Origin of the sequence: Actinoallomurus bryophytorum (assembly GCF_006716425.1) — a bacterium.
Lineage (GTDB): Bacteria > Actinomycetota > Actinomycetes > Streptosporangiales > Streptosporangiaceae > Actinoallomurus > Actinoallomurus bryophytorum.
Genome location: NZ_VFOZ01000001.1, coordinates 1 through 114,419, shown reverse-complemented (window position 1 = coordinate 114,419; position 114,419 = coordinate 1). Strand labels below are relative to the sequence as shown.

111 protein-coding genes, 2 pseudogenes and 1 riboswitch (1 of these 114 running past the window's edge) are annotated in these 114,419 nt (G+C 71.7%); of the genes and pseudogenes, 84 read left to right on the top strand and 29 right to left on the bottom strand.

The genetic code is table 11. The features are described 5' to 3' along the window. Positions 1-741 carry the 5' portion of a pyridoxal phosphate-dependent aminotransferase gene (locus FB559_RS00560; RefSeq protein WP_185791987.1) on the bottom strand. The gene continues 549 nt to the left of window position 1, outside the view, so 741 of the gene's 1,290 nt are visible here — the first part of the coding sequence; the start codon lies at positions 739-741; its stop codon lies off the left edge, out of view. A 123-nt stretch (positions 742-864) separates the two neighbouring features. Between FB559_RS00560 and FB559_RS00555 the strand changes: the two genes are divergently transcribed. The 3 genes from FB559_RS00555 to rpe are packed head-to-tail and all read left to right on the top strand — an operon-like array spanning position 865 to position 3,190. After that, positions 865-1,809, top strand: a complete 945-nt coding sequence (locus tag FB559_RS00555; protein ID WP_141952095.1) for a LysR family transcriptional regulator — start codon at positions 865-867, stop codon at positions 1,807-1,809. 8 nt (positions 1,810-1,817) lie between these two features. Beyond that, entirely contained in the window at positions 1,818-2,495 is a 678-nt protein-coding gene (locus tag FB559_RS00550) for a class I SAM-dependent methyltransferase (protein WP_141952093.1), read from the top strand. Positions 2,496-2,521: 26 nt separating this feature from the next. Continuing rightward, positions 2,522-3,190: a ribulose-phosphate 3-epimerase gene (gene rpe / locus FB559_RS00545; protein ID WP_141952090.1), complete on the top strand. Its 669-nt coding sequence runs from the start codon at positions 2,522-2,524 to the stop codon at positions 3,188-3,190. Here the strand turns inward: rpe and FB559_RS00540 are convergent. Together FB559_RS00540 and FB559_RS00535 are read right to left on the bottom strand one after the other, a co-directional pair. Continuing rightward, positions 3,181-4,197 carry an MBL fold metallo-hydrolase gene (locus FB559_RS00540; RefSeq protein ID WP_141952088.1) on the bottom strand — a complete coding sequence of 339 codons (1,017 nt, stop codon included), beginning with the start codon at positions 4,195-4,197 and terminating at the stop codon, positions 3,181-3,183. The genes rpe and FB559_RS00540 overlap by 10 nt on opposite strands. Before the next feature lie 151 nt (positions 4,198-4,348). Then, complete coding sequence (locus FB559_RS00535; RefSeq protein WP_221639847.1) at positions 4,349-5,338, bottom strand: quinone oxidoreductase family protein; 990 nt, start codon at positions 5,336-5,338, stop codon at positions 4,349-4,351. A 171-nt stretch (positions 5,339-5,509) separates the two neighbouring features. Between FB559_RS00535 and FB559_RS00530 the strand changes: the two genes are divergently transcribed. The 12 genes from FB559_RS00530 to FB559_RS00480 all read left to right on the top strand — a co-directional run bounded on the left by FB559_RS00530 (position 5,510) and on the right by FB559_RS00480 (position 13,090). After that, on the top strand, positions 5,510-6,232 hold the full coding sequence (locus FB559_RS00530; protein ID WP_141952086.1) for a sulfite exporter TauE/SafE family protein: 723 nt from the start codon (positions 5,510-5,512) through the stop codon (positions 6,230-6,232). Positions 6,233-6,296: 64 nt separating this feature from the next. Next, positions 6,297-6,427, top strand: a riboswitch (FMN riboswitch). An 83-nt stretch (positions 6,428-6,510) separates the two neighbouring features. Beyond that, complete coding sequence (gene ribD, locus FB559_RS00525) at positions 6,511-7,686, top strand: bifunctional diaminohydroxyphosphoribosylaminopyrimidine deaminase/5-amino-6-(5-phosphoribosylamino)uracil reductase RibD (RefSeq protein WP_141952084.1); 1,176 nt, start codon at positions 6,511-6,513, stop codon at positions 7,684-7,686. Then, on the top strand, positions 7,686-8,279 hold the full coding sequence (locus FB559_RS00520; RefSeq protein ID WP_141952082.1) for a riboflavin synthase: 594 nt from the start codon (positions 7,686-7,688) through the stop codon (positions 8,277-8,279). The genes ribD and FB559_RS00520 overlap by 1 nt, the downstream gene beginning before the upstream one ends. Beyond that, positions 8,276-8,923, top strand: a complete 648-nt coding sequence (locus FB559_RS00515) for a nicotinamide mononucleotide transporter family protein (protein ID WP_141952080.1) — start codon at positions 8,276-8,278, stop codon at positions 8,921-8,923. Before FB559_RS00520 ends, FB559_RS00515 begins: the two co-directional genes overlap by 4 nt. After that, positions 8,920-10,125, top strand: coding sequence for a bifunctional 3,4-dihydroxy-2-butanone-4-phosphate synthase/GTP cyclohydrolase II (locus FB559_RS00510; protein ID WP_141952079.1), 1,206 nt, complete (start codon positions 8,920-8,922; stop codon positions 10,123-10,125). The genes FB559_RS00515 and FB559_RS00510 overlap by 4 nt, the downstream gene beginning before the upstream one ends. Before the next feature lie 64 nt (positions 10,126-10,189). After that, positions 10,190-10,702, top strand: a complete 513-nt coding sequence (ribH, locus tag FB559_RS00505) for a 6,7-dimethyl-8-ribityllumazine synthase (RefSeq protein WP_141952078.1) — start codon at positions 10,190-10,192, stop codon at positions 10,700-10,702. Positions 10,703-10,747: 45 nt separating this feature from the next. After that, on the top strand, positions 10,748-11,623 hold the full coding sequence (gene hisG / locus FB559_RS00500) for an ATP phosphoribosyltransferase (protein WP_141952077.1): 876 nt from the start codon (positions 10,748-10,750) through the stop codon (positions 11,621-11,623). 1 nt (position 11,624) lies between these two features. Beyond that, positions 11,625-12,053: a PH domain-containing protein gene (locus FB559_RS00495; protein WP_246121275.1), complete on the top strand. Its 429-nt coding sequence runs from the start codon at positions 11,625-11,627 to the stop codon at positions 12,051-12,053. A gap of 163 nt (positions 12,054-12,216) precedes the next feature. Further along, on the top strand, positions 12,217-12,450 hold the full coding sequence (locus FB559_RS00490) for a hypothetical protein (RefSeq protein WP_141952076.1): 234 nt from the start codon (positions 12,217-12,219) through the stop codon (positions 12,448-12,450). Then, the gene (locus FB559_RS00485; RefSeq protein ID WP_141952075.1) at positions 12,440-12,757 is read left to right on the top strand and encodes a type II toxin-antitoxin system PemK/MazF family toxin; all 318 of its coding nucleotides are present in this window, start codon (positions 12,440-12,442) and stop codon (positions 12,755-12,757) included. Before FB559_RS00490 ends, FB559_RS00485 begins: the two co-directional genes overlap by 11 nt. A 31-nt stretch (positions 12,758-12,788) precedes the next feature. Then, positions 12,789-12,932 carry a hypothetical protein gene (locus FB559_RS43545; RefSeq protein WP_185791986.1) on the top strand — a complete coding sequence of 48 codons (144 nt, stop codon included), beginning with the start codon at positions 12,789-12,791 and terminating at the stop codon, positions 12,930-12,932. Between the two features lie 2 nt (positions 12,933-12,934). Next, positions 12,935-13,090 (top strand): hypothetical protein, encoded by a 156-nt coding sequence (locus FB559_RS00480; RefSeq protein WP_141961417.1) that lies wholly within the window; start codon positions 12,935-12,937, stop codon positions 13,088-13,090. Positions 13,091-13,121: 31 nt separating this feature from the next. Here the strand turns inward: FB559_RS00480 and FB559_RS00475 are convergent, their stop codons facing one another. Further along, positions 13,122-14,561: an MFS transporter gene (locus FB559_RS00475; protein ID WP_246121274.1), complete on the bottom strand. Its 1,440-nt coding sequence runs from the start codon at positions 14,559-14,561 to the stop codon at positions 13,122-13,124. 112 nt (positions 14,562-14,673) lie between these two features. Beyond that, a complete protein-coding gene (wrbA, locus tag FB559_RS00470) occupies positions 14,674-15,339 on the bottom strand; it encodes an NAD(P)H:quinone oxidoreductase (protein ID WP_141952073.1) in 666 nt (221 codons plus the stop codon). A gap of 85 nt (positions 15,340-15,424) precedes the next feature. Here wrbA and FB559_RS00465 point away from each other — a divergent pair, with 85 nt between their 5' ends. Further along, on the top strand, positions 15,425-15,892 hold the full coding sequence (locus FB559_RS00465) for a MarR family winged helix-turn-helix transcriptional regulator (RefSeq protein ID WP_141952071.1): 468 nt from the start codon (positions 15,425-15,427) through the stop codon (positions 15,890-15,892). 16 nt (positions 15,893-15,908) lie between these two features. Here the strand turns inward: FB559_RS00465 and FB559_RS43540 are convergent, their stop codons facing one another. Then, on the bottom strand, positions 15,909-16,052 hold the full coding sequence (locus tag FB559_RS43540; RefSeq protein WP_185791985.1) for a hypothetical protein: 144 nt from the start codon (positions 16,050-16,052) through the stop codon (positions 15,909-15,911). Positions 16,053-16,289: 237 nt separating this feature from the next. On the opposite strand from FB559_RS43540, the gene FB559_RS00460 reads away from it, so the two are divergent. The 10 genes from FB559_RS00460 (at position 16,290) to FB559_RS00415 (ending at position 24,674) form a co-directional block, all read left to right on the top strand. Continuing rightward, complete coding sequence (locus FB559_RS00460) at positions 16,290-16,847, top strand: YcxB family protein (RefSeq protein ID WP_141952069.1); 558 nt, start codon at positions 16,290-16,292, stop codon at positions 16,845-16,847. Between the two features lie 91 nt (positions 16,848-16,938). Further along, positions 16,939-17,931, top strand: a complete 993-nt coding sequence (locus FB559_RS00455; protein ID WP_141952067.1) for a sigma-70 family RNA polymerase sigma factor — start codon at positions 16,939-16,941, stop codon at positions 17,929-17,931. Positions 17,932-17,994: 63 nt separating this feature from the next. Continuing rightward, entirely contained in the window at positions 17,995-19,446 is a 1,452-nt protein-coding gene (locus FB559_RS00450; RefSeq protein ID WP_221639846.1) for an MFS transporter, read from the top strand. After that, positions 19,443-19,754, top strand: a complete 312-nt coding sequence (locus FB559_RS00445; protein ID WP_221639845.1) for a hypothetical protein — start codon at positions 19,443-19,445, stop codon at positions 19,752-19,754. The genes FB559_RS00450 and FB559_RS00445 overlap by 4 nt, the downstream gene beginning before the upstream one ends. 58 nt (positions 19,755-19,812) lie before the next feature. After that, the gene (locus FB559_RS00440) at positions 19,813-20,322 is read left to right on the top strand and encodes an NUDIX domain-containing protein (RefSeq protein ID WP_141952065.1); all 510 of its coding nucleotides are present in this window, start codon (positions 19,813-19,815) and stop codon (positions 20,320-20,322) included. A gap of 50 nt (positions 20,323-20,372) precedes the next feature. Continuing rightward, the gene (locus tag FB559_RS00435) at positions 20,373-21,287 is read left to right on the top strand and encodes an AAA family ATPase (protein WP_246121273.1); all 915 of its coding nucleotides are present in this window, start codon (positions 20,373-20,375) and stop codon (positions 21,285-21,287) included. A gap of 3 nt (positions 21,288-21,290) precedes the next feature. Then, positions 21,291-22,388 (top strand): vWA domain-containing protein, encoded by a 1,098-nt coding sequence (locus FB559_RS00430; RefSeq protein ID WP_141952063.1) that lies wholly within the window; start codon positions 21,291-21,293, stop codon positions 22,386-22,388. Continuing rightward, the gene (locus tag FB559_RS00425; RefSeq protein WP_141952060.1) at positions 22,381-23,484 is read left to right on the top strand and encodes an XdhC family protein; all 1,104 of its coding nucleotides are present in this window, start codon (positions 22,381-22,383) and stop codon (positions 23,482-23,484) included. Before FB559_RS00430 ends, FB559_RS00425 begins: the two co-directional genes overlap by 8 nt. 162 nt (positions 23,485-23,646) lie before the next feature. Next, positions 23,647-24,237, top strand: a complete 591-nt coding sequence (locus FB559_RS00420) for a nucleotidyltransferase family protein (protein ID WP_141952058.1) — start codon at positions 23,647-23,649, stop codon at positions 24,235-24,237. Between the two features lie 107 nt (positions 24,238-24,344). Then, positions 24,345-24,674 carry a hypothetical protein gene (locus tag FB559_RS00415; RefSeq protein WP_141952056.1) on the top strand — a complete coding sequence of 110 codons (330 nt, stop codon included), beginning with the start codon at positions 24,345-24,347 and terminating at the stop codon, positions 24,672-24,674. Here the strand turns inward: FB559_RS00415 and FB559_RS00410 are convergent. The 5 genes from FB559_RS00410 to FB559_RS00390 all read right to left on the bottom strand — a co-directional run bounded on the left by FB559_RS00410 (position 24,658) and on the right by FB559_RS00390 (position 30,590). Continuing rightward, entirely contained in the window at positions 24,658-25,866 is a 1,209-nt protein-coding gene (locus FB559_RS00410; protein ID WP_141952053.1) for a DUF6986 family protein, read from the bottom strand. The genes FB559_RS00415 and FB559_RS00410 overlap by 17 nt on opposite strands. Positions 25,867-25,946: 80 nt before the next feature. After that, positions 25,947-26,852 carry an aldose 1-epimerase family protein gene (locus tag FB559_RS00405; protein WP_141952051.1) on the bottom strand — a complete coding sequence of 302 codons (906 nt, stop codon included), beginning with the start codon at positions 26,850-26,852 and terminating at the stop codon, positions 25,947-25,949. Then, positions 26,849-28,291: a YlbE family protein gene (locus FB559_RS00400; RefSeq protein ID WP_141952049.1), complete on the bottom strand. Its 1,443-nt coding sequence runs from the start codon at positions 28,289-28,291 to the stop codon at positions 26,849-26,851. Before FB559_RS00400 ends, FB559_RS00405 begins: the two co-directional genes overlap by 4 nt. 2 nt (positions 28,292-28,293) lie before the next feature. Continuing rightward, a complete protein-coding gene (locus FB559_RS00395; protein ID WP_246121272.1) occupies positions 28,294-29,712 on the bottom strand; it encodes an AllF/FdrA family protein in 1,419 nt (472 codons plus the stop codon). Then, positions 29,709-30,590, bottom strand: coding sequence for an oxamate carbamoyltransferase subunit AllH family protein (locus tag FB559_RS00390; RefSeq protein ID WP_246121271.1), 882 nt, complete (start codon positions 30,588-30,590; stop codon positions 29,709-29,711). The genes FB559_RS00395 and FB559_RS00390 overlap by 4 nt, the downstream gene beginning before the upstream one ends. Positions 30,591-30,838: 248 nt before the next feature. Between FB559_RS00390 and FB559_RS00385 the strand changes: the two genes are divergently transcribed. The 5 genes from FB559_RS00385 (at position 30,839) to cutA (ending at position 37,808) form a co-directional block, all read left to right on the top strand. Continuing rightward, on the top strand, positions 30,839-32,446 hold the full coding sequence (locus FB559_RS00385; RefSeq protein ID WP_141952044.1) for a PucR family transcriptional regulator: 1,608 nt from the start codon (positions 30,839-30,841) through the stop codon (positions 32,444-32,446). A gap of 97 nt (positions 32,447-32,543) precedes the next feature. Then, positions 32,544-33,944, top strand: a complete 1,401-nt coding sequence (locus tag FB559_RS00380; protein WP_141952042.1) for a uracil-xanthine permease family protein — start codon at positions 32,544-32,546, stop codon at positions 33,942-33,944. A gap of 7 nt (positions 33,945-33,951) precedes the next feature. After that, entirely contained in the window at positions 33,952-34,815 is an 864-nt protein-coding gene (locus FB559_RS00375; RefSeq protein ID WP_141952040.1) for an FAD binding domain-containing protein, read from the top strand. A gap of 10 nt (positions 34,816-34,825) precedes the next feature. Then, the gene (locus FB559_RS00370) at positions 34,826-35,329 is read left to right on the top strand and encodes a (2Fe-2S)-binding protein (protein WP_185791984.1); all 504 of its coding nucleotides are present in this window, start codon (positions 34,826-34,828) and stop codon (positions 35,327-35,329) included. A gap of 76 nt (positions 35,330-35,405) precedes the next feature. After that, complete coding sequence (cutA, locus tag FB559_RS00365) at positions 35,406-37,808, top strand: aerobic carbon-monoxide dehydrogenase large subunit (protein ID WP_141961410.1); 2,403 nt, start codon at positions 35,406-35,408, stop codon at positions 37,806-37,808. A 51-nt stretch (positions 37,809-37,859) separates the two neighbouring features. On the opposite strand, the gene FB559_RS00360 is transcribed toward cutA, so the two are convergent. The 6 genes from FB559_RS00360 to FB559_RS00335 form a co-directional block, all read right to left on the bottom strand. Then, entirely contained in the window at positions 37,860-38,798 is a 939-nt protein-coding gene (locus tag FB559_RS00360; protein WP_141952038.1) for a MerR family transcriptional regulator, read from the bottom strand. A gap of 82 nt (positions 38,799-38,880) precedes the next feature. Further along, positions 38,881-40,377, bottom strand: coding sequence for an FAD-dependent monooxygenase (locus tag FB559_RS00355; RefSeq protein WP_141952035.1), 1,497 nt, complete (start codon positions 40,375-40,377; stop codon positions 38,881-38,883). Between the two features lie 63 nt (positions 40,378-40,440). Continuing rightward, complete coding sequence (locus FB559_RS00350; RefSeq protein WP_141952033.1) at positions 40,441-41,058, bottom strand: acyl-CoA-like ligand-binding transcription factor; 618 nt, start codon at positions 41,056-41,058, stop codon at positions 40,441-40,443. A 124-nt stretch (positions 41,059-41,182) separates the two neighbouring features. After that, complete coding sequence (locus tag FB559_RS00345) at positions 41,183-42,037, bottom strand: hypothetical protein (RefSeq protein WP_141952031.1); 855 nt, start codon at positions 42,035-42,037, stop codon at positions 41,183-41,185. Positions 42,038-42,350: 313 nt separating this feature from the next. Beyond that, positions 42,351-43,139 (bottom strand): hypothetical protein, encoded by a 789-nt coding sequence (locus FB559_RS00340; RefSeq protein WP_141952029.1) that lies wholly within the window; start codon positions 43,137-43,139, stop codon positions 42,351-42,353. A 289-nt stretch (positions 43,140-43,428) separates the two neighbouring features. After that, positions 43,429-44,250, bottom strand: a complete 822-nt coding sequence (locus tag FB559_RS00335) for a polysaccharide deacetylase family protein (RefSeq protein WP_141952027.1) — start codon at positions 44,248-44,250, stop codon at positions 43,429-43,431. A gap of 273 nt (positions 44,251-44,523) precedes the next feature. Between FB559_RS00335 and FB559_RS00330 the strand changes: the two genes are divergently transcribed. Continuing rightward, on the top strand, positions 44,524-45,162 hold the full coding sequence (locus tag FB559_RS00330; RefSeq protein WP_141952024.1) for an SRPBCC family protein: 639 nt from the start codon (positions 44,524-44,526) through the stop codon (positions 45,160-45,162). A gap of 28 nt (positions 45,163-45,190) precedes the next feature. Here FB559_RS00330 and FB559_RS00325 read toward each other — a convergent pair whose 3' ends face one another. Then, positions 45,191-45,775, bottom strand: a complete 585-nt coding sequence (locus FB559_RS00325; RefSeq protein ID WP_141952022.1) for a TetR/AcrR family transcriptional regulator — start codon at positions 45,773-45,775, stop codon at positions 45,191-45,193. Positions 45,776-45,873: 98 nt separating this feature from the next. Between FB559_RS00325 and FB559_RS00320 the strand changes: the two genes are divergently transcribed. The 3 genes from FB559_RS00320 to FB559_RS00310 all read left to right on the top strand — a co-directional run bounded on the left by FB559_RS00320 (position 45,874) and on the right by FB559_RS00310 (position 47,530). Then, a complete protein-coding gene (locus tag FB559_RS00320) occupies positions 45,874-46,512 on the top strand; it encodes an NAD(P)-dependent oxidoreductase (protein WP_141952020.1) in 639 nt (212 codons plus the stop codon). Between the two features lie 245 nt (positions 46,513-46,757). Further along, entirely contained in the window at positions 46,758-47,249 is a 492-nt protein-coding gene (locus FB559_RS00315) for a DUF2975 domain-containing protein (RefSeq protein WP_141952018.1), read from the top strand. Next, entirely contained in the window at positions 47,249-47,530 is a 282-nt protein-coding gene (locus FB559_RS00310) for a helix-turn-helix domain-containing protein (protein ID WP_221639844.1), read from the top strand. Before FB559_RS00315 ends, FB559_RS00310 begins: the two co-directional genes overlap by 1 nt. Before the next feature lie 215 nt (positions 47,531-47,745). Here the strand turns inward: FB559_RS00310 and FB559_RS00305 are convergent, their stop codons facing one another. Beyond that, positions 47,746-48,120: an FKBP-type peptidyl-prolyl cis-trans isomerase gene (locus FB559_RS00305; RefSeq protein ID WP_141952016.1), complete on the bottom strand. Its 375-nt coding sequence runs from the start codon at positions 48,118-48,120 to the stop codon at positions 47,746-47,748. Positions 48,121-48,231: 111 nt separating this feature from the next. Here FB559_RS00305 and FB559_RS00300 point away from each other — a divergent pair, with 111 nt between their 5' ends. The 4 genes from FB559_RS00300 (at position 48,232) to FB559_RS00285 (ending at position 53,664) form a co-directional block, all read left to right on the top strand. Continuing rightward, positions 48,232-48,846, top strand: coding sequence for a DsbA family oxidoreductase (locus tag FB559_RS00300; RefSeq protein ID WP_141952013.1), 615 nt, complete (start codon positions 48,232-48,234; stop codon positions 48,844-48,846). A gap of 74 nt (positions 48,847-48,920) precedes the next feature. Then, positions 48,921-50,933, top strand: coding sequence for a hydantoinase/oxoprolinase family protein (locus FB559_RS00295; protein WP_141952011.1), 2,013 nt, complete (start codon positions 48,921-48,923; stop codon positions 50,931-50,933). 87 nt (positions 50,934-51,020) lie between these two features. Beyond that, entirely contained in the window at positions 51,021-52,841 is a 1,821-nt protein-coding gene (locus FB559_RS00290) for a hydantoinase B/oxoprolinase family protein (protein WP_141952009.1), read from the top strand. A 16-nt stretch (positions 52,842-52,857) separates the two neighbouring features. After that, the gene (locus FB559_RS00285; RefSeq protein WP_141952007.1) at positions 52,858-53,664 is read left to right on the top strand and encodes a phosphotransferase; all 807 of its coding nucleotides are present in this window, start codon (positions 52,858-52,860) and stop codon (positions 53,662-53,664) included. 12 nt (positions 53,665-53,676) lie between these two features. On the opposite strand, the gene FB559_RS00280 is transcribed toward FB559_RS00285, so the two are convergent. Continuing rightward, positions 53,677-53,988, bottom strand: coding sequence for a hypothetical protein (locus FB559_RS00280; protein ID WP_141952005.1), 312 nt, complete (start codon positions 53,986-53,988; stop codon positions 53,677-53,679). A gap of 56 nt (positions 53,989-54,044) precedes the next feature. Further along, the gene (locus tag FB559_RS00275) at positions 54,045-54,611 is read right to left on the bottom strand and encodes a uridine kinase family protein (protein WP_141952002.1); all 567 of its coding nucleotides are present in this window, start codon (positions 54,609-54,611) and stop codon (positions 54,045-54,047) included. Positions 54,612-54,811: 200 nt separating this feature from the next. Between FB559_RS00275 and FB559_RS46525 the strand changes: the two are divergent. Together FB559_RS46525 and FB559_RS00265 are read left to right on the top strand one after the other, a co-directional pair. Next, positions 54,812-55,986, top strand: a pseudogene (locus FB559_RS46525) (CaiB/BaiF CoA transferase family protein). Positions 55,987-56,019: 33 nt separating this feature from the next. Then, positions 56,020-57,348, top strand: a complete 1,329-nt coding sequence (locus FB559_RS00265) for an APC family permease (RefSeq protein ID WP_141952000.1) — start codon at positions 56,020-56,022, stop codon at positions 57,346-57,348. Positions 57,349-57,350: 2 nt separating this feature from the next. Here FB559_RS00265 and FB559_RS00260 read toward each other — a convergent pair whose 3' ends face one another. Further along, the gene (locus tag FB559_RS00260) at positions 57,351-58,145 is read right to left on the bottom strand and encodes a carbon-nitrogen hydrolase family protein (protein WP_141951998.1); all 795 of its coding nucleotides are present in this window, start codon (positions 58,143-58,145) and stop codon (positions 57,351-57,353) included. A gap of 78 nt (positions 58,146-58,223) precedes the next feature. On the opposite strand from FB559_RS00260, the gene FB559_RS00255 reads away from it, so the two are divergent. From FB559_RS00255 to aroQ, 13 genes are all read left to right on the top strand, one after another. Continuing rightward, positions 58,224-59,396 (top strand): pyridoxal phosphate-dependent aminotransferase, encoded by a 1,173-nt coding sequence (locus FB559_RS00255; RefSeq protein ID WP_425455041.1) that lies wholly within the window; start codon positions 58,224-58,226, stop codon positions 59,394-59,396. A 61-nt stretch (positions 59,397-59,457) separates the two neighbouring features. Then, on the top strand, positions 59,458-60,015 hold the full coding sequence (locus tag FB559_RS00250; RefSeq protein ID WP_141951996.1) for an RNA polymerase sigma factor: 558 nt from the start codon (positions 59,458-59,460) through the stop codon (positions 60,013-60,015). Then, a complete protein-coding gene (locus tag FB559_RS00245; protein ID WP_141951994.1) occupies positions 60,012-61,094 on the top strand; it encodes a CU044_5270 family protein in 1,083 nt (360 codons plus the stop codon). The genes FB559_RS00250 and FB559_RS00245 overlap by 4 nt, the downstream gene beginning before the upstream one ends. 90 nt (positions 61,095-61,184) lie before the next feature. After that, positions 61,185-62,132 (top strand): carbamate kinase, encoded by a 948-nt coding sequence (locus FB559_RS00240; RefSeq protein ID WP_246121270.1) that lies wholly within the window; start codon positions 61,185-61,187, stop codon positions 62,130-62,132. A gap of 4 nt (positions 62,133-62,136) precedes the next feature. After that, positions 62,137-63,243, top strand: coding sequence for a barbiturase (gene bar, locus FB559_RS00235; RefSeq protein WP_141951992.1), 1,107 nt, complete (start codon positions 62,137-62,139; stop codon positions 63,241-63,243). Positions 63,244-63,336: 93 nt separating this feature from the next. Continuing rightward, on the top strand, positions 63,337-63,831 hold the full coding sequence (locus FB559_RS00230; protein ID WP_141951990.1) for an ADP-ribosylglycohydrolase family protein: 495 nt from the start codon (positions 63,337-63,339) through the stop codon (positions 63,829-63,831). 69 nt (positions 63,832-63,900) lie between these two features. Beyond that, on the top strand, positions 63,901-64,413 hold the full coding sequence (locus FB559_RS00225) for a hypothetical protein (RefSeq protein WP_141951988.1): 513 nt from the start codon (positions 63,901-63,903) through the stop codon (positions 64,411-64,413). A 102-nt stretch (positions 64,414-64,515) separates the two neighbouring features. After that, positions 64,516-65,205, top strand: coding sequence for an SseB family protein (locus FB559_RS00220; RefSeq protein ID WP_141951986.1), 690 nt, complete (start codon positions 64,516-64,518; stop codon positions 65,203-65,205). A gap of 71 nt (positions 65,206-65,276) precedes the next feature. Continuing rightward, positions 65,277-68,252 carry a glycine--tRNA ligase gene (locus FB559_RS00215; protein ID WP_221639843.1) on the top strand — a complete coding sequence of 992 codons (2,976 nt, stop codon included), beginning with the start codon at positions 65,277-65,279 and terminating at the stop codon, positions 68,250-68,252. 63 nt (positions 68,253-68,315) lie between these two features. Next, positions 68,316-69,491, top strand: a complete 1,176-nt coding sequence (aroC, locus tag FB559_RS00210) for a chorismate synthase (RefSeq protein ID WP_141951983.1) — start codon at positions 68,316-68,318, stop codon at positions 69,489-69,491. After that, positions 69,488-69,988, top strand: coding sequence for a shikimate kinase (locus FB559_RS00205; RefSeq protein WP_141951981.1), 501 nt, complete (start codon positions 69,488-69,490; stop codon positions 69,986-69,988). Before aroC ends, FB559_RS00205 begins: the two co-directional genes overlap by 4 nt. Positions 69,989-70,019: 31 nt before the next feature. After that, complete coding sequence (gene aroB / locus FB559_RS00200; protein ID WP_141951979.1) at positions 70,020-71,087, top strand: 3-dehydroquinate synthase; 1,068 nt, start codon at positions 70,020-70,022, stop codon at positions 71,085-71,087. A gap of 20 nt (positions 71,088-71,107) precedes the next feature. Continuing rightward, positions 71,108-71,548, top strand: coding sequence for a type II 3-dehydroquinate dehydratase (gene aroQ / locus FB559_RS00195; protein ID WP_141961406.1), 441 nt, complete (start codon positions 71,108-71,110; stop codon positions 71,546-71,548). Between the two features lie 400 nt (positions 71,549-71,948). Here the strand turns inward: aroQ and FB559_RS00185 are convergent, their stop codons facing one another. Beyond that, positions 71,949-72,578: a nitroreductase family protein gene (locus tag FB559_RS00185; protein ID WP_141951977.1), complete on the bottom strand. Its 630-nt coding sequence runs from the start codon at positions 72,576-72,578 to the stop codon at positions 71,949-71,951. A 25-nt stretch (positions 72,579-72,603) separates the two neighbouring features. Further along, positions 72,604-73,164 (bottom strand): TetR/AcrR family transcriptional regulator, encoded by a 561-nt coding sequence (locus tag FB559_RS00180; RefSeq protein ID WP_141951975.1) that lies wholly within the window; start codon positions 73,162-73,164, stop codon positions 72,604-72,606. A gap of 75 nt (positions 73,165-73,239) precedes the next feature. Here FB559_RS00180 and FB559_RS00175 point away from each other — a divergent pair, with 75 nt between their 5' ends. The 8 genes from FB559_RS00175 (at position 73,240) to FB559_RS00140 (ending at position 80,214) form a co-directional block, all read left to right on the top strand. Further along, a complete protein-coding gene (locus tag FB559_RS00175) occupies positions 73,240-73,662 on the top strand; it encodes a PaaI family thioesterase (RefSeq protein ID WP_141951973.1) in 423 nt (140 codons plus the stop codon). A 57-nt stretch (positions 73,663-73,719) separates the two neighbouring features. After that, a complete protein-coding gene (locus FB559_RS00170) occupies positions 73,720-74,766 on the top strand; it encodes an LLM class F420-dependent oxidoreductase (RefSeq protein WP_141951970.1) in 1,047 nt (348 codons plus the stop codon). A gap of 56 nt (positions 74,767-74,822) precedes the next feature. Next, positions 74,823-75,890, top strand: coding sequence for a M24 family metallopeptidase (locus FB559_RS00165; protein WP_141951968.1), 1,068 nt, complete (start codon positions 74,823-74,825; stop codon positions 75,888-75,890). 35 nt (positions 75,891-75,925) lie between these two features. After that, complete coding sequence (efp, locus tag FB559_RS00160; protein ID WP_141951966.1) at positions 75,926-76,483, top strand: elongation factor P; 558 nt, start codon at positions 75,926-75,928, stop codon at positions 76,481-76,483. A 2-nt stretch (positions 76,484-76,485) separates the two neighbouring features. Continuing rightward, complete coding sequence (nusB, locus tag FB559_RS00155) at positions 76,486-76,902, top strand: transcription antitermination factor NusB (protein ID WP_141951963.1); 417 nt, start codon at positions 76,486-76,488, stop codon at positions 76,900-76,902. Positions 76,903-77,567: 665 nt separating this feature from the next. After that, positions 77,568-78,314, top strand: a complete 747-nt coding sequence (locus tag FB559_RS00150; RefSeq protein ID WP_141951961.1) for a methyltransferase domain-containing protein — start codon at positions 77,568-77,570, stop codon at positions 78,312-78,314. Positions 78,315-78,366: 52 nt separating this feature from the next. Continuing rightward, the gene (locus tag FB559_RS00145; RefSeq protein ID WP_141951958.1) at positions 78,367-79,638 is read left to right on the top strand and encodes a DNA polymerase IV; all 1,272 of its coding nucleotides are present in this window, start codon (positions 78,367-78,369) and stop codon (positions 79,636-79,638) included. Positions 79,639-79,821: 183 nt separating this feature from the next. Further along, entirely contained in the window at positions 79,822-80,214 is a 393-nt protein-coding gene (locus FB559_RS00140) for a DUF3040 domain-containing protein (RefSeq protein WP_141951956.1), read from the top strand. Positions 80,215-80,568: 354 nt separating this feature from the next. On the opposite strand, the gene FB559_RS00135 is transcribed toward FB559_RS00140, so the two are convergent. From FB559_RS00135 to FB559_RS00125, 3 genes are read right to left on the bottom strand one after another with little or no spacing between them, the layout of a single operon-like run. Beyond that, positions 80,569-82,968 carry a transglutaminase TgpA family protein gene (locus tag FB559_RS00135; RefSeq protein ID WP_141951953.1) on the bottom strand — a complete coding sequence of 800 codons (2,400 nt, stop codon included), beginning with the start codon at positions 82,966-82,968 and terminating at the stop codon, positions 80,569-80,571. Further along, positions 82,965-84,350, bottom strand: a complete 1,386-nt coding sequence (locus tag FB559_RS00130) for a DUF58 domain-containing protein (RefSeq protein WP_246121268.1) — start codon at positions 84,348-84,350, stop codon at positions 82,965-82,967. Before FB559_RS00130 ends, FB559_RS00135 begins: the two co-directional genes overlap by 4 nt. A gap of 44 nt (positions 84,351-84,394) precedes the next feature. Continuing rightward, positions 84,395-85,375 (bottom strand): AAA family ATPase, encoded by a 981-nt coding sequence (locus tag FB559_RS00125; protein WP_246121267.1) that lies wholly within the window; start codon positions 85,373-85,375, stop codon positions 84,395-84,397. Positions 85,376-85,833: 458 nt separating this feature from the next. Here FB559_RS00125 and mraZ point away from each other — a divergent pair, with 458 nt between their 5' ends. The 19 genes from mraZ (at position 85,834) to FB559_RS00030 (ending at position 108,353) form a co-directional block, all read left to right on the top strand. Continuing rightward, positions 85,834-86,265, top strand: coding sequence for a division/cell wall cluster transcriptional repressor MraZ (gene mraZ, locus FB559_RS00120; RefSeq protein WP_141951949.1), 432 nt, complete (start codon positions 85,834-85,836; stop codon positions 86,263-86,265). A gap of 322 nt (positions 86,266-86,587) precedes the next feature. After that, positions 86,588-87,664 (top strand): 16S rRNA (cytosine(1402)-N(4))-methyltransferase RsmH, encoded by a 1,077-nt coding sequence (rsmH, locus tag FB559_RS00115; RefSeq protein ID WP_141951947.1) that lies wholly within the window; start codon positions 86,588-86,590, stop codon positions 87,662-87,664. After that, entirely contained in the window at positions 87,661-88,380 is a 720-nt protein-coding gene (ftsL, locus tag FB559_RS00110) for a cell division protein FtsL (protein ID WP_141951945.1), read from the top strand. The genes rsmH and ftsL overlap by 4 nt, the downstream gene beginning before the upstream one ends. 209 nt (positions 88,381-88,589) lie before the next feature. Next, positions 88,590-90,335 carry a peptidoglycan D,D-transpeptidase FtsI family protein gene (locus tag FB559_RS00105; protein WP_141961404.1) on the top strand — a complete coding sequence of 582 codons (1,746 nt, stop codon included), beginning with the start codon at positions 88,590-88,592 and terminating at the stop codon, positions 90,333-90,335. Positions 90,336-90,376: 41 nt separating this feature from the next. Then, positions 90,377-91,948: a UDP-N-acetylmuramoyl-L-alanyl-D-glutamate--2,6-diaminopimelate ligase gene (locus FB559_RS00100; protein WP_141961403.1), complete on the top strand. Its 1,572-nt coding sequence runs from the start codon at positions 90,377-90,379 to the stop codon at positions 91,946-91,948. Next, the gene (locus FB559_RS00095) at positions 91,945-93,348 is read left to right on the top strand and encodes a UDP-N-acetylmuramoyl-tripeptide--D-alanyl-D-alanine ligase (RefSeq protein ID WP_141951943.1); all 1,404 of its coding nucleotides are present in this window, start codon (positions 91,945-91,947) and stop codon (positions 93,346-93,348) included. Before FB559_RS00100 ends, FB559_RS00095 begins: the two co-directional genes overlap by 4 nt. Further along, positions 93,345-94,406, top strand: coding sequence for a phospho-N-acetylmuramoyl-pentapeptide-transferase (gene mraY, locus FB559_RS00090; RefSeq protein WP_141951941.1), 1,062 nt, complete (start codon positions 93,345-93,347; stop codon positions 94,404-94,406). The genes FB559_RS00095 and mraY overlap by 4 nt, the downstream gene beginning before the upstream one ends. Further along, positions 94,388-95,827 (top strand): UDP-N-acetylmuramoyl-L-alanine--D-glutamate ligase, encoded by a 1,440-nt coding sequence (murD, locus tag FB559_RS00085; RefSeq protein WP_141951939.1) that lies wholly within the window; start codon positions 94,388-94,390, stop codon positions 95,825-95,827. Before mraY ends, murD begins: the two co-directional genes overlap by 19 nt. A gap of 39 nt (positions 95,828-95,866) precedes the next feature. After that, entirely contained in the window at positions 95,867-97,147 is a 1,281-nt protein-coding gene (gene ftsW / locus FB559_RS00080; RefSeq protein ID WP_141951937.1) for a putative lipid II flippase FtsW, read from the top strand. Positions 97,148-97,219: 72 nt separating this feature from the next. Beyond that, positions 97,220-98,305 (top strand): undecaprenyldiphospho-muramoylpentapeptide beta-N-acetylglucosaminyltransferase, encoded by a 1,086-nt coding sequence (gene murG, locus FB559_RS00075; RefSeq protein ID WP_141961402.1) that lies wholly within the window; start codon positions 97,220-97,222, stop codon positions 98,303-98,305. 34 nt (positions 98,306-98,339) lie between these two features. Beyond that, positions 98,340-99,737 carry a UDP-N-acetylmuramate--L-alanine ligase gene (murC, locus tag FB559_RS00070; protein WP_141951935.1) on the top strand — a complete coding sequence of 466 codons (1,398 nt, stop codon included), beginning with the start codon at positions 98,340-98,342 and terminating at the stop codon, positions 99,735-99,737. 69 nt (positions 99,738-99,806) lie between these two features. Further along, entirely contained in the window at positions 99,807-100,544 is a 738-nt protein-coding gene (locus FB559_RS00065) for a cell division protein FtsQ/DivIB (protein ID WP_141951933.1), read from the top strand. Between the two features lie 295 nt (positions 100,545-100,839). After that, entirely contained in the window at positions 100,840-102,252 is a 1,413-nt protein-coding gene (gene ftsZ / locus FB559_RS00060; RefSeq protein WP_141951930.1) for a cell division protein FtsZ, read from the top strand. 73 nt (positions 102,253-102,325) lie between these two features. Then, positions 102,326-103,033, top strand: a complete 708-nt coding sequence (locus FB559_RS00055; protein ID WP_141951928.1) for a YggS family pyridoxal phosphate-dependent enzyme — start codon at positions 102,326-102,328, stop codon at positions 103,031-103,033. 101 nt (positions 103,034-103,134) lie between these two features. Beyond that, positions 103,135-103,647: a cell division protein SepF gene (locus tag FB559_RS00050; RefSeq protein ID WP_141951926.1), complete on the top strand. Its 513-nt coding sequence runs from the start codon at positions 103,135-103,137 to the stop codon at positions 103,645-103,647. Positions 103,648-103,668: 21 nt separating this feature from the next. After that, positions 103,669-103,950, top strand: coding sequence for a YggT family protein (locus tag FB559_RS00045; RefSeq protein WP_141951924.1), 282 nt, complete (start codon positions 103,669-103,671; stop codon positions 103,948-103,950). A 50-nt stretch (positions 103,951-104,000) separates the two neighbouring features. Beyond that, positions 104,001-104,933 carry a DivIVA domain-containing protein gene (locus tag FB559_RS00040; protein ID WP_141951922.1) on the top strand — a complete coding sequence of 311 codons (933 nt, stop codon included), beginning with the start codon at positions 104,001-104,003 and terminating at the stop codon, positions 104,931-104,933. Between the two features lie 137 nt (positions 104,934-105,070). Continuing rightward, entirely contained in the window at positions 105,071-106,579 is a 1,509-nt protein-coding gene (locus FB559_RS00035) for an ICP22 family protein (protein ID WP_141951919.1), read from the top strand. Between the two features lie 745 nt (positions 106,580-107,324). Beyond that, positions 107,325-108,353, top strand: coding sequence for an aldo/keto reductase (locus FB559_RS00030; RefSeq protein ID WP_141951917.1), 1,029 nt, complete (start codon positions 107,325-107,327; stop codon positions 108,351-108,353). Positions 108,354-108,508: 155 nt separating this feature from the next. On the opposite strand, the gene FB559_RS00025 is transcribed toward FB559_RS00030, so the two are convergent. Next, the gene (locus FB559_RS00025) at positions 108,509-109,231 is read right to left on the bottom strand and encodes a DUF1707 SHOCT-like domain-containing protein (protein ID WP_141951915.1); all 723 of its coding nucleotides are present in this window, start codon (positions 109,229-109,231) and stop codon (positions 108,509-108,511) included. 148 nt (positions 109,232-109,379) lie between these two features. Continuing rightward, entirely contained in the window at positions 109,380-112,571 is a 3,192-nt protein-coding gene (ileS, locus tag FB559_RS00020; RefSeq protein ID WP_141951913.1) for an isoleucine--tRNA ligase, read from the bottom strand. A gap of 661 nt (positions 112,572-113,232) precedes the next feature. On the opposite strand from ileS, the gene FB559_RS00015 reads away from it, so the two are divergent. The 3 genes and pseudogenes from FB559_RS00015 to FB559_RS45170 all read left to right on the top strand — a co-directional run. Further along, entirely contained in the window at positions 113,233-113,643 is a 411-nt protein-coding gene (locus FB559_RS00015) for a TraR/DksA family transcriptional regulator (RefSeq protein WP_425455100.1), read from the top strand. A gap of 8 nt (positions 113,644-113,651) precedes the next feature. Further along, positions 113,652-114,311 (top strand): signal peptidase II, encoded by a 660-nt coding sequence (gene lspA / locus FB559_RS00010; RefSeq protein ID WP_221639842.1) that lies wholly within the window; start codon positions 113,652-113,654, stop codon positions 114,309-114,311. After that, positions 114,311-114,419, top strand: a pseudogene (locus tag FB559_RS45170) (RluA family pseudouridine synthase); the annotation flags it as partial. The gene lspA and the pseudogene FB559_RS45170, both read left to right, overlap by 1 nt.

The window sequence follows — 114,419 nt, the reverse complement described above, 5'->3', positions numbered from 1 at the left end:
GCGAAGGGCTTCTGGCAGCAGCGCCACGCCGATGCGCCACCCGCCCAGGGCGAGGTTCTTGCTGAGCGCCGTCGTGATCACGGTGCGCTCCGGCGCGTACCGCGAGGGGCACGGATAGTCCGTCCCCGGGTCGAAGACCAGATCGCGGTAGATCTGGTCGGCGATGATGATCAGATCGAGCTCCCGTGCGACCTCGCACACGCGGCGTACGGTCTCCGGCCGCGCCAGTGTGCCGGTGGGATTGTCCGGGAGGGTGACCACGAGGCAGCGCACCTTGCGACCGGCGGCGCGTTCGATCGTGACGGCCTCGCGGAGCGCCTCCGGGTCGGGGACGCCGCCCTCACCGGGCGGCGTCGGCACGAAGATCGGCTCCGCGCCCATGAGCCGGGTCTGGGCGGCGTAGCTGACCCAGCTCGGTCCGGGTACGACCACGCCCCCGCCGATGGCGAGCAGGAGGCCGTACAGCAGCGGTTTGCTTCCGGGGCCCGCGACGATCAGGCCCGGGTCGGCGGGCAGGCCGCGGCGGCGCCAGTACCCCGCGGCGGCGTTGCGAAGGTCGGTGCTGCCCGCGACGGGCCCGTAGGCGCCGCGTCCCGCGGCGGTGGCGAGCTCGCGTTCGAGTGCCGGCAGAACCGGCAGGCCCGCCTCTCCGAAGGCGAGCGGCAGGACCGGAAGTCCGGCCCGGCGTCTGTGGTCGAGGGCCTCATTGGCGGCAAGAGTCGCGGATATGGCGACTGGCATCGGTTTACTCCCATGGAGCTGTTCTGGCTGGTAGCACTCGCGCGGGCCGTACGACTCCATGCTCCATTGGACCGCGCCATCAGTACAAGCGAGCCTTTCCGCTGCCATGCGTAAGATGAACTTATGCTCGATGTGAGGAGGCTCCGGCTGCTGAGGGAGTTCGCCGACCGCGGCAGCATCGCGGCCACGGCGAAGGCGCTCGGCTACACCCCCTCCGCGGTGTCCCAGCAGCTCGCCGTGCTCGAGCGTGAGGTCGGCACCACCCTGCTCGACCGCACCGCGCGCAGCGCCGAGCTCACCGACGCGGGCAGGCGGCTGTCCGACCACGCCGACCGCATCCTCCGGATGATCGAGTTCGCCGAGGCCGACCTGTCCGAGGCCGAGCCGACCGGGCAGATCGTGCTCACCGCGTTCCCCACCGCCGCGGTGGCCTTCGCCCCCGCGCTCGCCCACGGCCTGCGCCACCACGCGGGCCTGACCTTCCAGCTGCGCCAGACGCGTCCCGGCGACGGCCTGCGGCAGGTCCGCTCGGGCGAGGTCGACCTGGCGCTCGTGGACGACTGGACCGGGCGGCTGCCGACGCGTGGCGGGGGCAGCCTGCGGTTCTCGCTGCTGCTCCACGATCCGCTCGTCCTGGTCGTGCCCGCGAGCCACTGGGCCGCCGACCAGAGCCACGAGATCGACCTGTGGCGACTGCGCGAGGAGCCGTGGCTGGCCGCGCCGGCGGGCGAGCCGTCCCGCCAGGCGTTCGACCGGCTGCTCGCGGACGTGGGAGGCGCGCCGCCGATGCCGTGGGAGTTCGAGGGCCTCGGCACGATCCTCGGCCTGGTCGCGCGCGGCGTCGGGATCGCCGCCGTGCCCAGCCTCGCGCTCACCGCGGCGGTGCCCGGCATCGTGGCACGCGCACTGCCCGGTTCGGTGACGCGATACGTGTACGCGGTCGTGCGGACGGCGAGCGTACGCCGCCCGTCGGTCGCGGTTACGTTGGAGGCGCTGCGGGACGCGGTGGCCGAGATCGACGTCATGTCGGTGGGCCGGCCGCCGAAGGCCGATGATCTAGCGAAGTGAGGGGTGCCATGCGCCGCAGCGCGAGAGGCGTCGAGCGGCACTGGCGGCATCAACGGCTGATCCCGGCGGTCTATGACTTCGTCGTGGAGCACGAGCGGCTGGCACGACTGGGCGGCCGGGTGCTCTGGGGCGTGGACGTGCGCGCCATGTACGCCTCGTTCGCCGAGGCCGGACGGCTGCCCACGGGCGCCGCGGTGCTGGATGTGCCGTGCGGGGGAGGCGTGGCCTTCCGCGGCGTGCCGCCGGGCGCGGACCTGCGCTACGTCGCGGCCGACCTGTCCCCGATGATGCTGCGCCGGGCACGCGCGGAGGCCGGCCGTCGTGGTCTGCCGGCCGTGTTCGTGCGGCTGAGCGTGGACCGGCTGCCGTTCCCGCCGTCGGCGTTCGACCTCTGCGTGACCTACAACGGCCTGCACTGCCTTCCCGACCCCACGTCCGCGGTGGCCGAGATGGCACGCGTGCTGCGGCCCGGCGGCGTACTCCGGGGCAGCGCCGTGGTGACCGGGGCCGGGCGGCGTTTCGACGCGCTCATCGCGGTGTTCCGGTGGCGGGGCGACTTCGGAGCTCCCGGCGACGTGACCGATCTGCGCGGCTGGTTGTCGGCGGCGGGGCTCGAGGCCGTTTCGGTGAGCCGCTCGGGCGCCCTGGCGCACTTCTCGGCCGTGAAGCCCGGCGGCGACGACTAGCGCCGGTCCCTACACTTGGGCGCATCATGGCCGTGCAAATCGCTCCCAGCATCCTGTCCGCCGACTTCGCCCGGCTCGCCGACGAGGTCGCCGCCATCGCCGACGCCGACTGGGTCCACGTCGACGTCATGGACAACCACTTCGTGCCCAACCTCACCATCGGGCTGCCCGTGGTCGAGGCGCTCCTCAAGACGACGACGCTTCCGGTGGACTGCCACCTGATGATCGAGGACCCCGACCGGTGGGCCCCCGGCTACGCCGCGGCGGGGGCGGCCAGCGTCACGATCCACGTCGAGGCGGCGAGCGCCCCGATACGTACGCTCCGCGAGATCCGTTCCGCGGGGGCCCGTGCCGGGCTGGCCCTCAACCCGGGCACGGCCGTCGACCCGTACGCCGACCTGCTTTCTGAGATCGACATGCTGCTCGTGATGACCGTCGAGCCGGGCTTCGGCGGGCAGCGTTTCCTCGACGTGGTCCTGCCGAAGGTGCGCCGGGCGCGTGAGCTCATCAAGGGCCGTGACCTCGACGTCTGGCTCCAGGTCGACGGCGGCGTCAACGCCGGGACCATCGAACGCTGCGCCGAGGCGGGCGCGGACGTGTTCGTCGCGGGCTCGGCGGTGTACTCCGCCGACGACCCCGCGGCGGCCGTACGCTCCCTGCGCGAGCGCGCCGCCGCGGTTTCGTCTCAGGCGTAGACCGCGGTGGGGCCGTCCATCCGCTTGCCGATGCGGCCCTGGGCGGCGAGCACCTCGAGGTGGGCACGGGTCTCCGTGGTCGCCAGCATCTGGTTGAACATGTCCAGCTCGTCGAAATGACGCTCGTGCCGGGTCCAGGTGAGCGCGCGTGCCGTCTCGTACGCGGTGCCGGCCCCGGCGGCGATCACGGAGGCACAGGCGTCCAGGCGTTCGGCATGGTGGTCCAGCAGGGCGTCCACCCGCGCGTGCACGCTGTCGGTGACGGGCCCGTGCGCGGGCAGCAGCCGGAGGTCGGGCAGCTCACGGACGACCTTCAGCGACGCGAGGTACGAGCCGAGCGGCGAGGACTCGGGCGCGCTCTCGAACCCGATCGAGGGCGTGATGTGCGGCAGGACGTGGTCGCCCGCGAACATCAGCCCACCGGCCAGGTCGGTGTAGACCAGATGCCCGCGCGTGTGACCGGGGGTGGGCACGGCGAGCAGCTGACGTCCGCTGAGGGGCAGCTCGGCGCGCCCCTCGATCCACTCGTCCGGCATCTCCCACTCGGCCGGATCGTGACCGCCCTCGCGCCAGGCGGCCCGTAGCTGCTCGATGAGGGTGTGGGCGCCGCACGCGAGCAGCTGGTCGAGCTGGGGCGACCGGTCGGGCGGCCCGGAACGGGTCAGGACCTCGAGCGTCGGGCGCTCACCGATCCCGAGACTCACCCGCGTGCCGAACTCCTTGCGCACCGCGATGGCCTGCGTGTAGTGGTCACGATGGACGTGGGTGACCAGGAACCTCGTGATGTCGGCGACCCGGAAGCCGATGTCCTTGAGGGAGGTCTCCAACTGCCGGCGGGCCTCGTCGAGGGCCCAGCCGCCGTCGATGAGGACCAGGCCTTCGGCGTCCTCGATGGCGTAGACGTTGACCGCCCGCAACCCGTCCGAGGGCAGCGGCAGTGGTATCCGGTGCACTCCAGGCGCGACCTGGAACGCTCCAGGTTTGATCCACTCGGTCCGATCTGACATCGACACGCCCTCGTCTTTCCGGATCCGAAAAATTAGAACCTGATTCGATCTATACCGGACTCACCGGCTCGGGACCACGCCTGAGGCCGGTGAATCTGGACACTCTAGCCGCGGCCGGCACCGGATGCGGGCGTGCGTACGGCGGTGATGGTCATCCGCGGAGGCGGACGACGTACTTGCCCGCACCGCGCCCCTCGGCGAGCATCTGGTGGACCGCGGGCGCATCCGCGAGCGAGCCGACCTCGGTGACCGCGAGGTGCGGCCGGCCGTCGGCCAGCAGGCCGAGGACCCGGCGCAGACCGGCGGAGGCGCGTCGCGGCGCCGTGGCCCACAGGCGGCTGACGCTGAAGCCGCCGATCGCGAGATTGCCGCCGATCAGCCGTCCGGCCGGCGGCAGGGGAGCCTGCTCCCCGCCGCCCGCGTTGCCGAACAGGACGATCCGGCCGCCGGGCGCGGTGACCGCCAGGTCGGTCTCGAGCATGGTGGTGCCCAGCGGGTCGAGCACGATGTCCACGCCGGCGTCACCGGTCGCGGCCCGTACCGCCTGAGTCAGGTTCTCGTCGCGCACCAGCGCCCTGTCGTACCCGTTGCCGAGTGCCGGGACGACCTTGTCGGGACGGCCCACCGTGCCGATGCGGAGCCCTCCGCCGAGCACCGGCACCAGCTGGGCGACGGCACCGCCGACGCCACCGCCGGCCGAATGCACGAGTACGGTCTGCCCCGGCCGGAAGCCCGCGGCGTCCTCCAGGAGGAGGAGCGCGGTCGTCAGCATGAGAGGGGCGGCCGCGGCGACCGGCGACGGGACCCGGTCGGGCACCGGCACCGCGAAGCCTGCCCGTACCGCCACCACGTCGGCCAGGCCGCCGCCCGCGGTGAACGCGGCCACTCTCTGGCCGACGGCCAGGTCCGTGACGTCGCGGCCGATCTCCCGGATCGTTCCGGACACCTCCAGGCCCGGCGCGTACGGCCAGGCGCCCGCGTAGCCGGCGTCACCGCGGCGGGCCATCACGTCGAGGAAGTTGATCCCGGCGTACGCCACGTCGATGGTCACCTCACCCCGCCCCGGCCTGGGCGTTTCGATCTCGCGGACCTCCGTGCGGTCGGTTCCCTGCGACGGTCCGGTCATCATCAGCGCGTCCACGGCGACTCCTTCGATGTTCGACGTACGACGAACATCGTAGCCCTATGTTCGATCGCCATCGAACACATGCGCACCCATCACGGGACGGTCCGGCGGTTGAGGTCGCGGGGCACGTGTGGTGGCCTGGCGGGCGGGCCGTGCGGACGTGCGGGACCCTGAGGGGAGGCCGACGTGGTCCAGGCGATCGGGCTGGGGATGGTGGTGCTCGTCGGTGCCGGGGCTCAGCGGGTCACCGGGCTCGGGTTCTCGCTGGTGGCCTCGCCGTTCATGGTGTTGCTGCTCGGCCCGTTCAACGGCGTGCTGGTGATCAACGCGTGCGGGGCCGTGGCCGCGTCGATCGTGCTCACGCAGGTCTGGCGGGACGTCGACATCCGGCGTGCGCTGTTGCTCATCGGGCCGGCGCTTCCGGCCGTCGTGGTCGGCGCGTGGATGGCGCGCGGTCTGCCCGCCGCTCCGCTGGCCATCGTCGTCGGGGCGTTGATCCTCGTCGCGCTGGTCGCCGTCGTCGCCAGCGAGAAGGCCCGCGTCCTGCGCGGTACGACCGGGGCGGTCATCGCGGGGATCGGGTCGGGGTTCCTCAACGTCACGGTCGGGGCCGGTGGTCCGGCGGTCGCCGTGTACGCCGTGTCCATCGGATGGGCTCAGCGCAACTTCGCGGCCACCGCCCAGCTCGTCTTCGCCGCACTCGGTGTCGCGTCCCTCGTGGCCAAGGGCGGGCACCCCTCCATGGCGGCGGCCGGCTGGGTCACGGTCGGGGCCGGCCTGCTGATCGGCATCGTCGCGGGTAACCACCTCGCCGAGCGCGTGGCCCCGGAGCGCGCGCAGGCCGCCGTGATCTTTCTCGCGATGGCGGGCGCCATCCTGACCGTCGTCAAGGGCGTGGTCCAGCTTTAGCCGTCAACGTGCGCTTCCTCACATGTAATGGGGAATGCCCGACGTGGCACACTGGTTAGCGAGAAAGCGTGCTCCGGGGTCGGTGAAATTCCGAACCGGCGGTTACAGTCCGCGACCCGGCCGAAACCATCGGCCGGTTGACCCGGTGAAATTCCGGGACCGACGGTTAAAGTCCGGATGGGAGGCAGCGCGCGGCCGTGCCCTGTTCAGGGTGCGGTGAGTGGCGTCAGCACATGGTGCGCGGCCGCATCCCGGAGCCTGGAACAAGGAGGCCCGGGGTGACCATCGCGGTACACACGGCGATGCGTGACGCGATCGCGCTGGCTGCACGTGCCCAGGGACTGACCAGTCCCAATCCCGTCGTCGGATGCGTCGTGCTCGACGCCGCCGGAGAACGCGCGGGGGAGGGGTACCACGCCTTCGCCGGCGCCTCTCACGCCGAGGCCGCCGCTCTGGAACAGGCGGGCGACCGCGCCCGCGGCGGCACCGTCGTCGTCACCCTCGAACCCTGTGACCACCACGGCCGTACCGGACCGTGCACCCAGGCCATCCTGGACGCCGGCGTACGGCGCGTCGTGTACGCGGTGACCGATCCCAGCGAGCGCGCGCGGGGCGGTGCCCGGCGGCTGGCCGAGGCGGGCGTCGAGGTGGAGTCCGGAGTGCTCGCCGCCGAGGCCGAGCGCCTCAACGCCGAGTGGCTGACCTACGCGCGCCTGCGGCGCCCCCACGTCACCTGGAAGTTCGCCGCCACCCTGGACGGCCGGTCGGCCGCCGCCGACGGCACCAGCCAGTGGATCACCGGCGCGGCCGCGCGCGAGGACGTCCACCGCCTGCGCGCCCGCTGCGACGCGATCATCGCCGGGTCCGGCACCGTACTGGCCGACGACCCCCGCCTCACCGTGCGCGGCTTCGAGCCGCACGACCATCTGATCACCCACCGCAGGCCGCTCCGGGTCATCGCCGACGCGCGTGCGCGCACCCCGCTCGGCAGCCGCGTCCTGGACGACGCGGCGCCGACGCTGATCGCGGTCTCCGAGGAGACGATCGGGGACACCGGCGAACAGGACGCAGCCGCCCTGGCGGCCCGCACCGCCGTCGTACGCCTGCCGCGCGCCGCCGGCAAGGGCGGCGTCGACCTGCACGCACTCATGGCCGAGCTGGCCGAGCGCGAGATCGTCTCGGTGCTGCTCGAGGGCGGCCCGACGCTGGCCGGCGCGTTCCTCGCCGACGGCTTGGTCGACCGGGTCGTCGCCTACCTGGCACCCACGCTGTTCGGAGCCGGCCCGGCCGCCCTCCGCGACGCCGGGGTCACCACGCTGGCCGAGGCGTACCACCTGGACATCGAAGACATCACCACCATCGGGCCGGATCTGCGGATCACCGCGGCGGTGCGTGAACAGGCGAGCGGTGCCCGAGCCGACGCCCTGACGGCCCCATCTCGAAGGGAACACTGATGTTCACCGGAATCGTCGAGGAGCTGGGAGAGGTCGTCGCGCTGGAACACGGCGGCGACTCCGCCCGGCTCACCGTGCGCGGCCCCCTCGTCGTCTCCGACGCCGTGCACGGCGCGTCCATCGCGGTCAACGGCGTCTGCCTCACCGTCGTCGACGTCAAGGACGACGCCTTCACCGTCGACGTGATGAAGGAGACCCTCGACCGGTCCTCCCTGAGCGCTCTGACCTCCGGGTCCCCGGTCAACCTCGAACGCCCCGTACGCCCGTCCGACCGGCTCGGCGGCCACATCGTGCAGGGTCACGTCGACGGTGTCGGCCGGATCGTCTCCCGCGAGCCGGGCGAGCGCTGGGAGGTCGTGACGATCGGCCTGCCGGCGGATCTCGTGCGCTACGTGGTCGGCAAGGGCTCGATCACGGTCGACGGCATCAGCCTGACCGTCGTCGAGGCGCGCGCCGACGCCTTCACCGTCGCCCTCATCCCCACGACGCTGGAGCTGACCACGCTCGGCCGCAAGGAGCCCGGCGACGCCGTCAACCTGGAGGTCGACGTGATCGCCAAGTACGTCGAGCGCCTCATCGGGGACCGGGCATGAGCTCCTGGGCACAGTCGGGCGTCACGGTCCTCGGCGAGAAGCTGTTGTGGACCGACCTGCTGGGCAACGTCCTGTCCCTCACGACGGTGTTGCTGGCGATCCGGCGCACCATCTGGACCTGGCCGGTCCAGCTGGCCGGCGCGGTACTGCTGTTCACCGCCTCGGTCAGCGCGCACGCTCCCGGAAACGCGCTGAAGCAGGCGATGTTCTTCCTGCTCGCCTCGTACGGCTGGGTGAGGTGGGTGCGCGGCATCAAGGAGGGCCATGGCCTGCCCGTACGCCCGGCCACCGGCCGCGAGCGTACGGCGCTCATCGCCACCCTGGCGGCCGGCACCGCGGTCGTGGCCCTGCTGTTCGCCCACATCTCCTGGCTGCAGATCACCTGGTCGCCGACGGCCAACGCGTACATCTTCGTCGGCAGCGCGGTGGCGACCTTCGCGCAGAGCCGTGCCCTCGTGGACTTCTGGATCATCTGGGTGCTGGTCGACCTGGTGGGCGTGCCGCTGGCGATCAAGTCCGGCCTGTACGTCTCCGGCGCGGCGTACGGGATCTTCTTCGTGATGGTCATCGCCGGATTCCGAAATTGGATCAAGCAGTACCGCCGGCAGCGGCGGAGTGCCGAACTGGAGGCCGTGGCGGTATGAGTTTCGACAGTGTGGAAGAAGCGATAGCCGATATCGCGGCGGGCAAGGCCGTGGTCGTCGTCGACGACGCGGACCGGGAGAACGAAGGCGACATCATCTTCGCCGCCGGCAAGGCCACGCCCGAGCTGCTCACCTTCACCATCCGCTACAGCAGCGGCGTGATCTGCGTGCCGATGGAGGGCGCGGACCTCGACCGGCTGGCGATCCCCCTGATGACCTCCCAGAACCGCGAGCGGATGCGCACCGCGTACACGGTCAGCGTGGACGCGCGCGACGGCGTGAGCACCGGGATCTCCGCCGCCGACCGCGCCACCACCATCCGTACGCTGTGCGACTCGGCGACCGAGCCGTACGAGCTGGTACGGCCAGGGCACATCTTCCCGCTGCGCTACCACGAGGGCGGCGTGCTGAAGCGGCGCGGGCACACCGAGGCGGCGGTCGACCTGGCACGGCTCGCCGGGCTCAGCCCGGCCGGCGTGCTCGCCGAGGTCGTCAACGACGACGGCACGATGGCGCGGCTGCCGCAGCTGGAGGTCTTCGCCAAGGAGCACGACCTCAAGCTGATCTCCATCGAGCAGCTCGTGGAGTACCGCAAGCGCAACGAACGGGTGGTCGAACGGGTCGCCGAGACCCGCATCCCCAACCGGCACGGCATGTGGCGCGCGATCGGGTACGCCAGCGCCTTCGACGGCGGCGAGCACGTCGCGCTCGTCCTCGGCGAGATCGGCGACGGCGAGGACGTTCTGGTGCGGGCGCATTCCGAATGCCTCACCGGCGACGTTCTGGGCTCACAGCGCTGCGACTGCGGCCCCCAGCTCGACGCCGCGATGGCCGCGATCGCCGAGGCGGGCCGCGGCGTCGTGGTCTACCTGCGCGGCCACGAGGGCCGTGGCATCGGGCTCCTCGCCAAGCTGCGGGCGTACCAGATGCAGGACAACGGCTCCGACACCGTGGACGCCAACCTCGAGCTCGGCCTGCCGGTGGACGCGCGGGAGTACGTCAACGCCGCGCAGATGCTGACCGACCTCGGCGTCCGCTCGATCCGGGTGCTGACCAACAATCCGGCCAAGCTCGCGGGCCTGGAGGGGTACGGCGTCGAGGTACGCGAGCGTGTGCCGATGCCCGTCCTCGTCACCGAGTACAACCGTCGTTACCTGGCCGCCAAGCGTGACCGGCTCGGCCACCAGATAGGAGAGTTCTGATGAGCGAGCGGAGCGAGCGCGGCGAACACAGCGCGCTGGTCACTCATCCGACGAAGGAGGCCTCATGAGCGGGGTGGGACGTCCCGAGGCGGCGGCCGTGGACGCGTCCGGGCTGAGCCTGGGTGTGGTCTGCACCCGATGGAACGCACAGGTCACCGACCCGCTGCTCGAACGCGCGCTGGCCGCGGCGAAGGAGTGCGGGCTGCTCGAGCCCGTGGTCGTACACGTCGCGGGCGCGCTCGAGCTCCCGGTCGTGGCCCAGCAGCTCGCCCGCGACAACGACGCGGTCGTCTGCCTCGGTGCCGTTATCCGGGGAGGTACGCCCCATTTTGACTATGTATGTGACTCGGTAACGGCGGGTTTGACGAGGGTTGCCCTTGATGAGGGCACACCCATCGGCAATGGCGTACTAACCTGTGAGACGCTTGACCAGGCACTGGACCGCTGCGGTCTGGAAGGCAGCAGCGAGGACAAAGGATGGGAGGCGACCGTGGCCGCTCTCGATACGGCACTGACCCTGAGGGGCCTGCGGCATCACGGTCACGCGCGGCATCACACGGAGCATCTGGGCTCCTGAGTCTCCACGCCGCGATACCGATCTCTCATCAGGAAGGTCTCTACCGTGCTGTCACTCGTGCTTCCCAAGGGCTCTTTGGAGCGTGCGACGTTCGACCTGTTCGACGCCGCCGACCTGACGGTCCGCCGTGGTTCCGAGCGCGACTACCGCGCGTCGGTCGATGATCCGCGCATCGACCGCGTACGCGTGCTGCGCCCGCAGGAGATCCCCACCTATCTCGAACAGGGGCTCTTCGACCTCGGCATCACCGGCCGTGACTGGATCACCGAGACCGCGGCCGACGTGGTCTCGCTCGGTGAGCTCAAGTACTCCAAGGCCACGTCCAACCCGGTGCGCGTCATCATCGCCGTGCCCAACGACGCTCCCTGGCAGTCGGCCGCCGACCTGCCGGAGGGCGTGCGGATCTCGACCGAGTTCCCCGCGATGACCGAGCGCTACCTGGCCCAGCACGGGGTGAAGGCCCGGGTGGTGCCCTCGTACGGCGCGACCGAGGCCAAGGTGCCCGACATCGTCGACGCGATCGTGGACCTGACCGAGACCGGTTCGTCGCTGCGCAAGAACGGCCTGCGCATCCTCGACACGCTGCTGGTCAGCTACACCGAGCTGGTCGCCAACCGCGAGGCGTACGAGGACCCGAACAAACGCGCCGCGATGGAGGACATCGCCCTGCTCCTGCAGGGGGCGATCCGCGCCCGCGGCAACGTCCTGCTGAAGCTCAACGTCTCCGACGCGCAGCTCCAGGAGGTGCTGGGGATCATGCCGTCGCTGTCGTCGCCGACGGTCACCCGCCTGGCCGGCGGCGAGATGCACGCGGTCGAGAGCGTGGTCGCCAAGCACGGCGTCAACACCCTCATCCCGGCGATCAAGGCGGCCGGCGGCCGCGACATCCTCGAGATCCCGATCAGCAAGATCGTCGACTGACGTGACCGCGGCGACGTGGCGACCGCACTGGCCACGCATCATCCCGTACGTGCTGGCGGCGGTGGTCGTGGTCGGCATGGTCGTCCTCGCCGTGGCGATGCCGTCGAACTGGGGTCTCGGCGACCGGATCGGCTTCGTCGTGATCGGGCTGATCGTCGCCGGCATCCTGCACATGCTGGGCCGCAGCCGAGTGGTCGCCGACGACAGCGGGCTGACCATTGTCAACGCCCTGCGCACCCATGAGTACGAGTGGGCCGAGGTCCTGGGCGTGACGATGGCGGAGGGTGCGCCGTGGCCGACGCTCGACCTGGCCGACGGCTCGGTCGTGCCCGCCATGGGCATCCAGGCGAGCGACGGCGACCGCGCCCATCGCGCGGTCGCCGAGCTCGCCGCCATGGTGCGCGCACGCGGCGAGGCCGCCGAGGCCTGAACCGCCGTCTTTGGGTTCAAGGTGACCATCACCGATCACCGACGAGGAGTTCGACGCCCAGCTCCCCGGCATGCGCCTTACCCGGAGCTGGTCGACTCGGGCTCGGGTAGTGCTCGGAGCGGGCTGGCCTGGCTGGACTTGCCATCGAGCGTATACTTTTTGTATGGCCGATCCGATTACATTCCGTCCAACGATTGATGATGCGAAGAATCTTGCGGCCCTCACTGCCGATGGCACCACCCCCACCCATGCCATCCGGCATGCGCTGGAAGTGGCTGCGCGTGAGAAGCGCCAAGCCGACCTGCGTGCCGACGCGGAGCACCTGATGGCCACCCCCGAGTACCTGGCGGAGGTCCGGGCGGTGCGGGAAGAACTGGACGAGCTCCGTGCGTGGTGACGTGTACCGCCTTAAGGCGGCGCGCGGCGTCCAGGGGCACGAGCAGCGCGGTACACGCTATGCGGTCGTCGTCCAAGCCAGCGTGTACGGGCACCTGTCCACGTGGCTGGTGGCCCCGACAACGACCAAGTCCTTCGACTCCTTGATCCATCCCACCATCAAACTCCTGGGCCAGGAGGTGCGGGTGCTCGTGGAGCAGACCACCGCTGTGGATCCACAGCGCCTGGGCGACTTCGCCGGCCGTCTGAGCGCAGGCGAGCTGATGATGGTCAATGAGTCACTTCGAGCCGTCCTGGAGCTGGATTAGCACCGGCGGCCTAGCTGGGATTGCCGGCATCATGCCGTCACTGTCGTCGCCGAGGTCACCTCCCCTGGCCGGCGGTGAGATGCACCCGGTCGAGAGCGTGGTCGCCGAGCACGGCGCCAACACGCTCATCCCGGCGATCAAGGCGAGTACGAGTGGGCCGAGGTCCTGGGCGTGACGATGGCGGAGGGCGCGCCGTGGCCGACGCTCGACCTGGCCGACGGCTCGGTCGTGCCCGCCATGGGCATCCAGGCGAGCGACGGCGACCGCGCCCGTCGCGCGGTCGCCGAGCTCGCCGCCATGGTGCGCGCACGCGGCGAGGCCGCCGAGGTCTGACCTCGGCCTGCGTGCGGGTGACGGCCGGCGGTCAGCCGCGCCGGTGCCGCGGCAGTAGCAGACCGGCCAGCGCGATGGCCAGGCCGAGCCCGGCCGCCATGAGGAAGACCCGGTCGTAGCCGGCGGCGAGGGCGGCGGCCGGAGAGCGCCCGCCGGTCCCCGCCTGAGTTCCGGCGCCGGCGGCCGTCGCGAGCACCGCCAGACCCACCGACCCGCCCGCCTGACCGGCGGTGCCGGCCAGGCCGCCGATGATCCCCGCGTCGCCCTCGGGGACGTCGGCGGTCGTCGCGGCCATGAGGGTGGGGAAGGTCAGCCCGATGCCGACCGCGATGAGGAGCGTGGGCCCGAGCACGCCGGTGACGTAGCCGCTGCCGGCGTGGGCCTGGGAGAGCCAGCCGAAACCGGCCACGAAACAGCCGCAGCCGGCCAGCACCAGAGGGCGCGCACCGGTTCGCGGCAGGAGTCCGGCGGCCCGTCGCGCGATCACCATGAACGTCACCGCCGCGGGTGTCTGCCCGAGCCCGGCGCGAAGCGCGCCATAGCCCAGGACGTTCTGCAGGAACAGCGACGTGAAGTACCACATCGCGATGGCGATCCCTCCGAACAGCAGCAGCATGCCGGTGCCGACGGCCACCTCCCGGATCTTGAACAGCCGCAGGGGCATCAGCGGCCGGGTGGCGAAACGCGCCTCCACCACGGTGAAGACGACGAGCAGGACCAGACCCGCCCCGGCCGGCCCGAGGACCGGCACGGACGTCCAGCCGTGATCGGTACTCCGCATGACCCCGTAGATCAGCGCGGCCAGCCCCGCCGTCCCGGTGACCGCGCCCGTGAGGTCGAGCGGCTCCCGCCGGCCGGTTCGCCTGCCGCCCAGCGACGTCATGGCCGCCGCGATCAGCACCGCACCGATCGGCACGTTGATCAGGAAGACCCACCGCCACGACAGGCCGGTCGTGAGGGCACCGCCCGCGACCGCGCCGGCCATCCCGCCCACACCGCCCGTGGCGGACCACGCGCCGAACGCCCGGGCACGCGCGCCGGCCTCGGTGAAGCCGGTGTTGATCACGGCCAGCGTCGCCGGGGCCAGCATGGCGGCTCCCATGCCCTGCGTGACGCGCGCCGTCACCAGGACCTCAGGGGCGTTCGCCAGGCCGCCGGCCAGACTCGACGCGGAGAACACGAACAGCCCGGTGGCCAGCATCCGGCGATGGCCGAACAGGTCGGCGGCGCGGCCGCCCAGCAGCATGAAGCCGGCGAAGGTGAGCAGGTAGCCGTTCACCACCCAGGTCAGGCCGGCGGCGGTGAAGCCGAGGTCCCGGTCGACCGAGGGCAGGGCGACGTTCACGATGGACGCGTCCAGGATGACCATGAACTGGCAGGCACATGCCAGGGCCAGGACCATCCAGGCGGGACCGGTCCTTGCCGCCGTGTGGCCTCGGGTCAGGGTGTTCGCGGATGGTTCGGACGTCACAAGAGCCTCCTGAATGCGAAGTCTGCGGTAAGTGTTCGGCGAGCCGGCTCGCCCTTCTTGCTCGACTCACGGGCTCCCTGCGCCGGCCGGGGGATCGCGGGCGACGTCCCGGTCACGCGGTCTGCGGGGTTCTTCCGGCTTCGGTCTCGCGGGGGTTCCCGTCGGCGACGCGGCCGCCCGCCAGCAGCCGGATCGTGGTCCGGGTCAGCCGCCGTCCCTGGTACCGGGCCGCGTCGAGTGCCGTGGTGTCGGGACCGTCTCCGGCCGGGCCGGTCACGGCCGACGTGCCATAGGGGTTGCCGCCGGCGGCGTACACGGCCGGATCGGTGAATCCGGACGGGACGATCAGCGACCCCCAGTGGTAGAACACGTTGGCCAGCGACAGGATCGTGGCCTCGCTGCCGCCGTGCCGGTTGAACGCCGAGGTGAAGGCCGTCACCGGCTTGTCGGCCAGGCGGCCTTCCTGCCACAGCCCGCCGGTCTGGTCGATGAACTGCTTGAGCTGCGCGGCCGGCGCGCCGAACCGCGTCGGCGTCCCGAACGCGAACGCGTCGGCCCACACCAGGTCCTCGACCGAGGCCTGGGTGACCGACGTGGTGGCGTCGGTGTGCCGTCGCCACTGGGGGTTCTGGTCGATCGCGCTGTCGGGCGCCAGCTCGGCGACCCGCCGCAGCCGCACCTCGGCCCCCGCCGAGGCGGCGCCCTCGGCGACGGCCTGCGCGAGTCCGTGCACCGTGCCCGTCGCGCTGTAGTAGATGACGGCGACCTTCACGGTCATAGCGACTCCCTCGAGTAGGATTAGTTACGCGGATAACGTTATGCGGATAATGTTATGCGCATAACTAATCTGTCAAGGAGAGCCCGTGGACTTCGAGCAAGCCGACGCCCTCAACCAGGCCATCCGCCTGCTGAGCCTGCGTCACCGGGCCAGGACGGCGGCGCTACTGGCCCCCCTCGGCCTGCACCCCGGCCAGGAAGCGCTCCTGCTCGAACTCGCCCGTACCGGCCCGATGATCCAGGCGCAGCTCAGCGAGGCGCTCGGCGTCGAGCCGCCCAGTGTCACGCTCATGACCCGCAAGCTCGAGGCCGCCGGCCACATCCGCCGCAGACCCGCCCCCTCCGACAAGCGCGCCGGCATCGTCGAACTCACCGACAGCGGCAAGGCGCTGGCCGACCAGGTCAAGCGGCTGTGGTGCGCTCTGGCGGAGGAGACCGTGACCGGCCTGCCCGCCCAGACCGTGGCAGAACTCCCCGTCCTCCTCGCGACCCTGACCGGCAACGTCGACTCCAGGCGCCCCCGTCACGCGCACGGCCGCCGGAACGGTGGGTGACGGCCGGTCGGGAACGTCAGCTTCCCCCGGTGGCCGAGCCGGCGTACTCCACCGGCGGGAACACCGACCGGGGATCCCCGCCGCCGATATACAGGTCGATGGCGAACGCCGCGGCCGCCTCCAGCAGTCCGGCGCGGCCGAGACCGCGACGAGGCGTCACGTCCGGCGAATTCGATCCCCGAGGAGTGATGAGTCGCCGCGCCGTCCACGTGAAGGGTGCCGCGAGTCTTCACCGGCCGGTCATCGAGCACTTCGGGTGACCACCCGAGGACGGCAGGCGGTACAGCCGGACGCCCGGCAGCTCGTCGATCGGCAACGCCACGGCCGCCGGGACGCTGGATAAGATCCCACGGCGCCGCGGTGGTGGCGGCACAGAACGAGCGGGAGTGCGCGGCCGGTGCTGACGTTGAGATACGTTCCCGAGCTCGACGACATCGTCGAGCTGATGGCCATGTCCTCGGAGCTGCGGCGCCAGCGGAGGCGTGCGCTCCGTAACGCGGCCGTCAGCCTGGTGCCGCTGTGCGGCGTGCTGGGGGTGGGGGTCGCCGAACGAACGGCGGGCGCGCTGCCGGTCCTGCTGATCTGCGCGGCGATCTCAGGGAGCTACCTGCTGAGAGCGCGTGCGCTCTTCTCCCGCCGGCGCCTGCGCCGCCGTGCGCGCGGAGTCTGGGACCGTTCACCCATGTTGCGGAGAGCGTACGAGGAGGAGATCGCCCCCGAAGCCCTGACGCTGCGTACGGATGAGATCACCCAGACCTTCGCCTGGTCGCGGTTCAGCGGGTTCGTGGAGTCCGACCGGCAGTTCGTCCTCCTGGACCGCTCGGGCGAACCCTCCGTGGCCCTGCCCAAGCGGGGCCTGGCCGACCCGTCGCTCGTCCCGGCCTGCCGCCGGCTCCTCACGGAGCACCTGACGGCCTCTCGGCCGCCCGGGGCCGCCGCTCTCGTGGACGACTGACCGCACCGGCCTCCCACCGCGATGAGTTTCGGCGCGGAGCCGGGTCTGTACTCATGGCGGGCTTTCACGGCCGAGACAGGGGGAGGGACCGATGACGGTGCAGGCGGTCGAGGACGAGGCGGAGTTCGGCCGGCTGGCCGATCCGTACCGGCGGGAGCTGCTGGCGTTCTGCTACTCCATGCTCGGCTCGGTCGAGGACGCCGAGGACCTGGTGCAGGAGACCTACCTGCGGGCGTGGCGCTCGTACGGGGGGTTCGAGGGGCGGTCCTCGCTGCGGAGCTGGCTGTACCGCATCGCGACGAACCGGTGCCTGACCGCGCTGGAACGCCGCGGGCGGCGGCCCCTTCCCTCGGGCCTGGCGGGCCCGGCGGACCCGGACGCGCCGCTGGTCGGTGCCGGGCCGGAGACCGTCTGGCTCCAGCCGTTCCCCGGCCCGCCTGCCGGGGCGCCGGCCGACCCGGCCGTGATCGTCGCGGAGCGCGACAGCGTACGGCTGGCCCTGGTGGCCGCGATGCAGCACCTGTCGGCCCGCCAGCGTGCGGTGCTGATCCTGCGGGAGGTCCTGGCCTGGCGGGCGGCCGAGGTGGCGGAGGTGCTCGGCATGACCACCGTCGCGGTCAACAGCGCGCTGCAGCACGCACGTGCGCGGCTGGGGCGGGCCGGGGCCGTCGAGGACGGGCTCACCGAGCCCCCGGAGGCCGATCGCCGTGCGCTGCTCGCCCGGTACGTCAGGGCCTTCGAGGACGCCGACGTCGCCGGTCTGGTGGCGCTGCTGCACCGGGACGCGGTCATGGAGATGCCGCCGTACCTGAGCTGGTTCGCGGGGCGCACGGCGGTCATCGGCTTCCTGAAGCGACGTTGCCTGGGGACTCCGGGCGACTTCCGGCTGGTGCCGGTCGCGGCGAACGGCCAGCCGGCGGCGGGTGCGTACCTGCGCGGGCCGGACGGTGTCCACCGGGCGCACGGCATCCAGGTGCTGACCGTCCGCACGGCCGGGATCACCCGGATCGACACGTTCCTGGGCCCGGACCTGTTCGCGGCCTTCGGCCTGCCGGCGACGTACCCGGAGCACCGCCTGGGGTGATGAGTCCGGCACCGCGGCCGGGTCTCTATTTCCGACAGACCGCAATCGGAAATGGAGCCTGCGATGTCGGAAACAACGGACCTGTCGCCACCCCTGCGAGGGGAGCGGCCCCAGGACGGTACGCCGAGGGGCGGCCACGTGATCTGGACGATGCTGCTGGCCCCCATCGGCGTCTTCCTGACCTCGCTCGACATCGTCGTGGTGGCGACCGCCCTCCCGGTGGTCCGCACCCACCTGCACGCGAGCCTTGCCGACCTGGAATGGACGATCAATGCCTACAACCTGGTGCTCGCCTGCCTGCTGATGACCGGCGCGGCGCTGGGTGACCGGTTCGGCCGCAGGCGCATGTACGTGACGGGCCTCGTGGTGTTCAGCCTGGCCTCGGCGGCGGCGGCGCTGTCGTCGACCGCCGGGGAGCTCATCGTGGCCCGGATGGCGCAGGGCGTCGGCGCGGCCGCGGTGATGCCGCTGACCCTGACGCTGATCATCGACGCCTTCCCGGCCGGGCGACGCGGGGCGGCCATCGGCGTCTGGGGCGGGGTGACCGGCCTGGGCGTGGCCGCCGGGCCGGTCGTCGGCGGGGCCATCACCGAGGGGCTGTCCTGGCAGTGGATCTTCTGGGTGAACGTCCCGATCGGGCTGGCCGTCGCGGTGCTGTCGGCACTGCGGCTACGCGAGAGCCACGGCGCGCGTTTCCGGCTGGACGTCGCCGGCCTCGTCCTGGTCGGTGCCGGAATGTTCGCCCTGACGTGGGCTCCGGTACGGGCGCCCGCGGCCGGCTGGGGGAGTGCCGAGGTGCTCGGCGCGCTGACGGCGGGAGTGGTCCTCGTCGCGGCGTTCCTCGCCTGGGAACGGCGGACGGCCCATCCGATGCTGCCGATCGGCTACTTCGCGCGGCGCGGGTTCGCCGCGGCGAACGCGGTGGCCTTCGGCCAGCAGATCTCGCTCATCGGCTCGCTCTTCATGATCTCGCAGCTGCTGCAGATCGGCCTGGGCTACTCACCGTTCGGCGCCGGGCTGCGCGTTCTCGTCTGGACCGGCACGCTGATGCTGGTCGCGCCGCTCGCGGGCGCGCTGGCCGACCGGTTCGGCAACCGTTGGATCATGACCATCGGCATGGTCCTGCAGGCGGCCGGGCTCGGCCTGCTCGCGGAGGTCGTGCGGCCGGGCGTCGGGTACGGCCACCTCGTAGTCCCGCTGGTCGTGGCCGGTGTGGGCATCTCCATGGTGTTCCCCGCGGTCGCCGGCATGGTCACCGGCTCGGTGCCCGTCGAGGACGCCGGGGTGGCGGCCGGCACGAACAGCGCCCTGCGCGAGCTGGGCAGCGTGTTCGGCGTCGCGATCATCGCCCTCGTCTTCGCCGGCAACGGCGGATACGCCTCGCCCGAGAACTTCATCGACGGGTTCCGCCCGGCCATGGTGGCCGCCGCCGCGATCGCGCTGCTCGCGGTCGTACCCGCCGTACTCGGACCCGGCGGAGTCATCACCATCACGGCATCAGAGGAGACGGCATGAACAGGATCAGGATCGTGCGTTACCGGACCAGGCCGGAGGCGGCGGATGAGAACCAGCGGCTCGTGGAGAAGGTGTTCGCCGAACTGGCTGCGGAGGACCCGGGCGGGCTGCGCTACGCGACGTTCCGGCTGGCGGACGGGGTGAGCTTCGTCCACGTGGTGGTGCACGAGGGCGCCGAGGACCCGCTGGGGACCTCTTCCGCCTTCGCCGCCTTCCAGCAGGGCATCGGCGACCGCGTCACCGAGTCCCCGGAGGCGGAGGAGGCCACCCTGGTCGGGTCCTACCGCTTCGGAGTCAGCGGCGTCTGAGTCCGCGGGTGCGGGCCGGGTTCCCAGGCCCGCACCCGTGCGGCGTAGCCTGCTGCGGATGACCGATGACGCTGATGATCTCCGGCCGGGGGCGGTCCGGTCCACCTTCGTCGAGCCGGAGATCTACTACGCCGGGCTCGCCGCCGCGTACGTCACCGCCGGGGCTCTGATCACCGACCCGGCCGGCCGGGTGCTGCTGGTCAAGCCCAACTACCGTGACCACTGGCTGCTGCCCGGCGGGGCCGCCGACGACAACGAGGCTCCCGAGGCCGCGTGCGCGCGGGAGCTCGAAGAGGAGATCGGCCTGGCTCTGGACGTCGGGCCGCTGCTCGTCGTCGCCTGGCAGCCCGCGCGCGCCGAGCGGTTCCGGCCCACGGTGAGCTTCGTCTTCGACGCGGGGATCCTCGCCGGCCCGGAGCGGATCCGGCTCCAGGAGGACGAGCTCGACGACCACGGGTTCTTCGCGCCCGAACAGGCCGCGGCGCGGCTGGGGCCCATCGCGGCCCGCATTCCCGCCGCTCTGCACGCCCGCGAGACGCGGACCCCCGTGTACCTGCCACACGCGTGACACGGTGTGGGGCGCGTAATAAGAGGCGTGGCGGGAAGTAGCCTTGATGCGTGCCGCATACCACGTCAATCCCGACATCGGACTTCGCGTCGCCGCAGGCCCTCAGCGAGGCTCTCGAGAAACACGCGTACCTGTCCGACGAAGGACTCGCGACCGCCTGCTTCCTCGGCCTGCGCATGCGCAGGCCGCTGTTCCTCGAAGGGGAGGCGGGCGTCGGCAAGACCGAGCTGGCCAAGACGCTCGCCGCCGTCCTGGACGTGCCGCTGATCCGGCTCCAGTGCTACGAGGGCCTGGACGCCGCGCAGGCGCTGTACGACTGGGACTTCCCCCGCCAGCTGCTGCACCTGCGGGCCGCCGAGGCGGCCGGTGTCACCGACGTCGAGCGCCTCGAGTCCGAGCTGTACGACCGGCGCTTCCTCGTCTCCCGGCCGCTGCTGCAGGCCCTGGAGACCTCGACCGAGGAGCGCCCCGCCGTGCTGCTCGTCGACGAGATCGACCGCGCCGACGACGAGTTCGAGGCGTTCTTGCTGGAGGTGCTGAGCGACTTCACCATCTCCGTCCCCGAGCTCGGCACGATCAGGGCCGAGCGCCCGCCGGTCGTCGTCGTCACCTCCAACCGCACCCGTGAGGTGCACGACGCGCTCAAACGCCGCTGCCTGTACCACTGGCTGGAGCACCCGGCCTTCGACCGCGAGGTGGCGATCATCCGGCGGCGGATGCCCGACGCCACCGAGAGTCTCGTACGCCAGGTGGCGGGCGCCGCGGGCCGGCTGCGGAAGCTGGACCTGCTCAAGGCCCCGGGGATCGCCGAGAGCCTCGACTGGACCGAGGCGCTCGTCGCGCTGGGCGCACGCGACCTGGACCCGGACATCGCCGCGGTGACACTGGGCGCGGTGCTGAAGTACCGCGAGGACACCGAGCGGGTGGTCGCGGGCGGCATCGGCGCGCTGTTCAACGGGGCCTGAGGCATGGCGCCGCGGGACGTCGTCGAGACGCTCACCGGCTTCGCCCGTACGCTGCGGGCCGCCGGCGTCGGCGCCGACCCCGAGCGCGTCCAGGCGATGATCGGTGCGGTCGGCCACCTCGACGTGCTCGACGCCCGCGACGTCTACTGGGCCGGGCGGCTCACCATGTGCGCGGACCCCGCCGACCTGCCGCGCTATGACCGCTGCTTCGCCGCGTACTTCTCCGGCGACACCGCCACGGTGCGGCGCACCGCCCCGCCTCCGGTGACCGTGGTGCGGCACGCCGCCACGCCCGGCACGGCCGGTGACGACCGGCCCGGTGACGTCTCCGTCGCGACCGCCAGCGAGATCGAGGTCCTGCGGCTGCGCGACGTGGCCCGCCTCAGCCCGGCCGAACGCGCCGAGGTGCACCGCCTGCTCGCCCTGCTCGACGACGTCACCGCGCAGCGGCGGTCGCGGAGGTTCACCGCGCGCCACCGGGGACGGCTCGACGCGCACCGTACGGTCCGGTCGATCCTGCGCCGCGGCGGGGAGATCTCCGGACTGCACTACCGCGCGCACCGCACACGGCCGCGGCGCGTGGTCCTGATCGTGGACGTGAGCGGCTCGATGAGCCCGTACGCCGACGTGCTCCTGAGGTTCGCGCACGCGGCCGTGCGTTCGGCGCCGCGTTCGACGGAGGTCTTCAGCGCCGGCACCCGGCTGACCCGGGTGACCAGGGAGCTGCGGCACCGGGAGCCGGACGCGGCGATGACGGCGGTGTCCGCGGCGATCCCGGACTGGAGCGGCGGCACGCGGCTGGGCGAGGAGCTGAAGGAGTTCCTCGACCGCTTCGGCCAGCGGGGCATGGCGCGCGGTGCGATCGTGGTCATCGCCTCCGACGGCTGGGAACGCGGGGACACGACGCTCCTCGGCCACCAGATGGAGAGGCTGCACCGGCTCGCGCACCGGGTCGTGTGGTCCAACCCGCACAAAGCCCAACCTGGGTACGAACCACTCACAGGCGGGATGCTCGCGGCGCTTCCGTACGTTGACGACTTTGTGGCCGGTCACAGCCTGGCCGCACTGGAAGAACTGGCAGGGGTGATCGGAAATGCGTGACGTCCTTCGAGAGATCGGCAAATGGTACGACGAGGGCGAGACGTTCGGGCTGGCCACCGTGGTCAACACCTTCCGCAGCGCCCCACGGCCCGCCGGGGCCTCGATGGCCGTGTCCGGTGAGGGCGAGGCCGTGGGCAGCGTGTCCGGCGGCTGCGTCGAGGGCGCGGTGTACGAGCTCGCGCAGGAGGTCATGGCCTCCGGCAGCGCCGTCGTGCAGCGGTACGGCGTCAGTGACGACGACGCGTTCGCCGTCGGGCTGACCTGCGGCGGCATCCTCGACATTCTCGTGGAGCCGATCGGGCCTCAGACGTTTCCCCTGTTCGCCGAGGTGAAGGCCTCGATCGACCGGCACGAGCCGGTCGCGATCGCGACCGTCATCGAGGGGCCGGGCGAGGTCGGCGTCCGCCGCGTCATCTGGCCGGACCGCTCAGAGGGCTCACTCGGCCTCGACCGGCTGGACGAGGCCGTCGACGACGACACCCGCGGCATGCTCGCCCAGGGCACCACCGGGATCCGGCGGTACGGCAGGCACGGCGAGCGGCGGCTGGACGAGCTCGCCGTCTTCGTGCACTCCTTCGCCCCGCCGCCCCGCATGCTGGTCTTCGGCGCGATCGACTTCGCCGCGGCGGTGGCACGGGTCGGCAAGTTCCTCGGCTACCACGTGACCGTCTGCGACGCCCGGCCCGTCTTCGCCACCCCCAAGCGGTTCCCCGAGGCCGACGAGGTCGTGGTGAAGTGGCCCCACAAGTTCCTCACCGAGTCCGAGGGCGACGTGGACGAGCGCACGGTGATCTGCGTCCTCACCCACGACCCGAAGTTCGACGTGCCGCTCCTGGAGGTGGCGCTGCGCACCCGCGCCGGCTACGTCGGGGCGATGGGTTCGCGCCGCACCCACGAGGACCGGCTCGAGCGCCTGCGCGAGGTGGGGGTCACCGAGAAGGAGATCGCCCGGCTCCGCTCGCCGATCGGCCTCGACCTCGGCGCCCGTACACCTGAGGAGACCGCGGTCTCGATCGCGGCCGAGCTCATCCAGCTCCGCTGGGGCGGCACCGGCCAGGCCCTCACGGACACCGGCGGCCGCATCCACGGCACCTGACGACTGCCGCCGATCCGACGGCCGGGGCACACCGGGAGGTCGCCGCTGGACGCGTGAAGACGGACCGCAGGCGTAGATCCCGGCACTCGCGGGTGCCATATGCCGCTAAAGATCAGTGTTTCGGCCCGTCGCCCGCCCCTGTCGTGGATACGCTCTCCCAGCATGGAGACGAGGCATGCGGGAGCGCCCGCCGGGCTGTTGCTCGCGGCGGGTGAGGGGCGGCGGCTCGGCACGCCGAAGGCGCTCGTCGAGATCGGCGGCGTACGCCTGACGGACCGCGGGGTGCGCATGCTGCACGAGGCGGGATGCACCCCGATCGTCGTGGTCACCGGCGCGGCACGCGTCGACGTGGCGGGCGCCGTCGTCGTGTACAACCCCGGCTGGCGCACCGGTATGGGCTCCTCGCTGCGCGCCGGCCTGTCCGCGCTGGCGCCCGACTGCCCGGCCGTGGTGATCGCCCTGGTCGACCAGCCGAACGTCTCGGCCGAGGCCGTGCTCCGGCTCCGCGCGGCGTACGACGCCGGGGCGCGCGTCGCGGTGGCGACCTACGAGGGACGTCCCCGCAATCCGGTCCTCATCGCCCGTGAGCACTTCGCCGAGGTGGCGGAGTACGCCGAGGGCGATGTGGGGGCGCGGGAGTTCCTACGCGCACGCCCTGACATCGTGGTCTCCGTCCCGTGTGACGACGTCGCCGATCCCCGCGACATCGACACGCCCGAGGATCTGAGGCGGTTCGATATCGACCCCGCATAATGACAACCGGAAATGTTTCTCGGGCGTCTTGTTGAGGCCAGGGGGGCCCGTGGTGAAATGACGAGCGGCGATTTATGGGCGGGCCGCGGGAAGGCGAGCAGTTTCCGATGACATCAAGCTGGCCAGAAGAACCCGGCTATCACTGGGTGACGCACAACGACAGTACGGTCAACCACCTGGCGAAGGCCGCCGGCGCCCTGAGCGAGGACGTGCCGGACACCGCGACGGCGCAGGTCCACGCGATGCTGGCCCAGGCGGAGGCGACGCTGGTCGTCGTGCACACGCTGCGGGACATCATGGGCCGCCTGTACGAACAGACGGTCGCGGTGGACAATCTGCGGCGGACCATCGCCGGCCTCGACGGCGGCGACGATGATCCGCGCAACGGCAACTCGCTGGTCTTCGGGCGTCAGACGGATCTCAGTTCCGAAGATTGACGGCGCCGGCGTCGACGGCGCCGCAGTCGACCGCGCGGCGCAACCGTGCGGTGAGCGCACGGATGGTCGCCGGCTCGTCGAGCACGCCGTCCGGCCGTGTGTCCGCACCATCGGCGTCCTTCCATGCCCGGACGCGTTCGATCGCCTCGTCCAGGCCGGTCAGGTGGAACCCGTACACGGCGGCGAACCTGCTGACCAGGTGCGCCGCGTGCAGGTCCCAGCCCTGGTTGTAGCCGTGCAGCAGTGAATAACGCACGAGCGCCGCGTGTCTCCGCCACGCCCGGTGCACGTCCGCCGTGTCATCGCCGGCCGGGACGATGTTGGTCGAGCCGTCCGAGAGCCGCACGCCGGTGCCGGCCAGGGTCACCTGCATGACGTGACGCGCGTACTCACAGGCCGGATGGTCCAGCCGCTGCTCGGACGGCGGCAGGCCCAGCGCGGCCGTGTAGTCGTAGACGCCGAAGTGCGCCGCGCTCAGCCGGCTGCCGCCGGCGTCCACGACCGCGCGCAGGCCGGCGACCGACTCCGTCGTCTCGACCTGGATCTCGAAGCGCAGCATGCCCTCCGGCAGGCCGATCTCCTCCTCGAACCGCGCCAGGAACTCCGCGAAGACCTCAACGTGCTGCGGCGCGATGATCTTCGGCAGGGTCACCACGAAGCCGCCCGGCAGCTTGCCCAGCCGCTCGGCCAGCCCGGTGAGGAAACCGTCCAGCGTGCGCATGCTGCGTGCGTGCCCGCCGTCGGCGAACGACTTGACCCGCAGCCCCCAGTAGTAGGGCAGGCGCCGCGCCTCGTACGCCTGCGCGACCTCCTCCACGGCACGTTCGACGTGGGCGTCCTCCTCCTCGTCGTCACGTACGCCGTAGCCGTCCTCGAAGTCGATCCGTATGTCCTCGACCGGCTCGCGGGCCAGCTTGGCGGCGACCCGCTCCCGTACGGCGTCGCCGAGCGAGCCGTCGACGCCGAACGCGGTGGCGACCGCGGCACCGTCCGGGACGTGGGTGTTCAGCAGCCGCAGCGCCTCGGTGCCGAGGTCGGCAGGGGCGGACGCGGTGAAGCGATCCGCCGGCACGTAGACGGTGTGCACCGGCTGCCGCTCCGCCGGATCGCCGGGATACCGGCGGGCGTGCTCGGCCCGCGCCTCCTCGACGCGCGCGCTCAGATCATCGAGCGTGGACAGAGTCAACTTCACCGCGGGTTCCCTCCCAGAGACACTGCGGCACACGTTACCGACCGGAACCCCCGCGAGCCCGGTGATCAACGACGACGGGGTCAGTCCGCGGTGATTCCCCACATACCGCTCGTCTCCTCGCCCGGCTTGAGCGCGATCAGGTCGATGCCGGTCGCGAAGGAGTTCGGCGGGCAGGTCATCGGCTCGGCGCCGAGGCCCGTGCGCCGGGTCTCGTCCATCACCTCGTCGCGGGTGTAGATCTCCAGCCAGGGATGGCCCTCGCCGGCCCACAGCGCGACCGACCGCTCGCCGTCGCGCAGCCGCACCCACGCGCGTCCGTCACCGTCGCGGTCCAGCGCGGTGTACGGGTTGTTGATCGCCGTTTCGCCGATGCGCCGCGGGGCGCGGAAGTCGTACGGCGTGCCCGCGACCTCGCGGGTCTCCGGCTCCGGGATGGCACGCTCGTCGATCTCCAGGTAGCGGCCGGCGGTGACGAGCAGCTCGCACTCGTCCAGCGGCCGCCCGAGCGTCAGGTAGGGGTGCGCGCCGTGCCCGTACGGCGCGACGCGTGAGCCGGCGTTGCGCGCCGACTGGCGCACGGTCAGCCCGCCGGCGGCGTCGAGGGTGTACTCCACGGTGAGGTCGAGCCGGAACGGATAGCCGGAATGGCCGAGCAGCCGGTGGGTGAGCCGCACGCGGTGCCGCTCGTGCTCGGCGGCCCCCCACGACTCGAACCGGACGAGGCCGTGGATGGCGTTGTCGAGGTCGCCCTCGTTGATCGGCAGGGAGTGGGACTCGCCGCCGAAGGAGTAGCGGCCGTGGTCGATCCGGTTGGGCCAGGGCGCGAGCAGCTGTCCGGCCGCGGCGGGCACCGGCTCGTCGGCGTCGTGGGACAGGATCAGCGGCCGGCCGTCGTGGAGGAGCGCGCGCAGGCTCGCGCCCTGTTCTGTCACGATCGCCTCGTACGGCCCCGCGAAGATCTCGTACTGGTTACCCGAGAGCGTCATGATGCGATTGTCGCCTGCTCGGCGAGTGCGTGCAGAGCCTGGGTGAACACCTCGGCCGGCGGGGAGACCAGACCCGCGCCGACCTGGCCGGTGCCGGCGACCCGCCCGGCGATGCCGGTGTTGACGACCGGCAGCAGCCCGGTACGGACGACCTTGGTGACGTCGATGCCCACGGGCGTGCCGCGAAAGTCCAGGATCGGCACCTGGAAGGCCGGGTGCTCGGCCAAGGTGATCTCGTACATCCGCTGTGTCGCGGCGAGCGCGTCGGGCACCTCGCCGCCGATGAACCGCACGATCGCGGGCGCCGCCGCCATCGCGAAACCGCCCACGCCGGTCGTCTCGGTGATCGTCGAGTCACCGATGTCGGGGTTGGCGTCGCCGGGACCGTACGAGCCCAGGTAGAGACCGTCGGGGACGCCGGCGGGCCCGGTGAACCATCGGTCGCCCGTCCCGGAGACCTGGATCCCGAAGTCGGTGCCGTTGCGGGCCATCGCCACGACCAGGGACGAGCCGGGCACGTCGCGAGCGGCGTCGGCGCTCACCTTGCCCGCCGCCATCGCCAGGTTGAGGAAGAAGTGGTCGTTGCCGGCCGCGAACCGCAGCGCCTCCACGCCGCCGGCCTCGGCCAGGTCGCCCGCCAGTTCGCGGACGAACAACGAGGTCGCCGCGCGGTTGCGGTTGTGCAGCTCGTCGCCCATGTGCAGCGCCTGCGCCATGATCGCGCGCAGGTCCACCGGGCCGTGGGCGCGTACCGCCTCCCGCAGCACCGGGCCGAGCGAGCCGGCCATCCAGCGCAGCCGTTCGATCACCTCGGGGCCGTACGCGCCGTAGCGCAGCACCTTGCCGAGGCCCTCGTTGAGCGAGCAGTACGCCGTGCCGCCGTTCTCGGCGTCCTCGACCACGAACATCCACATCGACGGGCTCACGACACCCGCCATCGGGCCGACCGTGCCGTGGTGGTGGCAGGGCTCGAGCGGCGCCGTCCGCAGCAGGAGTTCCGCGTCTTCGGGCGTTTCGGCCAGGCCCTCGAAGATCGCTGCGCCGATCAGCGCGCCGCGCATCGGTCCCGACGCGCGTTCCCAGGTCAGTGGCGGCCCGGCGTGCAGGAACGAACCGGGTTCGAGGTCGAGGACCTCATGGGCGGGACGGACGTCGACCAGGTGCGGCCGGGCGCCGAGCAGCCGCCCGACGGCCGTGGCGTCGGCCGCCGCACGGCGCCGGTCGCCCATGACCACGGCGAGATCCTCGGCGAGGCCGGTGTACCCGGCGGGGCCCGCCGGCGGCCGCCAGTCGACCGTCTCCACCGGCACGGCCTGCTCGCCGAGGGCGTCGGCCAGTACGGAGGCGCCGGCCGCGACGACCTTTACCTCACGGGTGAGAAGACCGCCGAGCCCGCCGTCGCCGTTCTCGTGCGGCTCCCTCGCTGAGGGCGTACTCATGATCAGGATCCTTCGGCGAGTGAGACGGCATGGCGGGTGGCGGCGGCGTTGGAGGCGTACACCGCCGCGCCGGCCGCGGCGAGGGCCTCGGCCTGCCGGTCCCGGCCCTGCGGGTCGCCGGAGGTCCCGCACAGGGAGACGACCACCGGGACCTTGGCCTCCTGGATCACCGGGACCAGTGCCGCCGCCGGGTCGGGCTCGGAGCCGTGGCCGAGGACGACGTCGATCAGCACGACCGCGGCGTCACCACCGGTCGTCTCGGCCGCCAGGCGTTCGAGGCGCAGTGTGGGGTCGATCATCGGGTGGGCGCGTCCGCGGGTGTAGCGGTCGTCGCCGAGGTCGGTCATCTCGTTCGGGGTCGAGCCGGCGATGAGCGCCGCCTCCTCGCACAGCGTCCCGCCCGCGAACAGGCCACGGAGCGGACCCGGCCGTGGGGGATGGACCCGCCGGGAGGGAAGCCAGGACGGCCAGGGGGGCACCGGGACGCCGATGGTCTCCAGGGCGTCCTCGACGACCTTCGTCAGGTCGTCACCGCCCTCGCCGAGCAGCCCGAACCGGACCGGAGTGGCCAGCCGCCGCGCGGCGGCACGTATCAGGTCCCCGACCTCGGGCGCCGGCGGCTTGGAGACGACGACGATGAGCTCGGTGGCCGGATCGGCGTCGAGCGCCCGCAGCGCCTGGAGCGTGGACCGGCCGCTGATCTCGGCGGACAGGTCGCGGCCGCCGACGCCGAGTACGTGGCTGACCCCGGCACCCGCCTCGTCGAGCAGGCTCATCACCTGCTGTGCGCCGGTCCCGGAGGCGGCGACCAGACCGATCGGGCCAGGACGCACGACGTTGGCGAAGCCGAGCCCGACGCCGCCGACCACGGCGGTGCCGCAGTCGGGGCCCATCACCAGCAGGCCGCGCCGCGCCGCCGTCTCCTTGAGTTCGAGCTCGTGCTCGATGGGCACGTTGTCGCTGAAGACCATGACGTTGAGGCCGGCGTCCAGGGCGTCCATGGCTTCGGCGAAGGCGTACGGTCCCGGCACCGAGACGAGCGCGACCGTGGCGTCGATCCGGCGTGCGGCCGACCCGGTGGTGCGCGGAGGAGCCGGCACGCCGAACGCGCGGGGCGCGGACCGGGTGGAGAGCAGCTCGTCCACGGTGACGCGCGCGGCCTCCAGCGCGTCCGCGTCGTCGGCGCGTATCGCGACGAGCAGGTCATCCGGTCGCGTGCCGTCCGGCGGTGTGAAGCCCATCTCGGCCAGAAGATCGACGTTGAGCGTGGTGGCCATGGCGGTCAGCGCCGCGGTCACGCCGGGGCGCTCGGCCAGACGGCGGCCGGCCCGCATGAGCGTGACCGAGTCGTGGTACGCGCCGGACCGCACCTCCACGAGTTCGTTCCTGATCAGAGTGCTCCCTCGTTCTTCTTCGCTCACGTGCCGCTGCCACCGCGGCGAGGCGGGTGCGCCGCGCTCAGTGCCAGGGCGGACCGGCAGCCGAGAAGCAGACCCCAGGCCAGGTCGGCGCCCGAGGTGTGGCCGGTGGCGAGGAGGCGCCGCGTGGCCGGGACCAGCGGGTCCTGCCCGGCGATGCCGCGCAGGACGGCCGCCGCCTCCATGCTCGCCTGGCCGCGTGCGGCGCAGTGCAGCAGGGTGGCGGCGAGCGAGGTGGTGCGCTCACCGGCGTGGGCGGTGACGGCGGCGCCGAGCCAGTCGGCGAGCCACACCGCACGCCCTCCGCCGGGTACGGCCCCGCCGAGCAGGCGCAGCGCCAGCAGCAGGCCGGCGAGCGCGTCGTCTCCGCTGGGGGTCAGCCCGGGCCCGAGGCCGACGATGCGTTCGGCGGCGTCGACCGCCCGCGCGAGATCTCCGGCCAGGCAGGCGTCCGCGAGGTTCTTCGGCGCGGCGTGGCCGGACAGGCCCCACGGCCCGGTCACGGCGTCGAGGGCGCGTTCGCCGTGCGAGAGACGGGCCAGCGACAGCGGGCCGAGCACCGGGGTCGGGTCCCACCAGCGGCGCACGCGCGCCCGCAGGCGTCCGCCGACGAGGACGCAGCCGTCACCGACGAACGTCTCGTCGCCCTCGCGTACCGACCGGAACGGCTCCTGCCGCGTCGGGACGGCCAGGACGACCGCGTTCGGCGGGCGTACGGCGTCGGAGGTGGTCAGCGCTATCACCGCCGGCTCGGGGGACCGGGCCACCTGCAGGTAGACGGCGGACGGGAAGACCGCGATCACGCGGCCGTGGCGCCGGGGGCCGCTGAGCGCCGTGCGCACACCGAGGCTCGCCGCGCCCGCCAGAGTGGGGACCGTCACGGCGTGGGATCCGTGTTCGGGGGCAGGCCTCGGTCTGCGCCGAGCGGTGGACAACGGCACCGGACCCTCCCAGTGGTCAAGGTTCGTGGTGGCCTGTCGCAGGTGTTCATGATGGCCGTTCGTGGCGAACGTAGACCGGGCCTGGGCCCCGCCGTATGGATAATTCTGCCAAGGATGGTTGCCATCGTTCGTGTCTGTTGTCATGGTTGTTCGCGCATAGGTGGTCAACTGCGGCAGATCGGGCACCGATGTCCTTCACCGAACCCCTACCCCCCACACTGCGCCTCGCGAGCACCGGAACACTGACGTACGGGCTTTCTGTCGGTGAGGTGCTCGGAGTGCCCGCGCTCTCCGGGGCCCGGGTGATCGCGGGCGAGAGCGGGCTCGGCCGGGTCGTCCAGCGCCTCAACGTGATGGAGGTGCCGGACATCCTGGGCTGGGTGAAGCCGCACGAGCTGCTCCTCACCACGGGATACCCGCTGCGTAACACCCCCCAGTCCCTCGGGCACCTCGTGGCCGACCTGGACGAGCGCGGTCTGGCGGCGATCGCCATCAAGCTGGGCCGCTACCTGGACGGCCTGCCCGTCGAGATGATCGAGCAGGCCGACCGCCTGGGCTTCCCCCTGATCCTGCTGGCCAACGACGTCGGCTTCGACGACATCCTCAACCAGGTGCTGACCGACATCCTCAACCGGCAGGCCGCGATCCTCGCGCGCACCGAGGAGGTCCACCGGGCGCTCGTGCAGATCGTGCTGTGCGGCGGCGGCCTGCAGGAGATCACCGACGAGGTCGCGGCCCTGCTCGGCGCCGCCGTCGCGGTGATCGACTCCGACGGCCGGGAGCTGGTCGCCTCGGGCGGCGAGCGATACCTGGCAGCGCTGCGCGCCGCCGACCCGGGCCTGGAGGAGTACGGCGCGCACGGCGACCGCACGGTCGTCCCCGTGGTGGCCGGCGGATACACCTACGGCCGGATGGCCGCGGTGGGCGAGTCCGCGCCCGAGGTCGGCATGCTGGAGCGCGCCGCCACCGTCGCCGCGCTCGTCATCACCAAGCAGCAGGCCGTGTCGGCGGTGGAGAGCAAGTACCGCGCGGACTTCCTCCGCGACGTGCTCACCGGACGTCCCGGCGGCGACGACGAGCACGTCGTCGCGCACAGCGCGAGCTTCGGCTGGGACCTCGGCCGGCCCGTCATCGTGGTCGTCGTGGAGCTGGATCGCGCGCCCGCCGGCGTACCGGACGAGCGCGTGCTCCAGGACCGGCTGACCGCCGCGCTGACCTCGGCGGTGCGCCGCCGCGACCGCAGGGGCGCGGTCGCGGGCTTCTCCCACGAGGTGGTCGCCGTGCTCGGCGCGGACGCCTGCGACGTCGCCGCGCTCGCCAAGGACGCCACCGCCGTCTTCGCCGACGCGGGCCGCACGTTCTCAGTGGGCGTGAGCCGGACGGCGGCGGTGCCCGGCGAGCTGCCGTCCGCCTACGACCAGGCGGTCAAGGCGGTGCACGTGGGCCGCCAGCTCCACGGCGACGGGGCGGTCGCCCACTTCGACCAGCTCGGGGTGTTCCGGCTGCTGAGCCTGGTCAACGACACCGCCGAACTGCACGCCTTCGTCGGGGAGACCCTCGGCGAGCTCGCCGGAGACGGCGACGCGGAGGCCGTCGACCTGCGGCGTACGCTGCAGGTACTCCTGGAGACCAACCTCAACGTCGCCGAGACGGCGCGGCGGCTGCATTTTCACTACAACACGCTGCGGTACCGGATCGGCAAGCTCGAACGCCTGCTCGGCCCGTTCACCGAGGACGCGCACCTCCGCCTCAACCTCACCCTCGCGCTTCACGTACTGCGCATGCGGGGTATCTAAGACCACAACCACCACTGTCGCGCTTTGGCAGTTTCCGACGATGTCCACAGGGAGGCGCGGATCTAGCGTGCCCGCAACTACATCCTGGAGGGCCGCCATGGCGATCGGATGGAAACTGCACGGCGACGGCCGCGGTCTCGCGCCGGGCGAGGTGGTAGGACCCGGCGAGCGGCTCTCGTGGGGGAGGACCGTCGGCATCGGCGCCCAGCACGTCGTCGCGATGTTCGGCGCGACGTTCGTCTTCCCGGTCGTGATGGGGCTGGACCCGAACCTCGCGATCATGATGTCGGGCATCGCGACGATCCTGTTCCTGCTGATCGTGAACGGAAAGGTGCCGAGCTACCTGGGCACCAGCGCCTCGTTCGTCGGTGCCGTCGCCTCGATCCGCATGGCGGGCGGCTCGACCGCCAACGTCACCGGCGCGATTCTGATCGCCGGTCTCGTGCTGGGCATCGTCGGTGTGATCATCCACTTCCTGGGCGCCGGGGTCATCCACCGGATCTTCCCGCCGGTCGTCACCGGCGCGGTCGTCATGCTGATCGGCTTCAACCTCGCGCCGGTCGTCGCGAACGTCTACTGGCCCCAGGACCAGTGGGTGGCGCTCGCCACGCTGGCCTTCGTGGTGTTCTGCGCGGTATTGCTGCGCGGCTTCTGGGCCCGCATCGCCATCCTGCTCGGCCTGGTCTTCGGGTACGCGCTGTCGTGGGTGCTCGACAAGACCGCGGGCAAGATCACCGCTGTGGACGGCGCCGGGAAGATGGGCACGCATTTCCGGGTGAACTTCGACAGCGTCAAGGCGGCCGACTGGTTCGGCTTCCCGCACCTGCACGGCCCCGACTTCAAGACCTCGGCCATCCTGGTCGCGCTGCCCGCCGTCATCGCGCTGATCGCGGAGAACACCGGGCACGTCAAGGCGGTCGCCGCGATGACCGAGACGGACCTGGACCCCTACCTCGGCCGGGCCATCGCCGCGGACGGCGTCGGAACGGTCCTGGCCAGCGCGGTCGGCGGCTCCCCGACGACCACGTACGCCGAGAACATCGGCGTCATGGCCGCGACGAGGATCTACTCGACCGCCGCGTACTTCGTGGCGGCCGTCGTGGCGATCCTGTTCGGCCTGTGCCCGAAGTTCGGCGCGCTGGTGGCCGCGACCCCCGGCGGGGTGCTCGGCGGCATCACCGTGGTCCTGTACGGCATGATCGGCCTGCTGGGCGCCAAGATCTGGATCGAGAACCGCGTGGACTTCGGCGATCCGGTCAACCTCGTACCGGTGGCCGCGGGCATCATCCTCGCCATCGGCAACGTCACCCTCAAGATCACCGATGACTTCCCGCTGCAGGGCATCGCGCTCGGCACGATCGCGGTCCTGGTCGGCTACCACGCCCTGGCCGCCGCCCAGCGGTCCCCGCGCGACGGCGGAGGCGGGATCATCGCGCCGGGCGAACGCGACACCGTCGCCGACGCACCCGGCCGGGCGGCCACGGAGGGCGCGGAGTGAGCCTCTCGTGAAGCCGCCTGCCTTCGAACACCACGCGCCGGAGACCCTGGAGGAGGCCCTGGAGGTCCTCGCACGCACGGCCGAGGACGCCAAGGTCCTGGCCGGCGGGCAGAGCCTCATCCCGCTGCTGAACATGCGGCTGGCCGCCCCGGGCCACCTGGTCGACATCAACCGCGTGGCCTCGCTGGACACTCTCGAGGTCACGCGGGAGGGTGTACGCGTCGGCGCCCTGGCCCGGCACACGCGGGTCGAGCACTCCGCCGAGGCCGCGGACGCGCAACCGCTGCTGCGAGCGGCCCTGAGGCAGGTCGCCCACCCGGTCGTACGCAACCGGGGCACGGTCGTCGGCAGCCTCGCGCACGCCGACCCGGCGGCCGAGCTGCCCGCCGTGCTCGCCGTCCTGGAGGGCACGGTCGAGGCGGTGTCGTCGGGCGGGCGGCGGACGATCCCGGCCGCGGAGTTCTTCGCCGGGCCGCTGGAGTCGTCCCTGCGGCCGGGCGAGCTGGCGGCCGGGGCGTTCTTCCCGGCGCTGCCCGCGCGTACCGGCACCGCGTTCGCCGAGGTCGCCAGGCGGCACGGGGACTACGCCATGGCCGGGGCGGCGGCGGTCGTCACGCTGGACGACGACCAGAGGGTGTGCTCGGCCAGGGTGGGCTACCTCAGCGTGGCGGCTACCCCGCTCGTCCTGGACCTGACCGGGGTCCTGGGGCACCGGCCGCCGGTCACCTGCGACTGGGCCGCCGCCGCGGCGTACGCGCGGGACCACATCGACACCGACGAGGACATCCACGCGAGCGCCGACTACCGGCGCCACCTCGCCGGTGTCCTCACCGAGCGGACGCTGCGAGCCGCCGCCCAGGAGGCTTTGTGAGGCAACGACCATGACCGGCGCCCGCGAGATCGGTCTCATCGTCAACGGGGTGCCGCGGACCGCCTCGGCGGAGCCGCGGCGGCTCCTGTCGGATTTCCTCCGCCACGACCTGGGCCTGACCGGCACCCATGTGGGCTGTGAGCACGGCGTCTGCGGCTGCTGCACGGTGCTGTTCGACGGCGACCCGGTCCGCTCCTGCCTGATGTTCGCCGTCACCGCGTCCGGTCACGAGATCACCACCGTGGAGGGCCTCGCCGCCGGTCACGCGGGCGGCCTGTCACCGGTGCAGCGGGCGTTCCAGGACAGCCACGGCCTGCAGTGCGGCTTCTGCACGCCGGGCTTTCTCTGCACGGTGACCGCGCTTCTGCGCGACAACCCGCGCCCGAGCGACGAGGAGGTCCTCGAGGGGATCTCCGGCAACCTGTGCCGGTGCACGGGGTACCAGAACATCATCAAGGCGGTGCACCGCGCCGCGGACATCATCGCCGAGGAAGCTCCGGAGGCGGACCGGTGACGAAGCGGAGCGAGGGAACCGAAGGCGCGGTGCCCGGTGGTCATCTTCCCCGACGAAGGAGGTCCCTTTGACCTCGATGTTCGGTGAGCCGATCGTCCGCCGTGAGGACCCGCGCCTGATCACCGGCCAGGGCCGGTACGTCGACGATTTCGGCCGCGACGCGCTCGCCGCCGCGTTCGTCCGGTCCCCGCACGCGCACGCGCGGATCACCGGCATCGACGTGGACGACGCGCTCGAGGTGGACGGCCTCGTCGCCATCTACACCTGGGAGGACCTGCCGGGCCGCGTCGGGGAGCCGCTGCCGCTGCTGATCCCGCACCCGGCGCTCACCCACGGGCGCACCGCCTACCCGCTCGCGCGGGAGGTCGTCCGGCACGTCGGCGAGCCCATCGTCATGGTGGTGGCCCGCGACCGTTACCTCGCCGAGGACGCCGCCGAGCGGGTCCAGGTGACGTACGAGCCGCTGCCTCCGGTCGTGGGGATCGAGAAGGCGGCGGACGGCGGGCGGCTCGTTCACGAGGACGTGCCCGGCAACGTCGGCGCGCGTCTTCTCCAGGAGGTCGGCGACGCGCCCGCCGCGATCTCGGCCGCGCCCCACGTCCTGGAGTTCCGGCTCGACATCGAGCGGAGCGCCTCGATGCCGCTGGAGGGGCGCGGTGTCTACGCGCGCTGGGACGCCGGCGACGAGTCGCTGCGCGTGTACTCCTCGACCCAGACCTCCACGAGTGTCCGGATGGCGATCGCCGCCAAGCTCGGCCTGGCCGCGAACAAGGTCGAGGTGATCGCGCCGGACGTCGGCGGCGGCTTCGGCGTCAAGATCGTGCATCCGTGGCCAGAGGAGGTCCTGGTGCCCTGGGCGGCGCGGCTCATCGACCGCGAGGTCAAGTGGACCGAGGACCGGCGCGAGCACTTCATCTCCTCCGCGCACGAACGCGGCCAGGTGCAGCACGTACGGGTCGGCTTCGACGACGACGGACGGCTCCTCGGCCTGGACGTGACGATCCAGCACGACCACGGCGCCTACACCCCGTACGGCATCATCGTGCCGATCATCACCTCGACGCAGCTGCTGGGGCCCTACAAGCCCGGCGCGTACCGGGTGGAGTTCACCAGCCTCTACACCAACACCGTCATCGTCACGCCGTACCGCGGCGCCGGCCGGCCGCAGGCGGCGTTCTGCATGGAGCGGACGATGGACCGGATCGCCGACGAGCTCGGCCTCGACCGGGCCGCCGTACGCGAGGTCAACCTGATCAGGCCCGAGGAGTTCCCCTACGACCAGGGGCTGATCTTCCAGGACGGCCGGCCGCTGATCTATGACTCCGGCGACTACCCGGAGATGCTGCGCCGCATCAAGGAGCTGATCGACTGGGACGGCTTCGCGGCGCTGCGCGCCGACGCGAAGCGGGAGGGCCGGCGCCTCGGCATCGGGCTCGCCTGTTACGTCGAGGGCACCGGCGTCGGCCCGTACGAGGGCGGCCACGTCGAGGTCGACTCCAGCGGGAGAGTGCACGTCTCCACCGGGCTGACCTCACAGGGGCAGGGCCACCAGACGGTGTTCGCGCAGATCGCCGCGTCCGAGCTCGGCGTGCCCATCGAGGACGTGATCGTGACGACCGGGGACACGCGCAGGTTCGGCTACGCGGTCGGCACCTTCGCCTCACGCGCGGCGGTCATGAGCGGCAACGCCATCGCGCTGGCCACCCGCAAGGTGCGCGAGAAGGCCCTGCGCATCGCCGGGGAGGCGCTGGAGGCGGACCCGAGGGACCTGGAGATCGTCGAGGGAGTCGTGCGGGTCAAGGGCGACGCGACGGCCTCGATCCCGCTGCGCACGGTCGCGGTGCTGTCCAACCCGCTCAGGTACGCCTTCGACGAAGCGGCCAAGCAGGCGACCCAGTTCGTCGTGGGCGGCTCGGCCGACGCGCCACCGCTGACCGGTGAGCCCGGCCTGGAGGGCAAGGACTACTACTCGCCACTGCGCTCGACCTTCGCCTCCGGGATGCACGCCGCGATCGTGGAGACCGACCCGGACACCGCCGAGGTGCGCATCCTGCGGTACGCCGTGCTGCACGACTGCGGGAGGCTCATCAACCCCAGGATCGTGGAGGGGCAGATCCACGGGGGAGTGGCGCAGGGCGTCGGCGGCGCGCTGTACGAACGGATGGTCTACGACACCGAGGGACAGCTGCTCAACGCATCGTTCATGGACTTCCTCATGCCGTACGCCACTGAGATCCCCCGTATCGAGACCGGCCACATGGAGACGGCGTCACCGCTGAACCCGCTCGGCATCAAGGGCGCCGGTGAGGCCGGCGTCATCCCGGTCTCGGCGGTCATCGCCGCCGCGATCGAGGACGCGGAGGGCATCCGCATCTCGCGGATGCCGATCTCCCCATCGGAGCTGTACCACCTGCGTCTGGACGCCGCGGCGGGCACGGCCGAGCCGACCAACCGCGCCCGTTCCGGCGCGACGTCCTGAGCCGCCCCGCCCCGCTACGGCCGGCGGCCAGGTCGCGGCGGGACCGGACCGCTACGCGGGTGTACGGGCGCGCAAGGCCGCCACGAACCAGTCGAGCGCCGGCGCCAGGCTTTCCGGGGCCGGCCAGCCGTTGATCACTGCGAGCAGCCGAAGGTACCGCTCCCGGCGAGGGTCGTTCGCGCTCTCCAGGCGGATCGACAGCCGGCGCCGAAGGCCGACGTCGTCGGGGCGGCCCAAGACGCGCGCGTACTGGGCCGTGACCGCCGCGACGATCGCGTCGGCCTGAGGCGAGATCGGCTCGATGCCGGCCACCAGGGCCGGGCCGACCTGGTCACGGACCATCGCGGCAGGGTCGCGGCGCGGGGCCGTGGTGTCGCCCTGGGCACGCTCGGCCGCGTGGTGCTCGGCCACGCGCCGCATGCCGGCGCGAAAATCCGGGTCCTGGGAGAGTTCGGCCAGCTCCACCCACGCCTCGACCTGCCCGGGCCCGGGATCGCTGGGCAGCTCGGGCGTCATCGAGCGCCTGATGCCCGCGAATCCGGCGTCCGCGTCCAGGCCGCCGAAGGCGGTGTCGAGGAAATCGCCGATCAGACGCCGACGCTCGTCCTCCGAAAGCCTGGCCAGCTTGTGCATGAGATCCATCTCCTCCGGGGTGGACCCGCGCTCGGCCACCGCCGTCAGCACCGCGTGCCGCAGGCGCAGCGTCCGGATCCGCACCGCCAGTGCTTCGGCATGCGCCCGCGCGACGTCGGGAAGCGAGATCTCCCGGTCCACGACCTTTCGGATCGTGGCGAGGTCCAGTCCCAGGTCCCGCAGGGTCCGTACGAGGTCCAGGCGCGCGACGGCGTCGATGCCGTAGAGGCGGTGACCGGCCGGGCTGCGGTCGGCCGGCGGCACGATTCCGCGGTCGGAGTAGAACCGAATGGCCTTGACCGTCAGTCCGGTCCGCCGGGCCAGATCACCGATCGAGTAGAGCGTGTCGCCGTCCATGTCCCCACCCTCTCGCCTCCCCTAACAGGAGCTTCAAGCCCGTACGCCGGTAGCGCTCACACGTCAGGAGGCCGGCCGGCGGTCAGGCGGGCGCGCCGAACCAGGTGCGCAGGGCGTCCTCCAGCCCGTCGCCGTCAGCGCCCGCCCAGGCCACGTAGCCGTCCGGGCGGATCAGGACGGTCTCGGCGGGGGCGTCGGCGGTGACGATCACGTCCACGCGGTCGGTCCAGGCCTTCATGGTGCCGCCCGTCGCGGTGAGGAGCAGGGGCCGGCCGCCGCGCAGCAGTTCGGCGACCCTGGTGGGGCCGGTCTCCGTGCTCAGGGGGAGGTCCGGCATCCAGCGGCCGGTCATCGGGTGCCCGGAGCCGTCGCCGTAACGGACGTCCGCGCCGGACATGAGCTCGGCGATGCGGCGGATGTTGCCGGTGTCGGTAAGCAGCTCGCCGAACAGTTCGCGCACCGCGGTGATGTTCGGGCCCGGCGAGGTCAGGGCCAGCTGAGCGCGGGTGTGCATGATGACGCGCGCGCCCGCCGGGTGCCGCTCGCTCTCGTAGGTGCCGAGCAGGCCCTCCGGAGCCCAGCCGTTGATCGTGGCGGCCAGCTTCCAGCCGAGGTTGAGCACGTCCTGCATGCCGAGGTTCAGGCCGGGACCGCCGATCCCGGAGTGCACGTGGGCGGCGTCGCCGACGAGGAACACCCGTCCCTGCCGGTAGTGCTCGGCCTGCCGGGAGTTGGTGCCGGTGGCCCTGCGCATCGCCGCGGGCTCGTCCGGCTCGCGCATCGGCAGGTCGGCGCCGAGTACCCGGCCCACGGCCTCCCGCAGCTCCTCCAGCGGCATGGACGTGCTGTCCTCCAGCGGCGTCGGAGCCCACTCGATGGCGCTCACCCGGTAGAGGCCGGGCTGGAACATGCCGAACGCGAACATGCCGTGCTCGGTGCGGGTGAACGTCCCGGGCCGGAGCCTTCCGTGGCCGGGCACCTCCAGCTCGCCGGTCCCGGCGACGGCGAAGGGAGGATCGATGACGACCTGCCCGTTGCGGCTCACGAAGCCGCGGTCGGTGATCCCGGGAAAGTCGATCCCGCACTGCTTGCGCACGGTGCTGCGCCCGCCGTCGGCGCCGACGAGGAAGCGGGCCGCCAGCTCGTAGCGTCCGTCCGGACCGTCGACCTCGGCGACCACCTGGTCGGCGGTCTGGCGCAGCGTGCGCAGCTCATGGCCGCGCCGGATCTCCACGCCCAGCTCGTTCGCACGCTGTTCGAGGAGCTCCTCCAGCCGCCGCTGGGGGATGGGGAGCACGTACATCGGGTTGTCCTCCAGCGCGGACAGCGCCAGCGGCAGCGCGCCGAACTGGAAGCCCGGCATCGGCGTCGGGGGTCGGTCCGCACCGCTGAGCCGCTCGTACAGGCCGCGGTAGTCCAGAGCCTGGACGACGCGGCCGACCAGTCCGTTGGCCTTGGGCATCTCGGCGCCTCCCCTCAGCCGTTCGAGCACTACGGGGCGTACGCCGGCCAGGGCGAGTTCGCAGGCGAGCAGCAGGCCGTTGGGGCCGCTGCCGATGATGGCGACATCGGTCGTCATGGGGTTCCTCCGTCGTTCGGGCATGGCGAGATGGCCCCGCGGCGGGGCCGTTGTTCGCGGGGACTATCCGGCGTCGGGGACGGGCAGGCCGGCCGCGAGCCGGCCAAGGGCGTCGCGCAGCAGCGTGGACAGCGGGACCGGCGGGTCGGTGCGCAGCCACTGCTCGCTGGAGACCCGGATGGCGGCGCTCACGGCCGCGGCCACCAGCAGCGGGTACAGGTCGTGGTCCGCGTCGGTCCCGGTCCGTTCGGCGATCGCGGCGGCGCAGTCCCGCTCGATCGCCGCACCGCCCTTCACCAGCTCTCCCTGGAGATCCATCTCGCCGAGGACGAGCCGTACGCCCGTGGTCCACCGCTCGTCCGGGAGCGAGTCGCCGTGGTCGAAGGTCAGCGTGACCACGGCGGTGATGGCCTCCCAGAGGGGTTCGCCCGGCGGCCGCTCTCGCAGCAGCTCGGCGATACGGCGGAGGCGGTCGAGCTGGCGCCAGACGATGGCCTCGGCCTTGCTGGAGAAGTAGTTGTTGAAGGTGCGCGGCGAGACGCCGGCATCGGCGGCGATGTCCTCGACCAGGACGTTGCCGAAACCGCGCTCGACCGAGAGCCGCAGCGCGGCCCAGCTGAGCGCCTCACGGGTCTGCTGCTTCTTGCGCTCCCGATGTCCGGGAGCGCGCGACGTGGTCATACCCCGACTGTACGCATAAAGATGCGGGCCCCGCAATATTGCGGGGCCCGCATCTTTATAGCAGGTGGGCCAGGTCGTCGTCCGGGCGCTCGGCCATGGCGGTACCGAGCTCCGCCGCCTCTGGTCAGCCGACGCAGCCCGGGATGGTGTTGAGCGGGTTGCAGTTGTCGGGGATGTTGTTCCGCACGATCGACCGGACGAGTGTGACGTTGGTGTTGCCGCTCGCGATTCCGCCGCCGCTGGATCCGCGGTTGGCGCTGACCAGGGTGCGGTCCAGCGAGGTGGTACCCAGATTGGAGAGTCCGCCGCCGAGGCCGCCCGACGTGTTGTGGTCGAGGGTGGTCCGGACGAGCCGGCTGATACCCCCGGGCTGAGTGTTCAGGCCGCCGCCGTTGATCGGTGCGACGTTCGCCGAGATGATCGAGCCGGTCACCGTCAGCGTGCCGAAATTGATCAGTCCGCCGCCCCCGACGCTGGTCGTGGTGTTCGCGTTGAGCAGGCTGCGTGAGATCGTCGCCGTGCCGGTCGCGGCATTGGAGACCCCGCCGCCGTTTCCGGCGCGGTTCCCCGACATCGTGACGCGGCGGAGCACGAGCGTGCCGGCGTTCTGGATGCCGCCGCCGAGACCGGCGCTGGCCCCGTTCGCGATGGCGATCCCGGTTACACGGAGTGTGCCGCCCGCGACGACGTCCAGGATGCGGAAGATGGTGGGCACGGCCGGGTCGCGGCGGATCGTCGTCCCCGGGCCGCCGGTCAGGGTGACGTTCCCGGTGATGGCCGGCAGGCCGGTGGCCACGGTCGTGGGGGTAGTGATGCTGTAGGTGCAGTTCGCCCTGAGCCGGAGCACCGACGGGATGGTGTTGGCCGTCGTGATCGACGCGGCGAGAGCGGCCGCACTGCACGGAACCTTCACCACGCGTGGCCCGCTCGCCATCGACTGCGCCGGGAACGCCATGATCAGCGTTGTCCCCGCGAGCACGGCGGCCCCCGCACCTCCCGTTACCTTCGAGAATGAACCCATTAGACTGCCCTCAGCCGGAATCAGATGCGTAAAGCGCGACGGACGGAACGCCCCGCCGTTTCGCCGGAAGCAGAAGAACACGTGCGAGGGGATCACACGGCGGCGGCCGTTCGCATATCTCCAAAAATCGATCAGCCTTTGCGGCGGCTTTTCGCAGGGGTCGCCGGTGCGCCGGCGGAAATACCGTGCCCGCACACCCTGCCGGCTCCGCGTTCGGAAACCGGTCTCCTTGCCTCACGGCCGGAGTATGTCGTTCCGCCGTCGTGCCCGGTCAGCCGACGCAGCCCGGGATGGTGTTGAGCGGGTTGCAGTTGTCGGGGATGTTGTTCCGCACGATCGACCGGACGAGTGTGACGTTGGTGTTGCCGCTCGCGATTCCGCCGCCGCTGGATCCGCGGTTGGCGCTGACCAGGGTGCGGTCCAGTGAGGTGGTGCCGAGGTTGGAGAGTCCGCCGCCGAGGCCGCCCGACGTGTTGTGGTCGAGGGTGGTCTGGATGAGCCGGGTGGTGCCCGCGGACTGAGTGTTCACGCCGCCGCCGTTGATCGGTGCGACGTTCGCCGAGATGATCGAGTCGATCACCGTCAGCGTGCTCGAATTGATCAGTCCGCCGCCCCCGACGCCGGTGGTGGTGTTCGCGGTGAGCAGGGTGCGGGAGATCGTCGCCGTGGCGGCCGCGTTGTTGGCGACGGCACCGCCGTTTCCGGCTCTGTTCCCTGTCAGTGTCGTCTGGCGGAGCACGAGCGTGCCGGCGTTCTGGATGCCGCCACCGAGGCCGGCGGTGACCCCGTTCGCGATGGTGATCCGGGTCACGCGGAGTGTGCCGCCCGCGGCGACGTCCAGGATGCGGAAGATGGTGGGCGCGGCCGGGTCGCGGCGGATCGTCGTCCCTGGGCCGCCGGTCAGGGTGACGTCTCCGGTGATGGCGGGCAGGCCGGTGGCCGCGGTCGTGGGGGTCGTGATGCTGTAGGTGCAGTTCGCCCGGAGCCGGAGCACCGCTGGGATGGTGTTGGCCGTCGTGATCGACGCGGCGAGAGCGGCCGCACTGCACGGAACTCTCACGACGCGTGGTCCGCTCGCCATCGACTGCGCCGGGGAAGCCGTGATCAGCGTTCCTCCCGCGAGTAGGGCGGCCCCTGCACCGCCCGTTACCCTCGAAAATGAGCCCATTAGACCGCCCTCAGCCTGAATTGGATGCGTTTCAGATCGACGGACAGACCTGTCCTGTCGTTCGCTGGAAGCAGAAGAACATGGGCGGGGGAGATCACACGGCGGCGCCGTTCGCGTATCTCCAAAAATCGATCAGCCTTTGCGGCCGCTTTCCGCGGAGGCCGCCGGGGTCAAACGAGGGTCACTGGCGGAAATAGCGTGCGGGCAGGTACTTCCTGATGGCGCCCGGCTTGAAACCCTGTTTCTCCACGGTGTGCAACAGGCGCTTGAAATCGGCCGTCATGTTCGGGTTGAAGTGCACGAGCAGAATGTCGCCCGGGTGCAGCCGGCCGGAGGTCTGATACGCGATCCGGCCGCCGGTGACGACCTCGCGCCAGAAGAACACGGCCTTCATCCCGCAGTCCCGCGCGGCCCTCAGCGTGTCGCGCCCGGTCGCGCCGTACGGGGCGCGGAACAGCGTCGGCCGCGAGCCGTACTGACTGGCGTAGATGTCGGCCGAGGCGCAGATCTGCTCCTTCTGCCGCGCGTAGGACAGTTTGGGCAGGTACGGATGGGTCATCGTGTGGTCCTCGATGAGCGCGCCCGCCCGCTGCAGCCCGCGGAAGTAGCCGTAGTCCTTCCTGATGGCCAGGTCCGTGAGGAACAGCGTCACGGGAACGCGGCGTTCGCGGATCAGCCGGACGAACGCGGGGTCCTTCTCCCCCCAGCCGTCGTCGATGGTGATGAACACGATCTTTCCGTGCACCGGGATGCGGCTGAGCACCGGAGGGAGCGGGCCGGACGGCTCCACCGTCCGCGTCACCTGCGCCGTCGTGGCCGTGTTCCCGCCCGGTCGCCTGGTGGCCGGCGGTCCGGCGCTGCGGCGCCCGGCCGGGCGCCGCGATCGCGCGTGCCCGCCGGACCTGGAGGCCGTGGGCGTACCGGCCGCCGACCGCGGGTCCGTGGTGTGGTGACACGCGGTCAGGCCGCTCGCGGCGAGCAGGGTGCAGGCGGTCGCGGTCATGGTTCGCGCCGGTGGCCGAAGCGCCATCGGATGGCCCCCCAAGTGGCAGACTGGTCCAAAGTTGTCTGGATTTGGCTCCCGCCGGTCATGATTCCATGGATGCTTTGATATTCCGCGACTTATGCCGAGCGGGTCTTTGAGCAGGGCCGTTGGACGTGGATCGGCCGGGCGCAGGGAATGCGCCTGACAAAGGTCGGCCCGGGTGCTCGGCAGATGTTGCCATTCGCCCGGCCTCCGGGGTTTTCTAGTCTCGGGGCTCACAGGAGGTCGCCGATGAAGGTCAACGGCAGCGTCAACGTCGCCGCACCCGTCCCGGACGTGTGGAAGGCTCTGCAGGATCCTGCCGTGCTGGCCCGGACGATCCCGGGCTGCGAACGCCTGGACGAGGTGGCCCCCGACACGTACGCCATGACGATCAGGGCCGGGGTGGCCTCGATCAAGGGGACGTACGCAGGGCAGGTGGCGCTGTCCGACCCGGAGCCGCCGCACGCCTTCACCCTCCGCGCGCGTGGCCAGGGCGCGCCGGGCACGATCGACGCCACCGTACGGGTCCGCCTGTCCGAGGCCGACGGGGGCACCAGGGTCGACTACGACGCGGACGCCACCGTGGGCGGCATGATCGGCGGCGTCGGCCAGCGCATGCTGGCGAGTGTCGGGAAGAGGACGGCGGGGGAGTTCTTCTCCGCGGTGGAGAGTGCGATCATCCGCCCCGCTCCGGCCCCCGTGGCGGCGGTCGTCTCCACGGTCCCCGGCGCACCGGCCGTACCCGTTGCGGCCGTGCCCGTCGCCGCGCCGCCGGGTTCGCCCTCGGACGCCTGGGCGATGGCCTCGGCGTTCGGCGTGGGCGGCCTCGTAGCGCTCGCGGGCGTCGCCCTCGGCTGGGCCATCGCCCGCCGATCCCCGCGCGGCTGAAGCCCTTCGCCGTGACCGCGTGGGCGGGTCAGGCCGGGGTGAGGAGGCCCTGGGTGAGAGTACGGGCCAGGGCGGTGACGGTCTCGTCCGGCACGGGCCGTGCTTCGGCGCCCTCGGCGAAGTAGCCGAAGAACGCCTGCTGGAAGCAGACACCGGCCACCAGGGCGGCGGCCGCGTCCGGATCGGTGCCGGCGGGGAGCCGCCCGAGGTCGAGTTCGGCGCGGAAGTAGGCGGCGGTCCGGTCGACGGCCTTCCGCGGCCCGGCGCCGTACTCGTTGATGCGCTCGTGGTGGGCGGCCATCAGCCGCGGTTCGGACAGGAGGGGTCCCATCATGGGGAACGTCTCGCGGTAGAAGTCCAGCGCGCCGCGCATCAGCCGCCAGACGTTGTCCTCGACCCGGCCCTCGCCCGGTGTGACCTCCACCCGGGCGAAGCCCGGCATCCGCTCGCCCAGGACGCGCAGGAGGAGCTCCTCCTTGTCGCGGAAGTGCTTGTAGAGCGTCGCCTCGGAGAAGCCGGCCGCCTTGGCGATCTCCTTGGTCGTGGTGCGGACGATGCCGCGCGTCCGCATGAGTTCCGCGGCAGCGTCGAGGATGCGGTCGCGCGTCTCCATCGGTCTCCTCGGTCGGGTGCCGGCGCATCGCAGGATAGCGGCGCTCTAGGCCGTAGTATGGTTAGTGAGTGCTCACTAACCAGGGAAGGCGGGCCGGTATGAGACTCACGGTTTTCGGGGCGACGGGCGGCACGGGCACTGAGGTCGTGCGGCAGGCGCTGGAGGAGGGCGACGACGTGACCGCGGTCGTACGGGACCCGGCACGCCTCGGGGTTCCCGCGCACGAGCGGCTGCGGGTCGTCACCGCGGACGCCACGGATTCGGTCGCGATCGCGTCCGCCGTCGAAGGTGCCGACGCGGTCCTGTCCTCGCTCGGCCACCGCGGTGGCGGGCCGACGACGATCTGCGAGGACGGCACCCGCGCCATCGTCGAGGCGATGGGCAAGACGGGCGTACGGCGGCTGCTCGTGGTCAGCGCGGCCGGACTGGCCGCCGACAGGGGAGACGGAGTGTTCGTCCGCCACGTCGTCAAGCCGATGATCCTGCAGCCGCTGCTCAAGCACGGTTTCGCGGACAAGCGACGCTGCGAGGACGAGGTCCGGGCCAGTGGCCTGGACTGGACGATCGTCCGGCCGCCGCGGCTCACCGACAAGCAGGCGACCGGCCGGTACCGCACGGCGACCGACATCGGCCTGCGCGGTGGCCGGACGATCTCCCGCGCCGACCTGGCCGCCGGCCTGCTGGGACTGCTCGCCGACGACTCCGTGGTGCGCCACCACGTGTCGATCGCCTACTAGACGCCTGACTCCAGGGGATCCGGCCCCGGCATCCATCCGGCCCTGGCATTCGCCCGGCCCGGCATCCATCCGGCCCGGCATACACCCGGCCCGGCATTCACCCGGCCGGCCTGCCACGCCGGCCCACGTCCATCGACGCACCCCGCGATCGGCATCGCTGCGGCGGTGTCCGTCCACGGCTACCCTCTTGTCCTATCTATCGACTTTCGATAGATTTTAATCGTAAGTCGATCGAAGGAGGGGTGATGGGAAAGCTGACGGTTCGTGCGCTGCGCGCCGTGCTCGTAGTGGTGCTCGCCAGCACGGTGTTCGTCCAGGCGGTGCTGGGGTGGACGCTGGTCAGCGGGACCGACCCGGAGGACGGGTCGCTCCCGCTGACCCCGCTCCGGGTGATCGTGATCCTGGGCGTCGTGACGGCCCAGGTCGTGGTGGTCTGCGTATGGCGGCTGGTGACGATGGTGCGACGCGGAACCGTGTTCTCCCACGCCGCCTTCCGGTACGTGGACGTCGTGATCGGCGCGATCACGGCGGCCGCCCTCCTGTGGTTCGCGCTCACGGCTCTCCTTGCGCCGCACCATCAGGACAATCCCGGCATAACCGTCATCATGGGCGGGATCGGCATGGCGGTGCTCGGGGGCGCGCTCATCGTGCTCGTGCTGCGGATGCTGCTCGCCCAGGCCGTCGCGCGCGACGTCGAAGCGGCGCAGATGCAGGCCGAGCTGGACGAGGTGATCTGATGCCGATCATCGTCGACATCGACGTGATGCTGGCGAAGCGGAAGCTGTCCGTGGGCGAACTCGCGGACCGCGTCGGGATCACCCCCGCCAACCTGGCGGTACTCAAGAACGGCCGCGCCAAGGCGGTGCGCTTCGCGACACTCGCCGCGCTCTGCGAGGCGCTCGACTGCCAGCCGGGAGACCTGCTGCGCTTCGAGGCCGAGGACGCCGCGGACGGGGAGACATCGGCCGTCGGCAACGGAGGCCAGGGCCGAGGCGGAAGACGGACCCTGGACGCTTGATCTCACGGGATCCGGCTGCGGACATCGGCGACGAGCACCACCACGGCCGCCGCGTCGAGCAGGACCGGCCGTGATCAGCCGTCCGGACGGGCGACGGGGGAGATCCTCCGGCTGGTCCGGTACGTGCGCCACCCGCGGGCATGCCGAGTGGCGCACGTACGTAGGACCGACACGACGTGAGACCCGCACGACGTAGGACCCGTGCGGGCCGGCCGTCAGTTGACGGAGATCAGGTCCACCACGAAGATCAGCGTCTCGCCGGGCTTGATCGCACGCCCGGCGCCGCGGTCGCCGTAACCGAGGTGGGGCGGGATGACCAGCTTGCGGCGTCCGCCGACCTTCATGCCGGCCACACCCTGGTCCCAGCCCTGGATGACGCGGCCACCGCCGAGCGGGAAGTCGAACGGCTCGCCGCGGTTCCACGAGGCGTCGAACTCCTCGCCGGTGGAGTGGGACACACCGACGTAGTGGACGCTGACGGTGTGACCGGGCTTCGCCTCGGTGCCGTCACCGACGGTGATGTCGGTGATCTCCAGCTGGGCGGGCGGGTTGCCCTCGGGAAAATCGATCTCGGGTCGCTCAAGCGCCATGGGATGTCTTTCGGTTCTGGACGACGTATGAGCTGTCCAGCGTAGCGATTCCGCGGTGATCATCACCCGGCGGCGCGGAATGCCGCCGCCGAGGTCCGGGTTGCCCTAGTCGTGAATGTCGAGATCTTCTCTGATGTCGTGTGCCCGTGGTGCTACCTCACGAGCGCCAGGTTCCGTACCGCCGTCGAGGCGTTCGACGCGGACCCCGTGGTGACCTGGCGGGCGTTCCAGCTCGATCCCGGCACGCGGGGCGGCGGGCTGACCGATGACTACCTCGCCGAGCGGTTCGGCGGGCCGGCCAAGGTCGCCCAGATGCACGAGCGGATGCGCGGTCTGATGGAGGCCGAGAACCTCCCGTACGAGCCCGAGAAGGCGATCATCGCCAACACGCGTGACGCCCACCGGGTCATCGCGCTGGCGGGCGAGGCGGGCGTCCAGGACGCCGTCGTGGGACGCCTGTTCCGCGCGCACCACGCCGAGGGCCGCGACCTGAACGACCACGGGACCCTCGCCGAGCTGGCCGCGGAGGCCGGCCTTGACGGGGTGGCGGAGCTGCTCGCGGCGGGCGGCGGTGAGGAGGCCGTGGCCGGGCAGGTCGAGCGCGCACGGGCGATGGGCGTGACCGGCGTCCCGTTCGTCGTCTTCGAGGACACGTGGGCGGTCTCCGGCGCGCAGCCGGCGGAGGTGTTCGAGAGCGCCCTGCGTGAGGTGGCCGCGCAGGCGTAGTCACGAAAAACCGCGAGGTCGTTGGCAGGAGTCGACGATTCGCCGGTGCGCACGGGCCGGGTAGACACTGACTCATGGCGATCCGGATCGGTATTGACACTGGTGGGACGTTCACCGACGTCGTGGCGGTGGACGAGGACAGCGGCGAGATCGTCACGACCAAGACGCCGTCGACGCCGGGTGATCCGGCGGAGGGCTTCATGGCGGGCATCGCCCGTCTGGGCGCCGCCGACATCGCCGCGGTGTGCCACGGCACGACGGTGGCCACCAACCGGCTGCTCGAAGGCCGGGTCGGCGATCTCGGCTTCATCACCACAGAGGGTTTCGAGTCGCTGCTCGAAATCGCCCGGCAGAGCGTCCCGGACGGTTATGGCAACTCCTACTTCTGGGTGAAGCCGCCGCGGATCGTCCCCGCGCACCGCGTGCGTACCGTCGGCGGACGGCTCGACCACACCGGCGCCGAGATACGCCCCTTCGACGAGGAGTCCGCGACCCGCGCGGCACGCTGGTTCCGCGAGCACGGCGTGGACACGGTCGGCGTGTGCCTCCTGCACTCGTACGCGGACCCGTCGCACGAACTGGCCATGCGCGAGGTGCTGCGCCGTGAGCATCCCGGCGCCGTGGTGTCGCTGTCGCACGAGGTGCTGCGGGAGTACCGGGAGTACGAGCGGTCGGTCACGACGCTCGTCGACGCGGCCGTCAAGCCCGCCGTCGGCCGGTACATCGCGCGGATCGCCGACCGGCTCGGCGACGTCCCGCTGTACGTCATGACGAGCAACGGCGGGGTACTGTCCGCCGGCGAGGTGGTGAACCAGCCGATCACGACCGTCCTGTCCGGCCCGGCCGCCGGCGCCCTCGGCGCCGCGTTCGTCGCCCGCTCCGTGGCCCAGGACGCGGAGGACGGGAGCCATCCCTACCGTGACGTGATCACGCTCGACGGCGGGGGGACCTCGACCGACGTGGCGGTGGTGCTCGACGGGGAGCCGACCCTCACCACCGAGGGAACGGTCGGCCGCTACCCCTCCAAGATCCCGATGATCGACATCGTCACGGTCGGCGCCGGCGGCGGCTCCATCGCGTGGATCTCACCGGAGGGCACGCTCAAGGTCGGGCCGCGGTCGGCCGGCGCCGATCCCGGGCCGCTCTGCTACGGCCGCGGCGCGGCGGACGTGACCGTCACCGACGCCCACGTCCACCTGGGACGCATCCCCCCGCACCTGCTGGGCGGCGAGATCCCGCTGGACGTCGGCGCGGCGAGCGGCGGCCTGGTCGAGCTGGCCGCACGCCTGCGCCTCGACCCCGAGGCGTGCGCCACCGGCATCCTGGAGATCAGCGCCTGGAACCAGGCCAACGCCATCCGGCAGATCACCGTCAAGCGCGGGCTCGACGTGCGCGACTTCCCGATGGTGGCCTTCGGCGGCTCCGGTCCGCTGCTCGTCTGCCGGTTGATCGACATCCTCGGCCTGCCGTCCGTGCTCGTTCCCCGCGACCCGGGGAACCTGTCCGCGTTCGGCCTGCTCACCGTGGACGTACGCAGCGAGTACGTGCGGACCCACGTCACGCGCGACCCGGACGCGGCGACACTCGCGGAGGTGTACGCGGAGCTGGAGGGCCAGGCCGGCGCCGCGCTCGACCGGCAGGGCTTCAAGGACCACCGCTACCTGCGCTCCGCGGACCTGCGCTACTACGGGCAGGCGTTCGAGGTACGCGTCCCGGTGGGCGACGTCGACACCGGCGAGGTCGCCGGCCGGTTCCACGACGAGCACGAGCGCCTGTACGGCTACTGCCACCGCGACGACCACGTCGAGTGGGTCAACCTGCGCGTCTCCGGCGTCGGCCCGATCGGACGCCCGCGGCAGGCGGCGCGGCCGCCCGGCGACGGCGATCCGGGCCGTGCCCGTACCGGCACCCGGCGTGTCTTCTACGACGACTGGGCCGAGGTCCCCATCTACGCGCGCGAACGGCTCCAACCCGGGGACGTCCTCGCCGGTCCGGCCGTGATCGAGGAGTTCGGGTCCACACTGCCGCTCCACCCGGGCTTCAGCGCCCGCGTCGACGGCCACGGCAACCTGGTGGTGACGGCATGAGCTGGGAGCGAATCCCGACGAGCGAGTGGAGTGGGTGGCCGAGGTACGAGGGCGCCCGCGTAGCGAGTGAGGAGGGTGAGTGACCGCATGAGCACCGACCCGATCCTGGTGGAGATCGTCGAAGGGACCCTCGCCTCCGTCGAGAAGGAGGTCGAGACGGCCATCGCGCGTACGGCGCGCTCACCGATGATCCGCGACGCGCACGACTTCCGCGCCGGCATCCACGACCGCAGGATGCGCAAGCTGACCGGCCGGTCCTACTCCGCGCTGGTCCAGCCGATCGTGCGGGACTTCCCCCTCGACACGATGCGGCCGGGCGACGTCTTCTTCCACAACGACGTCTACCTGTCCGAGGGCGGCATCGGGCACCTGCCGGACCTGTGCGTGACGGTGCCGGTCTTCGATGGCGACGAGGTCGTCGCCTTCGTGCAGGCGTTCGGGCACCACGACGACATCGGCGGCGCGGTGCCCGGATCGATGCCCTCGCACGCGCGCAGCGCCTTCGAGGAAGGGCTGATGGTCCCGCCGATCAAGCTGTGGGACCAGGGCGTGCCGAACGACGCCGCACTGCGGATCATGACCCGCAACTCGCGGATGCCGGACTCGCTCGCCGGCGACCTCGACGCGGAGTGCTCGGCGTGTCTCATGGGCGCGCGCCGCCTCGGCGAACTGTTCGCCAGGTACGGCCGCGACGCGGTCGAGGCGTGCTTCGACGCGATCATCGACAAGACCACAGAGACGTTCCGGCGCGAGATCCTCGCCAAGATCCCCGACGGCACCCATGTCTGGGAGGACTACGCCGAGCACGACGGCGTCGACCCGCCGCGCCTGCACGCCCAGCGGATCACCCTCACGAAGACCGCCGACAAGATCATCATCGACTTCACGGGGACGTCTCCGCAGGCCAAGGGTCCGATCAACCACGCGGGCGACTACGCCGACGGCGTGTTCCTGAAGAAGTGGCTGGCGCCGGTGCTGCGCAACCTCGCCGACACGCCCGAGCGGATGGCCGAGCTGGACGTCAACGAGGGCGTCGTACCGCTCATCGAGATGCGCTTCCCCGAGAAGGGCACCCTGCTCACCCCGATCTTCCCGGCGCCGACCAACGCACGTACGTTCGTGATCCTGCGGCTCCTCGGCGTCCTCGCCGGGGTGCTGGCCAAGGCCACCGGCGGCCGGATGCCCGCCGACCAGGAGACCATCCGCTACACCGGCGTGTACGGGTCCGAGCCCGAGCCGTACCTGATGCGCGAGGTGCTCGGCGGCGGGTCGGGCGGGCGCTACTACGCCGACGGCGAGGACACCATCCACGTGGTGCCCGACTCGCGCAACATCCCGGTGGAGTTCGCCGAGGCGCGCTGGCCGTTCCTCGTCGAACGCCTCGGGCTCGCGGTGGACTCCGGCGGGCCGGGGGAGTTCCGCGGCGGGCTCGGCTACGACAAGCACATCCGGATGCTGCGGGACGCGCACTACATGTCCATCGCCGACCGTTCGATCCTGTCCTGCTGGGGTGTGAACGGCGGGCGTGCCGGACAGCCGTTCCGGGTCGAGATCGAGGGCCGCGCGATGGAGGGCCTGGTCGACGACCATCCGGTACGGGCGGGCGAGGTGATCCGGATCCGTACGACGGGCGGCGGCGGCTGGGGCGACCCGCTGAACCGGCCGCCGGACAAGGTCGCCGCCGACGTACGGGACGGCAAGGTGTCGGCGGAGGGCGCGCGGGACGACTACGGGGTCCTCCTCCGGCCGGGGGAGACGGAGGCCGACACGGAGGCGACCGCCGGGCTCCGCGCCCGGATGCGCGCCGGCCGTGGCCCGGTCTCCTTCTTCGACCGCGGCCCGGGTTACGCGACCCTGGCCGACGGCCGGACCCGCGCGGACGTGGACGACCTGGCCGAGGAGCGCTGATCCCGATACTGGAACGGTGAGCACCGACAGATCACGTCGTGGCGAGGACCTCCTGCTGCCGGCCGGGCGGATGACCCGCGGCGTCGTGCGGCGTGGCGGACGCGTGCTGCGCCCCCAGGGGTCGTGGTCGGCGTCGGTGCACGAATACCTGAGATATCTGGAGTCGGCCGGGTTCGACGGCGCGCCGCGCCTGCTGGGCGTCGAGGGCGACCGCGAGGTGCTCACCTACCTGGAGGGCGCGGTGGCCGCCGACCCGGCCTGGGAGCCGGGGCGCGGCGCGCGCCTGCCGGACCATGCCCGTACGGAAGAGGCGCTGGCCGGCGCGGCGCGGCTCATCCGGCGGCTGCACGACGTCTCCCGGGGGTTCGTGCCGCGGGAGGCCGGCTACCGCTTCGACCCCCATCCACCGGGACCCGCCCAGGTCGTCTCCCACGGCGACCTGGGCCCATGGAACACCGTCTACCGTGACGGTGTCCCGGTCGCCTTCATCGACTGGGACGCCGCCGGACCGGTCGAGCCGCTGGTCGAGCTGGCCTCGGCCGCCTGGGCCTTCGTACCGCTGGCTCCGCCCGTACGGCTGCGGGAGTCGGGCTTCGATCCGGTGCCGGACCTGCCGGCGCGGCTCCGGATCTTCCTCGACGCGTACGGTCTCGCCGACCGGAAGGCGATCCTGCCGGCGCTGCGGCGGTGCCGGCTCGCCGAAGCCGCGCGGGTCGCGTACGCGCCGGTCGGGCCCGCCGAGGCGGCCGCGTCCCTGGAGTTCCTCGCCCGCGAGCTGCGCTGGCTTCAGGAGGTCGGGGACGGTCTCGGCCGGGCGCTCTGACCACGGATCCGGTCAGGGCGCGGTGGAGGCGAGGGCGGCTCCGGCCGCGAGGCACACGAGCTCTCCGGCCAGCCCGATGAGCGCCCAGCGGCGCATCCAGGCCGGCGCGGACCACTTGACGCCGATGAGGGACACGGCGCAGAAGATCAGGGTGCCGAAGACGCTGATCGGGAACACGACCTCCTTGAGGCCCTCGTCGCAGATCCCCGCCGTGTCATGCGCCGTGCAGCCGTGCCCGGCCGACGACATCCAGTTGACGACGACCCCCGCTCCGGCCAGGGCGACGACGAGCAGAAGGAGACCCAGGGTCGTTTCCGACCGCAATACCCATCTCCACGCTTTTCGCATGTGAGCCATTATTACGGGATAGGTCAGACGGGTTATCGGGGATTTCCCTCGATGACCAGGTCGGCGCGTTCTCGCGTACGGTCGGCGGCGAACAGTTTCGCCTCGGTCCCGGACCAGTGATCCCAGGCGGCCAGATCGTCCCCGCGTTCGGCCGCACGCCTCCGGCGTACGTCGTGCGGCGCCTCGACCCAGGCGCGGAACGCCACCGGCGCCTCCGCGCGTGCCGCGCCCACGCCCTCGATGACGACCACGGGCGCGACCGGGATCTCGGTCTCCTCGGCGTACTCCCCGAGCCGCCAGTCGTACCTGCGGAAACGTCCCGTACGGCCGGCGCGCAGCGGTTCGAGCACCAGCGCCGTGAGCGGCGGCCACCAGGCGAGGGGATCCCCGTCCCAGGGCACCGGGAAGTCATCGGAGTGCACGACCGGCGCGCCGTCCAGAGCGGCGGAGAGCACGGCACTGAACGTCGACTTGCCCGCCGCACTCGGCCCGTCCACCGCGACGACCCGCACCGCCCCGCACGAGGGCTCCAGCTCGCGCAGCCGGCCGGCCAGCGTCGCGTAGGCCCGGGAGCGGACGTGGGTGACGGGTGTCGACATGCCCTCCATCCTGCCGGGGCCACGGCAACGAAGATCCTCCGCCCCGGCGCCCGCGCCCCGCACGTGCGCGCCTCGGTCACGGTCTGCGGAGCGGGTCCGTCCCGGCCATGACGCGGAGGTGACGCAGCTCATGGGACCGGCCGTCCCCCAACGGTCATACTGCCGTGAGGCGCTTCACCTGATCTTGGAGGAATCGGCTGATGAACGGTCCACTCGAGGACATCGTCGTGCTCGACCTCACCCGCGTCCTGTCCGGGCCGCACGCGACCATGATGCTCGCCGACCTCGGCGCACGGGTGATCAAGGTCGAACAGCCGGGCACCGGCGACGAGACCCGGCAGTGGGGACCTCCGTTCGCCACCGCACCGGGCGAGGAGGGCGTGGACCCCGGCATCAGCACCTACTTCCTGTCCTGCAACCGCAACAAGGAGTCGATCACCCTCGACCTGAAGTCCGATGAGGGGAAGGCGACGCTCACCCGCCTGATCCGCCACGCCGACGTCCTGGCCGAGAACTTCCGCACCGGGGTCCTCGACCGGCTCGGCTTCTCCTTCGAGACGATGCAGGAGATCAACCCGGCACTGATCATCCTGTCGATCACCGGGTCGGGCACGACGGACCGGAGGGCGGACGTCCCGGCTACGACGCGATCGTGCAGGGCGAGGCCGGCATCATGAGCGTCACCGGGCCCGCGCCGGACCAGCCGACCAAGATGGGCATGTCCATCTGCGACATCCTCGCCGGGATGAACGGCGCGTACGGCATCGTCGCCGCACTGTACGAACGCACGCGCACCGGGCGCGGCCGGGTGATCAGGACCTCGCTGCTGGCCTCCGTGGTCGGGGCGCACGCCTACCAGGCCACCCGTTGGACGGTCGCGGGCGAGGTGCCCGAGGCGATCGGCAACGACCATCCCTCGATCGCGCCGTACGGCAGCTACCGGTGCGCCGACGGCCTGCTCCAGGTCGGGGTGGCCAACCAGGGCCTGTGGCGCAGGTTCGCGCCGGTGGCGGACATCGACCCCGACGACGAGCGGTTCGCGACCGGGCCCGACCGCTCACGCAACCGCGGCGAGCTGGCCGTGCTGATCGAGAAGGCGTTCGGGCACGGCACGCGCGAGCACTGGCTGGCCCGGCTCGCCGAGGCCGGAGTCCCGGCCGGTGCGATCCGGTCGATCGACGAGGTCTACGAGTGGGACCAGACGCGGTCCCAGGGACTCGTCGTCGGCGTCGAGCACCCGGTGCTCGGCCGCATCGAACTCCCCGGCCCGCCCCTGCGCTTCGACGACGGCGAGCCCCAGGAGCACGTCGCGCCTCCCGAGCTCGGCCAGCACACCCGCAGCGTCCTGACCTGGCTCGACGAGGTAGATTCCTGACCTGCGGGGCGCACTGATTCCGGGGGGACGTCGATGGAGCCGCAGGTCCTTCGCCGCAGTCTGTCGTCGGGCGACCTGATCGTCTACGGGCTGTTGTTCATCGGGCCGCTGGCCCCGGTGGGCGTCTTCGGCGTCCTCGACGCCAAGAGTCTCGGTTCGGTCGCGCTCGTCTACGTCGTGGCGACCTTCGCGATGGCCTTCACCGCCCTATCGTACGCGCAGATGTCACGGCAGGTGCCGCACGCCGGGTCGGTCTACGCCTACGCGAGCATCGGCATCGGACGGCCCGCCGGCTTCGCGGCCGGCTGGCTGGCGATGCTGGACTACCTGCTGATCCCGGCGGTGGGCTACCTGTTCTGCGGGATCGCGCTGCACTCGCTGGTGCCCTCGGTGCCCGCCTGGGTGTTCACCGCGATCGCGTTCGTCTCGACGACGGTCCTGAACCTCGTCGGCGTGCACCTCGCCGCGCGGGTCGGGTTCGTCGTCCTCGTGGTGGAGATCGTGCTGCTGGCCGTGTTCGTGGTCGCCGCGATCGTCGTGCTCATCGCGCACGGCCCGGCCCGCCCGTGGACCTCGCCCGTCCTCGGCGTGGGCGGCACCACCACGGCCGCGGTGATGGGCGCCGTCTCGGTCGCGGTGCTGTCCTTCCTCGGCTTCGACGCGATCGCCTCCTTCGCCGAGGAGAACACCGGCGACGAGCGCCAGGTCGGGCGGGCCGTGCTGTTCTGCCTGGCCGTGGCGGGGCTGCTCTTCGTCGTGCAGACCTACCTGGCCGGGCTGCTCATGCCGGTCAGCCCGCAGCACCTCGCCCAGGTGCCCGCCGACCAGGGCACCGCGTTCTACACCATGACGAAGATCGCGATCGGACCGTGGATGCAGAAGACGTTCGCGGTCGTGAAGGGCATCGGCCCGGCGTTCACCGCGATGGCGGCCGTGGCCGCCGCCTCACGCCTGCTGTACGGCATGGCGCGCGACCGCGGCCTGCCCAAGGCCCTGGCCTCGGTGGACGCCAGGTCCCAGGTGCCACGTGCGGCCCTGCTGACGACGGCCGCGATCAGCATGGTCGTCTCGGTGTGGGCGGCACGCCGCTCCGACGGCCTGGACGTGCTCGTCTCGATCGTGAACATGGGCGCACTGGCGGCATTCACCCTGCTCCACGTCTCGGTGGTCGGCTACTTCGTCATCCGGCACGGCAGCCGCCTGTGGATACCCCACCTGGTGATCCCGGCGGTGGGCGCGGCCGTCTCGATCTGGATCATGGTCTCGGCGACCACCCTGGCAAAGATCATCGCGGCGGTGTGGCTCGCGGCCGGCGCGGTCGTCTACGCCGTGGCCGGCCGCCGCGGCCCGGCAGGCACGTGATCTCAGCCCAGCAGGTCAGGACGGCGGTGGGAGAGCGACGGAAGGACCTTGCGTACCTGTTCGGTGGTGCTCAGGTCCATCTCCATCACCCGTACGGACGGCGAGGGGCCCAGGTCGGCCTGGACCACGCCCATCGGGTCCACGAGCATGCTCCGGCCCACGCCGCCCGGTCGTCCCCTCGGCGGTGCCGTACGGTCCGGGGCCTTGCCCGTCGCGGCCACCCAGATGGTGTTCTCGATCGCGCGGGCGCGCACCATCGTGACCCAGTGCTCCTCCTTGAACGGGCCCTGCGCCCAGGCGGCGATCACCGCGAACATCTCCGCGCCCGCGTCGACCAGGGCGCGCGCGAGTTCGGGGAACCGGATGTCGTAGCAGGTGATCAGCCCGATCCGTACGCCGCACAGCTCGACCACCACCGGCGCGTCGCCTGAGTCGACGAACTCCGACTCCCGGTCGTGGAAGGCGTCGAACAGGTGGATCTTCCGGTACGAGCCGACGAGCTCGCCGGACGCGTCGATCGCCACGGCCGTGTTGAAGACCCGGCCGGCGTCGGCCGGCTCGAACACGCCCGCGATCACCGCGATGCCGTGTTCGCGCGCCGCCTCGGCCAGGCCCGTCACCCATGGCCCGTCCAGGGGCTCGGCGACGGCGGCGAGGTCGCCGCCGAACCGCACCAGCGCCGCCTCGGGGAGGATCGCCAGGTCCGCGCCCGCGGCCTCGGCCAGGGCCTCGCGGGCCCGCTCCAGGTTCTCCTTGGGGTCGTCGCCGACCATGATCTGACACAGGGCCACTCGCATCGCGTACTCCTCCGCCGCCGGCTTCCACTGTGGCACAGGCCCGAGGCCGCTCCTGTCCGCGTTGTTACCCTGAGCCGCGTGACGGTCAACATCGATCCGCTGGTCGCGCGGATGCAGGGCTTCGGCACCACCGTGTTCGCCGAGATGACGGCGCTGGCGAACCGCACCGGCGCGGTCAACCTCGGCCAGGGGTTCCCCGACACGGACGGCCCCGCCAAGCTGCTCGAGGCGGCCGTCGAGGCGATCCGCGGCGGCGCCAACCAGTATCCGCCCGGCCCCGGCCTGCCGGAGCTGCGCGAGGCGGTCGCCGCCCAGCGCGCCGAACGCTACGGCCTGACCTACGACCCCGACGGCGAGGTGCTCGTCACGGTCGGCGCCACCGAGGCCATCGCCGCGACGCTCCTCGCCCTCGCCGACACCGGCGACGAGGTCATCGTCTTCGAGCCGTACTACGACTCGTACGCGGCGTGCATCGCCCTGGCCGGCGCCGTGCGCCGCCCGGTCACGCTGCGGCCCTCGGGCGACCGGTTCACCTTCGACCCGGCCGAGCTCCGCGCCGCCGTCACCCCGCGCACCCGGCTGATCCTGCTCAACTCCCCGCACAACCCGACCGGCACGGTCTTCTCCCGCGACGAGCTCGAGATCGTCGCGGACCTCTGCCGGCGGCACGACCTGGTCGCGGTCACCGACGAGGTGTATGAGTACCTGACCTTCGACGACGCCGAGCACGTGCCGATCGCCACGCTGCCCGGCATGCGCGAGCGTACGGTGGCGATCTCCTCGGCGGGCAAGACGTTCTCGGTCACCGGCTGGAAGACCGGCTGGATCACCGCGCCGCCGGAGTTCGTCCGCGCGGCCCAGACCGTGAAGCAGTTCCTCACCTTCACCGCGAGCGCCCCCTACCAGCGCGCCGTCGCGTACGCGCTGGGCGGCGAGCTGGACTGGGTCGAGGCGCTGCGGACCTCGCTGCAGTCCAAGCGCGACCGGCTGACCGAGGGCATCGAGGCGGCCGGCCTGACCGCGCTGCGGTCCCAGGGCACCTACTTCGTCCAGGCCGACGTCCGTCCGCTCGGTTTCGTGGACGGGCAGGACTTCTGCCGCGTACTGCACGAACGCGCGGGCATCGTCGCCATCCCCGCCCAGGTCTTCTACGACTCCGACGCCGGCGACCCGTACGTCCGGTTCGCCTTCTGCAAGCGCGACGAGGTCATCGACGACGCGCGGATGCGACTGGGCCGGATCTCGGTGTAAACGCGGGCCGCTTTACGTGAGTACTCCACGAAAGGTCATCGACCCCTGAGGACGAGATTTCGTGGACGATCCAGAGAAACGGTTCACCGAGCTTTACGACGAGCACCACCGGCGGGTCTTCGCGTACGCGCTGGCCCATGCCGGGCGGGACACCGCCGACGACGTGGCCAGTGAGACCTTCCTGATCGCGTGGCGGCGGCTGGACGACGTGCCGGACACGCCGTTGCCGTGGCTGCTCGGCGTGGCCCGCAACCTCATGCGCCAGCAGCGTGACAGCGGCAACCGGCGGCGGGCGCTGGCCGACCGGGTCGCCGCGCTGACCACACCGGAGGACCTGGCGGCGTGGGACGTGGCCGACCACGTCATCGCACGCGACAGTGCCCTGGCCGCCATCGCCTCCCTCTCCGAGCGTGACCTCGAGGTGCTCGCGCTCGTCATGTGGCACGGCCTGAGCCCCCGTGAGGCCGCCACGGTGGTCGGCTGCTCGGCCGCGGCGTTCTTCGTCCGGCTGCACCGGGCCCGCCGCCGGCTGGCCAGGGCCTTCGACGGCGCGCCGTCCCGTATCCCCGCCGCCTCACTCGCCGCCGGACGGACCAGCGGATCCTTGGAGAAGTCATGAAGAGCACACATGAATCGGCGTTCGTCGCGCTGCGGCCCGCCGCCCTCGACCACCTCGGCGCCGAGGCGCACGCCGCCCGCCGCGAGACCGATCTCGCCGCCGCCTTCGCGACGCCGCGGGCGATACCGGCGAAACGGCGGATCGCCCCCCGGCTTCTGATCGCCGGAGCCGCCGCCGCGTCCGTGGCCACCGCGGCCGCCGTCGTCGTCGTGACCGGCTCCGGCGGAGAGGACCACCACGTCCGCCGCCCCACGGCGGCGCCCAGGCGGCTGGACGCGCGTACCGTCCTGCTGGCCAGCGCCGTGTCCGCGGCCAAGGCGCCGGCGACCTCGGGCCGCTACTGGTACACCGACGAGCGCACCTCGTCCTACGTCGACCAGCTCCTCGGAAGGCCGCAGAGGACGAAGACCGGGCGTATTCGCCCGCCGGCCGTCACCAAGCTGCCGTACGGGGGTTTCGTCTCCACCGGCCAGGAGTCGTGGATCGCCCGCGACGGGAGCGATCGCAGCCGGACCATCACCGGCATCGGCTCCCAGACCACCTTTCCCACCAAGGCGGACGAGGCGAAGTGGAAGGCGGCCGGCTCGCCCGAGCTCCTCACGCCACAGAAGCGCTCGGTGAACGACTACGGCATTCCGCTCCGCTTCACGATCGGCGGCAGGCAGGTCACCATGGCCGCCCTGCGGAAGCTGCCGACGAGCGCGCCACGGCTCGAAGCCGATCTCAACCGGCGGTTCCGCGCCGACCACGCCGGCGCGGACGGCTTCACGCTCTACGTCTGGGAGACCGCGGCGGACCTCCTCGCCGGGCCGATCACCCCGGGCACCAAGGCCGCGCTCTACCGGGTGCTCGCCGGCCTGCCGGGCATCAAGAACGCCGGCGCCGCCAAGGACCGCCTGGGCCGGGCGGGAACGGCACTGGCCCTGCCCGACTCCGACGGTGAGTCCCGGCTGATCGTCGACCAGCGGTCCGGAGCGCTCCTCGCCCACGAGTCGTGGGCCATGGGCGCGCGGTATCCCCGGCTCTCCGAGGCCTACCGGTCGATGGGCTGGGCCGGGCGGCTGGGCGACCGGCCCTGAATCATGCTCTGATTCCGCCAAGGGAGGCCGCTGCTCTTGGGCATACTCTGCCCAAGAGCAGCGGCCTACGGAAAGGCTAGGTTCACCCTCGTGACCACGGCGAATCGCGAGCGCGTCGTCATCGCCCTCGGGGGCAACGCGATGACCGGGCCGGACGGCAGCGCCACGCCGGACGCCCAGCGGCGTGCCGTCGAGGTCGCCGTCGAGCCGGTCGCGGACCTGGTCGCGAGCGGCGCGCAGGTCGTACTGACCCACGGCAACGGCCCGCAGGTCGGCAATCTGCTGATCAAGAACCAGCTCGCGGCGCGCGTGGTGCCGCCGGTGCCGCTCGACTGGTGCGGGGCGCAGACCCAGGCCACGATCGGGTTCCTCGTGCTCAACGCCCTGCGGGGAGCCCTGGCCGCGCGTGACGTCGACCGGCAGGTGGCGGTGGTCGTGACCCGCACCCTGGTGGACGCCGCCGACCCCGGCTTCACCGACCCGGTCAAGCCCGTGGGCCGCTACTTCTCCGCACGCGACGCCGAGCGGTTCGGCGCGCTCGGCCAGAGCTGGCGGTCGTTCGGTGCCAAGGGCTGGCGCCGGGTCGTGGCCTCACCGGAGCCCCTGGAGATCCTCGACGCGCCCGCCGTGGACGCGCTGCTCGCGGCGGGGTTCGTCGTCGTGGCGGCCGGTGGCGGCGGCGTGCCGGTGGTGCGCGCGGACGGCGGGTACCACGGCGTCGAGGCGGTCATCGACAAGGACCTCGCCGCCCAGCTGCTGGCCCGGCACGTGGGCGCGGACACCCTCGTCATCGCCACGAACGTCGAGTACGCCATGGCCGGGTACGGCACTCCGGACGAGAAGCCCATCGGCCGTACGACCGTGGCCCGGCTGCGGGAGTACGCCGCCGCGGGACACTTCGCCGGCGGCAGCATGGGACCCAAGGTCGAGGCGATCGTGCGGTTCGTCTCGGCGGGCGGAAAACGTGCGGCGATCACGTCGCTGGAGCTCATCGGCGACGCCGTGGACGGCAAGGCCGGAACAGTCATAGAAGGGTGAGGACATGCCGGACCCGATTGAGGTACGCAAGGTCGCCATCGAGAGCGTCACGGACGCCTCGGGGCTGGCCCGGCTGATCGACGACGGCGTGATCGAGGCGGACCGCGTCCTCGCGGTGGTCGGCAAGACCGAGGGCAACGGCGGCGTCAACGACTACACCCGCATCCTCGCCGACCGCGCGTTCCGCGAGGTTCTGGTCGCCAAGGGCAGCCGTACGCCGGAGGAGGCCGCCCAGGTGCCGCTCGTGTGGTCCGGCGGCACGGACGGCGTGCTCAGCCCGCACGCCACGATCTTCGCGACCTGCGACCCGGCCGGCGCGCCGGTGAGCGGCGAGCCCCGCGTGTCCGTCGGCGTCGCGATGAGCGAGGTGATCCTGCCCGAGGACATCGGCCGTCCGCCGATGGTCGAGAAGGTCGCCGCCGGGGTACGCGACGCGATGAAGGCCGCCGGCATCCAGGATCCCGCCGACGTCCACTACGTGCAGACCAAGACGCCGCTGCTCACCCTGGACACGATCAACGACGCCAAGCGCCGCGGTCACGACGTCTTCACCGAGGACACCCTCAAGTCGATGGACATCTCCAACTCCACGACGGCACTCGGCATCGCCGTGGCGCTCGGGGAGATCGAGATGCCGTCGGCGGCGCAGATCCACAAGGACCTGTCGCTGTACTCCTCGGTCGCCTCGTGCTCGTCGGGTGTCGAACTGGACCGCGCCCAGATCGTCGTCGTCGGCAACGTGGCCGGCATCGGCGGGCGCTACCGCATCGGCCACAGCGTCATGAAGGACGCCCTGGACGCGGACGGCATCTGGGAGGCGATCCGCTCGAGCGGCCTCGACCTGCCCGAACGCCCGCACCACAGCGACCTGGGCGACCGCCTCGTCAACGTGTTCCTCAAGTGCGAGGCGGACCCGACCGGCTCGGTACGCGGACGGCGCAACATCATGCTGGACGACTCCGACGTGCACTGGCACCGCCAGATCAAGGCCTGCGTCGGCGGCGTCACGGCGTCGGTCACCGGCGACCCCGCCGCGTTCGTCTCGGTCGCCGCCGTCCACCAGGGCCCCTCGGGCGGCGGCCCGGTCGCCGCCATCGCCGACCTCGGCTAACGGCGACGAACGCTCAGGCGGGGTCTACCCTTCGCGTGATCGACTTCGGGTCTTCGACAGGATCCGTCGACTTCGGCCGGGAGGCATCACGGCGTGGGTAAGGCGGCGACAGGGGCCCAGGGCATCGCGCTCGCCGACCTGCTGCCCGCACTGCGCGCGTACGCCCGCCAGAACCGCTCCGTCTACCGCGCCGAATGGCTGGGAGATCTGGCCGAGCGCGCGCGGGACCCCGACCGGGCCTCGTTCACCGCCCGCGGCTGGGACGAGTGCCTGGCCGTGCTGGACCGGATCGAGGCGGCCTTGGCAGCTCCGGACCCGGAGATCGACCCCTGCCTTGCCACCGGCGAGGGCTGGATCGCCGAGGAGGCGTTCGCCACCGGCCTCTACTGCTTCCTGCTGCTGCCCGAGGACCCGCGGGCGGTGGTCCGGCGGGCGGCGTACTCCTCGGGTGACTCCGACTCCATCGCCGCTCTGGCCGGGGCCTTCGCCGGCGCGCACCACGGCGCGGACGCCTGGCCGCGTGAGTGGGTGCGTGACATCGAGTACCGCGACCGCCTGCTGGCACTCGGAACCGCCTGGGACGCCTGACCGTGTCCGGCACCCGGCGGCCGTGGAGCCGTCCGCGTGCCGGGCGGGCACCGGGTGGACAATCCCTGCATGTTCACGCTGCTTCCCCGGGTCGGAGTCGAGCTGCCGTGCGGCGCGGGGACGCTGAGGTTCGGGATGTCCGAGCGCGAGGCCCAGTGGTCGGTCTCGACGCTGGCCGACGTTCGCGAGGGGTGGGTCTGCGGCTGGGGGTGGACGTTCGAGGCCCGGTACGGCGACCTCACCATCAGTGCCTGCGGGGGAGGACTTCCCGGAGAGCCCGGCCTGGAGGAGATCGGCTTCGGACGGCAGGGTGACCCGGTCCCGGCCACGCCGGGGGACGTCCCGGTCGTCTGGCACGACATCGACCTCTTCGGCTACCCGATTCCCGAGGTGGAAGAGGCGCTCGCGGCGTTCCATCCCCATCCTGAGCTGCCCCTCCAGGAACTCGGACTGAGGCTGGACCGTCCCGTGGTCACCGCCGGGCCCCCGGGTGCGGCGCCGCGCCACCCGGCCACCGAACCGCGATACCTGGTCGCCGCCCGCCTGTCCCATCCGGCGCGGCACCGGTCTCCGGTCCGGTGACGGCGGCTCGCGACGCCGGAGAGGCCAGGCAGGGCCTTGACGGCACGGACCGGGCGGTGGGCTGGACGGACCGGAACGCGGGGCCGGATACGCTCATCTGTCGTGTCCGGACGCAGCATTCCGCAGCCTGAGTTCCCCGACGACGACGGGAGCGCGGCCGCCGAGCTCGAGGCCGCACTACGCGCCTACGCCGAGGGGACGGGCGGCGAGCACGCCGTCCTGGCCGCCCTCTCCGGGGCCCGGCTGCTCGTCCCGGTCGTCGCGATCCTCACCGAGGACGAGACCGTCGACGGGCTGCGGCGCGAGAAGGAGAGCGAGATGGCGCTCCCGACCCTCGTCGGCGACGACGGGCGGAAGGCCGTGCTCGCCTTCACCTCGACCGGCGGCCTCGCCCGCTGGCGGCCGGACGCGCGCCCTGTCGCCGTGCGCACCGCGCAGGCATGCCGGGCGGCGCTCGACGAGCCGGCCGACGCCGTGGTGATCGACATCGCGGGCCCCGTGCCGTACGCGATCGAGGGAGCGCGGCTCCGCGTCCTCGCCGAGGGCGGCGCGATCACCGCCCCGCACGAGGACCCGCACGTGCTCGCGGCCGTCCATGCCGCGGTCGGCGATCTTCCGGGTGTCACCGGCGTCCAGGCCGGTCCGGGCGAACGCGGCGCGCTGGCGGTCCGGCTGCGCCTCGCCGAAGGCGCGGACGACCAGGCGGTCCTGCGCGCCGCCGCCACCCGGCTTTCCGAACATCTGCGCGGCCATGTCGACGGCGGCGTCGAACTCGGCCTGGTCTCCGGGTGATCTGACCCACTCCGCCGCCGGGTACGCGTGACCGTGAGCGAGCCGCGCGCGCAGATCGTTAGGCTCTGAGGATGCCGACCACGCTGACGATGCAGGACGCCCTGATCCGCCTGACCGAATACTGGGCCGGGCAGGGATGCGCGATCGTCCAGCCGATGAACACCGAGGTCGGCGCGGGGACGCTCAACCCCGCGACCGCGCTGCGGGTGCTCGGGCCCGAGCCCTGGCGCGTCGGCTACGTCGAGCCCAGCGTCCGCCCGGACGACTCGCGGTACGGCGACAACCCCAACCGCCTGCAGACGCACACGCAGTACCAGGTGATCCTCAAGCCCGAGCCCGGCGACGCGCAGGAGCGCTATCTCGGCAGCCTGGAGGCGCTCGGCATCGACCTGCGCGCCCACGACGTGCGGTTCGTCGAGGACAACTGGGCCTCTCCGGCGCTCGGCGCGTGGGGGCTCGGCTGGGAGGTCTGGCTCGACGGGCTGGAGATCACCCAGTTCACCTACTTCCAGCAGTCCGGCGGCATCGCCCTGGACCCGGTGTCGGTCGAGATCACCTACGGCGTCGAGCGCATCATCATGGCGCTCCAGGGAGTCGGCCACTTCAAGGACATCGTCTACGCTCCCGGCCTCTCGTACGGCGAGGCGTTCGGGCAGGCGGAGTACGAGATGAGCCGCTACTACCTCGACGACGCCGACGTCGAGGCGAACCGCGCGCTGTTCACGGCGTACGAGGCCGAGGCGCGCCGCATGATCGACGCGCGGCTGCCGGTGCCCGCCCACACGTACGTGCTCAAGTGCTCCCACGTCTTCAACGTGCTGGACGCGCGCGGCGCCGTCGGCACCACCGAGCGTGCCAGCGCGTTCGCCCGCATGCGCATCCTCGCCCACGACGTCGCCGAACTCTGGACCCAGAGGCGCGCGGAGCTCGGCCACCCGCTCGGCGACGCCGTCATCCAGGCCGTACCCGAACGCCGCCCGGAAGGTTTTCCCTCGATCGGCGGGCCCGAGGCGCTGGCGTTCGAGATCGGGTTCGAGGAACTGCCGGCCGCCGAGACCGACCGCGTCGCCGGCACCGTACGCGAGAGCCTCACCGAGCTGCTCGACGGCACCCGGCTCCGGCACGGGGCGGTCCGGGTGATGTCCGGGCCGCGAAGGGTCCTCGCCATCGTCGAGGACGTCGAGCCGCGTGAGGACGACGTCGAGCAGACCGTACGCGGCCCGCGCCTGTCGGCCGCCTACGACGAGAACGGCGCGCCGACCAGGGCCGCCCAGGGGTTCGCCCGCGGCCAGGGCGCCGACGTCGCCGACCTGGGGAAGATCACCGTGAACGGCGGGGAGTACGTCGGCCTCGTCCGCAAGGTCACGGGCCGCGAGGCCGCCGAGGTGCTCGCCGACGTCCTGCCCGGCGTCATCACCGGGCTGCGCGCCGACCGGAACATGCGCTGGAACGCCCCCGGCCTGTCCTACAGCCGCCCCATCCGCTGGATCGCCGCGCTCCTCGGCCCGCACGTCGTCCCGTTCACGGTGGCGACACTCGAGAGCGGCCGCGCGACCCGCGTGCACCGGACCGCCGCCGAGCCGGTGATCGAGGTGGCCGACGCGAAGGAGTTCCTCGGCACGCTGCGCGAGCACGGGATCGAACCCGACGCGGGGGTCCGCAGGCAGCGCATCGCCTCGGCCGCCGCCGAGCTCGCCGCCTCGGCCGGCGGCACGCCCGACGACACCGTCCTCGACGAGGTCGTGAACCTCGTCGAGGAGCCCGTCGCGCTCCTCGGCTCCTTCGAGGAGCGCTACCTCGACCTGCCCGCCGAGGTGCTGACCACCGTCATGCGCAAGCACCAGCGGTATTTCCACGTGAGCGCCGCCGGCCGGCTGCTGCCCCACTTCGTGGCGGTCGCGAACGGCGCCTGCGACCTGGGCGTCGTACGCGCGGGCAACGAGGCGGTGCTGCGGGCGCGGTTCGAGGACGCGGCGTTCTTCTTCCACGCCGACCTGCGCACGTCACCGGAGGAGATGACGGGCGGGCTGGCCGCGCTGACCTTCGAGGAGCGGCTCGGCTCGATGGCCGACCGCGCCGGGCGGATCCGGTCGATCGCGGCGGTTCTCGCCGAACGCGCCGACCTGGGCGACGGCGAACGCGAGACGCTGGATCGCGCCGCGCGGCTCGCCAAGTTCGACCTCGCCTCGCACATGGTCATCGAGCTGTCCAGCCTCGCCGGGACCATGGCGGGCGAGTACGCGCGGCGCGCGGGCGAGCCGGAGCCGGTCGCCGAGGCGCTCGTGGAGATGGAACTGCCACGCTCGGCCGGCGACGCGCTGCCCGTCTCGCTGCCCGGTGCGCTGCTCGCCGTCGCCGACCGCCTCGACCTGATCGCCGGCCTGTTCGGCATCGGCGCCGTACCCACGGGCAGCTCCGACCCGTACGGCCTGCGCCGAGCCGCCCTCGGCCTGACCGCCATCCTGCGCGCGCACCACCGCCTCGCCGGCATCCCGGTGGACGAGGGCCTGCGGATCGCGGCCGCCTGCCAGCCCGTGGAGGTCGCCCCCGAGGCCGTGCGCGAGGCGGAGCGCTTCACCGCGCGGCGGCTCGAACAGGCCCTCCTGGAGTCCGGCCATCCCGTGCACGTGGTCCGTGCCGTGATGCCGCACGCCGCCACGCCCGCGCGTGCCGCAAGGGACGCCGCCGACCTGGAGGGGCTGCTGTCCGCCGATGGGTTCCGGCGCCTGACCGCCGCGCTCCAGCGCGTCCTGCGAATCGTCCCGCAGGACGCGCCGGCGGTGTTCGACCCGGCGCTGTTCGAGGACGAGGCCGAGCGCGCGCTGGCCGCCGCTCTCGCGGGTGTGGCGGCGAAGACGCGCGGCGGCCCGCTGCCGCTGCCGGAGTTCGCCACCACCGCCGAGGCGCTCGTCGAGCCCATCGACGCCTACTTCGACAAGGTCCTCGTCATGGCCGAGGACCCGGCGGTGCGCGCGAGCCGGCTCGGCCTGCTGGCGGCGATCCGCGACCTCGTCGCGGACGTCCTCGACTGGCGCGAGATCGCCTGACCGCGTGCCCGGATGCCGAGACGGGTGCGTGGCGCATCCCACTGACATGAAAGTATTTACCGCATGTTGCGCTGGCTGACCGCGGGAGAGTCACATGGCCCGGCCCTCGCCGCGATCCTCGAAGGGCTGCCGTCCGGTGTGGCCGTGACCTCGGCCGACATCACCGAGGCGCTGCGCCGGCGGCGTCTGGGCTATGGCCGCGGCGCCCGGATGAAGTTCGAGCAGGACGAGGTCGAGATCATCGGCGGCATCCGCCACGGCCGTACGCTCGGCGGCCCGGTCGCGATCCGGGTCGGCAACAGCGAGTGGCCCAAGTGGGAGACGGTGATGTCGGCCGACCCGGTCGACCCCGACGTGCTCGCCGCGCAGCAGCGCAACGCGCCACTGTCGCGGCCCCGCCCCGGCCACGCCGACCTGGTCGGCATGCAAAAGTACGGCTTCGACGACGCCCGGCCGATCCTCGAGCGCGCCAGCGCCCGCGAGACCGCCGCACGGGTGGCGATCGGTGAGGTGGCGCGCGCCTTCTGCCGCCAGGTGCTCGGCGCGGAGATCCTCAGCCACGTCGTCGCGCTCGGCGAGGTGAGCGTCCCCGACGGCGTGATCCCCGAGCCCGGTGACCTGGAGCGCATCGACGCCGACCCGGTGCGCTGCCTCGACCCCGGCACGAGCGCCGCGATCGTCGAGCACATCGAGCAGGTCAAGAAGGACGGTGACACCCTCGGCGGCGTCGTCGAAGTGGTGGTGCACGGCCTGCCGCCGGGTCTGGGCAGCCACGTCCACTGGGACCGGCGGCTCGACTCCCGCCTGGCGGGGGCGCTGATGGGCATCCAGGCCATCAAGGGCGTGGAGGTCGGCGACGGTTTCCGCACCGCCGCGCGGCGCGGCTCGGCGGCGCACGACGAGATCGTGCGCGACGGCGAGATCCGGCGGCTGACCAACCGCGCCGGCGGCGTCGAGGGCGGCATGACGACCGGCGAGATCCTGCGCGTACGCGCCGCGATGAAGCCCATCTCGACGGTGCCGCGCGCGCTGTCGACGATCGACGTCAAGACCGGCGAGCCGGCCAAGGCGATCAACCAGCGCAGCGACGTCACCGCGGTCCCGGCCGCGGGCGTGGTCGCCGAGGCGATGGTCGCGCTGGTGATCGCCGAGGCCGCGGTCGAAAAGTTCGGCGGCGACTCCGTGGAGGAGACCGCCAGGAACCTGCAGGGCTACCTATCCTCATTGGTGATCAAATGAAACCGAAGGCCGTCGTCATCGGCCCGCCCGGATCCGGCAAGACCACGGTGGGCGAGCTGCTCGCCGAGCGTCTCGGCGTTCCCTTCCGCGACACCGACCACGACGTCGAGATCGCGGCCGGCAAGCCGATCGGCGAGATCTTCATCGACGACGGCGAGGAGCACTTCCGCGCGCTCGAACGCGCCGCGGTGCACGACGCGCTCGCCACGCACGAGGGGGTGGTCGCCGTCGGCGGCGGCGCCGTCCTCGACGCCGAGACCCAGGCCGAGCTGGCCGGTCTGCCGGTCGTCTACCTGGAGGTCGGGCTGTCGGACGCGGTCAAGCGCGTCGGGCTCGCCTCGGCCCGGCCGCTGCTCGTGCTCAACCCCCGCAGCCAGTTCCGCAAGCTGATGGAGGAGCGGCGCCCGATCTACGAGAGGCTCGCCTCCGTGCAGGTCAAGACGGACGAACGCGACCCTGCCGACATCGTGGACGAGGTCGTCAAGGGGCTCGCATGAACGCGCTCACTCCGCCGGTGAAGGAGAGCTCGTGAGCCGGATCAAGGTCGGTGGCGAGACCCCGTACGACGTGGTCGTCGGCACCGGCGTCCTCGGTGAGCTGCCCTCGCTGGTGGGCGAGGCCCGTACGGTCGCCGTCGTGCACGCCGAGGGGCTGCCCGAGATCGCGCGCCCCGTGTGCCACGGGCTCACCGGCGCCGGGTACGAAGTGCACCCCCTGCCCGTACCCGACGGTGAGGCCGGTAAGGACGTCAAGGTGCTGGCCGGGCTCTGGTCCGCCTTCGCCCGGCTCGGCATGACACGTACGGACGTGGTCGTCGGCGTCGGCGGGGGAGCCACCACCGACCTGGCCGGGTTCGCCGCCGCGACCTGGCTGCGCGGCGTACGCGCCGTGCTGGTGCCCACCACGCTCCTCGGCATGGTGGACGCCGCCGTCGGCGGCAAGACCGCGATCGACATCCCCGAGGGCAAGAACCTCGTCGGCGCCTTCCACCCGCCCGCCGGGGTCCTCTGCGACCTGACCACGCTGGTGACCGTGCCGCGCGCCGACTACGTCAGCGGCCTCGCCGAGGTGATCAAGGCAGGGTTCATCGCCGATCCGAGGATCCTGGAACTGGTCGAGGACGACCCGGAGGCGGCGGGCCGGCCGGACGGGCCGCACACCCTGGAGCTGGCCGAACGCGCCATCGCGATGAAGGCCCGTGTCGTCTCGGCGGACCTGCGGGAGAGCGGCCTGCGCGAGATCCTCAACTACGGCCACACGCTCGCCCACGCGATCGAGAAGGTCGAGGGGTACCGCTTCCGGCACGGCGACGCCGTCGCCATCGGCATGGTGTACGCCGCCGAGCTGTCCCGCCTGGCCGGCCGGATCGACGCCGGGCTGGTCGAGCGGCACCGGGCGATCCTCACCGCCGTGGGCCTGCCCACGTCCTACGTCACCGAGGCATGGCCGGGACTGCGCGACGCCATGCGCATCGACAAGAAGGCGCGCGGATCGCGGCTGCGCTTCGTCGTCCTGGACGGCGTCGCGTCACCGGGGCGGCTCGAGGACCCGGGCGAGGACCTGTTGAAGACAGCCTACGAACGCGTGGCACGATGACCGAGCGGAGCGTGGACCCGATGAGCGAGGTGCTCGTCCTCAACGGACCCAACCTCGGGCGGCTGGGCAGCCGCGAGCCCGACGTGTACGGCAGCACGACGTTCGAGGACGTGGCGGCGCTGTGCCGTGACGCGGCGCGCCGCCTCGGCCTGCACGCCGAGGTCCGCCAGACCGACGACGAGGCCGAGCTCGTCGGCTGGCTGCACGAGGCCGCGGACGGCCACATCCCCGTCGTGCTGAACCCGGCCGCGTTCACCCACTACTCCTACGCCCTGCGCGACGCCATCGCCCAGCGCACGGCACCCCTGATCGAGGTGCACATCTCCAACCCCGCCGCGCGGGAGGAGTTCCGCCACACGTCCGTCGTCGCGGCCGTGGCCTCCGGCACGATCGCGGGCTTCGGCACGTTCTCCTACGTCCTCGCACTCCAGGCCGTCGCGGAACTCCTCGCCGAGTCCTAACGCCTACGGCCTGTCGCGAAGCCTCCCCGGAGCCCCCGGAGTCCGCCCGGAGCCTGTTCGGGGTCCGTCCGCCCGGAGCCCCGGAGCCCCGGAGCCCCGGAGCCCCGGAGTCCCCGGGGTCCGTCCGCTCGGGGTCCCGGGAGGGTCCGTCCGCGTGGAGCTCATCCGCGTGGAGCTCATCCGCGTGGAGCTCATCCGCGTGGAGCCCACCCGCGTGGAGCCCACCCGCCTGGAGCCCACCCGCCTGGAGCCCACCCGCCCGGGGGTGCCATCCCACTTTCATTGTCCAGCGGGACCGGCGGCGCACGGAAGTAGAGCGGGGTTCTGTGGATAACACCGGCGGCGCCACGCCGGCGGCGCCACGCGGGCCGCGAGGCTCTGAGACGGGCCCCCGGCGGGCTTACCAGCGGTCGAGGTGGAGGACCTCCTCTAGCGGCTGGCGTGGGGCCGGGCGGAAGGTCTCTCCTGTGTAGTAGGCCGTGGGCACGAGCGCGCCCTGGCGTACGTCCTCCGGCAGGCCGAGGATCTCGGCGACCTCGCGTTCGTGCGGGAGATGCAGCGACGTCCAGGCGGTGCCGAGCCCGCGTGCGCGGGCGGCGAGCATGTAGTTCCACACGGCCGGATGCAGGCTGCCCCACAGGCCGGCCTGGTTGCCCTCGGGCAGCTTCGCGACCCGCAGGCACGGGATGACGAGCACGGGGACCTCCCCGATGTGCTCGGCCAGGTACGCCGCGCTGTCGCCGACACGGCGCTGGACCGCCGCACGCTCCGGGTCGTCGGCGAACAGCGTCCCCGCCGACACGCCCGACCCGTGGTACGCGTCCCAGCCGCGCCGGTACACCTCGGCGATGCTCGCGCGTGCGTCCGGGTCGGTGACGACGATCCAGTGCCAGCCCTGCCGGTTGCTGCCGCTCGGCGCCTGCAGGGCGATCTCCAGGCACTCGCGGATCAGCTCGATCGGGACCGGGCGGGTCAGGTCGAGGCGCTTGCGTACGGTCCGGGTCGTCGTGAGCAACTCATCGGGAGTCATACGCCACATCGTCCCAAATCCGTGATCAGCCCGTCCCGCAGGCGGCCTCGATCAGGTCCTCCAGCTCGGCGGTGACGTCGTCCAGCGGGTCCAGCGAGCGGTTCGCCCGGCACAGGAGGGTCGCGCCCTCGACGGCGCTGACGATGAGCGTCGCCAGCCGCCCGGCACGCGCCGGTGCCGCGCCGGCCGCGGTGAGCCCGGTGGCGAGGGCGTCACCCCAGCGTCCGAAGGCGTCCGCGGCGGCGCCGCTGAGCTGGGACTCGACGGTCACCGCGACGACCGGGCAGCCCGCCTTGAAGTCGCTGTCGACCAGCACGCGACGCCACCATCCCAGGAACGCGCGCACCGCGGCCACCGGGTCGTCGTCGCGGGTCGCCGCGCGTACGCCCGCGCTGAGGAACTCACCGGCGTACCGCACCGCCTCCTCGGCGAGCTGTGCCTTTCCGCCCGGGAAGTGGTGGTAGATCGAGCCGCGCGGCGCCCCGCTGTGCGCGATCACGTCGCTGAACGCCGTGCCGCTGAAGCCTCGCTCGCGGAACAGGTAGGCCGCGCTGCGCACCATCCGCTCACGGGCGTCGGAGGTCATATGAGATTCACCACCTTGACTATGACGCCCATCATAGAAGATTCTCATTATGCCAAGCGTCATAGAGGAGGCCCCATGACCGCCGGATCGGATCAGCTGAGGGTGCTGCTGGAGCAGCGCACGACGGGCATCGCGAGTCTGATCGACATGGCGCTGGAGACCTTCGAGCCCGGACGGGTGGTGTTCACGCTCGAGACCCGTCCCGACTTCGGCAATCCGCTCGGCACGCTGCACGGCGGCATCTGCAGCACCCTGCTCGACTCGGCGATGGGCTGCGCCGTGCACACCGCGCTGCCCGAGGGGGCGAGCTACACCACTCTCGAGCTCAAGGTGAACTTCGTGCGCCCGGTGCGGCTCGACGGAGTCAAGCTCCGCTGCGAGGGCACCACGATCCACCTGGGCGGCCGGGTCGCCACCACTGAGGGCCGCGTCACCGACGACCAGGGACGCCTCGTCGCACACGGCACGAGCACGTGCATGGTGTTCAGCCCGGCCTGACTACGCTATTACTGAACCTGATTCGGGTTTCTGCCGGAAAGCAAGGAGTGCCACGGCATGCGCATCGGAATGTCCCTCAGCTACGCCGGGGGCTTCAAGGAGACCGTCGACGAGCTCGCCGACTACGAGAAGGCCGGGCTCGACATCGTGTTCGTGCCGGAGGCCTACAGCTTCGACGCCGTGAGCCAGCTCGGCTTCATCGCCGCGCGTACGGAGCGCCTGCAGATCGCCTCGGGCATCCTCCAGATCTTCTCGCGGACACCGACGCTGACCGCGATGACCGCCGCCGGCCTGGACTACGTCTCCGAGGGCCGGTTCGTACTCGGCATCGGTGCGTCCGGGCCGCAGGTCATCGAGGGCTGGCACGGCGTGCCGTACCACGCGCCCATCGGCCGCACCCGCGAGATCATCGAGATCTGCCGCATGGTCTGGCGCCGCGAGCGGCTCTCCTACGAGGGCAAGTACTACAAGCTCCCGCTCCCCGCCGACGCGGGCACGGGCCTCGGCAAGCCGCTCAAGCTGATCAACCACCCCGTACGCGAGCGCATCCCGATCATCATCGCCTCGCTCGGCCCCAAGAACGTCGAGATGACCGCCGAGCTGGCCGAGGGCTGGGAGCCGATCTTCTACATCCCGGAGAAGGCGGGAGACGTCTGGGGCGATGCGCTGGCCAGGGGCAAGGCCAAGCGCGACCCCTCGCTCGGCGAGCTGGACGTCGTCGCGCAGGCGAACCTGGCGATCGGCGACGACGTCGAGGGCTTCCTGGAGTTCGGCCGCCCCATGGCCGCGCTGTACGTCGGCGGCATGGGCGCCAAGGGCAAGAACTTCTACAACGACCTCGCCCGGCGCTACGGCTTCGAGAAGGAGGCCGAGGAGATCCAGGACCTCTACCTGGCCGGCAAGAAGCAGGAGGCCGCCGAGAAGGTCCCGTACGAGCTCCTCCAGAAGACCTCCCTCATCGGCACAGAGGGATTCGTCCGCGACCGGCTCGCGGCGCTGAAGGAGTCGGGTGTCACCACGCTGAACATCACGCCGATCGCGGCCGACCACGAAGCACGCGTCAAGCTGATCGAGAAGGTACGGGACCTGGCCGCCTCCGTCTGAGCCCACCGTCGTGCCCGCCGCCGCTCCGCGGCGGGCCGGCGGCGTACAGTCGGGCCATGCCCGGGATCCACGAAACGCGCCGTGCGCGCCTGGCCGAAGCCGTGGCCGGCCAGGGCGCCGACGCCGCGCTCATCACCCGTCTGGTCAACGTCCGCTACCTGTCCGGGCTGGCCAGCTCCAACGCCGCGCTCCTCGTCCGCGCCGACGGCACCGCCGTACTCGGCACCGACGGGCGCTACGCCGGCACCGCCGCGCGCGTCTGCCCCGAGCTCGAATGCGTGATCGACCGCGACACGGCCGGCGCGCTGGGCGGCCGTGCGACCGGGCGGCTCGCGTTCGAGGCGCACGACCTGACCGTGGAGGGACACCGCTCGCTCGCGAGCGAGCTGGAGAACGTCGAACTGGTCCCGCTGGGGCGCGCCGTCGAGGAGCTGCGCATGGTCAAGGATGAGGAGGAGATCGCCCTGCTCAGGGAGGCGTGCGCGATCACCGACCGGGCCTTCGACACGGTGCTGCCCTTCATCCGGCCCGGGCGCACCGAGCGGGAGATCGCCATCGCGCTGGAGCGGTCGATGGTCGACCTCGGCGCGGAGCGGCCCGCGTTCTCCTCGATCGTGGCCAGCGGCCCGAACGGCGCGATCCCGCACCACGTTCCCGGCACCCGCGCCGTCGAGTCCGGCGACTTCGTGACCATGGACTTCGGGGCCCTGTACGGCGGTTACCACGCCGACATGACCCGTACGGTCGCGGTGGGGCCCGCCTCGGACGCGCTGCGGGAGATCTATGACCTGGTCGCGGCCGCGCAGCGCGCGGGCGTCGAGGCGGCATGCCCGGAGGCCGCCACGAAGGACGTCGACGCCGCGGCCCGCGACGTCATCGACGCCGCGGGGCACGCCGATGAGTTCCCCCACGGGCTCGGGCACGGCGTCGGCCTCGAGATCCACGAGGCACCGCTCCTGGGGTACGACAAGACCGGTAAACTGACGGATCGAGTTCCGATCACCGTCGAGCCCGGCGTCTACATCGCGGGCCGCGGCGGGGTCCGCATCGAGGACACTCTGGTCGTCCGTACGGACGGCGTGGAGCTGCTCACCAAGACGACCAAGGAACTGCTCGTCATCTAGACGGGGCAGGCCGCCTACGCAGGAGAACAGACGCAGTGGCGACGACGAACGACCTCAAGAACGGCATGACGCTGAACATCGACGGCCAGCTCTGGACCGTCCAGGAGTTCCAGCACGTCAAGCCTGGCAAGGGCGGCGCGTTCGTCCGCACCAAGCTCAAGAACATCCTGTCCGGCAAGGTGGTCGACAAGACCTTCAACGCCGGCACCAAGGTCGAGGTGGCGAGCGTCGACAAGCGGGAGATGCAGTATCTCTACCGCGAGGGCGAGGACTTCGTCTTCATGGACACCGAGACCTACGACCAGCCGCACATCCCCGGCGGCACCGTCGGCGACGCGGCCAACTTCCTGCTGCCCGAGCAGAACGCGGTGATCGCGTTCAACAACGACGTCCCGCTCTACATCGAGCTGCCGGCCGCCGTCGTGCTCGCGGTGACCGAGACCGAGCCGGGCCTGCAGGGCGACCGCTCGACCGGCGGCACCAAGCCGGCCACGGTCGAGACCGGAGCCGTGATCAACGTCCCGCTGTTCATCACCCCCGGTGAGAAGATCAAGGTCGACACTCGCTCGGGCGACTATCTCGGCCGCGGCTGACCGTGTCGGCACGCAGCAAGGCGCGAAAACGGGCCCTCGAGGTCCTGTACGAAGCGGAGATCCGGCGCGAACCACCGGCCGACGTGCTGGTACGGCGCGCCTCGGACGCCGGCCAGCCACTCGCCGAGCAGGCGTTCGTGGACCGGCTCGTCACGGGCGTGGCAGAACACCGCGACCGCATCGACGAGCTGATCGCGACCTACTCGGTCGGCTGGACCCTCGACCGCATGCCCATCGTCGACCGCAACGTCCTGCGGCTCGGCTCCTACGAGCTCCTGTGGGAGGACGAGGTACCCGACGGCGTCGCGATCAGCGAGGCGGTGGCCCTCGCCACCGAGCTGTCCACCGACGAGTCGCCCCGGTTCGTCAACGGTCTGCTGTCCCGCCTCCTCGAGCTGAAGCCCTCGCTGTCGCTCTGAGGTCTGTCCCAAGGTCGTGCGGGTGCCGTGTGGCGCCGCTTCGGTGGCGCCGCACGGGGTTATCCACAGAACCCCGTTCTCCTTCCCCGCGCTGCCGATCCGGCTGGACAATGAGAGTGGGATGGCCCCCCGGGCGGGCGGGTTCCGAGACGGGCCGGTTCCGAGACGGGCCGGTTCCGAGACGGGCCGGTTCCGAGACGGGCCGGTTCCGAGACGGGCCGGTTCCGAGACGGGCCGGTTCCGAGACGGGCCGGTTCCGAGACGGGCCGGTTCCGAGACGGGCCGGTTCCGAGACAGGCCGGTTCCGAGACAGGCCGGTTCCGAGACAGGCCGGTTCCGAGACAGGCCGGTTCCGAGACAGGCCGGTTCCGAGACAGGCCGGTTCCGAGACGGGCCGGTTCCGAGACGGGCCGGTTCCGAGACGGGCCGGTTCCGAGACGGGCCGGTTCCGAGACAGGCCGGTTCCGAGACAGGCCGGTTCCGAGACAGGCCGTAGGCGTTCAAGAGCCCCGGCGGACAGGACTGCGCTCCGCTCGCGGCGCGCGCCCTGTCGGTGCGGGCTCTAAGCTGGGAGCTGTGAGGCGAAAGAGGCAGGAGTCCCGGCGGACGGCCGTGCCGACGTGGCGGCTCGCGGTCGCGCGCCGTCCGGTACGGCGGGAGGCACCGTGACCGAGCGTCCCCGGCCCCGGCCGTCCCGAGGCCTCGTCGTGTGGGAGATCCTGCGCGAGGTTCTCGACGAGAGCGCCAAGGCGTCCGGCCGTGCCGTGCTCGACGTCCTGGACGCCGGCGGTGGCACCGGCGGGCTGGCCGTGCCGCTCGCCGAGCTCGGGCACAACGTGACGGTCGTCGACTCCAGCCCGGACGCCCTGGCGGGGCTCGAACGCCGGGCCGCCGAGGCCGGCGTGCGAGTCCGTGCGCTGCAGGGCGACGCCGACGGCCTGCCCGGAGTGGTCGGCCCGGACAGCGCGGACCTGGTGCTGTGCCACAGCGTGCTCGAATACGTCGACGACCCGGTCGCCGCGATGTCCTCGGTGGCCCGCACCGTACGCCAGGGCGGCGCCGTCAGCGTCCTGGCGGCCAACCAGGTCGCGGCCGTGCTGCACCGTGCGCTCGCCGGCCACTTCGACGACGCCCGGCGGCTGCTGTCCAGCGCCCAGGGCCGCTGGGGCGAGCACGACCCGATGCCCCGGCGGTTCACCTCCGGCATGCTCGCCGAGCTGATCGAGAACTCCGGCCTCCGCGTCGGCGAGCTGCACGGGGTGCGGGTCTTCGCCGACCTGGTCCCGAGCGGCCTCATCGACGGCGACCGCGGCACCGCGGACGAGCTCCTCGCGCTGGAGCGGGCGGCCGCCATGCACCCCGTACTCAAGGACGTCGCCACCCAGCTCCACGCCCTGGCGCGGCGGCGATAGCGATCCGCCCCATGAAAGAACGGCCGACGACGCGAGCACGCGGGTGGTCGGCATGAGCAGAAAACAGCAGCTGCACCGGCCGGGGCCGCAGCCGGGGCCGCCCGCCGACGACACCGGCTGTGGCGTGCTGCACGTCGACATGGACGCCTTCTTCGTGAGCGTGGAGCTGCTCGAACGCCCCGAGCTGCGCGGCCGGCCGGTGGTGGTCGGCGGCGCCGGTGGGCGCGGTGTCGTGGCGGCGGCCTCCTACGAGGTGCGCAAGTACGGCGTGCACTCGGCGATGCCCATGTCGCGGGCCCGCCGCCTGTGCCCGCAGGCCGTAGTCCTGCCGCCCCGGCACGACAAGTACGCCGCGGTCTCCGCCGGGGTGATGGAGATCTTCGCTTCGATCACGCCGCTCGTCGAGCCGCTCGCCCTCGACGAGGCGTTCCTGGACGTCTCGGGCGCGCTACGGCGGCTCGGCCGGCCCGCCGAGATCGGGGCGATGATCCGCCGCCAGGTCGCCGAACAGCTGGGCATCACGTGCTCGGTCGGCGTGGCGAGCACCAAGTTCGTCGCCAAGCTGGCCTCCACCCGGTGCAAGCCCGACGGCCTGCTCGTCGTGCCGGCCGACGGCGTCGTCGCCTTCCTGCACCCGCTGCCGGTCGCGGCGCTGTGGGGCGTGGGGGAGCGCACCGAGCAGGTCCTGGGCCGGCTGGGCCTCCACACGGTCGGTGACCTCGCCGTCACCCCGCTGGACACGCTCAGGCGCGAGGTCGGCGACGCGGTCGGCGAGCACCTGCACAACCTCGCCTGGGGGCGCGACGAACGCTCGGTCGTGGCCTCGGTCAAGGACAAGAGCATCGGGGCCGAGGAGACCTTCGACGTCGACATCGCCGACGCGCAGAGCATCCGGCGCGAGCTGCTGCGGCTCTCCGACCGGGTCGGCTCGCGGCTGCGGGGGAGCGGCCACGTCGGGCGTACGATCGCGATCAAACTCCGCCGGGACGACTTCACCACGATCACCCGGTCGCGCACCCTGCGGGAGCCGACCGACCTCGCCCGTGAGATCTACGCCACGGCCTGCGCGCTGTACGAGGCCTCCGGGCTGGCCTACACCCCGCTGCGGCTCGTCGGCGTACGTGTCGAAAATCTCGTTTCCGCCGAGACGGCGACGCAACAGCTGTCCCTGGGGGACCCCGAGACGGGCTGGCGCGAGGCCGAACAGGCCATGGACCTGGCGGCACGGCGGTTCGGCGCCGGCGCCGTACGCCCCGCGGCACTGGTGCGACCGGACGCCGAGCGCAATGCGTACTACGGTAAGGAGCGGCCTCATGACGACTGAGGGCGATGTGACTCATGTGACCACGGACGGTGAATATGTCGATTGACTTGGCAATCCACGCGTCCACGGCCGAACGTTTTCTTTCGTACGGTCGTCGCGGCTCGTATTCTGGGCATATCACCGATAGCCATGTCCCCGTCCGGCGTGGGATTCCCCTTCGTGGGGCTGTCTTTGGGAGGCGCCGTGCCGCTCTCTGACCACGAGCAGCGCCTGCTCGACCAGATCGAGCGCGCGTTGTATGCCGAGGATCCGAAGTTCGCTTCCGCGGTTCGCTCGACCGATCCGAAGGTCCACTACAAGCGCAGGATCTGGAAGGCCGGGATCGGCTTCGTCCTCGGCCTGTTCGTGGTGATGGCCGGCCCGATCCTGAACACCATGCCGATCAGCATCGTGATCAGCGTCGCGGGCTTCCTCCTCATGGTGGGCTGCTGCGCCTGGGGCCTGACGAGCTGGAAGCGCATGACCGGTGTCGGCACGGAGCCCGAGCCGAAGAAGAGCAAGCCGGCTCGCGAGTCCAAGTCGGGTTTCATGGAGCGGTTCGAGGAGCGCTGGCGCCGCCGCCACGAGGGCCCCTGAGCGACCCCCACCCGGGCGAGCGCCCCGTGCCGTGACGGCCGGGACTCCTCGCCGGGGCCGGCCCGCGCACCGGCACCGCCTCGCCCGCCAGTGCGCCGGGCCGCAGGACGAGCCCTCGGCCGCCGCGCCTCCTCCGCGGCACCACCGTCGCCGGCCCACGGCCACAGCCGGGCCTGGCACGCGGCCGGGCGACCAGCCGGATCCTTCCGTCCTCGTCTCCTGTCACCGGAGTGACGGCGGCGGCGAGCAGCCGCACCGTCCGTGAGACGGACACCAGCGCATCAGGGTGTCCCCGAGCGTTCGCAAGGCGGACTTACGAACCCCGTTCCGAAGTCCGTCACCGTCGGTGTCCCCTCAGGTGTGGCGCCGGCGGCGCAGAGTGGCCACATCCAGCCACTCGAAGACGTCCAGAGCCCGTCCGCCCCCACGCCGCAGTGTCGCCGTCGCGGACGGCGGGAACAGCCGGGCGCGCCACCGTACCCATCGCCCGGCACGTGCGCCGAACGCCGAGCGCAGGATCCGGGCGTCGTTCCGCAGCGTCGTCATGGCCTCGGCCGACGGCGCGTACCTCGCGCGCTCCTCCGCCCGCGACAGCCTCGTCAGCGCCGCGGTGGCCGTCTCGTCCAGCGCGAGCTCCTCGGTGAGCCGCCGTGCCGTCGACCGCGGCGTCTCACTCGCCGGCCACTCGAGCCGATGGTCGATCGCGTCCGCGCGCAGATCGTCCCATGCCGCGTGCGCGACCGCCGCGTCCGACTTCGCCCGCGACCAGCGGCGCGCCCACGCCAGTCGTCGTACGGAGACCGGCGTCACCAGCAGCAGGATCGCGACCAGCCCGGCCAGCAGCCAGGTGATCGGCAGACGCGACCCGTGCCGGTCGCTCACCAGGCCCGGTGCCTCGCGCTGGTCGGTCAGCGGGTCGGTGCGGTGCCGCGGCGCCGCGCTGGCAGCGGCGGTGGGGTTCCCGCCCGGCAGCGTGGTGCCCGAGGGCAGCTGGTCGTCCGTGTTGCTGCCCAGCGCTCCGGGCAGCGACAGGGGGTCGGTGTAGGACGGTACGCTCGCGCTGCCCTGACCGCCGTCGCCGCCCGGCGTCGGCTCGAAACGCAGCCAGCCGACGCCGGCGAAGTACAGCTCCGGCCACGCGTGCGCGTCCTTGGTCCGTACCACCCATGATCCGTCCGGCGCCTGGGTGCCCGCCGTGTAGCCCATGCCGACGCGGGCCGGGATACCGAGGATCCGGGCGAGCAGCGCCATCGACGCCGCGAACTGCTCGCAGTACCCGGTATGGCTGGTGAACAGGAAGTTGCGCAGTGCCCCGCCCCGGCGGGACAGCGGCGGTGCGTCCAGGCTGTAGGTGAACCTCCCCTGCTCGGTGAAATAATCTTGCAGTTTGACGGCCTTCTCGTACGGCGTCGCCGCGCCCTCGGCCGCCTCGTTCGCCAGGTCGGTGATGTCCTCGCCGACGGAGTCGGGGACCCCGAGGTAGCGCGCGGCGATCTGCTCCGGGGGGAGAGCGTTCGTCACGAGCTCCTGGTAGGTCGGCTCCGGCCGGAGGCTCGTGACGGTATAGGACCGCCCGCCCGCCGAGTCGCGGGAGGAGAACACCGTCAGCGACCGCGGGTCGACCCGCCAGTCGCCCTTGATGTCCAGCTTCGTGGGCGGGTACGGCATGGGCAGCACGTCCAGGCCGTGCACCTGGGAGTTGATGCTGATGTTCGTGGTCACCGCGCGGGACGGGATCGCGCCCATGGCGGGATCCACGGGCAGCGCCTTGTCCACGATCCGCGAGGAGTCCTTGTCGCCGTGCAGCGGCGCGGTCGTCCACGTCTCGCCGTCGAACCGGTCGAGGGAGTACATCCGCAGGTACTCCGGCGCGGTGCCGTCCGTCGTGTGGTACCTGAGTACCTCGGCGTCCCCACCGCGTACGAGCTGGCGCCGCAGGCTGACCAGGGGGTTCAGGGCGTAGATGCCCGCGATCGAACCCGACCCGCCGGTGGTGTCGCCCTCGGCGCTCCCGCCGAAGCCGAGGAGCCCGCGCGGCTCGATGCCGGGCACCGCGAACGGCAGGACGATCGCGACGGCCACGGCGGTCAGCCCGATACGCCGCCCGGCCGCCGCGAGCGGGCTGGAGTCGGGCCGCTCGTCGTACCGGGCCGGTGACCAGTGCCGCGTGAACACCGCGCGCCCCCAGCCGGCCAGCTGCTCGCGCGCGTCCACGACGAGGAGCCCCAGGTAGCCGGCAGCGCCCAGCAGGAAGGCCAGCCAGCTCACCGTCTCCTGGCGCACCGCCGCCGGCACGCTGTACACCGCCAGCAGCGGCAGCCCGGCCAGCGCCGCGCGCCGCATGCGGACCGCCAGGAAGTCGACGAGGACCGCGACCAGCCCGATACCGATGCCGGTGAGCAGGTCGATGGCGGGCAGCATCGGGACCGGAGCCGCGTAGGCGTTGGCGTCATGCCAGCCCTCGCCGACGAGCCGGCCCAGCCGGGCGGCCGAGGAAGGCGTGGGGATCACGCCGACCAGCGCGTGCCCGGAGGCGAACAACACCGTCAGGTAGAGGAACAGCGCGGCCAGCCCGACCGGCACGCACAGCCACGCCGTGACGCGGATCCGCCGGGTGAGCACGCCGGCCCCGCCGGCGACCCCGATCGCGCCCACGCCGGTGAAGAACCATCCGCCGCTCTCGAACAGCGGGTAGAGACCGATCGAGGCCAGCAGCGTGGCCAGCCCCGCCATGATCGTCAGCCGCAGTCTCATGGCCGTCCTCCTCGGCTCTCCCCGTTCGTACCGCCGGACGGCGGTGCCGTGCCGTTCCCCGCAGGACGCCCGTCGGGTGCCTCGGAGGAGGCGGGCCTGGCGGCCGTCCGGTCCCGCACGGCCCGCAGCTCGGAGTTCTCCGTGGCCTGGTCGGCGCCGGCCCACGCGCCGGCGAGCGCGGCCGCCGACTCGATGATCAGGACCCGCCAGCCCGCCGCGCGCAGCGTCGCCGCGGCCCTGGCCGCCGCGTGTTCCTCGTCGCCGACGAGCACCGCGACACAGGTGGCGGTGCCCCGGCGTGACCGGGCCACGTCCCGGGCGTCCTCGGCGGTGAGCCGCCCGAACACGCCGACGACCAGGCCGTCGCCGCTGGTCGCCGCGGTGCGGAGCGCGGACAGACCGGGCCGCAGCGACCGGTTGACCGAGGTACGCGCGACGGCCAGCGAGTCGAGCAGCGCCCCCTCGAAGGCCACGGACGGGGCGAGCACCTCGCCCTCATCGGTGACATAGCGCAGGCCCATGCCCTCACGGCCGAGCTGGACCCCGATCGAGGCGGCGGCCGAGACGGACTGCTCGAACGACCCGGCCGGCCCGTCACCCCAGTGCGCGTACCGCCGGGTGTCCAGGAAGAGCGTGCCGCGGCTCTGCCACTGCTGCTCCTCACGGCGGACCATCAGCTCGCCGCGGCGGGCGGTGGAGCGCCAGTGCACCCGCCGCAGGTCGTCGCCGTGGCGGTACTCCCGCGGCGCGACGTCGTCCTCACCGGCCGTGGCGACGGTACGCGCCCGGCTCTCGCCGCCGCCCGCCCACGAACCGGTCAGCCGGCCGTGCGGAAGCGGCACGATCGGCGGGGTGACCGTGATCCGGTTGGCGGTCGTGAACGACCGGGCCAGCTCGACCAGGCCGAACGGGTCGGCGAGACGCACCGTCAGCGGCCCGACCTGGTAGCGCCCCCGTACGCCCGCGCGGATCCGGTAGACCATCTCCCGTCCGCCGCCCGGCTCGATCCGGTCGACCACGAACCTCGCCCGGTCGCCGAGCGTGTAGGGCACCTGGTCCTCGACGAGCAGGATGCCGGTGGGCATCCGCGAGATGTTCTGCAGCACGACGCTCACCTGCGCCTCGTGCCCGACCGGGAGGCGTGAGGGGTCGGCGCGGCGGGTGCACGAGAGCCGGTAGCGCGTGCGGGACACCACGAGCGCCGAGGTCAGCGGCAGCGCGACGATGAGCACGCCGGCGCGCAGCAGGTCGCGCTCGCCGAGGATGAAGGCGCACACGATCGCGGTGATCCCCGCCGCCATGAAGGAACGGCCACGCGTCGTCAGCGCGCCGAGGGTCCTGCGGACCGCGTGGGCCTCTCGTGCCGGCGGGTCGCTCGTCACCCGCCGATCGGCCCTGCTGCGGTTCACCACCCCGGATGCCCGCTCTAGCGCCGCGGGTCGGGCACCGGCACGCGGGCGACCAGCTCGGCGACCACGTGCTCGGGCAGCCGCCGCTCGACCTGGGCCTCGGCGGTCGGAAGCAGCCGGTGCGCGAGCACCGGCACGGCGAGGTACTGCAGGTCATCGGGCAGGACGTACTCCCGGTCCTCGAGGGCGGCGTACGCGCGGGAGGCGCGTACGAGCTGCAGGGTCGCCCGCGGGGAGGCGCCCAGCCGCAGCTCGGGATGCTCGCGGGTCGCGGTGACCAGGGCGATGGCGTAGTTGCGCACGGCGGTCGAGACGTGCACCTTGCGCACGGTCTCGATCAGCCCGCGCACGTCTCCGGCGTGCGCCACCGGGGACAGCGCCTCCAGCGGCGATTCCTGACCGTGCACGTCGAGCATCTCCAGCTCCGCGCTCGGCTCGGGATAGCCCATCGAGATCCTCGCGGTGAAGCGGTCGCGCTGTGCCTCGGGCAGCGGGTAGGTGCCCTCCATCTCCACCGGGTTCTGCGTCGCGATGACCATGAACGGCCCGTCCAGGGCGTACGTGTGGCCGTCGACGGTGACCTGGCGTTCTTCCATGCACTCCAGCAGCGCGGACTGCGTCTTCGGTGAGGCGCGGTTGATCTCGTCGCCCACGACGATGTTGGCGAAGATCGGGCCCGGCTTGAACTCGAACTCCCGCCGCTCCTGGTTGTAGGCGCTGACGCCGGTGATGTCGCTGGGCAGCAGGTCGGGAGTGAACTGGATCCGCCGCACCGAACAGTCGATCGAACGGGCGAGTGCCTTGGCGAGCATCGTCTTACCGACTCCGGGAACGTCCTCGATCAGGAGGTGGCCCTCGGCGAGAAGTACCGTGAGTGCGAGGCGCACCACATCCGGCTTGCCCTCGATGACGGACTCGATGGCTCCGGAGATTCTCCCCGAGACCTTCGCGAGGCCCTCCAGCCCCCGTCCGACGTCACCGTGTGTGCTGACTGCCACTAACCCCTCCTCGGGCCATCCGTGCGGCTGCGGCCCCGACGCCGACCTGACCGGCCCGATCCCTCGCACACGGATGCGGATGGGGAGCTCCATCCGGTTTGTTCGTCATGTTGTCTGTTGGACCGACAGTACGTCTTTTGGCCTGGTTGGTGCGATGGCCTCGTGGCAGGAGCGTAAACCCATTCGCCTTTCCCCACTTCGCCCCATCGTTCGTCCCGAGGCTGGACGTTTTCTGACTTCTGGGGGCCATTCGGTGCGCCGTCGGATGTCGGCGCGGCGTGGCGGTCGTGGCCCGGCTTCTGGCCCCCCACTTCACCCCACCTCTCTGACCTGCGGCTTTGTCCGGGGAAATGCCGTGGGGCAGGCGTTTTGGTCGTTGACCGTGGGGAAGAGTGGAGTAGAGTGGGGCGCCGTGGGGCAGGGTGCATCGCCTCACGGGGGGCGGGGAGGTGAGGCCGATGTTCCTCGGTACTCATTCACCGCGCCTAGACGACAAGGGACGACTGTTCCTACCGGCGAAGTACCGCGAGGAGCTCTCGGGGGGATTGGTGATCACGAAGGGTCAGGAACGCTGTCTCTACGTTTTCCCTGAGACCGAGTTCCAGCGCATCACCGAGGCGCTCCGTACCGCACCGGTCACCGCCAAGGCGGTGCGCGACTACAGCCGGGTCTTCTTCGCCAGCGCTTCGGACGAGGTTCCCGACAAGCAGGGGCGGATCACGATTCCGCCGGCGTTGCGCAACTACGCCGGGCTGAGCCGCGACTGTGCCGTCATCGGAGCCAACACACGCCTGGAGATATGGGACGCGACCGCCTGGGAGACCTACCTGGCCGACCAGGAGCCGCAGTTCTCCGATCTGTCCGAGGAGGTGCTGCCCGGGGTTCTTTGACCGCAGTGTCGTTGGCCTGAGGATCCGTTCGGCGAGGTCTCCACCCGCTCCCAGCTGGCGCACCTTCCCCGGTGCCAGATGGCCGTTGCATCTTCCTCCACGGAGCAGCGGATGGGGACCTGGCCGGACGAAATCCTCATACGGGGGCCGACGAAAGCCATTGAGCGGTGGGCCGCGAAGCGCACCGGTGCGGGTGACCGCGACCGGTGCAGGGGCATCGGCCGTCCGCGGGGTGTCCTTACGCGCATCCCGCCACGGTGGGTGACACGTCGGCGCGGCATCAGCGCAGTCCGCGAGCAGTGGCGTCACGTGAGAGGTTTCGATGCGAGGCGACGAAGGGCGCGAGGGGGGACCACGCGCGCAGGGGGCACTGGGCCACGTGCCGGTGATGCTGAGCCGCATCCTGGCACTGCTGGGCCCGGCCTTGGCGACGCCCTCCGATGAGGACGTGTTCTTCGTCGACGCGACCCTCGGACTGGGCGGCCATGCCGCCGCCGTGCTCGCGGCACATCCACGCGTGACGCTCATCGGGCTCGACCGCGACACCACCGCGATCGAGCGCTCAGGACGCCGGTTGGAGGCGTACTCCGACCGGATCCATCTCGTGCACGCCGTCTACGACGAGATCCCGCGGGTCCTGGACGACCTCGGCATCCCCGGTGTGCACGCGGTGCTCTTCGACCTCGGCGTGTCCTCCCCGCAGCTCGACGAGTCCGAGCGCGGCTTCGCGTACTCCTATGACGCACCGCTGGACATGCGGATGGACCGCACACAGGAGCTCACCGCCGAACAGGTGGTCAACACATACTCCGCTTCGGACCTCGCACGCGTTCTGCGTGACTACGGCGAGGAGCGGTTCGCGCGGCGCGTGGCGGAGGCGATCGTACGGGAGCGGGGGCGCGCCCCGCTGACCTCGACGAGCAGGCTCGTCGAGGTCGTCCGTGACGCGATCCCTGCCGCCTCGCGCCGCACGGGGGGCCATCCCGGCAAGCGCACCTTCCAGGCGCTCCGCATGGAGGTCAACGGCGAGCTGCCCGCGCTGCGGGACGCCGTGCCCGCCGCACTCGACGCCCTCGTGGTGGGCGGCCGCGTGGCCGTCCTCTCCTACCACTCGCTCGAGGACCGCATCGTCAAGCGTGCCATCACCGAGCGCACCATCGACACCACTCCGCCGGGCCTGCCGGTTCCCCTGCCGGAACATCAGCCGCGGTTCCGCCTGCTCACACGCGGAGCGGAACAGCCGTCCGACGAGGAGACCACGACCAACCCACGAGCCGCCTCGGCACGCCTTCGCGCGGCCGAGCGGATCCGTGGGCGTGAGGGACGTCCGCGAGGCGGCGCGAGGCCGCTCGACGAAGACCCGCCGAGCGGGCGGAGCCATGCAGGAGGCACCACATGACCATCACGACTCCGCCGGAGGAGACCCGCACCCGACGCACGCGGCGCGGGGACGACGCCGCCGCGCCGCCGCGCCGCCGCACGCCTCCGCCGAAGGCGCGTGAGGACGATGCGGACACCGTCGCGGACGGGACGGTCAAGACCCGTCCCGCCAAGAAGGGCGCTCCCAGGACCGGTGCCGCCAAGCGGGCGACCGCGGCCGGGACCCGGGCCGCGCCGACCACGAAGCCACGCGTACGCAGGCCCGCGGCGCCGCGGAAGCCGCCGCCCAAGGCCGCGCCCTCGCGCCGGTCCGCCACGTCGCCGCGCGCGCCCTTCGTCCTGCTCGTCGTCGGCCTGCTGGGCGGAGCTCTGGTCAGCCTCCTGCTGCTCAACACTGTGCTGGCCCAGGACGCCTTCACCCTGAGCGAGCTGCAGCGCGGCAACCAGCAGCTCAGCGAGCGCAAGCAGGCGCTCCAGGAGGACATCAACCGCGAGAACAGCCCGTCGGTCCTGCACTCCAAGGCGCGCAGCCTCGGCATGGTCGACGGGCAGCGTCCCGCGTTCATCGATCCGCGTACCGGGCGGGTCACCCAGAGCGGTACCCGGCCACCGGGCGTCTCCGACGAGGCGATGGCGGCGGCGGCCGGAGCCGGCGTGACCGGGGCGCCCGGCGCGATCATGCCGCCCGCGGGTGGCGATACTCCGCGCGGGCGGACGGGAGGCGGCACGCGGTGACGGGACGCCGCGGCCGCGGCCCGGCCACACCACCCCCCGGCGGGCCGCGCGGCACCGGCCGAAGTCAGAGCGCACGCCCGGCGGGGACACGCACACCAACGGCCCGGCAGGGCGGCCGCGGGGCCGCGACCAAGCCACCGCCGCCCCGGCGCAAGCCGCCGCGTGCGGCCGCCGCGCCGCCGCGGCGTCCCCCGCAGCGGCCACGGGTCATGATGAGCCGCCGTGACCCGGTCAAGCGGCTCAACGTCGCGCTGCTGCTGGTGGCCTTCGTGCTGTCGCTGTTCGCGGGCCGTCTCGTCCAGCTCCAGGGCATCGAGTCGAAGGGGTACGCCCAGGCCGCCGTGGCCCAGCGGCTGAACCAGGGCCCCGTGCCCGCCATCCGCGGTCCGATCACCTTCGCGCAGGGCCAGCCGCTGGCGATGACGGTCGACGCGAAGCTGATCTTCGCGGACCCGGTGATGGTCCCGGCGGACCAGCGGACCCGGATCGCCGCCGCGCTGGGGCCGATGTTCCACCTCGACCAGTCCTCGATCGTCAACAAGCTGAAGCCACGGTCGGCCAACGACCAGTACGTCGAGCTGGCGCACAACGTCGAGCCCGACCGGGCGCGGATGATCACCGCGATGGACTTCAAGGGCATCGGCACCAAGCCGGAGTACCACCGTGTCTATCCGGGCGGCGATCTGGCGTCCAACGTCGCCGGGTTCGTGAGGGACGACGGCGACGGCGGCGCGGGCCTGGAGTCGAGCATGAACACCATGCTCAAGGGCAAGAGCGGCTACCAGAAGGTCGAGCTCAGCGAGACCGGCCAGCGCATCCCGATGGGTGAGGACGAGCAGAACAAGCCCACACCGGGCAAGGGGATCCGGCTGACCCTCGACCGCGACATCCAGTGGAAGGCCCAGGACGCCATCGCCAAGCAGGTGAAGGCGACCGGGGCACAGAGCGGCAGCGTCATCGTCATGGACCCGCGCAACGGGCAGGTCGTCGCCATGGCCACCGCGCCCGGCTTCGACCCGTCGACGTACTACAAGGCCAAGCCGGCCGACCTGGGAGACCGGGTCGTGCAGGACACCTTCGAGCCGGGGAGCACCAGCAAGGTCGTCACGGCCGCGGCGGCGATGGAGGCCGGCGGCGTCACGCCGAGCACGCCGTTCACCGTGCCCGACCAGCTCAAGCGCTACGACCGGACCTTCCACGACTCCGAGACGCACCCGCCGGAGCGCCTCACCTTCGGCGGGGTCCTCGCCAAGTCGAGCAACATCGGGACGATCAAGGCCAGCGAGACGGTCACGCCCGCGCAGCTCTACCAGTACATGCGGGCCTTCGGCTACGGCGAGAAGACCGGCATCAGCCTGCCCGGCGAGTCGGCCGGTCTCCTCAAGCCGGTCAGCCAGTGGTGGGGCACCGACCGCTACTCCATCGCGTTCGGCCAGTCGGTCTCGGTGACCGCCCTGCAGACCGCCAGCGTGTACGCGACGATCGCGAACGGCGGCGTGCGCGTGGCCCCGAACGTCATCGCCGGCACCACCGACGACAAGGGCACCCTGACGCCCGCGGCCAAGCCGGCCACACGCCGGGTGATCAAGCAGTCCACGGCGAGTGAGCTGACGAGGATGCTCGAAGGCGTCACCACCAAAGACGGCACGGCGCCCAACGCGCAGATCAGCGGCTACCGGGTGGCGGGCAAGACCGGCACCGCGCAGAAGGTCAACCCCAAGACCGGCCTCTACACCGGCGGCGGCTACACCTCGACGTTCGTGGGCTTCGCGCCGGCCGACAGGCCGCAGCTCGTCGTCGAGGTCGTGCTGCAGAAACCCCAGAAGGGCTACTACGGAGGAGAGGTCTCCGCGCCGGTCTTCAAGGACGTCATGAGCTTCGCGCTGCAGAGCCGCCGGATCCCGCCGACCGGCAGCAAGTCCCCGAAGATCCGAATCTACGCAGACCACCGGTGACCGGCGGTACTCTCTCCGCCGTGTCCAACAGACCCGACCCCATGCGTCCCCGCTCCGTGCCCGCCCGTTCGTTGTCCGGGCTCGTGTCCCTGCTCGGCCTCAGCGAGCAGGGACAGCCGATACGCGGAATGGTGACCGGAGTGACGCATGACTCCCGGAGAGTAGCTCCGGGAGATCTGTACGCCGCGCTGCCCGGCAGCCGCTTCCACGGGGCCGCCTTCGCCGAGCAGGCCGCCGCCGCGGGGGCCGCCGGGATCCTGACCGACCACGATGGCCGGGACCGTGCCGAGCAAGCCGGCCTGCCGGTGCTCGTCGTCGACGACCCGCGCGCGGTGCTCGGGGAGGTCTCCTCCTGGGTGTACGGGCGGCCCGTACGCGACCTGGCCCTGCTGGGCGTCACCGGCACGAGCGGCAAGTCGACGACGACGTTCCTGCTGGAGGCCGGGCTGCGGGCGGCCGGGCACGAGACGGGTCTCATCGGCGGGATCGAGATCAGGGTGGCCGGTGAGACCCTGCCGAGCGCGCTGACCACGCCGGAGGCCACCGACGTGCACGCGCTGTTCGCGCTGATGCGCGAGCGGGGAGTGACCGCGGCGGCCATGGAGGTCTCGAGCCACGCGCTCGACCTCGGCCGGGTCGGCGGCGCCTTCTTCGAGGTCGCCCTGTTCACCAACCTCTCCCAGGAACACCTGGACTACCACGGCACCATGGAGGACTACTTCGCCGTCAAGGCGACGCTGTTCACCCCCGAGCTCAGCCGGCTCGGCGTGGTCAACGTGGACGACTCCTGGGGCCGCCGGCTCACCCACATCGCCAAGGTCCCGGTGACCACCTTCTCCGCCGACGGCGACCCCGGTGCCGACTGGCGGGCCGCCGACGTGCGTCTCGAGCCGTACGGCAGCACGTTCCGCGTCATCGGGCCGGGCGGCGTCGAGGCCGAGGCGAAGGTGCCGCTGCCCGGCCCCTTCAACGTCGCGAACGCCCTGGGCGCGATCGTGGCGCTCGTCGAGGCGGGCATCTCGCTGCCGGTGGCGGTGCGGGGGATCGCGAGCCTTCCCGGCGTGCCGGGCCGCCTCGAGCCCGTCGACGAGGGCCAGGACTTCACCGTGCTCGTCGACTACGCGCACAAGCCCGGTGCCGTGGAGGCCGTCCTCGGGACGCTACGGCCGCTGACCACGGGCCGGCTCACCATCGTGCTGGGCTGTGGCGGCGACCGTGACCGGACCAAACGCCCGATCATGGGGGAGATCGCGGCGCGGCGCTCCGACGTGGCGGTGTTCACCAACGACAACCCCCGCTCCGAGGACCCGTGGGCCGTTCTCAACGCTATGGTCGGGGGAGTACTCACCGTGCCGGAGGACGAACGGGCTCACGTCATCATCGAGCCCGACCGGGCGGCGGCGATCGCGCTGGTGGTCGGCCGTGCCCGGCGGGGCGATGTCGTGCTCGTCGCCGGCAAGGGACACGAACAGGGGCAGTACATCGCCGGTGAGGTCCTTCCGTTCGACGACCGCGAGGTCGTACGGCGCGCGCTGCGCGAACGCCGGTCGGGGACCCGCGGCGAGGCAACAGGAACAGCGGCCGTAGCGGCCGACGACGAGGAGCAGCCTTGATCCCACTAAGCCTCGCGCGGATCGCCGAGATCACCCGCGGCAGGCTGGACCTGGCATCTCCCGAGACCGTCGTCAGCGGTCCGGTCGTCATTCACTCGGGGCAGGCCGAGACCGGAGCGCTGTTCGCCGCCCTGCGGGGCGAACGCTCCGACGGTCACGAGTTCGCGGCCGAGGCGATCGCGGCCGGCGCGGTGGCCGTGCTGTCCGAGCGCGAGGTCGGCGAGCCCGCCGTCATCGTGGACGACGTCATGGTGGCGATGGGCCGGCTGGCGCGCGCGGTCGTGGACCGGCTCCCCGACGTCACCGTGGTCGGTCTCACCGGGTCGGCGGGCAAGACCTCGACCAAGGACCTGCTCGCCCACCTCACCTCGCGGCTGGGCCCGACGATCGCGCCGCCCGGGTCGTACAACAACGAGATCGGCCACCCGCTCACCGTGCTGCGGGCCAGTGAGGACACGCGCTACCTCGTCCTGGAGATGGGCGCACGTGGCCTCGGTCACATCGCGCGGCTCAGCCGGATCGCGCCGCCCGACATCGGCATCGTGCTCAACGTCGGCAGCGCCCACATCGGCGAGTTCGGCAGCCGTGACGTCGTCGCGAAGGCCAAGGGCGAGCTGGTCGAGGCGCTCTCGCCGAAGGGCACCGCGGTCCTCAACGCCGATGACCCCCTCGTCCACGCGATGGCCGCCCGCACACCGGCGGAGATCGTGATGTTCGGCCGGACGCCGGAGGCGACCGTGCGCGCCGCGGACGAGTCGCTCGACGACGCGGGACGCGCCCGGTTCACCCTCGTCACGCCCGAGGGGTCGGCCAAGGTGTGCCTGCGGCTGCACGGCGCGCACGCGGTGGCCAACGCGCTGGCCGCCGCGGCGACGGCGCGGCGGCTGGGCATGCCGGCCACGGACATCGCGGAGGGGCTGTCCGAGGCGGGTCCGGTCAGCCGCTGGCGGATGGAGGTCACCGAACGCCCCGACGGGGTCACGGTGGTCAACGACGCGTACAACGCCAACCCGGAGTCGGTACGCGCCGCTCTCGACACCGTCATCCACATGGCGGGCGAGGGGCGGATTTTCGCCGTTCTGGGCGCAATGGCGGAGTTGGGCGCATCGACGGTCAGCGAGCACGAGAAGATCGGTGCGTACGCCGCGCGCGGCGGCGTGGCCGGTCTCATCGCCGTGGGCGAAACCGCCGCGGCCGTGCTGAAGGGGACCGAGCAGGTGGGGACATGGACAGGAGAATGCGTGCAGGTCGAGGATGTCGGCGCGGCAGTGGCCGCGCTGACCGAGCGGTTGCGGCCGGGTGACGTCGTGCTGATCAAGGGATCGCGGGTCGCCGGGCTGGAAAGGGTCGCCGAGGCCGTCGTCTCGGCCGTACCCCCCGAGGGGGGCGACGACGCGTGAGGACCATCCTGGTCGCCTCGGCGCTCTCACTGATCATCGCGCTGCTGGGCACGCCGCTCTGGATCCGTCTCGTCCGGCGCCTCGGGTACGGGCAGATGATCCGCGAGGAGGGGCCGCAGGCCCACCTCGGCAAGCGCGGCACGCCCACGATGGGCGGCACCGTGTTCATCGTGGCCGCGCTCGTCGGGTACGCCATCGCGCACCTGGCCACCACGACGCGCCCGACGGTCTCCGGCGTGCTGGTGCTGCTCCTCATGACGGGCCTGGGCGTCGTCGGATTCGTCGACGACTACATCAAGGTCTTCAAGCAGCGCAGCCTGGGCCTTCGCAGCGGCGCGAAGATGATCGGCATCATCATCATCGGCGTGGTCTTCGCGCTGATGTCGCTGCGGTTCCCCAACGGCTACGACATCACGCCGGCCACCACCCACCTGTCCTTCCTGCGCGACTTCGGGCCCTCGATCGGCCCGTACCTGTTCGTGCTCTGGGCGCTGGTCATGATCGCCGGAACGTCCAACGCGGTGAACCTCACCGACGGTCTGGACGGCCTGGCCGCCGGAGCGGTCGGCACGGTCCTGGGCGCGTACGTGCTGATCGGTAACTGGCAGCTCCGCAACAGCTGCACCGAGGTCGCGCTCGCCCCCAACTGCTACACCGTCCGTGACCCGCTCGACCTCGCGGTCGTCGCCTCCGCCGTACTCGGCGCCCTGGTCGGCTTCCTGTGGTGGAACGCCCCGCCGGCCAAGATCTTCATGGGCGACACCGGATCGCTCGGCCTCGGCGGCGTGATCGTCGGCCTGGCCGTGATGACGCGCACCCAGATGCTGTTCGTCGTGCTGGGCGGGCTGCCCGTGATCATCACGCTGTCGGTGATCATCCAGGTCGGCTTCTTCAAGATGACCCGAAGACGGGTCTTCAAGATGGCGCCACTCCAGCACCACTTCGAGCTCTCCGGCTGGGCGGAGACCACGATCGTGGTGCGGTTCTGGCTGATCTCGGCGCTCTGCGTGGCGACAGGGCTCGCGCTCTTCTACATCGAATGGATGCCCAACCATTGACGGGCCCGCATCCACTCGAGACAGAAGCGCTCTGGGCCGGTCGCGCCGTCTGCGTCGCGGGGGCGGGCATCTCGGGGCAGGCGGCCGCGAGGGTGCTCGCCGCACGCGGAGCCCGCGTCACGCTCGTCGACGCGCGTGACGACGAGGCGCTGCGCGCCAAGATCGCCCTGCCCGGGGTCACCGTGCGTCTTGGTGACGGCGACACGCTGCCGGACGGCACCGAGCTCGTCGTCACCTCGCCGGGCTGGCGGCCGGACGCCCCGCTTCTCGCCGCCGCGGCCTCGGCCGGCATAGAGATCATCGGGGAGGTCGAGCTCGCGTGGCGCCTGCGCGGGCCCGACGCCGCCCCCTGGCTGGCGATCACCGGCACCGACGGCAAGACCACCGTCGTGCGCATGCTGGCCTGCATGCTCGCCGCGGCCGGGCACCGTACGATCGCCGTCGGTAACGTCGGCACGCCGATCGTCGAGGCCGTGGCGGGCGACGGCACCGGGCCCGCCGAGCCGTACGACGTGCTGGCGGTGGAGCTGTCCAGCTTCCAGCTCCACTGGTCCGCCTCCGTACGGCCCTTCGCGGCGACCGTTCTCAACGTCGCGCCCGACCACATCGACTGGCACGGCTCGCTGGAGGCGTACGCCGCCGACAAGGCCAAGATCTTCGCGCCGGGCACCCTCGCCGTCGTCAACGTGGACGACGAGTGGTCCAGGCGGCTGGGCGAACGCGCTGAGCTCTCTGTGGGGTTCACGCTCGGCTCGCCCCGCGCCGGGCAGCTGGGACTCGTGGAGGACCTGCTGGTCGACCGGGCCTTCACCGCCGACCCGGTGCGTGAGGCGGCCGAGCTGGCCGAGCTGACCGACGTCCGGCCGTACGCGCCGCACAACGTGGCCAACGCCCTCGCCGCGGCGGCGCTGGCCCGCGCGTTCGGCGTGCCGGCCGAGGCCGTACGCGACGGGTTGCACGCGTTCACGCCCGACCCGCACCGCATCGAGCTGATCGCGACCTCGCGCGACATCGCCTACGTCAACGACTCCAAGGCGACCAACCCGCACGCCGCCGCCGCGTCACTCGCCGCCTACCGCTCGATCGTGTGGATCGCGGGCGGCCTGCTGAAGGGCGCCGACGTCGACGACCTCGTGCGGTCCTGTGCCGATCGGCTGCGCGGAGTGGTCCTCATGGGCCGCGATCGGGCACAGATCGCCACGGCACTTGCGCGACACGCGCCGAATGTCCCGGTGGTCGATGTCGCCGACACCGACACTGGGGCGATGGATCGCGTCGTGGCCGCGGCGACCGCCCTGGCGCGGCCGGGCGACACGGTCCTGCTCGCGCCGGTGGGGGCCTCGTTCGACATGTTCGCCGGGTACCCGGCGCGCGGTGAAGCCTTCGCCGCCGCGGTGAGACGCCTCACCGGGCCTCGCTAGACCGGTGGGCGTGACGCAGGCGAGCTGGCAGGTGAGCTGATGGGTGCGCGGGTGAGTGAGCGGGTCACGAGCGGAGGACATGATGACGACGAGGAGCGGTCCGGGCCACGCGCGTGGTTCTCGGGACCCGGGGGGCTGCTCGACCGGCCCCTGACCTCCTACTACCTGGTCCTCGGGTGTTCGATGCTGCTGCTGGCGCTCGGCATGGTGATGGTCCTGTCGGCCTCCAGCATCCACCAGTACCAGTACACCGGGTCGGCGTTCACCCTGTTCGAGAAGCAGGCGCTGTGGGTGGCCATCGGCCTGCCGCTGATGTGGCTGGCGGCGCGGATGCCGCCCAGGGTCTTCCGCGTGCTGGCCTACCCGCTGATGCTGCTGTCGGCGCTGGCCCTGGCGGTGGCGCTGATCCCGGGCCTCGGACAGAGCGTGAACGGCGCACAGCGCTGGATCAGCTTCGGCGGGCCGTTCCAGCTGCAGCCCTCCGAGCCGGCCAAGCTCGCCCTGATCCTGTGGGGCGCCGACCTGCTGGCCCGCAAGGAGAAGCTCCGCCAGCTCACCGAGTGGCGCCAGCTCCTGATCCCGCTGCTGCCCGGCGCCGGCGTGCTCGTCCTGCTCGTCATGCTCGGCAGCGACCTCGGCACGACTCTCGTGCTCCTCACGATCTTCCTGGCCCTGCTGTGGGTGGTGGGGGCGCCGGGTCGCCTCTTCGTCGGCATGGCGGGCGTCACGGGCGTGCTCGTCTCGATCCTCATCGTCGTCGAGCCGTACCGGATGCAGCGTCTGACCGGCTTCCTCGACCAGTCGGGCAACCAGCTCGACATCAACTACCAGGGCATCCAGGGCCTGTACGCGATCGCCTCGGGCGGCTGGTTCGGCACCGGCCTGGGGGAGGGCCGCGCCAAGTGGAACTACCTGCCCCACCCCGAGACCGACTTCATCTTCGCCATCATCGGAGAGGAGCTCGGCCTGATCGGCACTCTTGTCGTGCTGGGTCTGTTCGGGCTGCTCGCCTATGCCGGGCTGCGGATCGCGCGGCGGGTCAAAGATCCGTTCATGCAGCTCGCGGCGGCAGGAGCGACCGCCTGGCTGGCCGTTCAGGCCATCGTCAACATCGGCGCGGTGATCGGCGTCCTGCCCATTACGGGTATCCCTCTGCCATTGGTGTCGTACGGTGGGTCAGCATTGATCCCTACGCTGATCGTTTTGGGCATGCTGTTGTCCTTCGCCAAACGTGAGCCCGGCGCCCGTCAGGCCCTGGCGGCGCGGGGACCCGGCCCGGCCGTGCTGGCCCTAAGCTGGCTGGGCCTGGCGAAGCGCTGAGGACGCACCGTCCGGGTGAGCGCGCGGAGCGAGTGAGGAGTGGCTGAGCGAGCAATGACCGGCAGCACGAGTTTGAGGGTTGTCCTGGCCGGGGGTGGCACCGCAGGACACATCGAGCCCGCCCTGGCCCTCGCCGACGCACTGCGCCGGGAGGATCCCGGCGTGCAGGTGACCTGCCTTGGTACCGAGCGTGGGCTGGAGAACAGACTCGTCCCCCAGCGCGGGTACGAGCTGGCGATGATCCCGCCGGTGCCGCTGCCACGCACGCTCACGCCACGGCTGCTGACCGTGCCCGGCCGGCTGGCCGGCGCCATCAACACCGCCGCGAGCATCCTGGACCGCACGCAGGCCGACGTGATGGTCGGATTCGGCGGTTACGTCGCGACTCCCGGCTACCTCGCCGCGCGGCGCCGCAAGGTCCCGATCATCGTGCACGAGGCGAACCCGCGGCCCGGCCTGGCCAACCGCCTGGGCGCGCGGTTCACCGAGCACGTCGCGGTGGCCGTCCCCGACACGCCACTGCCCAACGCCGAGGTCATCGGCATCCCGCTGCGCCGTGAGATCGCCACGCTCGACCGCCTCGGCATGGGCGACAAGGCACGTGCGCACTTCGGGCTGCGCTCGGACCTGCCCACGCTGCTGGTCTTCGGCGGATCCCAGGGCGCCCGGTCCCTCAACCGCGCCCTGACCGCCGCCGTGCCCTCGCTGCGCGCGGCCGGGATCCAGATCCTGCACATCGTCGGGCCCAGAAACGCCAGCGAGCCCGAGGTCACCGCGGACGACCCGGCCTACATCATGCTTCCGTACTGCGATCGGATGGACCTGGCCTACGCCGCGGCCGACTTCGCGATGTGCCGTGCGGGCGCGCTCACCTGTGCCGAGCTGACCGCCGTCGGGCTGCCCGCGGCGTACGTCCCGCTTCCGATCGGCAACGGCGAGCAGCGTCTCAACGCCGAGATGATCGTCCAGGGGCACGGCGGCCTGCTCGTCGAGGACTCCGAGCTGAACGCCGACTGGATCCGCGGCAACGTGATGCCCGTGCTCGCCGACGCCGAGCAGGTCGCCCAGATGTCGGAGGCCGCGGCGCGCATGGGCCGCCGTGACGCCGACGTCGCCCTCGCCAAGATGGTCGCCCGTGTCGTGGCGGCGGGCGAGTGAACACACCGTGCCGCCGCCGGGCGGGGGAGAGCTCATGAGTCTGGTGACACCGGTCGAGGTCGTACCGGCCGATCGGCTGGGGCGGGTGCACTTCGTCGGTATCGGCGGAGCCGGCATGTCGGGTATCGCCCGCATCATGCTGGGACGTGGCATCCCGGTGTCCGGCAGCGACGCGAAGGACTCCGACCTGCTGGCCGACCTGCGTGAGCTGGGCGCCACGACCTACGTGGGCCACGCGGCCGAGCACGTGGGGGACGCCTCGACGGTCGTCGTCTCGACCGCGATCCGCGAGACCAACCCGGAGCTGGCCGCCGCCCGCGAGCGCGGCCTGCTCGTGCTCCACCGCGCCGCCGCGCTCGCGTCGCTGATGGACGGCCGCCGGTCGGTCGCGGTGGCGGGCACGCACGGCAAGACCACGACCACCTCGATGCTGACCGTCGCGCTCCAGCACGCGGGCGCCGACCCGTCGTACTGCATCGGCGGCCAGCTCGTCACCACCGGTCTGGGAGCCGCCGACGGCTCCGGCGACCTGTTCGTCGCCGAGGCGGACGAGAGCGACGGCTCCTTCCTGATGTTCGCCCCGAAGGCGGCCATCGTGACCAACATCGAGGCGGACCATCTCGACAACTACGCGGACTTCGCGATGGTCAAGGAGACCTTCGCCCGCTTCGTCGAGCGGATCCAGCCCGGCGGCCTGCTCGTGGTGTGCGCGGACGACCCGGTCGCGCGCGCGACCGGCGAGGAGGGCACGCGCCGCGGCCTGACCGTCCGCACCTACGGCGAGGCCGAGGACGCCGACTACCGCACGGAGGGCTTCACCCCCCGCGGGCTCGGCTCCACCTTCACCGTGGGCGAGCGGACGCTGGAGCTGTCGGTGCCGGGGCGCCACAACGCCCTCAACGCCACCGCCGCGTACGCCACAGCGGTCGAGCTGGGGGTCTCCGCCGACGCCGTCGCCGACGGCCTGGCCGGCTTCACCGGCGCGCGGCGCCGTCTGGAGCCCAAGGGCGAGGTCGGCGGCGTCAAGGTCTTCGACAGCTACGCCCACCACCCCACCGAGCTGGCCGCCGACCTGAGGGCGACCCGCGACTACGTCGGCGAGCTGGGCGGCGGCCGCATCGTCGCGGTGTTCCAGCCGCACCTGTTCAGCCGGACCAAGTTCTTCGCGGCCGAGTTCGGCGCCGCGCTCGGCCTGGCCGACGAGGTCATCGTCATGGACGTCTTCCCGGCCCGTGAGGACCCGATCCCCGGCGTGACCGGCGAGCTGGTCGCCAAGGCCGTTCCGCATGGCAGGGTCACCTACGAGGCGGACGGAAACGCGGTGGCCGGGCGTGTCGCGGCGATCGCCGCCCCTGGGGACGTCATCATCACCATGGGGGCCGGTGACGTGACCATGCTCGGGCCGAAGATCCTGGGGCTGCTCGGCACCTGACCCGCCGCCGGTGCCTCTCCCGTGGGGCCACGCCCGTACGGGCGGCCGAGCAGGGGAGGAGGGGCCAGGATGATCGATGAGTCGGAGATTCCGGCCGATGGCGCGCAGGACGCGATCGCCCCGCGCCGCTCCAGCCGGTGGAAGGTGCTCTTCGTCGCGTTGCTCGTCGCGGGCGTCCTCGGCACCGCGACGTGGGTCCTGCTGGGCTCGCGGCTGCTCGTGGCACGCCACATCGACGTGGTGGGGGACCGCCTGGTGCCGCGCGACCGGCTGCTCGCCGTCGCCGACGTACGCCTCGGCGAGCCTCTCATCAGGCTCGACACCGGAGCCGTGCGCGACCGGGTGGAGGGGGTCCAGGAGGTCGAGACCGCCCGGGTCGAACGCCGCTGGCCGGCCACGGTGCGCATCGTGGTACGCGAGCGCACCCCGATCGCCGCCGTCCAGGACGACAACCGCTTTCTCCAGATCGACCGGTACGGCGTGACCGTCCTCACATCGGCGGCGCGCCCGAGAGGTCTTCCGTCACTCACCGTCGCGAATCCCGTGCCGTCGGATCCGTCCCTGCGCGCCGGGCTCGCGGTGATCCAGGCCCTGCCGCCGTGGATCTCCCACCGGGTCGCGAGCGTCGAGGCGCCGACGCCGGAAGCGGTGACGTTGCGGCTCAAGGAGGGGGTCGCCATCGTCTGGGGTGCCCCGGAACGCACGCCGGACAAGCTACGGTTGCTCTACGGATTGCTGAGCACCACTCCGCGACGCGGCATCAAGACCATCGACGTGAGTTCGCCCGAGGTCGTCACCACCGAGTAGCGGTGAACCCCCTGGGCACGCCACACTGGGTCGGCCGCGTGACGGGGGAGTTCGGAGCGTGGCAACCGATGAAAATCAGGATGAGTGGGATGTCGCGCGACACGCCGATCGGCTCGGGGCCGGGTTAGTTGACCCTGCAGTGGTGCGCCCCTACTGTCCGTATCAGCCTTAGGTTGACATAACTCTAAGTCTCAACTTGAGGGTGAGGGTTCCGGCCCTGTAGGAGAAACGTGACGGCCGTCCGTACGGGCGGTCGCAGATCATAACGACAGAGCGAGCGGAAGGGCCCCTCGTTGTGGCAGCACCGCAGAATTACCTAGCGGTCATCAAGGTCGTCGGCATCGGCGGCGGCGGTGTCAATGCCGTCAACCGCATGATCGAAGAGGGCCTCAAGGGTGTCGAGTTCATCGCGATCAACACCGACGCCCAAGCGCTGCTCATGAGTGATGCCGACGTCAAGCTCGACGTCGGCCGCGAGCTCACCCGCGGGCTCGGCGCTGGGGCCAACCCCGATGTGGGCCGTAAGGCCGCCGAGGATCACCGCGAAGAGATCGAAGAGGTGCTCAAGGGCGCCGACATGGTCTTCGTGACCGCAGGCGAGGGTGGCGGCACCGGCACGGGCGGCGCGCCCGTGGTGGCCAGCATCGCCCGTTCGCTCGGCGCGCTCACCATAGGTGTGGTGACCCGCCCGTTCAGCTTCGAGGGCAAGCGGCGCGCCATGCAGGCCGAGGCCGGCATCGAGACGCTGCGCGACGAGGTCGACACGCTCATCGTCATTCCCAACGACCGGCTGCTGTCGATCTCCGATCGTCAGGTCAGCGTGCTCGACGCCTTCAAGGCGGCCGACCAGGTGCTGCTCTCCGGTGTTCAGGGCATCACCGACCTGATCACCACGCCGGGTCTGATCAACCTCGACTTCGCCGACGTCAAGTCGGTCATGTCCGGAGCCGGTTCGGCCCTCATGGGCATCGGGTCGGCCCGTGGCGACGACCGCTCGGTCGCCGCGGCCGAGATGGCGATCTCCAGCCCGCTGCTGGAGGCCAGCATCGACGGCGCCCACGGCGTACTGCTGTCCATCTCCGGTGGGTCCGATCTCGGTCTGTTCGAGATCAACGAGGCGGCGCAGCTGGTGTCCAACGCGGCGGCGTCCGACGCCAACATCATCTTCGGCGCGGTCATCGACGACGCGCTCGGCGACGAGGTGCGCGTCACGGTGATCGCGGCGGGCTTCGACGAGGTCCAGTCCGAGGGCAGGTCCGGGCCACCCGCCGAGTCCAAGCGCAGTGCCCCATCACGGCCGCCCGTCGCCGCGCCGCCGGTGGCGACGCCCCAGGCGGCGCCCCGCCCGATCGTCCCGCCGCAGGCGCCCGCGCCGCCACGGGTCACGCCGGTGCCCGCGCCGAGCCCGCAGCGCGGCTCGGAGTCGGCCGATGACGACCACAAGTCATCGCCTCCGAAGTCCGACCAGGCCAAGCCGCAGGAGACCAAGGCCGAGCCGGCACGGGCCGAAAAGTCCGACGAACAATCGCGCGACTCCGGAGGCACGGCTCCGCCACGCTCCGCCTCGAATGAGGCCGTCGCGGGCCCTAAGGTGCCGCGGCCGGCGACCGAGCCGACCGCGGCGCGCCTGAACACCGACGCGGCTCGCCGCCGTCCCGTCGTCTTCGACGAGGACGACGATCTGGACGTGCCGGACTTCCTCAAGTAGTGACGGTTCCCCGCCGGCCCGGTGCCGGCGCCCGCGGGGACGCGTCTCCGTCTCCCGCGAAGAGTGAAGAGGCATGAGCCGCATACAGGACCTCGCCGCGAATCTGGCGGCCGTGCGCGAACGCATCTCGAAGGCGTGTGACGCGGCCGGCCGCTCTCCCGGCGAAGTCACCCTGGTGGCGGTCACCAAGACCTTTCCCGCCTCGGACGTACGCCTCCTGGCCGAGCTCGGCATCACCGACGTCGCCGAGAACCGCGACCAGGAGGCGGCCGCGAAGACCACGGAGTGCCGCGACCTGGATCTGACCTGGCATTTCGTCGGGCAGCTTCAGACCAACAAGGCCCGTTCGGTGGTCTCCTACGCCGACGTCGTCCACTCTGTCGACCGGGCGCGGCTCGTCAAGGCGCTGTCGCGGGCGGCCGTCGACGCGGAGCGTTCGGTGCGCTGCCTCATCCAGGTCTCACTCGACGAGGCGGCGCCGGACGAAGAGGGCCGGGGCGGCGTACACCCGGACGGAGTGCTCGCGCTCGCGGACGCGCTCGACGCCGCGGACGCGCTCGCACTCGGCGGCGTCATGGCGGTGGCTCCGCTCGGCGCGGACCCGGCCCCGGCATTCGCCCGGCTGGCAGAGATCTCCCATTCTCTTCGCGCCGCGTATCCCGCCGCCAAAACGGTCTCGGCGGGCATGAGCGGAGATATGGAACAGGCCATCGTGAGTGGCGCGACACACGTCCGTGTTGGTACGGCGTTGCTCGGAGGCCGACGGGCAATCGTCAGGTAATGTCCCCACAGTGGACCTTGGCGTCCGCGTCTAAACGTAACGATCGGATCAGCGGAAGCTTCCCGCAGGGATCTCCTGTCGGCAGACGACGGAGGGGGCGTATGGCCAGCGCGATGCGCAAGATGGCGGTCTACCTCGGCCTTGTGGAGGACGATCGCTACGATGATGACTACGACGAGTACGACATCTACGACGACGAGGCCGCGGACCGTCGCCGGGTAGAGCGTGCCGATGACGAGTCATCCTCTACCGGTGCCCCGGACCAGCCCGAAGACGAGCAGAAGTCCTTCGCGACCGAGCGACGGCCCTCTCTTGCCGAGTCGGCGGTGTCAGACCTCGCGCGTATCACTACGCTTCACCCCAGGACCTATAACGAGGCCCGCACGATCGGAGAGCACTTCCGGGAAGGGACCCCGGTGATCATGAACCTCACCGAGATGGTCGACAGTGACGCCAAGCGTCTTGTCGACTTTGCGGCTGGTCTCATATTCGGCCTGCACGGAAGCATCGAGCGTGTTACGAACAAGGTGTTCCTGTTGTCCCCCGTCAACGTTGAGGTGACCGCCGAAGACAAGGCCCGTATGGCAGAACGAGGGTTCTTCAATCAGAGCTGACATCCACATGCGAGAGTGTTCGTGAACCTTGGAAACTACCTGAGCATCCCGCTCTACCTGTTCCTGCTGTTCCTCATCGGCAGGCTGGTGCTCGAGACGCTCCAGGCGTTCGCCCGGTCATGGAGGCCTACAGGGGTGGTGCTGGTTTTGGCGGAGACCACTTACACGGTCACCGATCCACCCCTTAGACTGCTACGCCGTTTCATCCCGTCCGTTCGGCTGGGTAACGTTGCGTTCGACCTGAGCTTCACGGTCCTCTTCTTCATGGTCTGGTTCTTGATCATCGTCGTCCAGCCGCTCTGATCGGGTACCGTCCGTTCGGGGACAGACTCCAAGCGCGCCAAGGAGACCAGATGCCGCTGACACCTGCGGATGTGCGGAACAAGCAGTTCAGTACAACCCGGCTACGGCCGGGATACGACGAAGAGGAGGTCGACGCTTTCCTCGATGAGGTCGAGGCCGAGCTCGACCGGCTCATCCAGGAGAACGAGGAGCTGCGGGCCAAGCTCGCGGAGTGCCTCCGTGGCAAGGTGCCGGCGATGGCCGCTCCCATCGTCGAGCCGAAGCCCGAGATGACCCACATGCCCGAGCCGCCCAAGCCGATGGAGCCCAAGCCGGAGCCTGAGCCCATGCTCGGCAGCCTCGGCATGCCCCCGGCGGCCCCGCCGCAGCCTCCGCCCCCGCAGGTGAGCAGCCCCGGCGAGGACAACATGGACACGGCCGCGCGCGTGCTCGCGCTCGCGCAGCAGACCGCCGACCAGGCGATCGCCGACGCCCGCCGCGAGGCCGACGAGACGCTGGGCCGCGCCCGCCGCGAGGCCGAGGAGATCCTCGGCAAGGCACGCCGCCAGTCCGAGCAGATCGTCAGCGAGTCGCGCGCCCGCGCGGAGTCCCTCGAACGCGACGCGCAGGACCGCCACCGCCAGGCGATGGGTTCCCTCGTCCAGCAGCGTGAAGAGCTCGAGCGCATGGTCGATGACCTCAACGCCTTCGAGCGTGAGTACCGCAGCCGTCTGAAGGCCTACCTCGAAGGCCAGCTGCGCGAGCTCGAGGCCGGCAGCCACGGCGGCCCGTTCGGCGGCCCGAGCAACACCGGCCCCCAGCCCGCACAGCAGCAGCAGGCCATGCCGCAGCACGCCGAGGTGCGCAACGGCCAGCCTGCGGTCGGCCCGGGCAACACCGGCCAGAACCCCTTCCCCCAGCAGCAGCCCGAGCAGCCGCAGCACGCTCAGCACGCCACGGGTGGTTTCCACACTGCCGACAACCCGCCGCACGACCGTCGCTGACCACGAAAGCGTCATGAGAGGCGAATGTCTCGCCTCGAACAAAGTGGTAGCCGGTTGGAGGCGGCCGAATCGGTCGAAGTTGCGCTAGCGTGGCTGCGCATCTTCGTACGACGACGGTTGGTTAGAGGGAGACCTGCGTGATCATCCTGAGTGGTGTGCTCGTCGTCGTGGCGATCGCCCTTCTTGTTACGGGCATTGTCACTGGCAACACCGGGCACGAGGTTGCGGGGCTTGACGGGCTGAAGCTGATCTATGTCTCCATCGGAGTCAGCATCATCTCCGCCCTGTGCCTGGCCATCGGGGTCTTCCTGCGCCGTAAGGAACTGTTCGGCAGCACCGAGTCCGAGGCCTCCACGCGGAGGTCGGCGGCGACCCGGTCGAGCAAGGCCACCAGGCCGGCCAAGGCCAAGGCACGCGTGGGAGCGGGCGACGACACACTGGTGACCCCGATGCCCTCCGCCACCGCGACGGACGTGCCCGCCGAGACGAGCGTCTTCGTCGTTCCCGGGCGCAAGCGCTACCACCTGGAGACCTGCCGTCAGCTGGCGGGCCGCGACAAGGAAGAACTCACCTTCGTCGAGGCGCGCGAGGAGGGCTTCACCGCCTGCACGGCGTGCCTGCCCGACACGGCCCTGGCCGCGCGTGCGGCCAGCGTGGACACCGAGTCCATCGAGACCCCGGCCACGGAGCCGGTGGCATCCGAGGACGTCGCGGACACCGCGGACCTGACCCGCCGGGAGGACGACGACCCGGCACTGGCGACGCGGACCGACCTGCCCATCACGAGACTGGACGACGACGATCTCGCGCCCGCCGCAGAGTCCCCAGCGGCAGCCGAGCCGAGCGTCTCCGGCTCCGACATCGACACGAACACCGAGACCACCCGGTTCGACGACGTCACCGAGACTCCCGAGGCGGCACCAGAGCCGTCCGCCGAGCGATCGTCGGCGCGCAGCCGATCGCTCTTCGAACCTCTGGCCGACGACGAGCCGCCGGCCGCCACCGCGGACGCGGACGCGGGCACGGAGGAGCAGCACGGCGCCGAGGACCGGGCCGATGCCGAGCCCGAGCCGTACGAGCCCGAGCCGTACGAGCCCGAGCCGTACGAGCCGGAGGACACCACCTCCGCCGCTACGGACGACGCCGAGCCCGCGGACGCCGAGCCGTCATCCGACGCCGAGCTCCCGGAGACCTCCGGCACGGCGGAGACCGACGCCGACGAGCCCGAGCCCGCCGCCCAAGCATCGTCCACGGACCTTGAGACCGCCGACGAGCCGGTCCGCGATGACGCGGACGACGACGAAGCCTCGGACCGTGAAGCCTCCGATCACGAGGACTCCGGCGACGCCGAGTCCGGTCACGACGACTCCGAGCCCGTCGACGCGGACCACGAGGATGCGTCCGAAGAGGCCGCCTCGACCCACGAGGCCGCGTCCACGCAGGACGCCACGGACTCGTCCCTGCCGTTCGTCCGCATCCTGAGCGGCACCAAGCGCTACCACCGCCCCGACTGCGCCCTCATCGAGGACATCGCAGACGACGCGGACGACCTGGAGACCCTGTCCCAGGCCGAGGCGAAGGAACGCGGCTGCACGCCGTGCCTGGTCTGCCAGCCGGACAAGGACCCTTCGGACGAGGGCTACTGAGCCGACGGCACGAGCGGCCACCGCCCCTTGGGCGGGGCTGCGGCCCGGCGACATCCGCCACCTGAGCCCGAAGCCGTCGGAGCCGAGGCCGAGAGCGCGGTCCCCCCAGACGCCCGGAGGGCCGGGCGGCCGGGATCCCGCGAAGCGGGATGCCGGTGGTGAGGGGTGCGACTGGTAGCTGTTCGCACGCGTTGTGGCCGGCTTGAGATGGTCGTGGCGGGCCGCTGGGGAACGTGGCTGCACGCTGAACCGGTAGCGGGACGGGGACCCCTCGCATGACGGCGCCAGGTCGCCGGCGGCCGATACCAGCGCCGCGGTGGGCCGGTTGGTGAGCAGGACATCGGTATGACGGCCGCCGCCGACGTCATCCTGATCTCGGGATGAGTCTTGATAGCCGGTCCTCGGCCGAGGATCCGCGCCTAAGAGCCGCCCCCGAGCCTAAATATAAAAGCCGCCCCGAGCCTAGAACCGCCCCCGGGCCTCTGGCCGCCTTGAGCAGGATCCGGACCCGGCCATCGGCTCGTCGTTCACGACTGACACCTCCACGCGGTGCGCGCGAAACGGCCGGGACCGGCCGCGGGCCGGCGCGCGCGCCTAAAGGACCGTCCTCCAGCCGATGCCGGATTCTCGCCATGTCACGCGAACTTGCTAAGCGGAACGTTGCTCCGTATTGTCTAAGTTGAACACGGTTCCGTTTATGTGGGCGTAGCGCCGCAGCGGGCACCGGCAACGTACAAGGAGCCTCATGAAGTACCGCACACTGGGCCGAACCGGCATCAAGGTCAGCCCGTACTGCCTGGGCGCGATGATGTTCGGCGCCGCGGGAAACCGCGACCACGACGACTCCACCCGGATCATCCACAAGGCGCTGGACGCGGGCATCAACTTCGTCGACACCGCCGACGCCTACTCACGCGGTGAGTCCGAGGAGATCGTCGGGAAGGCCCTCAAGGGCCGCCGGGACAAGGTCGTGCTGGCCACCAAGGCCCACCTCCCGATGGGCGACGACCCCAACCAGCAGGGCAACTCGCGGCGCTGGCTGGTCCGTGCGCTGGACGACTCCCTGCGCCGCCTGCGGACCGACCACGTCGATCTGTTCCAGGTCCACCGGCCCGCGCCGGACACCGACGTGGAAGAGACACTCTCGGCGCTCACCGACCTCGTGCGTGCGGGGAAGGTCCGTGCCATCGGGGCCTCCACTTTTCCCGCCTCGGAGATCGTCGAGGCGCAGTGGGCCGCCGAGCGGCGGGGTCTGGAGAGGTTCCGTACCGAGCAGCCGCCGTACTCGATCCTCAACCGGGGGATCGAGCGCGAGGTGCTTCCCGTCTGCGAGCGTTACGGCATGGGCACCCTGGTCTGGAGTCCTCTCGCGCAGGGTCTGCTCACCGGCCGCTACCGCAAGGGACAGCAGACCGACGGCCGCCGGGCGAGCTTCGGCTACAAGCATCTGGCCGACGAGCGCCGGCTCGACGCGGTCGAACAGCTCATTCCCGTCGCCCAGGACGCCGGGATGCCGCTGACGCACCTGGCGATGGCCTTCGCGATCGCCCACCCGGGCGTCACCTCCGCGATCATCGGCCCGCGCACCATGGACCACCTCGATGACCTCCTCGCGGGCGCGGAGACCACACTGAACGACGAGGTCCTCGACCGGATCGACGCCATCGTGCCTCCCGGCACCGACATCGGGATGCTCGACATGGCCTACAACCCACCTCCCATCGGGCAGGCGCGCCTCCGCCGTCGCCTGCCCGGCGGACGCTCCGCCGCCTGACCTGACCGGGACAGCCCAGCCGAACCCAGTGATCTGCTCCGCACGCTCGCGGCGAGCAGGTGTTCAGGCGGCGCGTGGCAAGGCGGAGCAAGGCGCCGGCCGGGGGAGACCGTCGACGAATGCGGCGAGGCGTCGTCAGACGCCGCGTGGCTAGGTCAGACGCCCTCGCCGCGGTGCCTGCGGCGGAGCTCTCGCTGTTGTTCACGGAACTCGCGGTGGATTCGGCGCTGTTCGTCGTGCATCTCGCGGTGGATGCGGCGCTGCTCGCTGTGCAACCCCCCGTGGTCCAGCTTCGCGGACTTACCGTCGCCCGCGGCGCGGCGCTGGACGGACACCCCGCCGAACAGCGCGAAGCCGGTCAGCCGGATCACCGGCGCGTCCGGGTCGACGGTGTCCTCCGGTGGGACCGAGGCGCCGCCGAGGATCGCCGCGATGGAGTTGGCCACGCGTACGCCCGGGGGCACGGTCACATTGACGCCGCCCATGATGGCCACGACGTTGATCGTGACCTCGCGCCGCGACAGGACCGCCTGCCGCAGGTCCAGTTCGATCCCGCCGAACACGGCGACCACGTTGGTCTCCGGCTCGACCAGCCACCGCCCGGAGCGCTCGGCGCCGCCGAAGACGGCCACGATGTTGGGCGTACCGGCGTGCGGCGGCGGCAGATCGTCACGCACGACCGGCCCGGCGCTCTCGGGAGGTCCCACGCCGCCCGTCGCCGGCAGGTCGCGCACGATCGGTGCCAGCTCGGCATAGGTCTTCGCCTGGTAGACGGCGTCGAGGCGCTCCGCGTGCTCCTCGGCGGTCAACCGGCCTTCGGCCATGGCCTCACGCAACTGGTCGGCGACCCGGTCCCGGTCGGAGTCCGAGGCACGCATGCGTGCCGGATCGGGCTCGCTTGGCCCATCTGAAAGGTCCACAGGTGCATCATTCCGCACGGAACAGGGTCAGCCAACGCCGTGCGGAGTAAAACGGCCGGGGTGGGACGGACAGGTCCCACCCCGGCGGAGCCGACGCGGTGCCGCCTCAGGACGAGCGGCGCAGCCAGAACGTCAGCCGCAGGCCGTCGTCGTGGTTCGGGGGCAGTTCGGCCTCGGGCTCGTCGTCGTGCCAGGCGTCCGCGAGGACCTCGGCCGCGACCTCGGCGCCGTGCTCCCGCAGGGCCTCGTCCAGGTCGGTGTCGGTCGTGCGCCACCACAGCTCGATGCGGTCGGTGATGTCCAGGCCGGTGTTCTTCCGCGCGTCCTGCACCAGGCGGACGACCTCGCGTACGAGGCCGGCGCGGCGGAGCTCCGGCGTGACCGTCAGGTCCAGCCCGACCGTCTCCCCGGCGGCGCTCTCCACCGCCCAGCCGCTGCGGGGCCGCTCGGTGACGATCACGTCGTCCGGGGTCAGCTCCACCTTGCCGACCTCGGCGGCCTCGACCGTCGCCGTGCCGGACTCGCGCAGCGCGTGGGTCAGGCCTGCCGCCTCGGCGGACGTGACGGCCTTGGCGACCGTCGGCGTCTGCTTGCCGAAGCGCTTGCCCAGCTCGCGGAAGTTCGGCTTCACGACGTACTCGACGAGATCACCGCCGATCGACGCGAGGGTGTCGAACCCCTGGACGTTCAGCTCGTCGGCGATCTGGTCGCGCAGCTCGCCGGGCAGCGAGGCCCAGCCCGTCGCGCCGACCAGGGCGCGGCCGAGCGGCTGGCGCGTACGCACGCCGGAGCCGGCCCGTGCGGCGCGGCCCAGTTCGACCAGCCGCCGGGCGAGCGCCATCTGCGTGGTCAGCTCCGGGTTCACCAGCGTCTCGTCCACCGACGGCCATGCCGCGAGGTGCACCGAGTCCGGCGCGTCCGGCGTCCGAAGGACGTCCCACACGTAGTCGGTCAGGAACGGCGCGATCGGCGCCATCAGCCGGGTCAGCGTCTCCAGGCACTCGTACAGCGTCGCGAACGCCGAGGCGTTCGGCCCGACGGCAGAGCCGGCGGCCTCCGGCCCCTCCCAGAACCTGCGACGGGAGCGGCGGACGTACCAGTTCGACAGGTCGTCGATGAACTCCGCCAGCCGCCGTCCGGCGGCGGTCGTGTCGAAGTTCTCCAGCGCCGTGTCCACCTCGCGTACGGTCCGGTGCAGCTCGGCGAGCACCCACCGGTCCAGCAGCGGCCGGTCGGCGGGCGCGGGAGCGGGTGTGCCGGGCGTCCAGCCCGAGGCGTTCGCGTACAGGACGAAGAACGACACGGTGTTCCAGTACGTCAGGAGCACCTTGCGGACGATCTCCTCCAGCGCCGCGTCACCGACCCGCCGCGCCGCCCAGGGCTGGCCGGCGGCCGCCATGTACCAGCGCAGCGCGTCGGCGCCGTGCTTGTCCATCAGCGGGATCGGCTCCAGGACGTTGCCGAGGTGCTTGCTCATCTTCCGGCCGTCCTCGGCCAGGAGCAGCCCGAGGCACAGGACGTTCTCGTACGAGGAGCGGTCGAAGACGAGCGTGCCCACCGCCATGAGGGAGTAGAACCAGCCGCGGGTCTGGTCGATCGCCTCGCAGATGTACTGCGCCGGGTAGGAGTTCTCGAACGTCTCCAGCTGGCGGTGCGGCGCGCCCCACTGGGCGAACGGCATCGAGCCGGAGTCGTACCACGCGTCGATCACGTCGGGCACGCGCCGTGCCTCGTCGCCGCACTCGGGGCAGGCGAAGGTGATGTCGTCGACGAACGGCCGGTGCGGCTCCAGCGCGGTCAGGTCGCGTCCGGCCAGCTCACCGAGCTCCTTCAGCGACCCGACGCAGGTGGCGTGGTCGTCGCCGCACAGCCAGACCGGCAGGGGAGTGCCCCAGTAGCGGCTGCGCGACAGGGACCAGTCGACGTTGTTCCGCAGCCACTCGCCGTACCGGCCCTCCTTGATCGTCTCTGGGAACCACTTGGTGCGGTCGTTCTCCTGCAGCAGCCGGTCCTTGATGGCGGTCGTCTTGATGTACCAGGCGGGGAGCGCGTAGTAGAGCAGCGGCGTGTGGCACCGCCAGCAGTGCGGATAGCTGTGCTCGTACGCCTCGGAGCGATACAGCAGGCCGCGGTCGCTGAGGTCGTCGATGAGACGCGGGTTGGCGTCGCGGAAGAACATGCCGCCGACGAGCGGCACCGTCAGGTCGAACCGGCCGTCCGGGTTGACCGGGTTGACGACCGGCATCCCGGCGGCGCGGGTGGCCGCGAAGTCGTCGGCGCCGAACGCGGGCGCCAGGTGCACCAGGCCCGTGCCGTCCTCGGTGGTGACGAAGTCCGCGGTCAGCACCCGGTGGGCGTTGGGGATGTCCACCAGCTCGAACGGGCGGCGGAACGACGTGCCGGCCAGCTCGGATCCGGCGTGCCGGGAGACGATGTGCCAGCCCTCACCGAGCACGCGGGCGAACAGCGGCTCGGCGACGATGACGCGGTCCGGCCGGCCCGAGCGCGCCGCGACGACGTACGTGACGTCGGGGTGCACCGCGATGGCGGTGTTGGAGACCAGTGTCCAGGGCGTGGTGGTCCACACGAGCAGGTCGACGCCCTCGAGGGGGCCCTCGGTGAGGGGGAAGCGTACGGTCACCGACGGGTCGGTCACCGTCTCGTACCCGCCGGGCTGGCCGAGCTCGTGGTCGGAGAGCGGGGTGCCGCAGCGCGGGCAGTACGGGCTGATGCGGTGGTCGCGGACCAGCAGCCCCTTGTCGAAGATGACCTTGAGCGACCACCAGACCGACTCGACGTAGTCGGGGTCCATGGTGCGGTAGGCCTGCGCGAGGTCCACCCAGTAGCCCATGCGCTCGGTCATCGCCTCGAAGGCGTCCACGTGGCGCAGCACGGACTCGCGGCACCGGGCGTTGAACTCCGCCACGCCGTACGCCTCGATGTCCTTCTTGCCGGACAGGCCCAGCTCGCGCTCGACCGCCACCTCGACCGGCAGGCCGTGGCAGTCCCAGCCGGCCTTGCGGCGGACGCTGTAGCCCTTCATGGTCTTGAAGCGGGGGAACAGGTCCTTGAACACCCGCGCCTCGACGTGATGCACGCCGGGCATCCCGTTGGCGGTCGGCGGGCCCTCGTAGAACACCCAGGGCTCGCCGCCCGCGGTCTGCTCCAGGGAACGCTCGAAGACCTTGCCGTCCTCCCAGCGGCGCAGCACGTCGCGCTCGAGCCCGGGCAGGTCGACCTGGGTGGGAAGGGATCGCATCCGGCGTGCCTGTGGCACGGCCGCGGATTCGTCGGGCATGGGTACACCTCCGGCGTCACGGACAGACACGTGGACCGGAGGGACGAGGCGGTCAGGCCCCGCGGTACCACCCTCCTTGGCCGTCTGTTGCAGGAGACGACCCGCTCATTGCGCTCGGCTGCCGGGTCTACTGGGTCCTGAGGACCGTTCTGCCGGCGGCTACGGGGTGATCAGACCGCCGGGCACGCCCCCGGACTCTCACCGTCTCCGGGTCGCTCGAGGCTGCGTACGGCGGCAGGTGTCCCCATCAACGCCTTGCCGATAGCGACGATAACGCACAAGGGCCGATGACTTCTTCCCGATCGCCCCCGTGGCCGCGGCCGAGGGTGATCAGGAACACCGGATGATCTGTCCGAAAGTGGGGTGTTTCAACTTTGAATAAGTGGGTTTCGGGTGGCCCTCCACGGTCAAGTTTGGGCAAGCCGCCGGTCTGCTGGAGGTCGCCTAACCCGGTGTATTGGGACATATGCGGCGTGTTAGAAGACCTGGTCATTTGCCGTCTCGCAGAACCGCGACCTATGCTTCCCGCACTGCCAGAGATGATCGGCGCAAGGGGGGCCCGACTATGGACGGCACTGCCGGCCCGAAGGATAGGAATCCCACGGCTGAGGCGCCACGCGCCACACGCACCGGAACCCGGCGCGCGTCGCCGGGACGAAAGATCTCCCCGGCGACCGCGAAGCGGTTGCCGGTCCGCCACGGGGAAGGTCAGTGGACGGCCGGCGAGCTCGCCGCCGTACGCGACCGGCTCGAGCTCGAGATGACCGATCTGCGCGCCGAGATCGCCGCGGCCGAGTCACAGATCGCCGAACGCATGAACGACGCGGCCGAGGGAGCGGGGGATGATCAGGCCGACGCGGGAGCCAAGACGTTCGAGCGTGAGCAGGAGATGGCGCTCACCTACAACGCCCGTGATCTGCTCGCACAGAACGAACGCGCGGTCGACCGGATCGGCCAGGGCACATATGGTGTGTGCGAGTCCTGCGGTCAGCCCATCGGGAAGGCGCGCCTGCAGGCCTTTCCACGTGCGACCCTATGCGTGATATGCAAACAGAGAGAGGAGCGTCGCTAAGCGACGCCATGAACTCAGGGCAAGACGCCGGCGTCCGGCCGCGGCGCATCGGTGTGCTCATCGCCATCGCGGTGACCGCGCTCGCGCTCGACGTGATCACCAAGGCCATCGTGGTGGCGACGCTGCCGGACCGGCCGCCCATCGAACTCCTCGGCGGTCTGCTGACCCTGAGGGTGCTCCGCAACAGCGGGGCGGCCTTCAACATCGGCAACGGCATGACGATCGTGTTCACCGTCATCGCGACGGGCGTGGTGGTAATGATCCTCCGCTACGCCCGCAAGCTGCGCAGCCTGCCGTGGGCGATCACCCTCGGCCTGCTGCTCGGCGGTGCCCTGGGCAACCTCGCCGACCGCCTGCTGCGCTCGCCCGGGGTCTTCCGCGGGCACGTGGTCGACTGGATCGAGTTGCCGCACTGGCCGGTGTTCAACCTCGCCGACGCGTCGATCGTCTGCGGCGGCGTACTCGCGGTGCTGCTGGCCTCGCGCGGTCTCCAGGTGGACGGCACGGTGCAGCGGGACGGCCCGCCGGACCCGCCGCCCGCAGGCGGGACGGCGCCAGAGCCGGAGCCGGCGGCGGAAACGACGGAGCCGGCATCGGCCCCGGCCGAGGACGCTCCGGTGAGCCGTGAGGATCACAGCGACGGCTCACGGCCGGACGCCAAGCGCTGATGGCCGAGCATCGCAGCCTGCCCGTCCCCGACGGGCTCGAAGGCGAGCGCCTCGACGCCGCGCTCGCGCGGTTGTTCGGGCTCTCGCGCAGCCGCGCGGCCGAGGTCA

Coding starts and splice junctions, on each gene's coding strand:
- murD (WP_141951939.1), top strand. CDS start 94,388: ATGGATGCCCAACCATTGACGGGCCCGCATCCACTCGAGACAGAAGCG.
- FB559_RS00520 (WP_141952082.1), top strand. CDS start 7,686: ATGTTCACCGGAATCGTCGAGGAGCTGGGAGAGGTCGTCGCGCTGGAA.
- FB559_RS00330 (WP_141952024.1), top strand. CDS start 44,524: ATGAAGGTCAACGGCAGCGTCAACGTCGCCGCACCCGTCCCGGACGTG.
- FB559_RS00225 (WP_141951988.1), top strand. CDS start 63,901: ATGTTCACGCTGCTTCCCCGGGTCGGAGTCGAGCTGCCGTGCGGCGCG.
- FB559_RS00180 (WP_141951975.1), bottom strand. CDS start 73,164: ATGACCTCCGACGCCCGTGAGCGGATGGTGCGCAGCGCGGCCTACCTG.
- lspA (WP_221639842.1), top strand. CDS start 113,652: ATGAACTCAGGGCAAGACGCCGGCGTCCGGCCGCGGCGCATCGGTGTG.
- cutA (WP_141961410.1), top strand. CDS start 35,406: ATGTTCGGTGAGCCGATCGTCCGCCGTGAGGACCCGCGCCTGATCACC.
- FB559_RS00100 (WP_141961403.1), top strand. CDS start 90,377: ATGCGTCCCCGCTCCGTGCCCGCCCGTTCGTTGTCCGGGCTCGTGTCC.
- FB559_RS00030 (WP_141951917.1), top strand. CDS start 107,325: ATGAAGTACCGCACACTGGGCCGAACCGGCATCAAGGTCAGCCCGTAC.
- FB559_RS00425 (WP_141952060.1), top strand. CDS start 22,381: ATGCGTGACGTCCTTCGAGAGATCGGCAAATGGTACGACGAGGGCGAG.
- aroQ (WP_141961406.1), top strand. CDS start 71,108: ATGAGCGAGGTGCTCGTCCTCAACGGACCCAACCTCGGGCGGCTGGGC.
- FB559_RS00440 (WP_141952065.1), top strand. CDS start 19,813: ATGACCGATGACGCTGATGATCTCCGGCCGGGGGCGGTCCGGTCCACC.
- FB559_RS00540 (WP_141952088.1), bottom strand. CDS start 4,197: ATGTCAGATCGGACCGAGTGGATCAAACCTGGAGCGTTCCAGGTCGCG.
- ribH (WP_141952078.1), top strand. CDS start 10,190: ATGAGCGGGGTGGGACGTCCCGAGGCGGCGGCCGTGGACGCGTCCGGG.
- FB559_RS00055 (WP_141951928.1), top strand. CDS start 102,326: ATGAGCCGCATACAGGACCTCGCCGCGAATCTGGCGGCCGTGCGCGAA.
- FB559_RS00175 (WP_141951973.1), top strand. CDS start 73,240: ATGACCGCCGGATCGGATCAGCTGAGGGTGCTGCTGGAGCAGCGCACG.
- FB559_RS00165 (WP_141951968.1), top strand. CDS start 74,823: ATGCCCGGGATCCACGAAACGCGCCGTGCGCGCCTGGCCGAAGCCGTG.
- ftsL (WP_141951945.1), top strand. CDS start 87,661: ATGACCATCACGACTCCGCCGGAGGAGACCCGCACCCGACGCACGCGG.
- FB559_RS00105 (WP_141961404.1), top strand. CDS start 88,590: ATGATGAGCCGCCGTGACCCGGTCAAGCGGCTCAACGTCGCGCTGCTG.
- FB559_RS00265 (WP_141952000.1), top strand. CDS start 56,020: ATGGAGCCGCAGGTCCTTCGCCGCAGTCTGTCGTCGGGCGACCTGATC.
- FB559_RS43545 (WP_185791986.1), top strand. CDS start 12,789: ATGCCGTCACTGTCGTCGCCGAGGTCACCTCCCCTGGCCGGCGGTGAG.
- FB559_RS00040 (WP_141951922.1), top strand. CDS start 104,001: ATGCCGCTGACACCTGCGGATGTGCGGAACAAGCAGTTCAGTACAACC.
- FB559_RS00490 (WP_141952076.1), top strand. CDS start 12,217: ATGGCCGATCCGATTACATTCCGTCCAACGATTGATGATGCGAAGAAT.
- murC (WP_141951935.1), top strand. CDS start 98,340: ATGAGTCTGGTGACACCGGTCGAGGTCGTACCGGCCGATCGGCTGGGG.
- FB559_RS00290 (WP_141952009.1), top strand. CDS start 51,021: ATGAGCACCGACCCGATCCTGGTGGAGATCGTCGAAGGGACCCTCGCC.
- FB559_RS00380 (WP_141952042.1), top strand. CDS start 32,544: ATGGCGATCGGATGGAAACTGCACGGCGACGGCCGCGGTCTCGCGCCG.
- FB559_RS00170 (WP_141951970.1), top strand. CDS start 73,720: ATGCGCATCGGAATGTCCCTCAGCTACGCCGGGGGCTTCAAGGAGACC.
- FB559_RS00025 (WP_141951915.1), bottom strand. CDS start 109,231: ATGCGTGCCTCGGACTCCGACCGGGACCGGGTCGCCGACCAGTTGCGT.
- FB559_RS00350 (WP_141952033.1), bottom strand. CDS start 41,058: ATGACCACGTCGCGCGCTCCCGGACATCGGGAGCGCAAGAAGCAGCAG.
- FB559_RS00065 (WP_141951933.1), top strand. CDS start 99,807: ATGATCGATGAGTCGGAGATTCCGGCCGATGGCGCGCAGGACGCGATC.
- FB559_RS00205 (WP_141951981.1), top strand. CDS start 69,488: ATGAAACCGAAGGCCGTCGTCATCGGCCCGCCCGGATCCGGCAAGACC.
- FB559_RS00420 (WP_141952058.1), top strand. CDS start 23,647: ATGGAGACGAGGCATGCGGGAGCGCCCGCCGGGCTGTTGCTCGCGGCG.
- bar (WP_141951992.1), top strand. CDS start 62,137: ATGCCGGACCCGATTGAGGTACGCAAGGTCGCCATCGAGAGCGTCACG.
- FB559_RS00430 (WP_141952063.1), top strand. CDS start 21,291: ATGGCGCCGCGGGACGTCGTCGAGACGCTCACCGGCTTCGCCCGTACG.
- FB559_RS00320 (WP_141952020.1), top strand. CDS start 45,874: ATGAGACTCACGGTTTTCGGGGCGACGGGCGGCACGGGCACTGAGGTC.
- FB559_RS00185 (WP_141951977.1), bottom strand. CDS start 72,578: ATGACTCCCGATGAGTTGCTCACGACGACCCGGACCGTACGCAAGCGC.
- FB559_RS00050 (WP_141951926.1), top strand. CDS start 103,135: ATGGCCAGCGCGATGCGCAAGATGGCGGTCTACCTCGGCCTTGTGGAG.
- FB559_RS00550 (WP_141952093.1), top strand. CDS start 1,818: ATGCGCCGCAGCGCGAGAGGCGTCGAGCGGCACTGGCGGCATCAACGG.
- FB559_RS00360 (WP_141952038.1), bottom strand. CDS start 38,798: ATGGACGGCGACACGCTCTACTCGATCGGTGATCTGGCCCGGCGGACC.
- FB559_RS00245 (WP_141951994.1), top strand. CDS start 60,012: ATGAAGAGCACACATGAATCGGCGTTCGTCGCGCTGCGGCCCGCCGCC.
- FB559_RS00335 (WP_141952027.1), bottom strand. CDS start 44,250: ATGACCGCGACCGCCTGCACCCTGCTCGCCGCGAGCGGCCTGACCGCG.
- FB559_RS00445 (WP_221639845.1), top strand. CDS start 19,443: ATGAACAGGATCAGGATCGTGCGTTACCGGACCAGGCCGGAGGCGGCG.
- rsmH (WP_141951947.1), top strand. CDS start 86,588: ATGCGAGGCGACGAAGGGCGCGAGGGGGGACCACGCGCGCAGGGGGCA.
- FB559_RS00305 (WP_141952016.1), bottom strand. CDS start 48,120: ATGGCGCTTGAGCGACCCGAGATCGATTTTCCCGAGGGCAACCCGCCC.
- FB559_RS00405 (WP_141952051.1), bottom strand. CDS start 26,852: ATGACGCTCTCGGGTAACCAGTACGAGATCTTCGCGGGGCCGTACGAG.
- mraZ (WP_141951949.1), top strand. CDS start 85,834: ATGTTCCTCGGTACTCATTCACCGCGCCTAGACGACAAGGGACGACTG.
- FB559_RS00145 (WP_141951958.1), top strand. CDS start 78,367: ATGAGCAGAAAACAGCAGCTGCACCGGCCGGGGCCGCAGCCGGGGCCG.
- ftsW (WP_141951937.1), top strand. CDS start 95,867: ATGGGTGCGCGGGTGAGTGAGCGGGTCACGAGCGGAGGACATGATGAC.
- FB559_RS00400 (WP_141952049.1), bottom strand. CDS start 28,291: ATGAGTACGCCCTCAGCGAGGGAGCCGCACGAGAACGGCGACGGCGGG.
- wrbA (WP_141952073.1), bottom strand. CDS start 15,339: ATGACCGTGAAGGTCGCCGTCATCTACTACAGCGCGACGGGCACGGTG.
- rpe (WP_141952090.1), top strand. CDS start 2,522: ATGGCCGTGCAAATCGCTCCCAGCATCCTGTCCGCCGACTTCGCCCGG.
- FB559_RS00355 (WP_141952035.1), bottom strand. CDS start 40,377: ATGACGACCGATGTCGCCATCATCGGCAGCGGCCCCAACGGCCTGCTG.
- ileS (WP_141951913.1), bottom strand. CDS start 112,571: ATGCCCGACGAATCCGCGGCCGTGCCACAGGCACGCCGGATGCGATCC.
- FB559_RS00275 (WP_141952002.1), bottom strand. CDS start 54,611: ATGTCGACACCCGTCACCCACGTCCGCTCCCGGGCCTACGCGACGCTG.
- FB559_RS00325 (WP_141952022.1), bottom strand. CDS start 45,775: ATGGAGACGCGCGACCGCATCCTCGACGCTGCCGCGGAACTCATGCGG.
- aroC (WP_141951983.1), top strand. CDS start 68,316: ATGTTGCGCTGGCTGACCGCGGGAGAGTCACATGGCCCGGCCCTCGCC.
- FB559_RS00450 (WP_221639846.1), top strand. CDS start 17,995: ATGTCGGAAACAACGGACCTGTCGCCACCCCTGCGAGGGGAGCGGCCC.
- FB559_RS00510 (WP_141952079.1), top strand. CDS start 8,920: ATGAGTTTCGACAGTGTGGAAGAAGCGATAGCCGATATCGCGGCGGGC.
- FB559_RS00515 (WP_141952080.1), top strand. CDS start 8,276: ATGAGCTCCTGGGCACAGTCGGGCGTCACGGTCCTCGGCGAGAAGCTG.
- FB559_RS00215 (WP_221639843.1), top strand. CDS start 65,277: ATGCCGACCACGCTGACGATGCAGGACGCCCTGATCCGCCTGACCGAA.
- FB559_RS00415 (WP_141952056.1), top strand. CDS start 24,345: ATGACATCAAGCTGGCCAGAAGAACCCGGCTATCACTGGGTGACGCAC.
- FB559_RS00310 (WP_221639844.1), top strand. CDS start 47,249: ATGCCGATCATCGTCGACATCGACGTGATGCTGGCGAAGCGGAAGCTG.
- FB559_RS00480 (WP_141961417.1), top strand. CDS start 12,935: ATGGCGGAGGGCGCGCCGTGGCCGACGCTCGACCTGGCCGACGGCTCG.
- FB559_RS00315 (WP_141952018.1), top strand. CDS start 46,758: ATGGGAAAGCTGACGGTTCGTGCGCTGCGCGCCGTGCTCGTAGTGGTG.
- FB559_RS00455 (WP_141952067.1), top strand. CDS start 16,939: ATGACGGTGCAGGCGGTCGAGGACGAGGCGGAGTTCGGCCGGCTGGCC.
- FB559_RS00295 (WP_141952011.1), top strand. CDS start 48,921: ATGGCGATCCGGATCGGTATTGACACTGGTGGGACGTTCACCGACGTC.
- FB559_RS00135 (WP_141951953.1), bottom strand. CDS start 82,968: ATGAGACTGCGGCTGACGATCATGGCGGGGCTGGCCACGCTGCTGGCC.
- FB559_RS00555 (WP_141952095.1), top strand. CDS start 865: ATGCTCGATGTGAGGAGGCTCCGGCTGCTGAGGGAGTTCGCCGACCGC.
- FB559_RS00385 (WP_141952044.1), top strand. CDS start 30,839: ATGTCCTTCACCGAACCCCTACCCCCCACACTGCGCCTCGCGAGCACC.
- FB559_RS00370 (WP_185791984.1), top strand. CDS start 34,826: ATGACCGGCGCCCGCGAGATCGGTCTCATCGTCAACGGGGTGCCGCGG.
- FB559_RS00260 (WP_141951998.1), bottom strand. CDS start 58,145: ATGCGAGTGGCCCTGTGTCAGATCATGGTCGGCGACGACCCCAAGGAG.